At 39.7% G+C, this 115,343-nt stretch carries 76 protein-coding genes, 2 tRNA genes and 2 pseudogenes (2 of these 80 cut by a window edge); 48 read left to right on the top strand and 32 right to left on the bottom strand.

What is annotated here, in order from left to right:
* Positions 1-1,172: the 3' portion of a serine/threonine-protein kinase gene (locus ANA_RS08525; RefSeq protein ID WP_015079662.1), read on the top strand. The gene continues 532 nt to the left of window position 1, outside the view; the window shows 1,172 of its 1,704 coding nt (coding positions 533-1,704); the start codon falls outside the window, past its left edge; it ends in the stop codon at positions 1,170-1,172.
* Here ANA_RS08525 and ANA_RS24355 read toward each other — a convergent pair.
* Positions 1,112-1,291, bottom strand: a complete 180-nt coding sequence (locus ANA_RS24355) for a hypothetical protein (RefSeq protein ID WP_162471194.1) — start codon at positions 1,289-1,291, stop codon at positions 1,112-1,114. The two genes, ANA_RS08525 and ANA_RS24355, sit on opposite strands and share 61 nt — an antisense overlap.
* A 14-nt stretch (positions 1,292-1,305) precedes the next feature.
* Here ANA_RS24355 and ANA_RS08530 point away from each other — a divergent pair, with 14 nt between their 5' ends.
* The 3 genes from ANA_RS08530 to ANA_RS28150 all read left to right on the top strand — a co-directional run bounded on the left by ANA_RS08530 (position 1,306) and on the right by ANA_RS28150 (position 3,204).
* Positions 1,306-2,199 carry a zinc ribbon domain-containing protein gene (locus tag ANA_RS08530; RefSeq protein WP_015079663.1) on the top strand — a complete coding sequence of 298 codons (894 nt, stop codon included), beginning with the start codon at positions 1,306-1,308 and terminating at the stop codon, positions 2,197-2,199.
* Positions 2,200-2,292: 93 nt separating this feature from the next.
* Positions 2,293-3,033, top strand: a complete 741-nt coding sequence (fabG, locus tag ANA_RS08535) for a 3-oxoacyl-[acyl-carrier-protein] reductase (RefSeq protein WP_015079664.1) — start codon at positions 2,293-2,295, stop codon at positions 3,031-3,033.
* Between the two features lie 36 nt (positions 3,034-3,069).
* A complete protein-coding gene (locus ANA_RS28150; RefSeq protein WP_015079665.1) occupies positions 3,070-3,204 on the top strand; it encodes a hypothetical protein in 135 nt (44 codons plus the stop codon).
* A 475-nt stretch (positions 3,205-3,679) separates the two neighbouring features.
* Here ANA_RS28150 and ANA_RS27490 read toward each other — a convergent pair whose 3' ends face one another.
* On the bottom strand, positions 3,680-8,362 hold the full coding sequence (locus ANA_RS27490; protein ID WP_015079666.1) for a bluetail domain-containing putative surface protein: 4,683 nt from the start codon (positions 8,360-8,362) through the stop codon (positions 3,680-3,682).
* A 593-nt stretch (positions 8,363-8,955) separates the two neighbouring features.
* The gene (locus ANA_RS08545; protein ID WP_015079667.1) at positions 8,956-10,038 is read right to left on the bottom strand and encodes an MraY family glycosyltransferase; all 1,083 of its coding nucleotides are present in this window, start codon (positions 10,036-10,038) and stop codon (positions 8,956-8,958) included.
* Positions 10,039-10,201: 163 nt separating this feature from the next.
* Between ANA_RS08545 and groL the strand changes: the two genes are divergently transcribed.
* Both groL and ANA_RS08555 read left to right on the top strand, forming a co-directional pair.
* The gene (gene groL / locus ANA_RS08550) at positions 10,202-11,875 is read left to right on the top strand and encodes a chaperonin GroEL (protein ID WP_015079668.1); all 1,674 of its coding nucleotides are present in this window, start codon (positions 10,202-10,204) and stop codon (positions 11,873-11,875) included.
* 299 nt (positions 11,876-12,174) lie between these two features.
* Positions 12,175-13,107, top strand: a complete 933-nt coding sequence (locus ANA_RS08555; protein ID WP_015079669.1) for a cobalamin-binding protein — start codon at positions 12,175-12,177, stop codon at positions 13,105-13,107.
* A 140-nt stretch (positions 13,108-13,247) separates the two neighbouring features.
* On the opposite strand, the gene ANA_RS08560 is transcribed toward ANA_RS08555, so the two are convergent.
* Complete coding sequence (locus ANA_RS08560; RefSeq protein ID WP_015079670.1) at positions 13,248-14,762, bottom strand: phenylacetate--CoA ligase family protein; 1,515 nt, start codon at positions 14,760-14,762, stop codon at positions 13,248-13,250.
* A gap of 297 nt (positions 14,763-15,059) precedes the next feature.
* Here ANA_RS08560 and ANA_RS08565 point away from each other — a divergent pair, with 297 nt between their 5' ends.
* From ANA_RS08565 to ANA_RS08575, 3 genes are all read left to right on the top strand, one after another.
* On the top strand, positions 15,060-16,481 hold the full coding sequence (locus ANA_RS08565) for an aldehyde dehydrogenase family protein (RefSeq protein ID WP_015079672.1): 1,422 nt from the start codon (positions 15,060-15,062) through the stop codon (positions 16,479-16,481).
* Between the two features lie 339 nt (positions 16,482-16,820).
* Positions 16,821-18,209: a histidine--tRNA ligase gene (gene hisS / locus ANA_RS08570; protein WP_015079673.1), complete on the top strand. Its 1,389-nt coding sequence runs from the start codon at positions 16,821-16,823 to the stop codon at positions 18,207-18,209.
* Between the two features lie 54 nt (positions 18,210-18,263).
* A complete protein-coding gene (locus ANA_RS08575; protein ID WP_015079674.1) occupies positions 18,264-18,662 on the top strand; it encodes a nuclear transport factor 2 family protein in 399 nt (132 codons plus the stop codon).
* A 73-nt stretch (positions 18,663-18,735) separates the two neighbouring features.
* On the opposite strand, the gene ANA_RS08580 is transcribed toward ANA_RS08575, so the two are convergent.
* From ANA_RS08580 to ANA_RS28155, 3 genes are all read right to left on the bottom strand, one after another.
* On the bottom strand, positions 18,736-19,065 hold the full coding sequence (locus ANA_RS08580) for a YnfA family protein (RefSeq protein ID WP_015079675.1): 330 nt from the start codon (positions 19,063-19,065) through the stop codon (positions 18,736-18,738).
* Positions 19,062-20,861 carry an aspartate kinase gene (locus tag ANA_RS08585; protein ID WP_015079676.1) on the bottom strand — a complete coding sequence of 600 codons (1,800 nt, stop codon included), beginning with the start codon at positions 20,859-20,861 and terminating at the stop codon, positions 19,062-19,064. Before ANA_RS08585 ends, ANA_RS08580 begins: the two co-directional genes overlap by 4 nt.
* A 365-nt stretch (positions 20,862-21,226) precedes the next feature.
* A complete protein-coding gene (locus ANA_RS28155; RefSeq protein WP_256380199.1) occupies positions 21,227-21,358 on the bottom strand; it encodes a hypothetical protein in 132 nt (43 codons plus the stop codon).
* A 275-nt stretch (positions 21,359-21,633) separates the two neighbouring features.
* Between ANA_RS28155 and pstS (ANA_RS08590) the strand changes: the two genes are divergently transcribed.
* The 8 genes from pstS (ANA_RS08590) (at position 21,634) to ANA_RS27495 (ending at position 29,829) form a co-directional block, all read left to right on the top strand.
* Positions 21,634-22,674, top strand: a complete 1,041-nt coding sequence (gene pstS / locus ANA_RS08590) for a phosphate ABC transporter substrate-binding protein PstS (RefSeq protein ID WP_015079678.1) — start codon at positions 21,634-21,636, stop codon at positions 22,672-22,674.
* 152 nt (positions 22,675-22,826) lie between these two features.
* Entirely contained in the window at positions 22,827-23,786 is a 960-nt protein-coding gene (gene pstC, locus ANA_RS08595; RefSeq protein ID WP_041457853.1) for a phosphate ABC transporter permease subunit PstC, read from the top strand.
* Between the two features lie 87 nt (positions 23,787-23,873).
* Complete coding sequence (gene pstA / locus ANA_RS08600; RefSeq protein WP_015079680.1) at positions 23,874-24,746, top strand: phosphate ABC transporter permease PstA; 873 nt, start codon at positions 23,874-23,876, stop codon at positions 24,744-24,746.
* 38 nt (positions 24,747-24,784) lie between these two features.
* Positions 24,785-25,564, top strand: coding sequence for a phosphate ABC transporter ATP-binding protein PstB (gene pstB, locus ANA_RS08605; RefSeq protein WP_015079681.1), 780 nt, complete (start codon positions 24,785-24,787; stop codon positions 25,562-25,564).
* An 82-nt stretch (positions 25,565-25,646) separates the two neighbouring features.
* Positions 25,647-26,243, top strand: a complete 597-nt coding sequence (locus tag ANA_RS08610; protein WP_015079682.1) for a chromophore lyase CpcT/CpeT — start codon at positions 25,647-25,649, stop codon at positions 26,241-26,243.
* 121 nt (positions 26,244-26,364) lie between these two features.
* Positions 26,365-26,436, top strand: a tRNA-Cys gene (locus ANA_RS08615).
* 299 nt (positions 26,437-26,735) lie between these two features.
* Positions 26,736-27,020 carry a hypothetical protein gene (locus ANA_RS26490; RefSeq protein WP_158310513.1) on the top strand — a complete coding sequence of 95 codons (285 nt, stop codon included), beginning with the start codon at positions 26,736-26,738 and terminating at the stop codon, positions 27,018-27,020.
* Positions 27,021-27,633: 613 nt separating this feature from the next.
* Positions 27,634-29,829, top strand: a complete 2,196-nt coding sequence (locus ANA_RS27495) for a formylglycine-generating enzyme family protein (RefSeq protein ID WP_015079684.1) — start codon at positions 27,634-27,636, stop codon at positions 29,827-29,829.
* 87 nt (positions 29,830-29,916) lie between these two features.
* Here ANA_RS27495 and ANA_RS26495 read toward each other — a convergent pair whose 3' ends face one another.
* Positions 29,917-30,081: a hypothetical protein gene (locus ANA_RS26495; protein WP_158310514.1), complete on the bottom strand. Its 165-nt coding sequence runs from the start codon at positions 30,079-30,081 to the stop codon at positions 29,917-29,919.
* Between the two features lie 737 nt (positions 30,082-30,818).
* Between ANA_RS26495 and ANA_RS08640 the strand changes: the two genes are divergently transcribed.
* The 6 genes from ANA_RS08640 to ANA_RS08665 all read left to right on the top strand — a co-directional run bounded on the left by ANA_RS08640 (position 30,819) and on the right by ANA_RS08665 (position 36,644).
* Positions 30,819-31,433: a 2OG-Fe(II) oxygenase gene (locus tag ANA_RS08640; RefSeq protein WP_015079685.1), complete on the top strand. Its 615-nt coding sequence runs from the start codon at positions 30,819-30,821 to the stop codon at positions 31,431-31,433.
* Positions 31,434-31,647: 214 nt separating this feature from the next.
* Complete coding sequence (gene pstS / locus ANA_RS08645; protein ID WP_015079686.1) at positions 31,648-32,811, top strand: phosphate ABC transporter substrate-binding protein PstS; 1,164 nt, start codon at positions 31,648-31,650, stop codon at positions 32,809-32,811.
* Between the two features lie 161 nt (positions 32,812-32,972).
* On the top strand, positions 32,973-33,923 hold the full coding sequence (gene pstC / locus ANA_RS08650) for a phosphate ABC transporter permease subunit PstC (RefSeq protein ID WP_015079687.1): 951 nt from the start codon (positions 32,973-32,975) through the stop codon (positions 33,921-33,923).
* 14 nt (positions 33,924-33,937) lie between these two features.
* Positions 33,938-34,819 carry a phosphate ABC transporter permease PstA gene (gene pstA / locus ANA_RS08655; RefSeq protein ID WP_015079688.1) on the top strand — a complete coding sequence of 294 codons (882 nt, stop codon included), beginning with the start codon at positions 33,938-33,940 and terminating at the stop codon, positions 34,817-34,819.
* Between the two features lie 165 nt (positions 34,820-34,984).
* Entirely contained in the window at positions 34,985-35,791 is an 807-nt protein-coding gene (pstB, locus tag ANA_RS08660) for a phosphate ABC transporter ATP-binding protein PstB (protein WP_015079689.1), read from the top strand.
* A 109-nt stretch (positions 35,792-35,900) separates the two neighbouring features.
* Complete coding sequence (locus ANA_RS08665) at positions 35,901-36,644, top strand: SIMPL domain-containing protein (RefSeq protein WP_015079690.1); 744 nt, start codon at positions 35,901-35,903, stop codon at positions 36,642-36,644.
* A gap of 7 nt (positions 36,645-36,651) precedes the next feature.
* Here ANA_RS08665 and ANA_RS28160 read toward each other — a convergent pair whose 3' ends face one another.
* Positions 36,652-36,774: a hypothetical protein gene (locus ANA_RS28160; RefSeq protein ID WP_256370272.1), complete on the bottom strand. Its 123-nt coding sequence runs from the start codon at positions 36,772-36,774 to the stop codon at positions 36,652-36,654.
* A gap of 15 nt (positions 36,775-36,789) precedes the next feature.
* Positions 36,790-37,152 (bottom strand): single-stranded DNA-binding protein, encoded by a 363-nt coding sequence (locus ANA_RS08670; RefSeq protein WP_015079692.1) that lies wholly within the window; start codon positions 37,150-37,152, stop codon positions 36,790-36,792.
* Between the two features lie 365 nt (positions 37,153-37,517).
* Here ANA_RS08670 and ANA_RS08675 point away from each other — a divergent pair, with 365 nt between their 5' ends.
* The 4 genes from ANA_RS08675 (at position 37,518) to ANA_RS08690 (ending at position 43,298) form a co-directional block, all read left to right on the top strand.
* Positions 37,518-38,525, top strand: coding sequence for a rod shape-determining protein (locus tag ANA_RS08675; protein WP_041457858.1), 1,008 nt, complete (start codon positions 37,518-37,520; stop codon positions 38,523-38,525).
* Between the two features lie 811 nt (positions 38,526-39,336).
* The gene (gene mreC / locus ANA_RS08680) at positions 39,337-40,125 is read left to right on the top strand and encodes a rod shape-determining protein MreC (protein WP_015079694.1); all 789 of its coding nucleotides are present in this window, start codon (positions 39,337-39,339) and stop codon (positions 40,123-40,125) included.
* An 851-nt stretch (positions 40,126-40,976) separates the two neighbouring features.
* Positions 40,977-41,498 carry a LabA-like NYN domain-containing protein gene (locus tag ANA_RS08685; RefSeq protein WP_015079695.1) on the top strand — a complete coding sequence of 174 codons (522 nt, stop codon included), beginning with the start codon at positions 40,977-40,979 and terminating at the stop codon, positions 41,496-41,498.
* A gap of 207 nt (positions 41,499-41,705) precedes the next feature.
* On the top strand, positions 41,706-43,298 hold the full coding sequence (locus tag ANA_RS08690; protein WP_015079696.1) for a 2-isopropylmalate synthase: 1,593 nt from the start codon (positions 41,706-41,708) through the stop codon (positions 43,296-43,298).
* An 82-nt stretch (positions 43,299-43,380) separates the two neighbouring features.
* Here ANA_RS08690 and ANA_RS08695 read toward each other — a convergent pair whose 3' ends face one another.
* Together ANA_RS08695 and ANA_RS08700 are read right to left on the bottom strand one after the other, a co-directional pair.
* Positions 43,381-44,874: an Eco57I restriction-modification methylase domain-containing protein gene (locus ANA_RS08695; RefSeq protein WP_015079697.1), complete on the bottom strand. Its 1,494-nt coding sequence runs from the start codon at positions 44,872-44,874 to the stop codon at positions 43,381-43,383.
* Between the two features lie 6 nt (positions 44,875-44,880).
* Complete coding sequence (locus ANA_RS08700; protein WP_015079698.1) at positions 44,881-45,816, bottom strand: AccI family restriction endonuclease; 936 nt, start codon at positions 45,814-45,816, stop codon at positions 44,881-44,883.
* A gap of 143 nt (positions 45,817-45,959) precedes the next feature.
* On the opposite strand from ANA_RS08700, the pseudogene ANA_RS24370 reads away from it, so the two are divergent.
* Positions 45,960-46,223 (top strand): annotated as a pseudogene (locus ANA_RS24370) (GNAT family N-acetyltransferase); the annotation flags it as partial.
* A 17-nt stretch (positions 46,224-46,240) separates the two neighbouring features.
* Positions 46,241-46,747 (top strand): hypothetical protein, encoded by a 507-nt coding sequence (locus ANA_RS08705; protein ID WP_015079701.1) that lies wholly within the window; start codon positions 46,241-46,243, stop codon positions 46,745-46,747.
* A gap of 120 nt (positions 46,748-46,867) precedes the next feature.
* Here ANA_RS08705 and glmU read toward each other — a convergent pair whose 3' ends face one another.
* Positions 46,868-48,223 carry a bifunctional UDP-N-acetylglucosamine diphosphorylase/glucosamine-1-phosphate N-acetyltransferase GlmU gene (gene glmU, locus ANA_RS08710; RefSeq protein WP_015079702.1) on the bottom strand — a complete coding sequence of 452 codons (1,356 nt, stop codon included), beginning with the start codon at positions 48,221-48,223 and terminating at the stop codon, positions 46,868-46,870.
* Positions 48,224-48,472: 249 nt separating this feature from the next.
* Here glmU and ANA_RS08715 point away from each other — a divergent pair, with 249 nt between their 5' ends.
* On the top strand, positions 48,473-49,816 hold the full coding sequence (locus tag ANA_RS08715) for an AAA-like domain-containing protein (RefSeq protein ID WP_015079703.1): 1,344 nt from the start codon (positions 48,473-48,475) through the stop codon (positions 49,814-49,816).
* Positions 49,817-49,846: 30 nt separating this feature from the next.
* Here ANA_RS08715 and ANA_RS08720 read toward each other — a convergent pair whose 3' ends face one another.
* The 3 genes from ANA_RS08720 to ANA_RS08730 all read right to left on the bottom strand — a co-directional run bounded on the left by ANA_RS08720 (position 49,847) and on the right by ANA_RS08730 (position 52,374).
* Positions 49,847-50,311 (bottom strand): DUF6006 family protein, encoded by a 465-nt coding sequence (locus ANA_RS08720; protein WP_015079704.1) that lies wholly within the window; start codon positions 50,309-50,311, stop codon positions 49,847-49,849.
* 103 nt (positions 50,312-50,414) lie between these two features.
* Positions 50,415-50,963, bottom strand: a complete 549-nt coding sequence (locus ANA_RS08725; RefSeq protein WP_015079705.1) for an AbfB domain-containing protein — start codon at positions 50,961-50,963, stop codon at positions 50,415-50,417.
* An 82-nt stretch (positions 50,964-51,045) separates the two neighbouring features.
* The gene (locus ANA_RS08730) at positions 51,046-52,374 is read right to left on the bottom strand and encodes a tectonin domain-containing protein (RefSeq protein WP_015079706.1); all 1,329 of its coding nucleotides are present in this window, start codon (positions 52,372-52,374) and stop codon (positions 51,046-51,048) included.
* 270 nt (positions 52,375-52,644) lie between these two features.
* Between ANA_RS08730 and ANA_RS08735 the strand changes: the two genes are divergently transcribed.
* Genes ANA_RS08735 through ANA_RS08740 form a run of 3 tightly spaced genes read left to right on the top strand, consistent with a single transcriptional unit; the run spans position 52,645 to position 57,243 of the window.
* Positions 52,645-55,536: an AAA-like domain-containing protein gene (locus ANA_RS08735; protein WP_015079707.1), complete on the top strand. Its 2,892-nt coding sequence runs from the start codon at positions 52,645-52,647 to the stop codon at positions 55,534-55,536.
* The gene (locus ANA_RS27500) at positions 55,533-56,123 is read left to right on the top strand and encodes a WD40 repeat domain-containing protein (RefSeq protein WP_015079708.1); all 591 of its coding nucleotides are present in this window, start codon (positions 55,533-55,535) and stop codon (positions 56,121-56,123) included. The genes ANA_RS08735 and ANA_RS27500 overlap by 4 nt, the downstream gene beginning before the upstream one ends.
* Before the next feature lie 16 nt (positions 56,124-56,139).
* Positions 56,140-57,243 (top strand): cellulase family glycosylhydrolase, encoded by a 1,104-nt coding sequence (locus ANA_RS08740; protein ID WP_015079709.1) that lies wholly within the window; start codon positions 56,140-56,142, stop codon positions 57,241-57,243.
* 29 nt (positions 57,244-57,272) lie between these two features.
* On the opposite strand, the gene ANA_RS08745 is transcribed toward ANA_RS08740, so the two are convergent.
* On the bottom strand, positions 57,273-58,145 hold the full coding sequence (locus tag ANA_RS08745; protein WP_015079710.1) for a tRNA (5-methylaminomethyl-2-thiouridine)(34)-methyltransferase MnmD: 873 nt from the start codon (positions 58,143-58,145) through the stop codon (positions 57,273-57,275).
* A 142-nt stretch (positions 58,146-58,287) separates the two neighbouring features.
* On the opposite strand from ANA_RS08745, the gene ANA_RS08750 reads away from it, so the two are divergent.
* The 5 genes from ANA_RS08750 (at position 58,288) to ANA_RS08770 (ending at position 63,153) form a co-directional block, all read left to right on the top strand.
* Positions 58,288-59,103, top strand: coding sequence for a sulfurtransferase (locus ANA_RS08750; protein ID WP_015079711.1), 816 nt, complete (start codon positions 58,288-58,290; stop codon positions 59,101-59,103).
* The gene (locus ANA_RS08755; RefSeq protein ID WP_015079712.1) at positions 59,084-59,371 is read left to right on the top strand and encodes a hypothetical protein; all 288 of its coding nucleotides are present in this window, start codon (positions 59,084-59,086) and stop codon (positions 59,369-59,371) included. Before ANA_RS08750 ends, ANA_RS08755 begins: the two co-directional genes overlap by 20 nt.
* A 76-nt stretch (positions 59,372-59,447) precedes the next feature.
* Complete coding sequence (gene gor, locus ANA_RS08760) at positions 59,448-60,827, top strand: glutathione-disulfide reductase (RefSeq protein WP_015079713.1); 1,380 nt, start codon at positions 59,448-59,450, stop codon at positions 60,825-60,827.
* Positions 60,828-60,906: 79 nt separating this feature from the next.
* Positions 60,907-61,893: a DNA (cytosine-5-)-methyltransferase gene (gene dcm, locus ANA_RS08765; protein WP_015079714.1), complete on the top strand. Its 987-nt coding sequence runs from the start codon at positions 60,907-60,909 to the stop codon at positions 61,891-61,893.
* Positions 61,894-62,013: 120 nt separating this feature from the next.
* The gene (locus ANA_RS08770) at positions 62,014-63,153 is read left to right on the top strand and encodes a histidinol-phosphate transaminase (RefSeq protein ID WP_015079715.1); all 1,140 of its coding nucleotides are present in this window, start codon (positions 62,014-62,016) and stop codon (positions 63,151-63,153) included.
* A gap of 176 nt (positions 63,154-63,329) precedes the next feature.
* Here the strand turns inward: ANA_RS08770 and ANA_RS08775 are convergent, their stop codons facing one another.
* Complete coding sequence (locus ANA_RS08775) at positions 63,330-63,926, bottom strand: GNAT family N-acetyltransferase (protein ID WP_015079716.1); 597 nt, start codon at positions 63,924-63,926, stop codon at positions 63,330-63,332.
* A 540-nt stretch (positions 63,927-64,466) separates the two neighbouring features.
* Between ANA_RS08775 and ANA_RS25775 the strand changes: the two genes are divergently transcribed.
* Together ANA_RS25775 and ANA_RS08785 are read left to right on the top strand one after the other, a co-directional pair.
* Positions 64,467-65,570, top strand: a complete 1,104-nt coding sequence (locus ANA_RS25775) for a hypothetical protein (protein ID WP_015079717.1) — start codon at positions 64,467-64,469, stop codon at positions 65,568-65,570.
* Positions 65,571-65,620: 50 nt separating this feature from the next.
* Positions 65,621-65,691: transfer RNA gene (locus ANA_RS08785), tRNA-Gly, on the top strand.
* 161 nt (positions 65,692-65,852) lie between these two features.
* Here the strand turns inward: ANA_RS08785 and ndhD1 are convergent.
* From ndhD1 to ANA_RS23490, 10 genes are all read right to left on the bottom strand, one after another.
* Positions 65,853-67,421, bottom strand: coding sequence for a photosynthetic/respiratory NAD(P)H-quinone oxidoreductase subunit D1 (ndhD1, locus tag ANA_RS08790; RefSeq protein ID WP_174782929.1), 1,569 nt, complete (start codon positions 67,419-67,421; stop codon positions 65,853-65,855).
* A 340-nt stretch (positions 67,422-67,761) separates the two neighbouring features.
* Positions 67,762-67,992 carry a hypothetical protein gene (locus ANA_RS08795; protein WP_041457863.1) on the bottom strand — a complete coding sequence of 77 codons (231 nt, stop codon included), beginning with the start codon at positions 67,990-67,992 and terminating at the stop codon, positions 67,762-67,764.
* A 379-nt stretch (positions 67,993-68,371) separates the two neighbouring features.
* Positions 68,372-69,541: a DUF6014 family protein gene (locus ANA_RS08800; RefSeq protein WP_015079719.1), complete on the bottom strand. Its 1,170-nt coding sequence runs from the start codon at positions 69,539-69,541 to the stop codon at positions 68,372-68,374.
* A gap of 394 nt (positions 69,542-69,935) precedes the next feature.
* Positions 69,936-71,750 carry an ABC transporter ATP-binding protein/permease gene (locus ANA_RS08805; RefSeq protein WP_015079721.1) on the bottom strand — a complete coding sequence of 605 codons (1,815 nt, stop codon included), beginning with the start codon at positions 71,748-71,750 and terminating at the stop codon, positions 69,936-69,938.
* Positions 71,751-71,915: 165 nt separating this feature from the next.
* The gene (locus tag ANA_RS08810) at positions 71,916-72,653 is read right to left on the bottom strand and encodes an SDR family oxidoreductase (RefSeq protein ID WP_015079722.1); all 738 of its coding nucleotides are present in this window, start codon (positions 72,651-72,653) and stop codon (positions 71,916-71,918) included.
* 35 nt (positions 72,654-72,688) lie between these two features.
* The gene (locus ANA_RS08815; RefSeq protein ID WP_015079723.1) at positions 72,689-73,480 is read right to left on the bottom strand and encodes a class I SAM-dependent methyltransferase; all 792 of its coding nucleotides are present in this window, start codon (positions 73,478-73,480) and stop codon (positions 72,689-72,691) included.
* 54 nt (positions 73,481-73,534) lie between these two features.
* Positions 73,535-77,782, bottom strand: coding sequence for a non-ribosomal peptide synthetase (locus ANA_RS08820; RefSeq protein ID WP_015079724.1), 4,248 nt, complete (start codon positions 77,780-77,782; stop codon positions 73,535-73,537).
* On the bottom strand, positions 77,779-79,656 hold the full coding sequence (locus ANA_RS08825; RefSeq protein WP_015079725.1) for a TubC N-terminal docking domain-related protein: 1,878 nt from the start codon (positions 79,654-79,656) through the stop codon (positions 77,779-77,781). Before ANA_RS08825 ends, ANA_RS08820 begins: the two co-directional genes overlap by 4 nt.
* Before the next feature lie 202 nt (positions 79,657-79,858).
* Positions 79,859-95,047: a non-ribosomal peptide synthetase gene (locus ANA_RS08830; protein ID WP_015079726.1), complete on the bottom strand. Its 15,189-nt coding sequence runs from the start codon at positions 95,045-95,047 to the stop codon at positions 79,859-79,861.
* Positions 95,034-101,810, bottom strand: coding sequence for a non-ribosomal peptide synthetase (locus ANA_RS23490; protein WP_015079727.1), 6,777 nt, complete (start codon positions 101,808-101,810; stop codon positions 95,034-95,036). Before ANA_RS23490 ends, ANA_RS08830 begins: the two co-directional genes overlap by 14 nt.
* A 628-nt stretch (positions 101,811-102,438) precedes the next feature.
* Here ANA_RS23490 and ANA_RS08835 point away from each other — a divergent pair.
* Positions 102,439-104,349, top strand: a complete 1,911-nt coding sequence (locus ANA_RS08835) for a patatin-like phospholipase family protein (RefSeq protein ID WP_015079728.1) — start codon at positions 102,439-102,441, stop codon at positions 104,347-104,349.
* 116 nt (positions 104,350-104,465) lie between these two features.
* A complete protein-coding gene (locus ANA_RS08840) occupies positions 104,466-104,858 on the top strand; it encodes a hypothetical protein (RefSeq protein WP_015079729.1) in 393 nt (130 codons plus the stop codon).
* 173 nt (positions 104,859-105,031) lie between these two features.
* Here the strand turns inward: ANA_RS08840 and ANA_RS08845 are convergent, their stop codons facing one another.
* Complete coding sequence (locus ANA_RS08845) at positions 105,032-105,214, bottom strand: hypothetical protein (RefSeq protein WP_015079730.1); 183 nt, start codon at positions 105,212-105,214, stop codon at positions 105,032-105,034.
* A gap of 78 nt (positions 105,215-105,292) precedes the next feature.
* Here ANA_RS08845 and ANA_RS08850 point away from each other — a divergent pair.
* Positions 105,293-106,595 (top strand): annotated as a pseudogene (locus tag ANA_RS08850) (RNA-guided endonuclease InsQ/TnpB family protein).
* Positions 106,596-106,609: 14 nt separating this feature from the next.
* Entirely contained in the window at positions 106,610-106,906 is a 297-nt protein-coding gene (locus tag ANA_RS08855; protein ID WP_235081995.1) for a hypothetical protein, read from the top strand.
* 182 nt (positions 106,907-107,088) lie between these two features.
* Here the strand turns inward: ANA_RS08855 and argS are convergent, their stop codons facing one another.
* Positions 107,089-108,846: an arginine--tRNA ligase gene (gene argS / locus ANA_RS08860; protein WP_015079731.1), complete on the bottom strand. Its 1,758-nt coding sequence runs from the start codon at positions 108,844-108,846 to the stop codon at positions 107,089-107,091.
* A gap of 209 nt (positions 108,847-109,055) precedes the next feature.
* Here argS and ANA_RS08865 point away from each other — a divergent pair, with 209 nt between their 5' ends.
* Positions 109,056-111,590, top strand: a complete 2,535-nt coding sequence (locus tag ANA_RS08865) for an endonuclease MutS2 (protein ID WP_015079732.1) — start codon at positions 109,056-109,058, stop codon at positions 111,588-111,590.
* On the opposite strand, the gene ANA_RS28165 is transcribed toward ANA_RS08865, so the two are convergent.
* The gene (locus ANA_RS28165; RefSeq protein WP_256380200.1) at positions 111,587-111,709 is read right to left on the bottom strand and encodes a hypothetical protein; all 123 of its coding nucleotides are present in this window, start codon (positions 111,707-111,709) and stop codon (positions 111,587-111,589) included. The two genes, ANA_RS08865 and ANA_RS28165, sit on opposite strands and share 4 nt — an antisense overlap.
* A gap of 51 nt (positions 111,710-111,760) precedes the next feature.
* On the opposite strand from ANA_RS28165, the gene ANA_RS08870 reads away from it, so the two are divergent.
* Together ANA_RS08870 and ANA_RS08875 are read left to right on the top strand one after the other, a co-directional pair.
* Entirely contained in the window at positions 111,761-112,363 is a 603-nt protein-coding gene (locus ANA_RS08870; RefSeq protein WP_015079733.1) for a DUF3038 domain-containing protein, read from the top strand.
* A 71-nt stretch (positions 112,364-112,434) separates the two neighbouring features.
* Complete coding sequence (locus ANA_RS08875) at positions 112,435-113,976, top strand: DUF4335 domain-containing protein (RefSeq protein ID WP_015079734.1); 1,542 nt, start codon at positions 112,435-112,437, stop codon at positions 113,974-113,976.
* 358 nt (positions 113,977-114,334) lie between these two features.
* On the opposite strand, the gene ANA_RS08880 is transcribed toward ANA_RS08875, so the two are convergent.
* A complete protein-coding gene (locus ANA_RS08880) occupies positions 114,335-114,997 on the bottom strand; it encodes a glycosyltransferase family 2 protein (RefSeq protein ID WP_041457867.1) in 663 nt (220 codons plus the stop codon).
* A gap of 109 nt (positions 114,998-115,106) precedes the next feature.
* On the opposite strand from ANA_RS08880, the gene ANA_RS08885 reads away from it, so the two are divergent.
* A protein-coding gene (locus ANA_RS08885) for a glycosyltransferase family 2 protein (protein WP_015079736.1) crosses the window boundary here: on the top strand, positions 115,107-115,343 show its 5' portion. It continues 762 nt past the right edge of the window; the window shows 237 of its 999 coding nt (coding positions 1-237); it begins with the start codon at positions 115,107-115,109; its stop codon lies beyond the right edge, outside the window.

Raw genomic sequence — 115,343 nt, forward strand, 5'->3', positions numbered from 1 at the left:
TGATTTTACGCCAAAGTGATAATTTACCTGTGTTGATTGATTTTGGCGGTGTCAAACAGTTACCAGCTGATCAGGGTTTTTGGCGGACACAATTGGCTGTAAATGCAACTTTATTAGGTAAAAAGGGATACGCACCTGAAGAACAGTTACTTCAGGGAAAAGTCTATAAAAGCAGTGATTTTTATTCTCTAGCAGTGACGGCTTTAGTATTGATCACGGGGAAAGAACCAAATTTACTTTATGATAGCTATAATGGCGTTTGGTTTTGGGGTCAGGAAATTAAGGTTAGCCCCAAATTAGAGGCTGTCTTCAAAAAGATGTTGGCATATAAACCGAGCGATCGCTATCAAAAAGCCGAACAAGTTATTAAAGATTTACCTTTACCATCTCTTTCATCTACACCACAGACTATGCAAACTCCTAATAATCCCCATCCTTATATTACTAAGTTAAAAACAGAGGTGGTAGCACCAGGTATAAAACGCGCTCGGACTCTTCATAGTGGTGTCCACAACAAAACGACATTATTTGTCCAGAAAATTCCGATGCCAATATGGTTGCGGCCTTTTACTGTTAGCTTTATTATGACTACGGGAATCTTGTTAACAGGCGCTGGTGTATTCGCTTTAGGAAATTTTGCAGTTAAGGGGATAACATCAATTACAGTTCCTCAAATTGAAGTTCCTCAAATTCCATCTATTAATAATTCTGGAAATGGGAATAATGGTAAACGCAGTATTCAGCAAATTTCCAGTCGTGTGCAAAAGCTAGAAATTTCTGCGAATTTTTTTAATAATACAGTTAATGAAGTTTTCTATACCCAAAAACCAGAATTAAATAAACGTCAGTTAACTGAGAAATCGGCAGATGCTGCTTTGCGGGAACAATGGAATCATGTTGCAGATCAGTTGTTAAATCATATAGAAAAGGCTAATTTAAGTGAAACTGCTAGAAAGAAAATCGGTAGTTATAGTCAACAAGATTCTCAACGCTGGGAACAACTTGCTAAAGCTGGAAGATTGGGTAAGTATAAATCTTTCCAGGATTTACGCGCAGATACATATCAGACATTTGAACCATTGTTTCCTGGTCAAGAACGTGGGAAACTAAATCAAAAAACTTTTCTGCAAATTTGGTATGCGATCGCATCTGATAAAGTAGAGAATAAGTAATAGGTAATGGGTAATTTTTCAGAACTGACAACTGACAACTGTACGGGCGAAGCATTTGGAGAACTATTTTTGGCAATGACCGATAATTTATCTTGCAAATGCTTCGCCCCTACTAACAACTGACAACTGACCAATGACTAATATTTATTGTTCTCAAGGGCATCAAAATCCGTCTGGTAGTAGGTTTTGTCTCCAATGTGGAGACAAAATTGCTAATGTACCAACATCTGGAAATCAGGGGATTCAACCAGGGCAAACTTTAGGCGATCGCTATGTTATTATTCGACAAATTGGCCAAGGAGGATTTGGCAAAACTTATTTAGCAGAAGATATTAACCGCTTTCGAGAAGCTTGTGTTTTAAAAGAATTCTCTCCCCAAGTACAGCTATCTGCAATCACCTCTGACTCTCGCCGTCAACTGGGCAATTATACTGGGAATGAACGCGCAATCTGGCAATTTAAAATTAATAAAATCAACGTTGGTAGTCGGTCTTTATATGATTTAGGTGATGCAGCTTTTTTACATGAATTTCCTGAACAAAAGGGTAAAAGTTTTATTAAACAACCCATTGGACAAGTTTGGTACGCATTTGTCAATGATCAATTTAACGCTATTCTTGATAAAAGCATATTTGAAAAAATCGTCTTTCCTGAAGGTGCTACCGGGAAAACAGTGAATGGAAGTTTGCAACCAGGAAGAGGTAAAGTTTTTATTGCTGGACTAGCCAAAGATCAAAATATGGAAGTTAAGCTAGAAGCAAATTCAAAAGTTTTATTATCAATTTATTCTCCTTCTGGGAAAAACCCACTGCTAGAAGATTCTCAAAAACGGACGATATCTGCAACATTATCAGAAAAAGGATTTTATGAATTTGTTGTTGTTTCCACAGCCTCAGAACCGGTAGATTATCAACTGACTGTAACAGCAGAAAATCCACCAGAACCTGAACCCACAGAAACGCCCTCACAAACCCCAACGGAAGAACCAATTCCGACGGAAACACCCACACCTGAAGGTAATTATTGACACTCTCAGGGCTAAAGCCCCTGAGTTTCCCACTTACCGCCAGATATTATAATTATAATTAGCGAGGTATCTCCACAGATTGAGGAAAATCAAGTGAGTTTATTAAAAGATCAGGTTGCAATTGTCACAGGTGCATCAAGAGGAATTGGCAGAGCGATCGCTATCCAACTAGCATCCCAAGGCGCAAAAGTAGTTGTTAACTACGCTAGTTCTAGCACCGCAGCAGATGAAGTAGTAGCAGAAATCACAGCAGCAGGAGGAGAAGCCATTGCCCTCCAAGCAGATGTTTCTCAAGAAAATCAAGTAGATACACTCATTAAAACCACCTTAGAAAAATTCCAGCGCGTGGATATCTTGGTCAACAATGCAGGTATTACCCGTGACACCCTGCTATTAAGAATGAAATTAGAAGAATGGCAAGCAGTCATAGACCTTAACTTAACTGGTGTATTTCTATGTACAAAAGTAGTCAGTAAAATTATGCTTAAACAACGTTCGGGGCGAATTATTAACATCGCTTCCGTCGCCGGACAAATGGGCAACCCTGGACAAGCCAACTACAGCGCAGCCAAAGCTGGAGTAATTGGCTTTACCAAAACCGTTGCCAAGGAACTTTCTTCCCGTGGCATCACTGTCAATGCCGTTGCCCCCGGTTTCATTACCACCGACATGACTAGTGATATTAAAGCTGACGGCATCCTGCAATATATCCCCCTGGGGCGTTTTGGTAAACCAGAAGAAATTGCTGGCATGGTGCGCTTTTTAGCATCAGATCCGGCCGCAGCTTACATCACAGGGCAAGTATTTAACGTTGATGGCGGGATGGTGATGTAATTTATCAGTGGTCAGTGGTCAATTGTTATACTAAATATGGTTGGGACATGGACTTTTGCAAAATTACAAAAAACTTGGATTTGTAGTAGTAGGGGTTTGGCAGTGATCATTGGTGTCAACTTAGGTTACAGATGGCTTATTTGTTTGGCTTCCACACCCGCCAGGGAATAAATTCCCTGTCTCATAGCTCAAGTCCGTTAAAACGGACTAATGAATTTTCCTAGTATTTAGTCATCTTTTAGATGACTTTCGCTATTAGCAAGGAACTTGAGTTCCTTGCGGGATGAAGATTTTGCGTTAAGTCGACACCAATGAGCAGTGATCATTGGTGTCAACTTAACGTAAATTGATGTCCCTTCAAGCCAGCCAGGGAATTTATTCCCTGCCTAAAAGCTAAAGTAGTTTAAAACCCACTACTTTGGCATAAATAGGATAATTTTTGATTTTGAGTTAATCAGAGTGCGTTTTAACGCACTTTAGCTATTAGCCCGGAACTTAAGTTCCGGGCGGAAATGTTGCAGCCAAACAAATAAGCTACTTGTACTGAGCAGTTCGACCCTTCGACAAGCTCAGGGCATCGCCAGCTCACTGTAACACTTGCCGAAGTATCCCTAGCCTAAGTTGACACCACTGTACTTACCCGAACTCAGACAGTTGTAAAGTTATTGAGTCCCAGAATTCCTGTTAATCCTGTAACTTCAATAATGGCATCATTAGCCGCATTAAATCCTGCGTTTGCATCATTAATAGCCACAAAGGTTTTTTGTCCAAAGCTGAATTGAGCCGCAAAATTTGACCCAAAGGCTGCCGCTGTTAATTTTGCCCCCATACCAGCAGCATCTAAAGTATTAACTGCTCCCACATCTACAAATCCGGCTCGTGCGGTAGAAACACGGAATAAATCATTACCTGTGGTGGCGTTGAAGTCAGTAATCACATCAAAGTTAGCTAAGAGAGAATCAGTAAGATTTTGGTAAACAAATTTGTCACTTCCTAAACCACCCGTTAGAGTATCTTTACCACCCCCACCAGTGAGAATATCATTATTTGCACCACCAACGAGGAAATCATTACCACTAGTACCTGTCAAAGTCAGACTAGAGGGATTACCAATCACACCATCACTATTAGCATCTATGCCGAAAATAGTCTCCTGAGTTAAAGCTTCTGCCGAATTCAATCCCCAATTTCCTTCAGAAGAAACCCAATTCCAGTTATTATCTAAATGCCAAATATGCAGATAGTTTCCAGTAATATTTTTCCAGAGAACTTGGTTATCCCCATTGACAGTTTCTGCGGCTATCGTTTGCCATCCTGAACCGTAGATATCTTGGTAGATTTGTTGTCCACCATTTTTAATAGCGGTTGGGGTATTTGTTCCGATTTGGGTAAAGTATTTGTTGGTGGCATCTTTGACTAGTTTAGTATTACCTGCTAATTCAATTGGTGTGTAACCGATAACACCATCACTATTAGCATCTATGGCAAAGTTAGTCTCCTGAGTTAAAGCTTCTGCCGAATTCAATCCCCAATTTCCTTCAGAAGAAACCCAATTCCAGTTACTATCTAAACGCCAGATATGTAGATAGTTTCCAGAAACGTTTTTCCAGAGAACTTGGTTATCCCCATTAACCGTTTCTGCGGCTATAGTTTGCCATCCTGAACCGTATATATTTTGGTAGATTTGTTGTCCACCATTTTTAATAGCAGTTGGGGTATTTGTTCCGACTTGGGTAAAGTATTTGTTGGCTGCATCTTTGACTAACTTAGTATTACCTGCTGATTCAATTGCAGTATAAGGATTGCCAATAACACCATCACCATTAGCATCTATGCTAAAGTTAGTTTCTTGAGTTAAAGCTTCTGCCGAATTTAATCCCCAATTTCCTTCAGAAGAAACCCAATTCCAGTTATTATCTAAATGCCAAATATGCAGATAGTTTCCAGAAACGTTTTTCCAGAGAACTTGGTTATCTCCATTAACCGTTTCTGCTGCTAAAGTTTGCCATCCTGCGTAGATATCTTGGTAGATTTGTTGTCCACCATTTTTAATAGCAATTGGGGTATTTGTTCCGACTTGGGTAAAGTATTTGTTGGCTGCATCTTTGACTAACTTAGTATTACCTGCTGATTCAATTGGGGTAAAAACATCATCATTAGTAATAGTTCCGGTAACAGAGGTAGTGGTAAGAGTTGCATTATTGGTAGGATTGGATAGGGTGATAATAAAGTTCTCATCCGGTTCAACTGTCGTATCTCCACTGACGTTAACCGTAATTACCTTAGAAGTTTCATTCGCAGCAAAGTTAACAATTCCTGATGGTAAAGTTCCACCAAAGTCTACCGCATTAGCAGGATTAGTCCCTGTACCCGTGACAGTCCAGTTAACGGCATTTGTTCCTGTAGTTGAACCAGAGCGCGTAACAGTGAAAGTAAAGGCTTGAGTTCCAGTATTCCCTTCTGTCTGATTCGCATTGGTCGCCGCGATCGCTAAGTTTGTAGATGAATCTTCAACAACTTTTAGAGTTAGCTTGTTGTTAAACCATTGAGGTAAAAACTTAAGGGTAGAGTTGATACTTAAACCAGTAAAGTCAAGATTAGATGAGGAATTTAAAGAATCGTAAGTTAAAACATCAAAGGTACTACCAAGAGTGGGAGTAAAGTTATTCAGTAGGCTGACATTCAACTTTCCATCAAAAGTGGCAGTTCCATTAATATCCACTTGATCAAAGTTCGTTCCTGCGATATTGCCACCAAGTTGAATATTGATGCTGGCACTACTGGTTTCGGTGTAGTTACTATTAATAGTTAAGCGACCAAATTCGGTGTTGCCAGCAAGACGCGGATTGAGTAAGCCAGAGTTTGTCGTTCCAATGTCTTTGACATCAATGCTGCCATTTCCTTCTATGCTGCCACCGTTAATGGTTAATGCCCTTCTAAAAATAAAGTTTCCCCCTCTGAGAATCAAGTTGGCATTGTTGTGAGTATAAGACTTGGTGAAATCGATGGTTCCAGAACGGGCTTCGACAGTTCCAGTATTATTGAAGGTAGCCCCAATAGAATTTCCTCCAGACAAGGTTTTCGTGTAGGTACCAGAATTATTGAATGTGCCATTGCCACTTGCATAAATGCCAATCGAAGACCCAGAAAGTGCTTTTGCCTCATAATTGCCCGAATTGTTGAAGATGGCAGCATCAAGAATATCGAGACCACCCCGATCGTGAAAGATGTTTCCAGTATTTTTAAGTTGACCATCTAGCTTTCTTGCAGAACCGGTTGGAGAACCGTCAATTAAATTTAAGTTACCACTATTGGTCAGAATTCCTGTACTTTTAAAAGTACCAGAAGTCCAATTAGTCGTCGTGGGCAGCGTCCAATCTCCATCGACGCGAAATTCTCCTCCGATTCCATCAAGAGTTAATTTAACGGTATTAGCAATGGTGGCTCCTTCCGATACTTTTAATTCTACGATTGCAGAGCCAACAGTGAGGTTGCCATTCCCGTTGATTTTGGTTCCATTGCTGAGGGTATAAATGTGATTAAAGCTAAGGGTTTTACCGCTAGTGATGTTGAAAATTCCTCCATCGCTGACTCCACCCCTTAGTCCGAGTGTACCTGCTTCGACATTGACCGTTCCCTTATTATTGAAATCAACGGTAATGTATCCACTTCCTCCAAGTGCTGCTGTGGTTTTCTTTAAAGTTCCAAAGTTGTTAAATGTCCCGACAGCGGGAGATATCTTGTAAATCTCCGCGTCTTGCAATTCAAAATTGCCATAGTTGTTGAAGATAGCACCATCGAGAAAACCGATTGTACCTGATTGTAATTTGAAATTACCAGAGTTGTTCAGAACGGAACCCACTTGAAAAATCAAATTATATTTATCTGTTTCAAGTTCATTGAGGAAATTACCAACTATGTTTCCTGTATTATTGAGTTTGGCATCTAAATATTTCTTCTTACCGCCACCGATGGTTAAAGTACCGCTATTGGTCAGAACCCCCGGACTTTTCAAAGTCCCTCCATTCCAATTAGTGATAATGGGCAGCGTCCAATCTTGATCTACCTGAAATCCTGCTACTTTATCAGGCTCACTAATATAAATTGAATATTGTGTACTGTCAATAGTGAATTTAACCGTACTAGCAATGGCAGATCCCTCTGATAGTTTTAAATCGAAGAGTAGATGATGGCTCTCTAAGGTCAGGTTGCCATTCCCGTTGATTTTTGATCCATTGCCGAGGGTATAGCCACTAGTATAACCATAATTACCACCAAATTTAAGGGTTTTACCGCTAGTGATGTTAAAGATTCCCCCATCACTGACTCCTCCCGCTAATGTTAAGATACCCAACTCAACATTGACCGTTCCCGTATTATTGAAAGTAACATAAATCTCACCATCTCCTGTTGTGGTCTTTCTGAGAGTACCTGAGTTGTTAAAAGTCCCAACAGCAGACGATCCTAACTTGGAAATAACTCCTGATTGCATCTCAAAATTACCAGAATTGTTGAGAATAGCACCTTCTTGAAAGTACACAACACCACTAACACCAGCATTGGTAGTGATGTTTCCTGTATTATTAAGTTGGGCATCAAGATATTTTTTTGTATTACCTCCGATGGTTAAGCTACCCTTGTTAGTCAATATTCCCGTACTTTTGAAAGTACCTGTATTCCATTTGGTGATAGTGGGCAGCGTCCAATCTTGATCTACCTGAAATCCATATAACTCTGGATATGATGAAGTGTCAATAGTGAATTGAACCGTACTAGCAATGTCGGCTCCCTCTGATAGTTTTATATCGAAGAGTCCGCGCTCCAAGGTCAGGTTGCCATTCCCGTTGATTTTTGATCCATTGCTGAGGGTATAGCCACTTTTCCCACTAATTTTAAGGGTTTTACCGCTAGCGATGTTGAAGATTCCCCCATTACTAACTCCTCCTCCCGTTAATGTTAAGATACCCAACTCAACATTGACCGTTCCCGTATTATTAAAAGCAACTCCAATAGAGCCTATTCCTGTAGTGGTTTTTTTGAAAGTTCCAGAGTTGTTAAATGTGCCAATACTAGAAGTGGAATTACGAATTTCTCCCTGTTGCAATTCATAATTACCAGAATTATTGAGAATAGCGCCGTCATTGAAATAGAAAAGACTGTCATTCTCAACGATAGTTCCCGTATTGTTGAGTTGAGTATTTAGATATTTGGAACTACCACCAAGTGTTAATGTGCCTATTTGAGTAATAGGAGTTGCGAATGGAGTTCCATTATCCCAAAGAGTTCCATTTAAGGTGGTTGCGTCAATCCAGATGAAGTTGTTAGCCATGATAGATGCTCCTATATTTTAGAGTTTTTTTGTTCAAGCATTGATTAACTGAATTAATTGATACTGAGTTATTGAGATCACGAAGGTGAATCTATCCTGAATTCAGCAAAGGTGCTGAGTTGGTTATATGTCAGCGTCAGGGCAGAATTGAGTGCAGTATTCATGGATTTAATTAATTACTGATATTAAGATGATGTCTGAAGGTAATAGTATGTGTCACAACTTGTAACACTTTTTAGTTAAAGACTATATACGCACAAGTTTGACACAAATACTGATAAGTGTCAAGCTCTATATCTATGCGACAAGTTAGGATATTTTTTAAATTGGTAGTCACCAATGTCAATACTACTATCAATTGGTACAGTGAGCTTGCGATGCCCTGAGCTTGTCGAAGGGTCGAACTGCTCAGTACAAGAACAAACCACCCCGGAACTTAAGTTCCGGTCTAAAAGCTAAAGTGCGTTAAAACGCACTCTAGTTAACTCAAAATCAAAAATTATCTTATTTTTGCTAAAATAGTCGGTTTTAACCGACTTTAGCTTTTAGACAGGGAATTTATTCCCTGGCTTGAAGGGACTGCCAAACCTTATTCACCGATTATTCAACATTCTTTGCCAAACGGTAAACCCTAACAGCAAAATAATACCGACAGCAGTAGTCAGCATTACTGATAAACTCATCCCCTGGACTCTCATAGCCAGCAAATTACAGCCTAAAGTAATTGACCAGAGGATAAAAGCCGCATTACGTTGGGATAGTCCCCAGGCTAACAAGCGATGATGGAGGTGGTCTTTACCTGGTGTACTCAAAGGATTTTTTCCTGCCATGAGCCGGCGCACAAACACTTGAGTAGTGTCAATAACTGGCAACAGCAGAAATAAAACTGTAGGTATTAGGGCATAGATTGTATTTAATTGGAGTTTACCTAAAATACTGGTTGCTGCTAAAACATAGCCAAAAAAGTATGCTCCAGCATCACCCATAATGATGTGTGAGGGGTAAAAATTATGGCGTAAAAAGCCCAGTGCTGCCCCTCCCAAAGCTGCCAAAACCAAAGTAGCAGCAGCGCGATTATCAAACTGGGCAGAAACACCTAACAAACTGATAGCAGTAATAAAGCTAATGCCACCAGCCAAACCATCCATGCCATCCATGAGGTTAATAGCATTGGTGATTCCCACTACCCACAGCACGGTTAACGCCATAGATAAGAGAGAATCAATGGGTGTACCAAAGGCAACTTGGATGCTAATCCCATTACCAACCAACAAAAGTGCAGTCGTTACTTGCGCCCATAACCGCACAGATGGAGGTAAGCCAAATTGGTCATCAATAAAGCCAACTAGAACTAAAATCGAACCACCGAGGAGAATCGTTAAAACCTGGGCTAAAACCCCTTGCAGTTCAATCGGCCGCAAGAGACTAGCTAAGACCAAAGCCGCAATAACACCCGCGTAGATTGCCAAACCTCCCGCATTAGGTAAAGGTTCTTGATTCAATCGTCGAGCGTTGGGTTGATCTGCCCAACCTACCTCTAAGGCAAATTTGCGAATTGTGGGAATTAAACGCCAGGTAACAATCAAAGCTAATAGAAACGTAAATACTACAGCTAACCAGCCGGAGCCGCTAGGGTCAGCAATGCCAAGGGATTTAAGGGAGTTCGCTAAGTTCATTTGCTCCCCATAGAATCATGAGTTTTATGGTCAAACATAAGTATCAACTGTTAATATTAATCAATTTTGGGATTTTGATTGTTAATCTAAATTGGGGAAAGGGATTAGCACTCTTGGTCAGTGAGTGCTAAATTGTCTAATGGAAGCAATAGAAAAATAAAACATGACTAAGATTATTGCATTTAATGAAGAATCACGACGGGCTTTAGAAAGAGGTATTAACGCACTGGCAGATGCAGTGAAAATAACTTTAGGTCCAAGAGGTCGTAACGTCCTATTAGAGAAAAAATTTGGTGTTCCCCAAATTGTTAACGATGGTATCACTGTTGCCAAAGAAATTGAATTAGAAGATCCTCTAGAAAATACTGGCGCTAGACTTATTCAGGAAGTAGCATCGAAAACTAAGGATGTAGCTGGCGATGGAACTACCACTGCCACAGTTTTAGCACAAGCCTTGATTAAAGAAGGGTTAAAAAATGTAGCCGCTGGGACAAATCCCATTAGCTTAAAACGGGGTATTGATAAAACCGTTGAAGCACTGGTAGCAGAAATTGCCAAAATTACTAAACCTGTAGAAGGAAGTGCAATCGCTCAAGTTGCCACAGTTTCCGCTGGTAATGATGCTGAAGTCGGACAGATGATTGCACTGGCCATGGAGAAAGTGACTAAAGACGGTGTAATTACCGTTGAAGAATCTAAATCCTTCACCACTGAACTAGAAGTAGTGGAAGGGATGCAGGTTGATAGAGGTTATATTTCTCCCTACTTTATCACCAACAATGAACGGATGACAGTAGAGTTTGAAAACTCCCGTATCCTGATTGTTGATAAGAAAATCAGCAGCATTCAAGATTTAGTCCCTATCTTGGAAAAAGTTGCTCGTTTAGGTCAACCTTTACTGATTATTGCTGAAGATGTAGACGGTGATGCTTTACAAACATTGGTTGTAAATAAAGCCCGTGGTGTATTGGCTGTAGCTGCGATTAAAGCCCCCGGTTTTGGTGAACGTCGCAAAGCTATGTTAGAAGATATTGCCATTCTCACAGATGGACAAATGATTTCTGAAGAAATTGGCTTGAGCTTAGATACAGCTACTTTGGAAATGTTGGGAACTGCTCAGAAAATCCACATTGACAAGGAAAATACCACCATTGTCGCTGGTAATACTGCTAAACCAGAAATCCAAATCCGGATTGAGCAAATTCGTAAACAATTGGCGGAAACTGATTCCGATTATGATACCGAAAAACTGCAAGAACGCATTGCTAAGTTAGCTGGTGGTATTGCCGTGATTAAAGTCGGTGCAGCTACAGAAACAGAACTGAAAGACAGAACCTTGCGGATTGAAGACGCACTCAACGCTACCAAAGCAGCGGTAGAAGAAGGTATTGTTCCTGGTGGTGGTGCAACCTTAATTTATCTATCTACCAAGGTAGATGCTATTAAAAACAGCCTCACTCCTGAAGAAAGAATTGGCGCTGATATTGTTAAAAAAGCTTTAGAAGCTCCCCTCCGGCAAATCGCGGAAAACGCTGGGGCAGAAGGTTCTGTGATTGTTGCCAGAGTTCGGGAAACTGATTTGAATATCGGTTATAACGCAGCTACAGGCGAATTTGAAGACTTAATTGCGGCTGGTATTATTGATCCCGCAAAAGTGGTTCGTTCCGCTTTACAAAATGCTTCTTCCATTGCTGGTATGGTACTAACCACCGAAGCCATTATTGCTGAAAAGCCTGAAAAACAATCCGCTGGGTCCCCTGATGGCGGCATGGGTGGTATGGGCGGCATGGGCGGTATGGGCGGTATGGGCGGCATGGGCGGCATGGGTATGTTCTAATTTGCCACTGTCCCAAATCCCAAATCCATAATTTATGAATTACCCACCCCTAACGCTTTCAGGGGTGGGTTTTTGTCATCATTTCAGTGGAGTCGCAAACGGTTCGTTAACGCTTAATTAAAATTAAGATTCTGGAATCTGGTTACTGAGCTTGTCGAAAAATCAAAAGGCTAACATCCTCAAGATAGATACCGCCTCTCTAAAAATATGTGAAAATGAGGGTAGAAACATCTGTTAAAAACAACTTAACACCATTTTCTATTTTTGACTCCTGACTCCTATTCCCAGGGGGTGAAACTATGATTGATACAAGTAACAATATAAGAATTGTCTCTTTAATTCCGAGTGCTACGGAAATCGTCGCTAAACTGGGTTTATTTGATGCTATGGTCGGGCGATCGCATGAATGTGACTATCCTCCCGAAATCACCAATCTTCCAGTTTGTACCCAAGCCCGTGTGAATGGTGACGCTAATGGCCATTCTATTCATGACGAAGCCAGCAATCTATTACAATCTGCTTTAGGTGTCTACAAAATCAAAATTGATGTTTTAGAGAAATTGCACCCTACCCACATTATCACCCAAGATCAATGTGATATCTGCGCCGTCAGTTTACCGGAAGTAGAAAAAGCAGTTGCCCAACTTACCCACAGTTCACCGCAAATAATTTCCTTACAACCGAACACACTACAGGAGCTTTGGGGTGATATTGAACGGGTTAGTCACACATTTGGAGTAGATTCAGTAGAAATACTGGAAAATTTAGAAGCCCGTGTGAGAATTTGTAAGCGAAGACTGCAAGGGCTATCCTGTGCAGAAATGCCTAAAGTCGCTTGCGTTGAATGGACTGATCCTTTGATGACCGCTACAAATTGGGTTCCTGAATTAATCAACTTAGCAGGAGGAAAACCATTATTTAGCCTGATGGGTAAACCTGTTACTCATGTTAAATGGGAAACATTAGTAGATAGTAACCCAGATGTGATTATTTTCATGCCCTGTGGCTTTGATTTACAACAGACTCAGCAAGAAGCTCAAGTATTAACTCAACGTCCAGAATGGAAAAAACTCCATGCAGTCCAATCAGGGAGAGTATTTATTACTGATGGCAATGCTTACTTTAACCGTCCTGGTCCGCGGTTGGTAGATTCTTTAGAAATTCTCGCAGAAATATTGCATCCAGATATCTTTGATTATGGTTATCAAGGTACTGGTTGGCAACTTTTATAAGCAGTATGCAAATAACCTGATTATAGGTAAGAGTTTTATTAAATTTTGGCCGTTGCGTTATTATTAATTATGTTTCGCGCAGAGGCGCAAAGAAGCAAAGGCGCAAAGTTTGAGATTTTGATTTCTTACCTATTTTTTGACTATTTACGCATATTATTCCGGGTATATCTGTGTTTGACACCTATAGGAAAATATTCAATATCACCAATGGGTTTTAATTCTACCAATGGAGTTTGATATTGTCGGGGAACATAGTTAGCAAACTCACTATTGAGACGCAATAATTGAGCAAGAATAGCAGCAGTTATAGATAATCTTTTCTCCTCTTTATCCTCTATTCCTGGTGCTAACTCTACTACTACAGATAAAAAGCGGTTTTTGTCTAAATCCTCTTTTACCTGTAAAACAAATTTACCTGTTACCCATTCTCTAATAATTGGTTGTTCTAATCCTACCGTCACATTTTCTGGATAGATATTTGCGCCAAAATAGGAAACCGTAAAATTAGAACGTCCGAAGATATAAACAAAAGGTAATTGATGAATTCCCCGATGATTTTGTAATTCTGTAATGGGATTAAAACCCCATGCTGCTAAAAATTCTCGCATTTGGGCATAAGTAATTAAGCCACCTTGATCAAAAATGCTATATCTAATTAAAGGCACACCATTATTCCCAGAAAATAGTAAATTTCCATCTTCTACTTCAAAAAACCGACTGTTAGGATCATATTGGACTAAAGTAGGTAAACGCGACTCCCCAAATAATGCTTTCGCTGCTTGAGGTGTGACTGCTAAAAACCGCCGAATACAAATACTAAGAGGGGTTTCATTTCCTAAAACTCCCGCGTCTGCTGTTCCATACATAGAAGCAAAATCATCACAGGGATTTTCAGAACCTATTCTTTGGGCTACTAAATTGCGCCATTCTTCACTAAATACTTCTCCTGCCATGACTAACTTAATATGATATTGTCCCCATTCGATATTATTGGCAATACCCGTATCAATGACATCTTTTAAAAATGGTGGATATCCTAATAACACAACTTGCTCAAAGTTACCACCTAATTCCTGGACAATTCGCAAAATTTCCGGTTTATTATTCCCTGGAGTAATGACGGTAATCGGATAACCCTTAGCGGCTAAATGACGACAACAATTAGTAGTAAACATTCCCCCTACCCAAGTTCCCAGAGCAAAACAAACTACTGCTAAAGTAGTTTTAGTATCCGCATAAAAACTATTATGAAAGATTTGCTCAAAGCGGGTGGCTATTTGTAATTCATCAGTGATGAAACGCGGCCAAAATGTGGGTTTACCTGTTGAGCCAGAGGAAGCTGCGATCATATCACAGCCTCCTATATTTCCATTATTACACAATTGGGGCAAAGAATAACGGGAAATATAATTTTCTTTATTAACTTTTGGTAAGTTTTGGAAATCTGCTAATGTTTGAATATCTTGAGGATTTATGCCTCGTTCTGCTAAAAATGCCTGGTAAGCGGGTACACTAGCAGCTACATCTTGAAATAATGCGATCGCTCTTTCTCGACTGTCAATGTGAAGATGCTGTTCTAGTTTCTCTGCTAAGGGAGTAGATATAAAATCTTCTAATCCCAGAATTGCCCGTTGTGTTGGTATTTGTGGTTTCATAAAGCTTGTGTGTTAACAAAAATCTGATCGCTCTTTGTCAGTATTTTATCTATAAATGCAATTTTTTAGCTTAACCGACAGAAGCCCCACTCCTGACCCTAAAGTTATGGTTGATGTATCAAATATTTTTTACCCCACCCTAACCCTCCCCTTGTAAAGGGGAGGGAACTGGATTTTTATTGTTTCCCCCCTTTACAAGGGGAAAGGGGGGTAGCAATGTGATGAAAATTACGGAATACAACTTTTCAAACATCCTCTAAGAGAAATTGCGAGAGATAACATTTAAATTAATCACAAATGAGTAAACCAATAGAAGTCCGCAACCCCCGCACAGGTAAATTTGATTATGTCATCGTTCCTCCACCACCAAAATTACTTTCCCAGCAATGTCACCGTTTGCGAAGAGGACAAATTATCTGGCAGAAATTAGGAGTTGAAGGCAGAATTGCCGCTTTAAAAGCCTGGAAAAAAGCAATATTATCAGACCGAACACAATTAACAGAAGCTTTAGTTAGTGATACGGGAAGATTATCAACATCAGTGACAGAAGTAGATTCATTTATTGCTAATATTGACAAATGGTGTAATTTAGCTCCACAATTACTACAAGGGACAGCTAAAAATACATCTATTCCGTTTATTGCTTTACAACAAACGGCTGTTCCTTATCCTCTGGTTGGCATAATTAGTCCTTGGAATTTTCCCCTATTGTTATCTACAATTGATACAATTCCAGCTTTATTAGCGGGTTGTGCAGTCATAGTTAAACCCAGTGAAATCACTCCCCGTTTTGTTGCTCCTTTAATGACAACTCTGAATACAATTCCGCAATTACGTGATGTTTTAAATTTTGTCGAAGGAGCAGGACAAACAGGAGCAGATTTAATCGAAGATGTAGATTTAATTTGTTTTACAGGTAGTGTAGAAACTGGGCGGTTAGTGGCAGAAGCAGCAGCCCAAAAATTCATTCCTGCTTGCTTAGAATTAGGTGGCAAAGACCCAGCTATTGTTTTAGAATCAGCAGATTTAGACTTAGCAACTTCAGCAATTTTGTGGGGTTCTGTTGTGAATTCGGGACAGTCATGTTTATCAATTGAAAGAATTTATGTTGCTGAATCTATTTTTGAACAATTTTATCATCAATTAGTCACTAAATCCCATAAATTGAAATTGGCATACCCAACTATTGAAAGTGGTGAAATTGGTCCGATTATTTGTGAAAAACAAGCAGCTATTATTAATGATCATCTGCTAGATGCAGTTTCTAAAGGAGCAGTAATTCACTGTGGTGGTAAAGTAGAAGAATTAGGTGGAGGTTGGTGGTGTCGTCCCACGGTTATGACTGAAGTTGACCATTCCATGAAAGTAATGACTGAAGAAACATTTGGTCCAATTATGCCGGTTATGTCTTTTGCTAATATAGAAGAAGCGATAAATTTAGCTAATGATTCTATTTATGGATTAAGTGCTGCTATATTTTCTGAATCAGAAGAGTTAGCATTAGAAATTGGTATGCAAATAGATGTAGGTGCTATTAGTATTAATGATGCAGGGTTAACAGCTATGATGCAAGAAGGAGAAAAAAACGCCTTTAAATTTTCTGGTTTGGGAGGTTCACGCATGGGTAAAGCTGCCTTTAAACGCTTTATGCGAAAAAAAGCCTTTTTGATTAAAACTAACATTGATAAAGACCCTTGGTGGTTTAATAATGAAGATTAGGGATATGGAAACTGGGTAAAAGTTTTCCCAATTACCAATTACCAATTACCAAATTATCAAAGATCAAGTGAATTTTGGCACAATTATTAATCATGTTGAGTATTTCCTTATTTACCTGTTAGAGGTTGTTTGAAAACTTTTTCGTGTGGGATCTGACACCCGCAGATCCCCCTAAATCCCCCTTGAAAAGGGGGACTTTGAGGAATTTAGCCCCCCTTTGTAAGGGGGGTTGGGGGGATCTCGATTAATTCTGATACTTTTCAAACATCCTCTTATGTGCTGTAAATAAAAGATAAGATAATAGTCTGTGGTTAATTTCCCATTTATTAAGGTAAAAACATGACTAAAAGTGACAAAATTAACTTTTCTACTCCGAGCGGATTTCCTGAATTTCTGCCTAGTGAAAAGCGTCTTGAAGTATATTTACTAGATATTATTCGCAAAGTTTTTGAAAGTTATGGTTTTACACCCATTGAAACCCCAGCAGTGGAAAGGTTAGAAGTTCTACAAGCTAAAGGTAATCAAGGTGATAATATTATCTATAGTATTGACCCAATTTTACCACCAAATCGCCAAGCAGAAAAGGATAAATCTGGAGAAACTGGTTCAGAAGCAAGAGCTTTAAAATTTGATCAAACTGTTCCTTTTGCTGCTTATATTGCGCGTCATTTGAATGAACTAACTTTTCCTTTTGCTCGTTATCAAATGGATATGGTATTTCGGGGTGAACGGGCAAAAGATGGACGATTTCGACAGTTTCGGCAATGTGATATAGATGTAGTTGCTCGTGGTAAACTGAGTTTACTTTATGATGCCCAAATGCCCGCAATTATCACGGAAATATTTGAAAAGATTAATATTGGTGATTTTGTTATTCGCATTAATAACCGCAAAATCCTGACAGGATTTTTCCAATCAGTAGGAGTTGCTGAAAACCAAATTAAAACCTGCATTAGTATTATTGATAATTTGGAAAAAATTGGCGAAGCTAAAGTTAAACAAGAGTTAGAGACAGAAGGTATTTCCTCAGAACAAACGGAAAAAATTATTGAGTTTGTGAAAATTGATGGTAGTATTGATGATGTTTTAGATAAACTCAAACACCTGGCTGAAAGTTTGCCAGAAGCAGAACAATTTAATTTGGGAGTAACTGAATTAGAAACTGTCATTAATGGAGTGAGAAATTTAGGAGTTGCTGATAAACGTTTCTGTATTGATTTATCTATTGCTCGTGGTTTAAATTACTATACTGGAACAGTTTATGAAACTACCTTATTAGGTCATGCAGCTTTGGGAAGTATTTGTTCTGGTGGTAGATATGAAGAATTAGTGGGAACATTTATCGGTGAAAAAATGCCTGGTGTGGGTATTTCTATTGGTTTAACTCGGTTAATTAGCAGGTTGTTAAAAGCGGGTATTCTCAATACTTTATCTGCAACTCCTACTCAAGTGGTAGTAGTGAATATGCAAGAGGATTTAATGCCTGTTTATTTACAAGTATCTCAACAGTTACGTCAAGGGGGAATTAATGTTGTGACTAACTTTGAAAAACGCCCTTTAGGTAAACAATTTCAAGCCGCAGATAAACAGGGTATTAGATTTTGTGTAATTATTGGTGCGGAAGAAGCAGCAGCACAAAAATCATCATTGAAAGATTTACAAAGTGGTGAACAAATAGAAGTAGCTTTGGCAGATTTACCAGAAGAAGTTAAACGCAGACTGGCATAATTTTGATTACCACGCTAACAGCGTGGTAAATTATGAACAATCAGGAATAAATAGATGACGACAGAATCAGAAAACACTTTAAGAATTGCTCAACAAGCATTTGGGTATTTTACACAAGGCTTAGAAACTGGTAATTGGCAAGCATTTTTAGATATGCTAACGGATGATTTTACCTTTTGGTTTCCTATGGGAAAATTTCACGGGTTAAATATAGGTAAAGAACGAGCAAAGGAGTTTTTTGAATATGTTTCTGAGGCTTTCCAACCAGGAATTAAGATTACTTCTTTAGACAATATTACTAGCAATGAAAAAACCGTGATTTTTGAATTTCGGGATGAAGGTAACTTATTTGGCAATCCTTATAAAAATCGCGTTGCAGTTGCTTTTGATATTCGAGATAATCAAGTTTGTGCTTATCGAGAATACTTTGGTAGTGATGGTAAATCTTATTAACAAGAAATACAACAGCACAGAATCATAAAATTCATTAATTCATCCGCGTTTATCTGCGTTTATCTGCGTTCGTTTATCTATGTGAACCAAATAAAATAATCACTGTTCCCACAAGCGAAATTATCACACCTGATAAATCCCATCTATTTGGTTTTACTCCTTCAACTAACCACAACCAGAGTAATGATGAAAGGATATAAATTCCTCCATAAGCAGCATAAACTCTACCAGCATTATCGGCATCTACTTTAGTTAGGGAAATAGCAAAGATAATCAAAGCAAAAATTCCGGGAATAATCCAAAAGATGCTTTTTCCTAATCTTAACCATGCCCAAAAACTGTAGCACCCGGAAATTTCTCCGAATGCTGCAATTAAAAGAAAAATCAGACTGGATATGTTCACACTGGAACTACAAATTTTTCACTTCCAGCCAAATCAAAAGCTGAGTGAATAACTTGCAAAGCTTTCACCCCTTCATCTTCTCCCACAACACAACTAATTTTAATTTCTGAAGTAGCAATCATTTGAATGTTGATGTGATTTTTGGCTAAAGCTGTAAACATTTTGGCAGCAGTACCTGGTTGTCCCACCATCCCAGAACCAACTATACTCACCTTAGCGATCGCCTGATCTAATACTACCTCACCCCAATCAAACTCCGCTGCAACTTGCTGTAATTTCTGTTGGGCATTTTCTGCGTCCATTCTCGCTACAGTAAAGGCAATATCTCGACGGGGAACACCATCTACTATTCGACACCGTTGAGATTGAATAATCATATCCACACTGATATTATATTCTGCCAAAAATCCAAACAATTTGGCGGCCATACCCGGACGATTTGGTACTTGCCGAATCGCAATTCGCGCTTGATTCATATCCAACGCGACACCACGCACAGCAGGGGTATTAGCACTAGGAGAAGCTAAAGCAGTATAGGAAGAATTAATTTCAAAGGTGTGACAGAGAGCAGCTATAGCGCGATCGCAATCTACCGCATCAACAACACAACTCACCTTAACTTCACTGGTAGAAATCATCTGAATATTTACACCAGCATCAGCCAAAGTTTTAAACATCTGCGCTGCTACCCCCGGACGACCAATCATTCCCGCGCCCACAATACTCACTTTAGCAGTATCTTTCTCTACCATCACTTCCGCTTCATCTGAAGTATGCTGATTTTTAAATATCGGTGCTATAGCTAATGATACTGCTTCTGCCCGTTTTAATATTGATGAATTTACTGTAAAAGCAATGTCGTTAGTATTACCTTCATGAATAGACTGAATAATTAAATCAACATCAACATTTTGCTGGGAAATTTCCCCAAATAACTGGGCTGCTACCCCTGGTCTATCAGGAACACGCAATAAAGCCACCTTTGCCTGTTGAATATCAAACTCTACAGCATCCACAGGTCGAGCTAATTCTAAATTCACTAACGCCCGATCTTGCCTTGGAGGCGTTGTTACCCAAGTTCCCGGCTGATCTGTCCAACTCGACCGTACCACCAGGGGAACGCCATAATTGCGGGCAATTTCCACAGCCCTGGGATGTAATACCTTCGCCCCTAAACTAGCCAATTCCAGCATTTCATCACTAGTGATTTCTGTCAATAATTGAGCTTGGGGAACAAGGCGCGGATCTGTAGTTAAAATTCCGGGGACATCTGTATAAATTTCACAAAAATCTGCACCGATAGCAGCGGCGATCGCCACTGCGGAAGTGTCAGAACCACCACGTCCCAAAGTAGTAATTTCTAATTCTTCTGTACTGCTAATTCCTTGAAATCCGGCAACCACAACCACTTTGCCGCCATTAATTTGCCGCATTAAGCGTTCAGTTTCAATATGTAAAATCCGAGCGCGAGAGTGTTCTGCTTCGGTAACAATGCCTACCTGAGCGCCAGTCATCGAAATTGCTGGTTGATCAATTTCCTGCAATGCCATACTTAGTAAAGCAATGGTAACTTGCTCTCCCGTAGAAAGCAGCATATCCATTTCCCGACGACTAGGAGTTTTAGAGATATCATGAGCTAGTTTCACTAACCCATCAGTAGTTTTACCCATCGCTGAAACCACTACTACTACAGAATTTCCAGCTTTGACCGTTTTTTTAACTCTAGTCGCAACAGCTTGAATCCGTTCAACTGAACCAACTGATGTACCACCGTATTTTTGAACTATGAGCGCCATAAAATTCTCTTTAATCACTTGTTTTGCCACAGTCAAGGTTGTCATGACTATGAAAAACCCTGAAAGTGCCAGCTTAGATTACCAGAAAAAATACATCCGTTAGCAATCTTGGACTCTGATTTTAATCACAAATTAACCATTTACATGAATTATCTTAACCAATTTATCACCTTTTTTGTTTATTGTGGTTGGGGATAAAAAAGTATTGTTATGCAAATAAATAAATACTAATCCGCTCAAACATGGCAAATAATACCACGTATTCCTAGCAGACTGTTTATTTACATAACACTGCTAGGATATTTTATAGAATTAGGAGTCACCGAGTCAGGAGTTCAGGAGTTCAGGAGTCAGGAGTTCAGGAGTCACCGAGTCACCGAGTCAGGAGTCACCGAGTCAGGAGTCACCGAGTCAGGAGTCACCGAGTCAGGAGTCACCGAGTCAGGAGTCACCGAGTCAGGAGTCACCGAGTCAGGAGTCACCGAGTCAGGAGTCACCGAGTCAGGAGTCAGGAGAAAGAAGAATAGTTTTCACCAATTACCAATCACCAATCACCAATCACCAATCACCAATCACCAATTACCAATTACCTGTTCCCTGTTCCCTCTCTCAACGAGTGAATTTAATTTTGTCCGACTACTTAAAATTAAATGTTTAAATTGAATTTAAACTGAGATTGTTCGTTTCTTAATCTTCTCTTAACTATTTAGTATCAAATTAATACCAGGATGTAATTCCCTAAGTAAGTATTTCTAAAAACTTAAGAGGCAGTATGGCTTTTTTATCCACCATTTTGAATCGTGTTGTTGCCACTTCAGTCATAACCGGGGCTGTTGCATTGAGTCCAATGTTGAGTGCGATCGCTCAAGCTCAAACTTTAAACGGTGCTGGAGCAACCTTTCCCGCTCCTTTGTACGAACGTTATGCTCGTGAAGTTAAGAAAAAATACCCCGACTTGAAAGTTAACTACCAAGCCATTGGTAGTGGTGGTGGTATTCGTCAAACCATTGCGGGAACAGTTGACTTTGGTGGTAGTGACGCAGCGATGAAAGATGATGAAATCGCTAAAGTTAAGAATGGTGTGATCTTAGTACCCACTGCTGGTGGTGCCGTTTCCGTTGTTTATAATTTACCTGGTGTCAACAAATTGAGATTATCTCGTACCACATTACCAGCAATTTTCTCTGGACAAATTAAAAACTGGAATGATCCAAAAATTAAAGCGGATAACCCCGGTGCAAATCTACCAAATAGTCCAATTAAATTTGTAGTTCGCGCTGATGGTAGTGGCACAACATTCATTTTCACCAACCATTTAAGTGCTATTAGTGGTTATTTCAAAGGCAGAATTGGAGCTAACACCGCTCCCAAATGGACTTTACCAAACGTCCTCAAAGGTAAAGGTAGTACTGGAGTAGCAGCTTTAGTGAGAAGCACCCCTGGATCTATTGGTTATGTTGAATATGACTTCGCTACTAAAAACAAACTAAATTCAGCAGAAGTCCAAAATAAGAAAGGTGAATTTGTCGCTCCTTCTTTAGCATCTGCTAACTCAGCTTTATCCAATGTAGCTTTTCCTAGTAACTACCGCGTTTTTATCGGAGATCCCAGTCAAGGTTATCCTATCGTTGGTTTGACATGGATGATGGTTTATCAAAAGTATTCTAATCCTGCGAAAGCTGAAGCTGTGAAGAAATGGATTAACTGGGTACTCAAAGACGGTCAACAGTATAATGATGACCTCAACTACACTAAAATTCCTAGTGATGTTGTGAACCGTGTTCTCCAAACAGTAAATAGCACCGTTAAGTAATTTTTACGTAAGCATTCAGCCGTCATCTAGACTGTTGCGTAGCTAAATTTGATCATCCTAATTTGGTGGGGGTAATTCATGAATTACCCCTACGGGCTGATTGCTGAACGCTTATATCTAATGTACCAGATTTCATAAACTTTTTATTGATCATGGCTAATTTAAGTGATGGAAATATTGATTTAAGATCGACAGGTGGCGTTAATTTCTGGTTTGATAAGGGATTTACATGGCTAGTGTATATTTTCTCTGGTATTACTGTAGCTATCCTCTTTCTCATGACCTGGGTGATTTTTAAAGAAGCACAACCAGCTATTGATAAATTTGGATTGGGCTTTTTATGGGGACAAGATTGGGATACAGGGAATCAAATTTTTGGGGCATTACCTTATATCTACGGAACTTTGGTCAGCAGTGCGATCGCTGTTTTATTAACTATACCCGTAGGCATATCCATAGCCTTAGTCACAAGTGAAGACTTTTTACCAAATCCAGTCAAAACTACCATAGCCTTTGTCATCGAATTAATTGCCGCTATCCCCAGTGTAATTATTGGTTTATGGGGAATTTTCATCTTTATTCCTTTCATCGTCCCCATAGAAAAATGGTTAAGTAGTGTCTTTGGTTTTATACCACTATTTAATACACAAGACCCTGCCGGCAACAATATGTTGACAGCAGGTATTGTTCTCGCCATTATGACCTTACCCGCAATGGCAGCTATTTCTCGTGATGTTTTAATGGTTATTCCTAAAGAGTTACGTAGCTCATCTATGGCTTTAGGGGGAACTCGTTGGGAAACAGTTTTTCGAGTCTTATTACCAGCAGCATTTTCTGGGATAGTCAGTGCAACAATGCTATCTCTAGGTAGGGCTTTAGGAGAAACAATGGCTGTAACAATGCTAATTGGTAACTCCGCCCAAATTAGTATATCTCTTTTAGATCCAGCATATAATATCCCCGCAGTCTTAGCCAATGAATTTGCCGAAGCCGAACCAGGTTTACATATTGGGGCATTAAGTTATTTAGGTCTAATTTTATTTGCCTTAACTCTAGCTATAAATATTGCGGCTGTATTAGTAGTGGAGTGGGTTGGTAAAAAGAATAGATAAGTAGGGGCAAACCCCCCGTGGTTGCCCAAATTCAATTTATTCCTCTACAAAAAATCTAAAATCTAAAATCCAAAATCCAAAATTAACATGAGCGCTTATCCAAATTCAGAAATAGATCAGTCCACAGCGGATGAATTGTATCAGCCATTATCCAGAGGTAGGCAATTATTTACATACGCAATGAATGGGATTGCCTTTGGTTTGAGTGTTTTAGCACTGTTGCCACTATCATCCATACTGTGGGAAATCATGTCACGGGGGCTTTCTGGTTTCAAGCTAGAGATGTTATTTCATCCATTAATTGAAAATGGGTTTGCTAATGCTATTCTTGGTACTATACTTATGGTAGGTATCGGTGCATCACTCAGTATTCCTGTGGGGGTAATTACAGGAATATTTTTAGCAGAATTTAGTCAAACTAACCCATTTACTCAGTATGTCCGGTTTGTTACTAGCATTCTGACAGGTGTTCCTTCCATTATTGTGGGGATGTTCGCTTATGGTGTAATTGTTTTATTAACTAAGGGATTTAGCGCCATTGCCGGTGGTTTTGCCTTAGCTGTAATCATGCTACCAATGATAGTATTGACAACGGAAGAGGCTTTAAAGCTGATTCCTGTTCCCCAACGTCTTGCATCCGCAGCCTTAGGAGGAACTCGTTTTCAAACTACCTTTCGTGTTATTGTTAGTTCGGCTATTCCAGGGATTACTACGGGTATTTCCTTAGCTATAGCTCGAGCTTCTGGCGAAACAGCGCCACTAATTTTTACCGCTTTATTTAGTCAAAATTGGTCTGATGGTTTATTAAGTCCTACTGCTTCCTTACCAGTATTGATTTTTAACCTTTATAACAATCCCGATCCAGCCGTAAATCAATTAGTATGGACAACCTCCATCATTCTCCTAACTTTAGTTTTGTTTTTCAGCGTGCTATCTCGCGTAATTGCTAAGAAAAGATAAGGTCAACTAAAAAATTTTCTTTCGTACTTTAGTCAATCATGAGTAACTTAACTACTGCCATCCAAGTCAAGAATCTTAGCTTTTATTATGGAAACTATAAAGCTATTGAAGGAATATCATTAGATATCTATAAAAATCAAGTTACTGCATTAATTGGTCCTAGTGGTTGTGGTAAATCTACATTTATTAAAACCATTAATCGGATTAGTGAATTAGAAGGAAAAGTCAAAGTCGAAGGTCAGATAGAATTTTTTGGTCAGAACATCTACGATCCTAAGATTAATATCAATCGTCTGCGTCGGGAAATTGGCATGGTATTCCAAAAACCCAATCCTTTTCCCATGAGCATTTATGAAAATGTGGCTTATGGTGTGAGAATTGCTGGTAAATCTCCAAAAGTAGTATTAGATGAAATTGTCGAATCTGCACTTAAAGGTGCGGCTTTGTGGGATGAAGTCAAAGATAAACTTCATCAGTCTGCTACAGGTCTTTCTGGTGGACAACAACAACGTCTCTGTATCGCTAGGGCTTTGGCTGTTAAACCCAAGGTTTTACTAATGGATGAACCCTGTTCAGCCCTTGATCCGATCGCTACAATGAAAGTAGAAGAATTAATTCACAAATTGCGAACAGAATTCACGATTGTGATTGTTACTCATAATATGCAGCAAGCAACTCGCGTTTCTGATTTTACTGCTTTTTTCAGCACCGATGAAAGCCGCATTGGTCAAATGGTGGAATTCGGGGAGACTGGTCAAATCTTTCGGAATCCGCTAGATACTCGCACCCATGACTATGTGTCTGGACGATTTGGTTAAGTACATACAATAGAAAAGTGTAGACTGAGGGTAATCAGGATTTAAAATTAATTGCATTCCTATTCCCAAATCCGAAATCGGTATGACTCATTCTCCAGATATTGTCACCTTAGCTCGTTGGATGGCGGCTGATTTTAGCAATCAAGCCCAGGTTTTTGAGAATCCGGCTTTTTTTGCCCATATTCGTGTATGTATGCGTCCCCTGGATTGGGGGGTATTATCAGGGGTAAGTTTGTTCGTGGAACAAGCTTATGATTATATGCTGAATAAGCCCTATCGGGTGCGGGTGTTACATCTGACGACGGTGGGGGATAAAATCCATATTGAAAACTATACTGTCAAAGATGAAAAAGACTTTTATGGTGCTTCCCGTGATTTACCAAGATTGCAGACTTTAACGAGCGATCGCTTGGAAAGACTCTGTGGTTGTAACATGATTGTAGAGTGGAATGGGAACAAATTCCAAGGCACAGTCGAACCAGGAAAAGGCTGCATTGTCATCCGTGACGGGCAAAGAACCTATTTAGATAGTGATTTTGAACTTGATGGTCAACAGTTCATCAGCCGCGACAGAGGGCGAAATCCTGACACCGATGAGCATATCTGGGGGTCTGTTGCTGGTCCATTTTACTTTGCGCGCTGGGCGAATTTTGCTGAAGAAGTGAAGTTAAATCCCTAAGATCCATTGGAGGACAGGCTTTTTGTCTGTCCAGTTAAGTAAAAACATGAATCTTCAAAAAAATTTCTCCTAGATGGTGCAAATTGGGAAAAATGGTGCTACTATTAGTAATTGTGGGCGCGGCGACATAGCCAAGTGGTAAGGCAGAGGTCTGCAAAACCTCCATCCCCCGGTTCAAATCCGGGTGTCGCCTTTGAGAAAACAGCTAAAACCGATTAATTCACGGTTTTAGGTAGTTCTGGGACGGGTTTAATACTCGTCCCAAATTTTATTGGGGTAAGTTTGGGGTAAGTATACCTTTAGCTATGCGACAACTATCTTTAGTGCTATTTTGTGCTGTTTAAATATGTTGGCAATGTGGTATATTTGACCTTACTAGCCTGATTCACAATATATATCTAATATGGCAGAAAAGCAATTAGTTGAGTTTGCTTTAGAAGATGGAACAACTTTTATGGACAACCTTATGCGGAACCACGAAGAAATGTTAAAGTGGGATACATGATTCCTGCAAAAATCATAATTGAATCTTGGAGTTTTTTGAGCCTCATTCAAGCCTTAACTGCTAATCTGGATACAGCTATAAATTCTGCTATTCAAACAGCTTATAAATCTTGTGGTTTAGTAAATTCGCCTCAAACCACAGTAGAAGGTATTGTTAAAGATTTGTATGATTGGGATAAACGTAATTTAGATAGTAATGAAAAATTTAATCATAACGACAATACAGCACAATTTATATCAAAATGGGGAATTAGCAACAGATCAACTTCTTAACGCTGTTTACTTAGTTACTAGAGAAAATTCACCAACAGGGACAACTAAAGATGATTTGATTGAGAAAATATTAAAGTATTTAGATAGTTCCGAGGATTCATGATTAAGAAGTAAATAATTGTAGGTTGGGTTAAACGAAGTGAAACCCAACATTAAGAGGTTGTTTGAAAAGTATTATATGAAACCCATAATCTCCAAAAACCTAACCCCCCAGCCCCCCTTCCCTACGAGGGAAGGGGGGGTTTCAAAGCCTCTCCCCGCTTAGGGGAGAGGTTTGGAGAGGGGTTTGTTTGTACATTAAAAACTTTTCAAACATCCTCTAAGAGGTTGTTTGAAAAGTATTATATGAAACCCATAATCTCCAAAAACCTAACCCCCCTCCCCCCCTTCCCTACAAGGGAATGGGGGTTTTAAAGCCTCTCCCCTGGTAGGGGAGAGGTTTGGAGAGGGGTCTGTTTACACATTAAAAACTTTTAAAACATCCTCTAAGGGGAGATAGTGAAGTTTGGTGTTGGGTTTCGTTCCATTGCTTCGCAACGCTGACGCGAACAACCCAACCTACAGATGATTTGATTGAGAAAATATTAAAGTATTTAGATAGTTCCGAGGATTCATGATGAACAGGTTGATTAAACTTCTACAACACCTAGAACTGGACATGAGTGCAGAGGAAATTGCTGATGCTATTTGGTTAGCAAACCAGATCAAATTACCATTAGCAATTACATCTGTTGATGAAGTTACTCAACCAAATCAAATTTCTCAAACTGAGATTTCTAAATTACCTCAACGAGAAAGTTATCAAAATTTAGATGCTTCGGATGATTCTACAGTAGAAAACATTCAAGAAACTACAGCTAAAGCTTATACAAGAAATGCTGTGGATTCTATTTCTCAATCTAATTATACTGAAAAATCAACCTCTGAAAAATCAAAACCTGCATCATCAGGAGTACCTTTTAAATCTCCTGCTGTTGCTGCTTTACCTAATGCTTTAGAAATTGGTAGGTCACTCCGTCCATTGATGCGGAAAGTTCCATCTCGGATAAAATTTGTTTTAGATGAAGAAAATACAGCCCAACAAATAGCGGAAAATGATGTTTGGATACCAGTTTTAAAACCTGCGCGAGAACGTTGGTTAGATTTGGTGATAGTTGTTGAAGAAAATCGCGCGACTGTGGTTTGGGAAGAAACTATCAATGAGTTTCGCAAATTAATGGAAAGACATGGAGCTTTTAGAAATGTTTATACTTGGAATTTATGCACAAATGATGGTAAACCGCAATTTTTTCACCAGCAGAGAAAAGCCACAAAAAAACAACGTTCCCGCAGTCCCAAAGAATTATTAGAACCTAATGGCAGACGTTTAATATTATTAATTAGTGATTGTATTTCCTCTTTATGGTGGGAAGGAGAAATACACAAATTATTAGAATTGTGGTCTAAACAAGTTCCGGTGACAATTCTGCAATTATTACCAGAACAATTATGGGAACGCACTGTTTTAGATTTGGGTATTTCCGTTTCTTTAAGTGCGATTGAACCAGGTTTACTCAATTCTCAATTGACTATTCATGATTTCCCTTTCTGGTTAGAAGAAAAACCCAATCAAGCGTTAAAGTTACCTATTGTGATTTTAGAACCTGAATCTTTAGAATATTGGGCAAAAGTGATTGCAGGTACAGGTAATATTGACACAGTGGGTATTTTATTTATGCCTAACTGGCAAGATTTAAAACCAACAGATAAATTATCCAGTTCACAAACAACAAAAGATCCAGAATCATTAGTTAATAAATTTTATCATAGTGCTTCACCTTTAGCGAGAAGATTAGCAAATTTGATGTCTTCTGCACCTGTAAGTATACCTGTAATTCATCTGATTCAAGAAAAAATGTTGCCACCACCAAGAAAGCCAATTATTTTGGCGGAAATTTTTATGAGTGGTTTGTTAGAACCTAAGTTAATTAGTAAAGAAAATCAGCCAGAAAAGTGGCAATATGAATTTGTTGAGGGAGTGCGAGAAGTTTTATGGCGTTCTGTAAGATTAACAGAAATTGAAGCCATGTTCAAAGCTGTTTCTGAATATATATGTCAGAAAGCTGGTATATCAATTAGAAGTTTTCCTGCATTGCTATTTCCTAATTCTGATTTGGATGAAAAGACAAAAGCAGAAATTTTCCCCTTTGCTGAGATTAATCAACAAGTATTGCGTCAGTTAGGGGGAGATTATGCTAGGTTAGCAGAACAGTTAAACCCAGTAGGGGTAATTCACGAATTACCTCTACCAGAAATCAAAACCTTTGAATTTGAATCTGCTATCATCACAGAAAATGAGACATCTATTAATCTAGAACCTTTTAACTTTGAAGTTGCTACTATTGAGCTTAAAAAATTAGGATGGCCGAAACAAAAAACAGAATTGAGTATTAAGAGAAAACAAAAACAAGCCCAGCAGTTTATAGAAGACTTAGGTAATGGTATTCAACTAGAAATGGTAGCAATTCCCGGTGGTAGTTTTATGATGGGTTCACCAAAAAATGAGCCAGGACGCAGGGAAACAGAAGTAGGAAGTTTTAAAATAGCCAATGAATTTGGATTATATGATATGCACGGAAATGTCTGGGAATGGTGTCAAAACGATTGGCATGAAAGTTATTATGAAAAGAATGACAAGATGCTGCGCGGCGGTTCTTGGAGCAGCACTCCTGGAAATTGCCGTTCGGCTTTTCGTGGACATGATCATGCGGGCTTCGACTACAACTCCTACGGTTTTCGTGTTGTGTGTGGTACTGCGTGGACTCTGTAGCCCTTTATACTCTTGCTCTTTTGCCCTTTTCCGTTCTTTCCTTTACTCTTGCAATTGTCTGAATCAGGATGTCCAGGATTTAAGGATTTACAGGATGGGTTGGTCGTTTTGTTTATAGGTTTTCTGATCATGATTTTTATTGATTGTTTTATTAAGGTATTCCCTAGAAATATCATTGTCTGAATCAGGATGTCCAGGATTTAAAGATGTACAGGATGGTTTGGTGGTTTTGTTGATGGGTTTTTTGATCATGATTTTTATTGATTGTTTTATTAAGGTATTCCCTGGAAATATCATTGTCTGAATCAGGATGTCCAGGATTTAAGGATGTACAGGATGGTTTGATGGTTTTGTTGATGGGTTTTTTGATCATGATTTTTATTGATTGTTTTATTAAGGTATTCCCTAGAAATGTCAAACATCCTGTTAATCCTCTAATCCTGGGCATCCTGATTCAGACAAAAATTAAACTCAATATCCATTAATTTAAGACTATGAAAGACTATAGAAATGTCAAATATCCTGTTAATCCTCTAATCCTGGATATCCTGATTCAGACAAAAATTAAACTCAATATCCATTAATTTAAGACTATGAAAGACTATAGAAATGTCAAACATCCTGTTAATCCTCTAATCCTGGATATCCTGATTCAGACAAAAATTAAACTCAATATCCATTAATTTAAGACTATGAAAGACTATAGAAATGTCAAATATCCTGTTAATCCTCTAATCCTGGGCATCCTGATTCAGACAAAAATTAAACTCAATATCCATTAATTTAAGACTATGAAATACTATAGAAATGTCAAACATCCTGTTAATCCTCTAATCCTGGATATCCTGATTCAGACAAAAATTAAACTCAATATCCATTAATTTAAGACTATGAAAGACTATAGAAATGTCAAACATCCTGTTAATCCTCTAATCCTGGATATCCTGATTCAGACAAAAATTAAACTCAATATCCATTAATTTAAGACCGTGAAATACTATCAACAACATCCTAACGCCTTTCCTGTTCAATATCTCCAGGACTTGTGGGGAGAAATCCAAGCTTGTCCCTATTTTGCTATCAATAACCTTAACCGAGATTTTATCAATACTAAAGGCTTTTCTGTGGTATTTCAGCGTCAAGGTTTAGCAGAAGTTATTCAAAAATTCCCCTATTTTAAGCCTTATTTAGATTTGGCACTTTTGCCTAATTGTAATGCTTTTTATCTGAATCCTTTACTACTCAAAGCAGGTTCTCGCGTTGACCCCCATATTGACCGGTCTTTGCGTTCCTATTGTAAAACCGTTGAACCTCCTGCATTTGTGAGCGTTCTTTATGTACGTGTACCAGAAGATATGGAGGGAGGAGAATTGGTGCTGAAGTTGCAAAAACGCCAAGTGGGACAAATTAAACCGCAAACCAATTCTTTAATTTACTTTCAGGGTGATTTAACTCATTCTGTCAATGCAGTGACAACTCCTGGAAATCGGTTAAGTCTTGTGTGTGAACAGTATAGTTTAAGTGAAGATGAACTTGAAGAAATACCAGAGTTTACATTAGAATCAAGAGCTAATCAAGGGAATGGAAAAAAACAAAAAAAGTAGGCTGATGTCAAAGGATGATATGATCAACTTGTAAAATACGCAAATACTATAAATATAGCTTTCCCCATTTCTTTACCGATAAGAGAACTTCACAAAAAAGATTATCCAGTCTTATGGGGTATTTTTGATTTGTAAGTCTCTGAAACAATTTTTTAGAAGTATGTTAGAGGTGTTTAGCTAAAAATTAACATTACTACCATTACCTCTAAGTGCAATGAAGCATAATCGCCTGATAGCTTTAATATCGGTATTCACACTAGCAATTAGTTTATCTGCCTGTGGAGAAACTAACTCAACGAATCCCACTCCTAACAAATCTTCCAGTCAAACTACAACTGCTTCCAGCAAACTAGATTTAGGAGGTAATATTGAATTAACAGGTGCCGGTGCTACTTTTCCGTCACCCCTTTACCAAACCTGGTTTGCGGAGTTAAACAAAAAATATCCCAATTTAAAAGTTAACTATCAGCCAGTTGGTAGTGGTGCTGGTGTTGAGCAGTTTACCAAAGGGACAGTAGACTTTGGTGCTAGTGATGTAGCCATGAAAGATGAAGAAATTCAGAATATCCCCGCAGATAAAGGAGTGATCTTACTACCTGTAACTGCTGGTAGTATTGTTCTCGCTTATAACTTACCAGATATTGCTGATAGCTCCGGTGGCGTAGCTATACTCAAACTACCACGAGCAGTTTATATTGATATTTTACTAGGTAAAATCAAATCTTGGGATGATCCGGCGATCGCTCAAGCTAATCCTGATGTAAAATTACCAAAAGACGAGATAAAAGTTATTTATCGGGCTGATGGTAGCGGGACTACAGGCGTTTTTACCAAACACCTTAGCGCCATTAGTCCAGAATGGAAAACTAAAGTAGGTGACGGTAAAAGTGTAAAATGGCCTGTAGGAATTGGTGCTAAAGGCAATGAAGGTATTACCGCCCAAATTCAACAAACTCCAGGTGCTATTGGTTATGTAGAATATGGCTATGCCAAACAAAGTAATCTCAAATTTGCGAGTTTAGAAAATAAAGCTAAAAAGTTTGTTTTGGCTTCTGAAGAATCAGCATCTAAAACGTTAGCATCAGTAACTTTACCAGAAAATCTTCGCGCTTTTATTTCTGATCCTGAAGGGGAAGGTTCTTACCCAATCGTCACTTATACTTGGATTCTCGCTTATAAAAAATATGCTGATGCTGGTAAAGCCAAGGCAATAGAAGCAACTATTGAGTACGCTTTAACTGATGGACAAAAGTTAGCTACTCAATTAGGGTATGTTCCTTTACCAGCAAATGTGATTGCTAAAGTGGCTGCTGCTGCTGATCAAATTAGTCCTGATTATAAAATCTCTCTTGGCGCTGATCCTAAAACTACAAAGTAATGACAAGCTAGTACCGCAGGGCGGAATTAAAAATTAACAATTAAAAATTAAAAAGCAGATGGTATAAGCTTTTCAGGGATTTTTAATGGTTGCTTAACTTACGCCGTATTGTACTAGTTTTGAGAAAGTTAGCTTTTTCCCACATCTTAGAGTCAGCATTCATGGCCATAAATTTTCCAGAAACCCAATTAGTCACGAAAAATCGCTCGGAAATAGACAGAAATCTAGATCGGAGCTTTATTTGGTTAACTCGAATTTTTGCCCTAGCAATTGCTGGAATTTTATTATGGATTACCTTGCAAGTTGCTATTGCGGCCAGTCCAGCGATCCAAAAATTCGGGATTAATTTCTTAATCACCAGCAATTGGAACCCTGTTAATAATGAATATGGGGTATTACCTGCGATTTATGGGACTCTCATGAGTTCTTTAATCGGACTAGTTTTAGCAGTTCCAATTGGTGTGGGGACAGCGATTTTATTGAGTGAGGATTTTTTGCCCTCCCAGGTAAAATTGGTACTGGTATTTTTAGTAGAATTACTAGCTGCCATTCCCAGTGTTGTCTACGGAGTCTGGGGAATTTTTGTTTTAATCCCGATTTTAACTGATTTGGGCAAATGGCTGCATCATTATTGGGGCTGGCTACCTATTTTTAGTACCTCACCTACAGGGCCAGGAATGTTACCTGCGGGAGTGATCTTAGCAATTATGACTTTGCCAATTATCACCGCTATTTCTCGTGATGCTTTGATTTCTGTACCTTCGGGTTTACGTCAAGCTGCCTTGGCAATCGGTGCAACCCGTTGGGAAACAATTTTTCAAGTTATTATCCCCGCTGCTTTTTCTGGCATTGTCAGTGCGGTGATGTTGGCACTTGGTAGAGCCATGGGTGAAACAATGGCTGTGACAATGTTAATTGGTAATGCCAATAATATTAACATCTCTTTCTTAGCACCATCTAATACAATTTCTTCCCTACTAGCAAATCAATTTGCTGAAGCTAATGGGTTACAAGTTGCTGCTTTAATGTATGCAGCTTTAATCCTATTTCTATTGACGATGATAGTCAATATTCTGGCAGAGTTTATTGTGGCGCGAGTCCAGAGACTATAGTGATAGGTTAAATTATGACTTCTTCTTTTGAGCAAAGAAGCCTGACTCGTTCTCCTTCCTCTCCTCGGACATTGTTGAATACAGCAATGACTGGATTAGCTTTTATCTGTGGAGCATTGGCACTAGTCCCCTTGTTGGCAGTGCTTTATTATGTAGTAATTAGAGGGTTTAGTAGTTTAAATCTCAATATTTTTACGCAGTTACCACCGCCGCCTTTTGGCAAAAATGGCGGTTTTGGTAATGCCATTGTTGGCACAATTCTCATGGTCGGGATTGCCGCTGTCATTAGTGTTCCCTTTGGTGTATTGGCCGCAATTTATTTAAATGAGTTTAGTTCCCAAAAGATTGCTAGATGGATACGTTTTGCTACTAACGTCCTCAGTGGTGTTCCTTCTATTATTGCTGGGGTATTTGCTTATGGAATTGTGGTTTTGACCTTAGTAAAGCTGAATTTAGGCTCTTACTCAGCCCTGGGGGGTGGATTTGCCTTAGCAATTTTGATGTTACCTATTATTGTAAAAACTACAGACGAAGCTTTGCAATTAGTATCTCAAGATTTGCGGCAAGCGTCTGTTGGATTAGGTGCAAGTAATTTGCAAACTGTGATCCTGGTGGTATTGCCGGCTGCATTACCAACAATTGTCACTGGTTCTACTTTGGCGATCGCTCGGGCTGCTGGAGAAACAGCACCATTAATATTTACGGCTCTTTTTTCTGCTTTTTGGCCGGATAGCATTCTCAAACCTACTGCTTCTCTCGCGGTTTTAGTCTACAACTTTGCTACTTCTCCCTTCCCAACTTGGCAATCTCTAGCTTGGGCTGCGTCTTTAATCCTCGTAATGATGGTTTTAATTACTAGTATTATTACTCGCTGGGTGACTAAACAAAAGGTTTAGTTAACAAAACTGAAACTCATCCCGAAAAACTTATTCTTTAACTTACCTTTGGGGGTTAAAGTCCCCTGCTTCTACAAGCAGCGGGTTTTGCGTCGGGGTAAAATCCCCGTTGCAAAACGTAATTCTAAATTCTAAATTCTAAATTCTGCATTCATTTAAGTATTTATGGCTACTACAATTAGCACGATTAATGGGGCTGAATCGGTTTTACGCACAGAAGACCTCAATATCTACTACGGCAATTTTTTGGCTGTACAGAATGTTTGGCTAGATATTCCTAAAAATCGGGTGACGGCTTTTATTGGACCATCTGGCTGCGGTAAAAGTACATTATTGCGATGTTATAACCGTCTAAATGATTTAATCGCATCATTTAGAGCCGAAGGTAAAGTTTATTTCTATGATAAAAATCTCTATGCACCCAATATTGATCCCGTAGAGGTGCGGAGACGTATTGGTATGGTGTTTCAAAGACCCAACCCATTTCCCAAGTCAATTTATGAAAATATTGCTTTTGGGGCCAGAATTAATGGCTACAGGGGTGATATGAATGAATTAGTAGAACGGAGTTTGCGACAAGCGGCTTTGTGGGATGAAGTCAAGGATAAATTGCGCCAAAATGGTTTATCTTTATCCGGTGGACAACAACAACGTTTATGTATTGCCCGAGCGATCGCAGTACAACCAGAAGTTATCCTCATGGATGAACCATGTTCTGCTCTTGATCCTATTTCTACCTCGCGGGTTGAAGAACTAATTCATGAACTTAAAGAGCAATATACCATCGTCATAGTCACTCACAATATGCAGCAAGCATCACGAGTATCTGATAAAACGGCGTTTTTTAATGTCAGAGCCTCAGAATCAGGTGGACGGGCTGGGTATTTAGTAGAGTACGATTCGACAGAGCTAATTTTCAGCAACCCTCAACAGGAAGATACCAAAGCTTACATTAGCGGTAAATTTGGTTAATGCTGAGATGATAAAACAAGTGGTAAAAATGTTTTGGTGGTTGTTGATAATTAGTTGATAATTAACAGTTAACCAAGAATTGATCCGTTTTTGGAGGAGTGCCAGCAGAATGTCTAACACTATTTTATCCAATTCTCGTTTTCCTACCAGGAATTTTGGGAAGATCTTATCCTTGAGTATATTGATATGCGCGACTTTTATATTACCTGCATCGGCGCAAGAAAAGGCAAAATTATGGCGAACTTTAACCGTGAGTGGACGGGGAGTAGAAACAATTTCTACAACTTTATCTCAAGTGAGTTTAGGTGTGGAAATTCAAGGAAAAACCGCTGAAGATGTCCAAAAAGAAGCGGCTCGTAAATCATCCGCTGTGGTGACATTGCTGAAAAAACGTAATGTGGAAAAATTGACAACTACAGGAATTCGCCTGAATCCAGTGTATAGCTACAGCAATAATGTCCAACGAATCACTGGTTATGCTGCCAGTAATACAGTCAGTTTCCGCATTCCTACAGATCAAGCCGGAACATTGTTAGATGAAGCTGTGAAGGCTGGAGCGACACAAATTAACGGTGTGAGTTTTATTGCTAGTGATGAAGCAATTGCGATCGCCCAAAAACAAGCTCTGAAAAAAGCTACCCAGGATGCCCAACAGCAAGCAGAAGCCGTTTTAAGTAGCCTGGGATTACAACAAAAAGAAATTGTCAGTATTCAAGTCAATGGTGCAACTCCACCACCACCTCCCATGCTTTACCGGGCTGAGGCTAAATTAGCTAATGCAGATGCTTCTACTCCCATAATTGCCGGTGAACAGGAAGTACAAGCATCAGTAACATTGCAAATTAGTTATTAGTCAGTGGTCAGTGGTCAGTGGTCAATGGCAAGGAAAAAACAACTAACAACTGTACGGGCGAAGCATTTGGAGAACTATTTTTGGCAATGACCGATAATTTATCTTCCAAATGCTTCGCCCCTACTAACAACTGACAACTCACTAATTAGAAATTATCTGGAGACATATCTGCTCCCCCACCTTCACCATCACGCTTAGAACCTAGTAATTCTAGTTGCTCGACATTGATCACTGGACTAGAACGGCTAACTCCGCTTTGGCGATCGCTCCAGGAATCAAACCGCAAAGAACCTTTAACGCCTATTTGTTTGCCTTTCCGAACATAATTACCCGCAACTTCCGCAGTTTTTCCCCATAATTCTAAGTTAAACCAGTCTGTATGTTCTCCCTCACGGGTACGACGACTGACTGCTAGAGTCAATCTACATTTAACTTTACCCGAATCAAAAAACTTCATGTCAGGATCGATGCCTACACGGCCAATAAGAGTGACAACATTAATGCTCATGGCTTTTATTTCTTAGTAACTTTGTATTGTACTATTCCGGATTCTATAATAACTAATTGTGAAAGTATTGAAAATATGTTAGAATCCCAACAGTTAACTCACACAAAAATTCAAAAAATACTTGACATTAAAAAAAATATACGGTTATACTGACTGACCATGAAAAAATAGAACATAAGATTCGTGAAACTAAAATCAAGATTGACAAAAGCTAGATAAAAAAATAGTCTAGGTTACTGGAGTCAGGCAAGCAAACATCATGGAATCTATCATTATTAACTTTTATCTTTGTAGTTATTAAGTATCGCAAATAAGGGGCAAAGAGAAGCGTGGATCTTTTCAGAAATTTTCGTCCATCATGGGATATGGGTATCGACCTTGGTACAGCCAATACCCTAGTTTATGTGTCTGGTAAAGGAATTGTCCTGCAAGAACCTTCTGTAGTTGCCATTGATCAAAATCTCAAGGTGGCACTGGCAGTGGGAGAAGAAGCCAAAAAAATGCTCGGACGGACACCAGGCAATGTAATTGCCCTCCGTCCCCTGCGTGACGGTGTGATTGCTGACTTTGACACGGCTGAATTGATGCTAAAAAGCTTTATTCAGCGGGTAAATGAGGGAAGATCGCTGATGCGTCCCCGCATTATCATTGGCATTCCTAGTGGTGTCACAGGAGTAGAAAGACGGGCTGTCATGGATGCAGCCAATCAAGCCGGAGCGAGGGAAGTATATTTAATTGATGAACCAGTTGCAGCGGCAATCGGTGCGGGACTGCCAGTTGCAGAACCTACGGGTAACATGATAATTGATATAGGTGGTGGCACAACAGAAGTAGCGGTATTAAGTCTTCAGGGTACAGTAATTAGCGAGTCAGTCCGCATTGCTGGAGATGAACTAACTGAAGCGATTACTCAGTATATGAAGAAAATTCATAATCTGGTAATTGGTGAACGGACTGCTGAGGATATTAAGATTAAGATTGGTTCTGCCTATCCGACCGCAGATGATAATGATAGTGTCATGGAAGTCCGGGGCTTGCATTTACTTTCTGGATTACCCAGAACTGTAAGCATCAAAGGCCCAGAAATTCGGGAAAGTATGGTAGAGCCTCTAGCGGTAATTATCGAAGCAGTGAGACGGACACTAGAACGGACACCTCCAGAACTGGCAGCAGACATTATTGATCGCGGGATCATGTTGGCAGGAGGTGGTGCATTACTCAAAGGTCTGGATACATTAATTAGTCATGAGACAGGTCTTGTGACTCACATTGCGGCAGACCCTTTAAGCTGTGTAGTGTTGGGAACAGGTCGTGTATTAGAAAACTTCAAACAATTGGAGAGAGTATTTAGCGGGCATTCCCGTAATATGTAGTAGGAATATATGGGTTCTGTATTTATTCATAAGACCTCGCGGTAAGTGGGAAACGAGCGTGGCTTGGCTCCCAACAGAGGGAAGCGACACGAGGGATTTTAATCCCTGTGGTATGCTAGAATGAAATCGTGAGTAAGAACAATAAACATCTACGTGTTGAAACATCCTAGTACGGAGAAATCCCGGCTCATAAGAAACAACGGTTAGGTTCAAGTCCTAGCGGCAGTATGACAAGAAAGAGCAAGTAATGGCAGGTTGTGGAGCGTACCGCATCTTGGCTTAGTGATGGACTCACAAAAACACTGAAAACAATAAAAGTAAGCGCAATTTCGACACCTTGATTGGTGGTTGTATTGAGCGTCTAGGCGGCGTTTGACGGTCGCAGCGAGATTAGATTAGGCTAAACCTTTAATCTAATTCTGTCAGTAGAATCTCAGTGGCTGTCTTCCCTGAGAGTGTCAAAATTATAGAATCCATTAGACAGCTTCGGTAAATATTGTAGAGACGTTCCATGGAACGTCTCTACAAGGGTTTTAGGTCACGCATATTTAATTTCCGGAGATGTCTATTGTTTTCAACAGAAGTATAGGGAAGTTGAGGGATAATGATCACGGAAAGTCTTACTAAGGAGTATAGATTAAATAAAGTACAAAATTAGGGTGTGTAAAGCTCTGCGAGCATGGCTACGCTAAAGCAAAGCGTAACGCACCATTTCCGGTTAAATCAGAATTGCAGGTGATTAAATTTGCGTTCCTAAGCAATATTTTTGCAACTCCTGAATAATTTATAAAAAATATATACAGGTATGTTTATGTTTACTTTAAAGCGCTGGTGGGAATATAAGGGATTACAAATAGGGTTATTGGCCTTAGTTGTAGGTAGTGCTTGGACAATCAGAGAAACAAAAGGGGCATTATTACGCGAAATCTATCAAGGAATCACCATTCCATTACAGATGGTGCAGTCAGGGACGATTCCTGAGCAAAGTATTAAAGATGCAAGATTTTTAGAATTACAGACTCGCATCGTCGATCTAGAAAGCCAAAATGAAAAATTAAAAAGTTTACTGAGTTACGTAGAAAAAGAAACCTTGCCACAGAAGCCAATTATAGCAAGGGTAATTGGACGGAGTGCAGATCATTGGTGGCAACAGGTAATTTTGAATCGGGGGACTGCATCAGGCATTCAAGAAGGTTCTATTGTTAAAGCCGATGGGGGATTAGTGGGTTTAGTAGAAAGTGTGACGACTAATACTAGCAGTGTATTGTTGGTTAGTGATTTAAAAAGTCAAGTGGGTGTAACTGTCAGCCGCACATCAGCTAAAGGAGTTTTGCAAGGTGATGCTTCCGCTGAAGGGGTGTTAGAGTTTTATGAAAAAGTGCCTAATGTTAAAGTAGGCGATTTAGTTTCCACATCTACTTATAGTCAGAAGTTTCCCGCTGGTTTAGCCATAGGTAAAATTAAGTCCTTGGATTTAAAGAAACTCCCGGCATCAATCGCTAAAGTTGAGTTATTTCCGCCAATTCGGTATTTAGATTGGGTAACTGTTTATCCTCAACCAGAGAAACAATATTTAGAAACTCCGAATCTGACGAAATGATGGACAAGGTTAATTAGTGTAAATGACTCAAATCTACCACTCGCACCAGGCTGCTTTTCTAATTTGCCAACAGAATCTGATTTTTTGGTTAAGCTAGATATAGGTTCTGGGGCGATATTGTTGTACTGACTAGTTTAAGTACAATACTTATATTGATTCAGAACCCTGTTCGACTGCTAAAAACTGCAAATTTAAGACTTAAATGACCATCTTATCCCTTTTTCACCCATCCTTTAATTTTTATCCAACTCATATCAGTATATTCATTGTATAAAAACTCTGTACAGATACATTCCCATATTTACGCAACTGAACCCACCCCTGTGATCGCAGATCAGGTTAGTTGTCATAAAAATTTATATTCGGAGTCATCAAATTATTCAAACTACTTTCATAGAGTATTCTTCAAATTTTAGGTGTCCATCTAGGATATCCTAGATGCGTATCCTCAATAGTCTTCTCTCCTGAAGCATTGATAATCCTCTGAAATCATCCCTACAGTCGATGAAAAAATCTATTGATGAAGATCAGCCCATTCCTTCTCCAGAATCCTATCCCGTACCTCTTTAGGAGTAAAATTGAATATCATCTAGTTTACAATCCTGTTACTAGGTCAATTTTATTGGTAGATTTTGATCAGACAACATATTTACAAGTCCCGGAGGTGAAACAAGTTAAATAATTCGGATCTCAACTGGGATATTTTGTCCAAATTTTGGCTTTAAAAGAGGTAAGATAATGGCTATACATAATTATGTACCTTAAAGATATTAGCGAAATTACCACTTGATAATTGCTATAATCTATTCTTCCCTCTAACATTCTTATCTATTATTTAGGTGTAAATTTTTATGGGTTCTCCAATGAATCGTCTGTCTATTTTTGTAGACGGAAACAATATGTTCTATGCTCAACAAAAAAATGGTTGGTTTTTTGACCCCCGACGGGTTTTAGAATATTTCAAATACGAACAGTCAGAAACTACATTAATCAATGCTTTCTGGTACACTGGATTAAAAGACCCACAAGACCAACGGGGTTTCCGAGATGCACTCATCAGTTTAGGATATACAGTTCGCACGAAAATCCTCAAAGAGTATTATGATGATGCTTCCGGTCGTTACTCCCAAAAAGCGAATTTAGATATTGAAATTGTCGTTGATATGTTTAATACGGTAGATCAATATGACCGAGTTGTATTATTCAGCGGAGATGGTGATTTTGAAAGAGCTATCGAACTATTACGCTCAAAAAATACGCATATTACAGTAGTATCAACTGAAGGAATGATCGCCAGAGAACTACGTAATGCTACTGATAGATATATAGACTTGAACGATATAAGAGAGAGAATAGAAAAAACTGACGGTTAACTTAGCTTAGTATTTATTTACACATCTCAAAGTTAAAAACTCTCATTTCACAGTTTCAGCTATTTTATCAAAAAAGAATTGAGGAATTAGAAGTCAGTGATGAAAATAAATTCTATAGGACTGACAAATCAAGTCACATTTGATTAATTCTAATTCCCTTATGTTCTTTTATTGGGTCCACTCTCAAAATTAAAAGAGGTTAAGCTAATGAGCAAACAAGCCGATAGAATTATCATCTTTGACACCACATTGCGTGATGGAGAACAGTGTCCAGGAGCAACTCTCAATATAGACGAAAAGCTAATTATTGCCAAACAACTAGCACGTTTAGGAGTAGATATTATTGAGGCTGGTTTTGCTTTTGCTAGTCCTGGAGATTTTGAAGCAGTTAGCAAAATTGCCCAAACTGTGGGAACGGAAAATGGTCCGGTAATTTGTAGTTTGGCCAGAGCCAGACATGATGATATTAAAGCCGCAGCGGAGGCTATCAAACCTGCTGCTAAAGGCAGAATTCATACTTTTATTGCTACTTCTGATATCCACCTGCAATATAAGTTAAAAAAGACCAGACCGGAAGTAGTTGCCATTGCGGAAGAAATGGTAGCCTATGCCAAAACCTTCACCGATGATGTCGAATTTTCTCCTGAAGATGCCGGACGATCTGATCCAGAATTTTTGTATGAAGTTTTGGAAAGAGCGATCGCTGCTGGAGCAACAACTGTTAATATTCCTGATACCGTAGGATATACCACACCCAGCGAATTTGGGGGCATCATTAAAGGCATTACCGAAAATGTCCCCAACATTGACAAAGCCATTATTTCCGTTCACGGCCATAATGATTTAGGTTTAGCAGTTGCTAACTTTTTGGAAGCTGTGAAAAACGGCGCTCGGCAATTAGAATGTACCATTAATGGCATTGGGGAAAGAGCCGGAAATGCAGCTTTAGAAGAATTAGTCATGGCTTTGCACGTCCGCAGACAATATTTTAATCCCTTCTTGGGACGCGCTGAAAATTCGGAAGCATCACTCACGAATATTGACACCAAACAAATCTATAAAACCTCCCGTTTGGTTTCCAATTTAACGGGAATGTTGGTGCAACCAAATAAAGCCATTGTCGGTGCAAATGCCTTTGCTCATGAATCTGGAATTCACCAAGATGGAGTATTGAAAAACAAACTCACTTATGAGATCATGGATGCCCAATTGATTGGTTTATCGGACAATCAAATAGTATTGGGTAAACATTCTGGCAGAAATGCTTTTCGTACCCGCTTGAAAGAATTGGGCTTTGAACTATCAGAAAATGACCTAAATAAAGCCTTTGTTAGATTTAAAGAAGTAGCGGACAAAAAGAAAGAAATCTCTGATTGGGACTTGGAAGCTATTGTTAACGACGAAATCCAACAAGCGCCAGATTTATTTAAGGTAGAGTTGGTACAGGTTTCCTGTGGTAGTAACGCTCAACCTACTGCTACTGTAACTCTTCGCACTCCCGACGGAGAAGAATTAACTGATGCAGCCATTGGTACAGGTCCAGTAGATGCGGTGTACAAAGCCATCAATCGGGTGGTGAATGTACCGAATGAATTGATTGAGTTTTCTGTGCAATCTGTCACCGGGGGAATTGATGCTTTAGGAGAAGTGACAATTCGCTTGCGCCATGAATCCCGTGTATTTTCAGGTCATGCAGCCAATACAGACATTATTGTGGCATCGGCTCAGGCTTACGTAAATGCACTGAATAGACTGGTTTCAGCTTTACAGCAGGAAGTGAAGGAAGAAGTCACAGCATAGAAAATGTAAATAGTTTTTGATTTTTTCAAACCACATTAATGTGGTTTGATTTTTTTATGCGTATGAAGTTAGATTTCAATTATTAAAATAGTTCAAGTTGCTGACTTTTAATTTTATATTTTTGTCGGGTTAAATTATATTTATCTACAATATGTTCTGGAATGGGAACTTTATCAAGATTACGAGGCTCAACTTTAATTGCTCCAGAACCATAGCTTTTGCCTACAAGTCTGAGATTTTGAATTGTCTCAGGATCATTTAAAGCCTCACAAAGATTAGCGATATATAGTTCATCATCATAAATAGGATAAATACACAAAAAACTTGTTAATGGAACAACACCAGCCTCATTTTTAATGAACCTAGAATTGCGTCTACCAAGATAAGCAAATAATATGGGTGGCACTTCTCTATGTTCCATCTTATACCACAATTTACGTTGTTTAATCAGGGGACGGTCAGGCAGACCTAATTTTTCACCTTCTTGAAGATAGTTAGCAACTGATTCAGGGATATTATCATTACTATTTATTGAAAGTAAAATTGTGGGACGATTATTTTCTTCTAATTTTTTGATATCTTCAATAGTTAATTTATCTCCTGTTACATCTTTTGTCCGTCCAATTGCGAGTTTAAGAAATTCTTTAGGAATTGCCAGTTCTTGTACCTGCTGTGTTGTTAAAAAAAAGAAATCATTCGCTCCTGTGGCAATACCACGGATCACTTTTGCAAAATCATTAAGATGATATTTAAAATCACAATTATTTTGTTCAGGTCTTGATAAACCTGTGGCTAATGCTTCTTTTAAATCTCGATTATTAATTTCCAGAGTTATATGATTTGTATCTTTAAAATCCGATTTAACAAAATTAAAAAGTTCCTCATTGGCTTCATTTGCCTTGATCCATTTAATTATCTGGACAGGTTCAGATTTCTTGATAAAAAAAATAATTGCATTGGTATCAACCTTTGGGAAAGGTGTCGCATTTTCATGAAATGTAGCAACGCATTCAAGACAATAATTTTTAGTAATCCATTGCCACAGTTTTTGAGCAAAAATCCCTTCACAAGTATCAGCAGGCATTATAAAAGCTAATCTTCCGTTTTTATCAAGTAAATTTAACGCCTGCACAAAAAAGTAAATATGATAACCTGCTCTACCATCAATTGTAAAACCTGTAATTTTTATAAAAAGCTCTTTTAGAAATTGTTTCATCTTTTCATCAATTCGGTGATGTCTGATGTAAGGTGGATTAGCTATAATTGCGTTAAACTTTTTCTGTGGAGGGTTTTTGATAAAATCACGTAATTCTACAAAGCAACTATTTTTTTGATAAATTTCATCTTCTAAAATATATTCATCTATATCAATCCCATAATAATTAATAGAGGGATTTATTTGTAATAAAGCATTTAAAAAAGCTCCTTTTCCAGTAGCAGGATCAAACACCAAATTTGTGTCTTTTGCTATATACGAAACCATTGCTTTTGTCACCCATTCTGGTGTCCAGAATTGACCTTTATCACGTAATTTTTCTCTTTCTTGCCAGTTATTAGGTAGTTTTTGGTGAATCATAATTTATTAAAGGTTATTGAGAATTTTTAAAGCATCTTCGTTAATCTGAAGTGAGCCTCCTACAAATTTTACATAAGGCAAAATATGTCCATTTTTATCTTCGATATAATTAGGTACTAAAGTGGGTCGCTCTGTTGAAATTCCTAGAGGATAAGCATAATGATAATAAAATTTATAAATGGCTTTTTTAGTTGTTGCTCCACCTGGAGCTTGAAAGGTCTGAATTGTTGGCTCAATTAAACCTTCTTTTACAAGGTGTTCAGCTTGATCAAGAGATAACCCGTAAGCTTTATCAAAAAAAACGTGCCAAATGTGGATAGGAATTTTATTTTCTATTTGCCATTTATGTAATGGAATCCGGTCTTCTTCTTTAATAATTACTGTTGGTAAAACAGCACTTTTGGACAATCCCATTTTACCTCCCAGTCTTTTCTGAGGTTTCATCTGTTTATTATAATCAGGCATTTTTTCCGCAACCCAAAGTGAATTTTCACATTCAACTGCTATAATTGATTTTTCAATCAGAGATTGCAGTTCATTTTCAACTATGAAAGGTAATTCTTCACTACCACCAATATCTTTTAAGAAATTATCAACATAGGATTTTTCTTCTATTTTAAAAATCAATAAATCAGGACGTTTTATTTTCCCAAGTCCAGCAGCTTCCAATCTTTCAAAGTAAAGTTCAAATGCCCTTACGTCATCTGTAGGGGCTGTTCCGCTTGGTCCATAAGGAATTGCATAAAACTGATTAGTCTCATTAATAGCATCAGTTAAGCGTTTTTCACTCCAAACACCTTGAGACCAACGCATCAAAAAATCACTGCCTCTTAAACGTCTTGGATTTAACCAAAAGTCAGCCCAACTAATTTCGTTTATATATTTTAATTCAAGTTCAATGTTTTCTTTCGATACTGATAAAATTTTTTCAAAAGGGTGCATTAATTATACCTTTAAGTCAAAAATTATGTTTACTGGATTTTACACTAAATCTTTGTTCATAAAAATTTAATCCAGTAGGAATATGATTATTACCATACTTTACTTGGTTGTGTAAATAACTTTCGTAAAATTTAGATAATTTTTTAGTATATATCCAGTACATTACCTCTGCACCTTGGAATCGTAAAGAAATACAACGTCCACCACGATACAAAGGTGTAGGTACTGCATTATTGAGATATGCACGACTCAGAAGTGTAGAATTAGGTTATGGTGGAAGAATTGGACTGCATTCACTTCCAACTGCGGAACGATTTTATGAAAACCAAAATATGCTCAATCTTGGTATTGATGAAGAATACGAGAATCTTACCTACTTTGAATATGGTATGTTACGACTACAATAATGATGAGCGAAATTATTATGAATAATAACCAAAATGTAGCTGAAGCTGTTGATTTACTTTTTAACCCAACATCCCTTCAAGAAGCAATTCAAATTGAAGATGAAACCGACTGCGACGTGATAGCAGGATTAGATTGGGGTTTAGCAATTCCCGCTTTATTACAAAACCCTGGAATGTTTGGAAGAATGACACAGTTGCGCGTATCACTCAACCGAGAACTGCGGTTACTCCTAAAAGAATGGAATTTGGGTATAGGAGAAAAAACAGCAGTAGAAGTAGCACAAAAACGATTAATTCAAAGACTACAATTACCCAAACCTGCGGCTTTATCAGCACTGCAAGATATTTTAAAACAAGATGAATTATATAATGTTGAAGAATTTATATCTAATCGGGATTTGTTAAAGTCACTTTTAACTATTTTATTATTAGCTAGTGATTGGGAAGAAATAGCTCTAGCTGCTGCAAACTCAGTACGAGAACAGGTAATTTATAAAATAGGAATTAATCAAATTTCTGCATAAAAATGAATTTCTTCCTTTGCGTCTTTGCTCCTTTGCGCCTTTGCGCGAAACAAAAACTGTGATTTATTTACCTAAAAATAGCTATAAAAAGGTGCGTTAAGAAACGCACCCAGAAAAACATTAACTGTCAGTTTTCATCTTCCAACCTGGTTTCACAACCTGACGACTTCTTGCAATTACCAAAGAATCATCAGGGACATCCTCCGTTACCGTTGAACCTGCGGCTATGTAGACATCATTTCCCACAGTAATAGGTGCAACTAAAACACTATTAGAACCGGTTTTGGTGCGATCGCCTATAATTGTTCTATGCTTCTTCACACCGTCATAATTAGCAGTAATTGTTCCCGCACCTACATTGACCTGAGATCCGGCTGTCGTATCACCCAAATAGGAGAGATGTGATACATTAGTGCGATCGCCTAATTGGGTATTTTTCAACTCCACAAAATTACCAATTCGACAATTAGCACCCACCTTAGCATGACCACGTAAATGGGCATAGGGTCCAATACGAGTTTGAGATTGAACAATACTATCTGTAACTACAGAATAGAGAACAGTGACATTTTCACCTAATTCACTATTTTCAATTAAACTCCCCGGACCAATGCGACTACCAGCTTGAATTATCGTTTTTCCGCGCAAATGAGTTTGCGGTTCAATAATCACATCTGGTTGTAATTCCACCGTTTCATCAATCGTAATACTGGTAGGATCTATTAGCGTTACACCTGCTAACAACCATTTTTCCTTAATCCGTCTTTGCAAAATATCGTTAGCTGTTGCTAATTGCAATCTATCATTAATTCCCAAAATTTCTTGGTAATCTTCCACATCTACAGCCATTACCTTACCAACCTGAGTTACAGCGTCAGTTAAGTAATATTCTTTTTGGGCATTATTTGCTTCTAATTGAGGTAAAAACTTTGCTAAATCTGGCCAACGGAAACAGTAAATACCAGCATTCACGCGGTCATTTTCTCTTTGGGTAGGAGTGCAATCTTTGTCCTCAACTATTTTTTGGACAATACATTCACTGTTACGAAAAACCCGTCCGTAACCTTGAGGATTTGACAATTGTGCGGTGAGAATAGTACAAGAATTTTGATTTTCTTGGTGAGTTTGTAAGAGGTTTTTTAGGGTTTCCGTCCGCAATAAAGGAACATCACCATTTAAAATCAATAAATCCCCAGTGTAACCTTCTAAATGGGGAAGCAATTGTTGGATAGCATGACCTGTGCCTAATTGTACAGTCTGTTCCACAAACTCCACACCATGAATTGCATTCATAGCCGTTTTTACTTCTTGGGACTGATAGCCAACAATTACTAATCTGCGTGAAGGTAAAAGGGGTTCAGCACTTTCAATAACGCGTTCGACTAAAGATTTACCACCTAAAGAATGTAAAACTTTAGGTAAATTTGATTTCATTCTTGTGCCTTTTCCTGCCGCGAGAATTGCTACAACAACCATAGTTATATATCAGTAAATTTGCGATAAATGCTGTTTTGATTTGCTCCCTTCCAGGTCAAATCATATCAGTTAATCATCTGTAGTGGGAGTCTTCTGGAGATTTTAGATGAAAAAGAACCCATCCCACTGTTAGCGGGATAGTCTCAATTAATGAGAATACCTTAACAAGTAAGCGATGTATCCAAATTTCGATATTTCTTTTTCGGCACAAACTCGATATACTGACTTCAATCGGCATAAATTAAATATATGAACGTTGAAGAAGCATTACAAATTTTAGATACAGTTGTCTTTAATAAAGTTAACAGACACTTGAAAGATGTGGAGATAATTATCCTGAAAGGATCTTGGCAAGGTCTAAATTATGATGAAATTGCCAATAATGAAGGTTATACAGCCAAATATCTCCGCCAAGATGTAGGTTTCAAATTGTGGAAATTACTTTCAGAAGCATTAGGAGAAGAAGTTAATAAAACTAATTTTCGTGCAGCAGTTGAACGTTCGCATCTTAACAATAACAACATTCTACAAACAGAATTACATCAAAATATTTCTAATCCCATCAAAAATGAATTTTTACCAGAATACCCAAAAGGTTCAGTTCCTCTAAATTCTGTATTTTATATTCAACGAAATCTAATAGAAGAACGTTGTTATGATACAATTCTCCAGGCTGGTTCTCTAATTCGGATTAAAGCTCCAAATCAAATGGGTAAAACCTCCCTACTTGATAGAATTATCGCTCACTCAAATCAGCAAGGTTATCACACAGTAAGATTAAATTTTTTACAAGCAGAAGCAACCGTTTTTAATGATTTAGATAAATTTTTACGCTGGTTCTGTGCTTATGTTGGTCACAAATTAAAATTACCTTCTTTATTAAATGAATCTTGGGATGAATATAGAGGTAGCATTATTAATTGTACCACATATTTTGAAGATCACATTTTAGACAATATCAATAACAATTTAGTTTTGGCATTAGATGAAGTAGATAAAGTATTTCAATATCCCGAAATTTCTCAAGGTTTTTTTGCCATGTTACGAAGTTGGCATGAAGAAGCAAAAACCATAGAAATTTGGGAAAAGTTACGATTAGCTGTAGTCCATTCTACCGAAAATTATGGGTCATTAGATATCAATCAATCCCCCTTTAATGTTGGCTTAGTAGTGGAATTAACAGAATTTACGCAAGAACAAATAAAAGTTTTAGCCCACAATCATCAACTTGATTATAATCAAAATCAATTACAGCAATTAATGTCTCTAGTTGGGGGACATCCATATTTAATTAGATTGGCACTTTATCATCTAGCACTTGGGGATATAACTTTAGAAAATTTATTGCAAAATGCGCCAACAAATGCCGGAATTTACGAAGAATATTTGCGGCGATTTTTGCATACTTTTAAAATTAATCCTCATCTAACTCAGGCATTCCTAGAAGTAGTTACGGCTCAAAAACCTGTAAGCGTAGAAACAATTTCAGCATATCAACTTTACAGCATAGGATTAGTAAAGAGAATAGGAGATAAATTAACACCAAGTTGTCAGTTATATCAACAATATTTTCGAGAACATTTGCAGAATTAAAATCAATATTTGTATTCGTGAAATTTTTTCCTAACGTCTTCTATTTGCACAAGATAAAGGATAACGTTTGCCTCTCCAGGTAGTCCAACCGATAGCCCGACCTGATTTAACATTGTATCTTAAAAACCAGTTATCTTGTTCTTGACCTAAATAACGAATTGAGAGAGATGTTGAATTTGCAGAATGTTTTGCTAGTGACACCCATGCACTACCATTATCACTGAACTGTCCTACAACCTTAACACCTGATGTAGTCCTACAGACATCACCATCACACTGAGTTTGCGGGTCATCAACTACAAGCCACTGCATTTTGGCATTACGACCATCAATATTACAATCCCATGAGCCAAAATACCACTGAGTGACCACCTGTGAGGCATTAGTTGTACCAATGTTGGTGAACAATATTGAACTAACAGCCACAGTAAAAATGTTAGTTAATAAGCCTTTGGTAAGTAAGTTGTGAGTTTGACGTAATTTAATTAATGACATGAAATATCTCCAATATTTTATAGCAGTGAATATTTTATGAAAGTCAACTCTATTCATTAGATATTAGGAAAAAAAGTAGTTTTGATTGACGAACAAGATTACCCTACCGATAGAGAGGATTGAAAATCCTAAATGACGCATCCTGTGCAAATAAATCGCTACCATCTGAGCGTTCTACCCACAACTCAAAATTCTTGTGTCGGATGTAGTGTCCAGGAAAATTGAGAGATTCCAATGTCCAACGAGCATCATCACCAAAGAGTCCACCTTTAATGCAAAAAGTAGCATCTTCCCTAAAAAGCTGCTGATTGATCATCCTTGACAACAGCAGTCGGAAATTTTCGTGTCTCAAGAAATGACCTGGAAAGTTTACAGATTCAAATGAAGAGCATTTGCTATTTGCTAATCCCCGAACAATTTTGAAACTTGCGTCTTTTCTTCCGAGTTCGTTATTAATTGGCTCTATGTAGCCCAATAAATTTCTGTGGCGAATATAGCGATCAGGAAAGTTATACGAACGAAAGGACTGAACTTGACCGTACAAACTTTTATATTGGGCATAAACGGAAGATGATGATGTTAGCACAATCCCACAGACTGACAAACCTAAAGTTGAAATACTCAAGAATCTTTTTAGTAGGTTAAATTTCATGATTGTTCCAATTTCCTATTAATTTGAATTATGCTTTGAAGTTTGATATTGTTGGGTTTCCTTGCGTCAACCCAACCTACTTTTATGGGGCGCGGAATATTGTTCCATTAGCATTAACTATCCAAGGATTACCAGTAGCATCAACAGCAATTTCTACAGCTGCACCGGGAACTAGATCCCAATTTGAACCATTTCTAGAGAAGATTTCATAACCAGCACTGCCATTATTTGCACAACCTAATAACCACACTTTATCACCACCAATTGCAATTTTTTTGGCACAACCGGCAACTTGTTTCCAAGAATTACCAATTGTTATGGAGTATCCACCCCTACGAGAATTTGCGTAGCGATATATCTCTCCCTGTGCGTTCACTGCCCAAACAGTGTTGCGAGAGTCAACAGCTAAGTCTACAGCCGCACCAGGAATTAGATCCCAACCTGAACCATTCCAAGTAAAGATTTGATAACCACCATTTCCACCACTAGCACAACCTAAAACCCAAACTTTACCACCACCAGCCGCGATTTTTTTGGCACAACCGGGAACTGGTTGCCATGAGTTACCACTTCTTTGAAATATTGTGCCATTAGCATTAACTACCCAAGGAGTACCATCAGAATTAACAGCTATATCTGTGGCTGCACCTTCAACTAGCTCCCAATTTGAACCGTTTCTGGAAAAGATTTGATAACCACCACTGCCACCACTGGCACAACCTAAAACCCAAGTTATACCACCTCCAGATGCAATTTTTTTAGCACAACCGGGAACTTCTTGCCATTGTTGTCCGACGGGTTGGGCTGCGGGTTGAGGTGCTACTGCTACACCAGTTACTTCATATTCAACTACATAAATATTTCCTTCATCTGGGTTGTAAACAATTTTTGTTTTTACGCCACCAGCTTCAGATTCATTAACAGTTAAACGACCCAAAAAATCATCTCCACTACCACTGTCATATTCCCAGAAATTTACATCAATAACGTTAGAGAAATCAAGTTTGAGGTTAGGACGAACTACTTGACCTTTGCTAATATCATAGTCTTTTCCTGGTGCTGGCCAAACTGCTAAATCTCGCTTTGGTTGATTAGATAAACTTAAATAAAGATCGTCAGGATCTCCGCCACCAGCACTATCAATTGCTTGGGCTACGTCAGGAATAGCGGCTATTAGCTTACTGGCTTCGCTTAAATCGCCTGGGAGGGCTGTAGAAATCAGTGCTTGAGTCACAGCAGCAAGTGGTTTAAAAATGGCGTTGAGAACACCAGGACTAATACCAGTAGAGACAGATTTACATTCAATTGCTCTAATAATTAATTGAGCCGCTTGACTGGGACTACCGGAAGTTAAAATTGCTCCAAAAATTAATAATGTTACTAGGCTTTTGCTGATAAAGTTAGGTTTCATGATTTTTCTGTTGAGTTAAGATTTTTATGTGTTTTCTGCTTGTTAACTAAGATTATGTCCTTTAATTCAATCGCTGTCTATACCTAAAAAATCAGTAGTTAAATTGAGTAGTTTTAGTAAAGTCAGTAAATGTCATAAAAAGTCAGGTAAATCCCAAAATATGTGTTTTTTCTGGAGAAACCCTTTAAATTATATTCATTCATTGATAGCAAATTTCATCTCCATAAAATACACTAATAGCAGGCAAGATGCCTAAATTACTTAAATAGTATGACAAATTTCAACTACTACAAACTCGGAGGCAGTCTAGAATATCAGCATCCTACTTATGTGATTAGACAAGCTGATTCTGACCTCTATGAAGGCTTAAAAAACGGAGATTTGTGTTATGTTTTAAACTCGCGGCAAATGGGTAAGTCGAGTCTGCGCGTACATACTATGAAACAGCTTAAAGAAGAAGGAATAAAATGTGCATCAGTTGATTTAACTAGAATTGGTAGTCATGTTACACCTTCTGAATGGTATGGAGGATTGGTTTCTGAGTTGTTGCGGGGTTTTGGTTTGTCTAAAAAAGTGAATTTTGGGACTTGGTGGAGAGAACGGGAATTTTTACCACCTAAACAACGATTAAGTGAATTAATTGATGATGTACTATTAACAGAATTTCCTGGAAAAATTATTATTTTCATTGATGAAGTTGACAGTATTTTAAGAATAAATTTTAAAGATGATTTTTTTGCCTTTATTCGTGCTTGTTATAATCAACGGGCAGATAATCCAGAATATCAACGGCTCACCTTTTGTTTATTAGGAGTAGCAACTCCGTCTAATTTAATTGCTGATAAAAATCGCACCCCTTTTAATATTGGTAGAGCTATCGAATTAAATGGATTTCAATTAAATGAAGTAGAATCCTTAATGCAAGGTTTAGAGGACATAGTTGCTAGACCACAAACAATATTATCAGAGGTGTTAAAGTGGACTGGAGGACAACCATTTTTAACCCAAAAGCTTTGTCAATTAATTTGTATTTCTAATAATTCATTTCCAAAGTTTCAGGAAAAAGAATATGTAGAGAAATTAGTCCAAACTCAAATTATCGAAAATTGGGAAGCACAAGATGAACCAGAACATTTAAAAACTATCCGTGATCGAATTTTACAAAGTTCAGAAAATCAAACTGGACGATTATTAGGATTATATCAGCAAATATTAAACCATGGAGAAATAATTGCCGATGATAGTCCTGAACAAACTCAATTAAGATTAACAGGATTAATTGTTAAACAACAGGGGAAATTGCGGATTTACAATTGTATTTATGCAGAAATATTTAATCAAATATGGCTTGATAAAGTATTAGCAAATATTCGACCTTACTCTCAAAATTTAAATATTTGGGTAAGTTCCAATTTTCAAGATGAATCGCGGTTATTACGTGGTCAAAGTTTACAAGACGCTCGTAATTGGGCAGCAGATAAAGGTTTGAGTGATTTAGATCGTAAATTCTTAGATGCTAGTCAGGAATTAGAAAAGCGAGATATTCAGAAAAAATTGCAAATAGAAGCAGAAGCATCTGGGATTTTAGCAACAGCAAATGATGTTTTATTAGTAGCTAATCAAAAAGCTAAAAAACGGATTCAAATAGGAGGAGGAGTATTAGTAATTAGCATAGTTATAGCGATGTCTACTGGAACTTGGGCAAATAGAATGATTAAGGATATACAATTAGAAAAAATCACATCTTTGAGTATATCTTCCCATGCTTTATTAAACTCAAATAGAGAACTTGATGCTTTGATTGCAGCCATAAAAGCAGCTAGACAATTAAAATCAGCAACTTGGACAGATGCTAACACTAAAGAATCTGTAAAATTAGCATTACAAAGAGCAGTTTATAAAGTCAGAGAACGAAATCGTTTAGAAGGACATAATGATGCTGTCAGAAGTGTAACTTTTAGCCCAAATGGAAAAATAATTGCTACTGCTAGTGAAGATAATACAGTTAGACTATGGAATATCAATGGCAAAGAAATCAGAAGATTTATTGATAATAATCAAAGGTTTAGAAATGTTAAATTTAGTCCAGATAATAAAATAATTGCGGCTATAAGTGCAAATAATACTATCAAAATATGGCAAATAAATGGAGAAAAATTAATCACTTTAAAAGGACAAGATAACCAAGATAATTTCATGAATAGTCTTTGTTTTATTCCTGATAGTAAAATCCTTGCTGCTCCTAGTCAAGACAATACTATTCAACTTTGGAGTATTGATGGACAAGGAATTAAAACTCTCAAAGGTCATAAATTTCCTATTTGGAGTATTAGTTGTAGTCTTAATAGCAAAAACATCATTACGGCTGATTTAGGGGGATTTATAATTATTTGGAGTGCAAATGGAGAAAAAATTAAAACCTGGAAAGCAGGTAATCAATCTATTTTTGATGTTAGTTTTAGTCCTGACGGAAAAACCATAGTTACTGCGGGAGGAGACACTACTATTAAACTTTGGAATTTAGATGGAAAAGAACTCAAAACTATTGGCAAACATGACAATTATGTTACTAGTGTTAGCTTTAGCTCCGATGGTCAGACGATCATTTCTGGTAGTGCTGACAACACAGTTAAATTGTGGAGTATTGAAGGTAAAGAATTGAAAACTCTCAAAGGGCATAATAATTCTGTTTTTAGTGTGAGTTTTAATCCCGATCATAAAATTATTGCCTCTGCGAGCGCTGACAATACAATTAAACTTTGGAATCTTGATCAAGAACCCAAAACTTTAATTGGACATTCTGACTCTCTTTGGGCTGTTAGTTTTAGTCCCAATGGTAAAATCATTGCTTCAGCAGGAGATGATAAAACTATTCAACTTTGGAGTATTGATGGTCAAAAACTCAAATCTATTAGTCCCAACAGTAATCTTGATTGGAATCGGATTTGGAACATTACCTTTAGTCCCGATGGTAATACAATTGCTACTGTAGGTTTTGATCAAACGGTTAAGATTTGGAGTCTTGATGGTGAAAACATTAAAACCTTTCAAGGACACAAAGATCAAGTTATTGATGTCAACTTTAGTCCTAACGGTAAAATTCTGGCAACTGCTAGTTATGATGGTACGGTTAAACTATGGGATATAAATAATCAAGAATGAGAACCTTGATAGGAAATGGTGGTAGGGTTCGCAGTGTTAATTTTAGTCCTAATGGTATGATGATTGCTTCTGGTCATCATGACGGAACAATAAAACTTTGGAATTTAGAAGGAAAAAACCTGAGAACTTTCAAAGGACATAATAGTTATATCACTAATGTTCGTTTCAGTCCCAATGGTAAAATCATTGCCTCTAGTAGTCAGGATAAAACCATCAAACTCTGGAGTTTAGAAGGTCAGGAAATCAAAACTTTTAAAGGTCATACTGCGGGAGTTACTAAATTTAACTTTAGTCCTGATAGCAAAATTATAGTTTCTGCTAGTTCTGATGGCACAATCCGACTTTGGAATGTGGAAAATGGTCAGGAAATCAAAACTATTGAAGGACATGGTTATGCTTTTTTGAATGTTAGCTTCAGTCCTGATGGCAAAAAAATTGCTTCGGTGAGTGATGATGGACTTGTGGAAATCTGGAATGCCGAAACTCTCGATTTTGATCATCTAATTGATCGGGGTTGTAACTGGTTAGATAATTATCTCAAAAACAATTCCCAAGTGAGCAATACTGATAAAAATATTTGCAATTAAAAATAAGGATTTATTTATGAATCGTCGTCAATTTTTAACTTGGTTTGGAGTTGGTTTCGCTGCTAATTTATTATTTTCTTATGAAGCTGTTGCTAAGTTGGTTAAGTTCAAAAAAAACCGTCAAAAAATTAATCGCAACACTCCTCAAAAAACTACTTTTTATATCCAGGGTAGAAACCTATATGATCAGCTTGGCAACAAAGTCATTCTGCGCGGAGTTAACAAAATGTCGGTATGGGATGGAGAAGATCCCACTGGCAGTATTTCTTTCCCAGAAATTCGCAAAACGGGGGCAAATACAGTCAGAATTGTTTGGGCTATCACAACTCAACAAAGGACAACAGATATTAATGTCCTGGATCAACTGATTAATAATGCCATAAATAATCAACTTATTCCCATGATTGAGTTACATGATGCGACAGGAGAATGGAATCGTCTTCAGACATTGGTTGATTACTGGGTTCAGCCTAATGTTGTCAATTTAATCCAGAAATATCAACAATATCTATTAGTTAATATTGCCAATGAAGCAGGAAATGATCAGGTGAATGAAGCTCAATTTATTGATGGTTATACAACAGCTATTCAATCTATGCGAGCCGCAGGAATTCGTACTCCTTTAGTAATAGATGCTCCCGACTGGGGTAAAAATCTCGGCATCCTCGATGCTACTGCATCTACTTTACTCAAAACTGACCCAGACAACAATTTACTGTTTTCAGTTCACCTTTATTGGGGTATATCTAATGGTGCTGATGCTAACTTTGTGCGATCGCAATTGCAAAAGTCAGTTAATCTAGGTTATCCCCTAATCGTCGGCGAATTCTCCAAATTTGGAGCTTATGCTGGTGAAAATAAAAGTGGATGTAGTCCAGATGGAGAAATTGACTACAAAACCATCTTAGAAGAATGTCACAAACACGAAATTGGTTGGTATGCTTGGGAATGGGGGCCTGGCAACGGTTATAATGATCCTCTTTGTGCTACTATGGACATGACTCCTGATCGTTTGTTCCAGAATCTCAAGCCAGGATGGGCAACTGAAGTAGCAATTTCCAGCCCTTATAGTATCAAAAATACCTCTGTTACACCTGCAATGATGACTTCCAGGATTTAGGCCGATTCCCAGCAGAGTCTCTTCAATCCCTATCTTCGCCATCTTTTGCGCCATTGTGAACTTGATTCCAAAGTAGAGACTTGAATTTCCTCTTGTCGTCTTTTGAGTATCATTGCCGCGGTATCACTTAAACTAGGATCTCGATAAGGAATAGCAGCACGAGTTCGTAAATGTTCTGCTTCAGCTTGGGAAAGAGGCGGTAAAGAGGATATAGTTGATTCCTCACCATGTTTGGGATGTCCAGCAATAGTCCCTGGAGTCCGTCTTCCTATCGGTGGAGTAGAACTGACAACCAAACCCGCAGCTAACAATGCAGTCCTTACAGCCGCAGCACAGGAATAAGTAGCCAGCAACCCATTTTGATGCAAGCATTCTGATACTTTTTGGATAAATTCCACTGTCCATAATTGTGGACATTGCGGAGGTGAAAAGGGATCAAGAAAAATTGCATCTGCTTGAAAACCTGATTCATGTACTTGTACAATTAAGCTTCTAGCATCACCAATTAGTAAAGTAGCTTGCAAATAATCTATGTGGATTTGATGTGCAAACGCTATTTGAGTTAAAATTTTTATATATTTGTCGTCCCAACCATTAAATAACTGATGGTTAATTGCCGCCTGGGGGACAATGGGATTTAGTTCTAAGCCAATCACTTCCACACGGCAACGAGGATTTACTTGCCAAATTGTCTGTAAAGCTGCCGCTGTATTGTATCCTAGACCATAACAAACATCTAGCAGCCGCACAAATCCCGTTTCGGCTAATATTGGTAATCGAGTCGGAACAGCAAACTTCAAGAAACTCTCTTGTTTTGCTCCATAGTGACTATGAAAGGCTTCATTAAACTCTGTGGAAAAAAAGGTAAAAGAACCATCTTGCGTTTGTTGGGGTGTAAACATTTTAGGAGTCAGGAGTTCAGGAGTCAGGAGTCAGGAGTCAGGAGTCAGGAGTCAGGAGTCAGGAGTCAGGAGGAAGAAGAAAGAAGAAAGAAGAATAGTTTTCACCAATTACCAATTACCAATTACCAATTACCAGTTACCCATGAATAATCAATTTATTGTTTCTCCACAATGGCTGTTGGAAAATCTCAATAATTCTCAAGTTGTGATTGTTGATTGTCGGTTTTCTTTAGCTGATGCCGAATTAGGAAAAAAACAGTATCAAGCTAATCATATCCCAGGCTCTTATTATTTAGACTTAAATCAAGATTTATCTAGTCCTGTGCAAGAACATGGTGGCAGGCATCCTTTACCAAATACCACAGAGTTAGCCGAAAAATTATCAGCAATTGGGGTAAATTCTCAAAAAACTTTAGTAGTAGCTTATGATGATTCTCGCTTGGCTTTTGCATCTCGTTTATGGTGGTTATTGCGGTATTTAGGACATGAACAAGTAGCTGTTTTAGATGGTGGCTTTAACCGTTGGCAAAAAGCAGGTTATACTGTTACAGATATAATTCCTACTGCTGCAAGAGGCATATTTATTCCCCAAATCCAAGAGGATAAAGTTGTAGATTTTACTTATGTAAAAAATCACAAAGATAGTCCAGATGTAGTTTTAGTAGACTCCAGAGAAGGAGAACGCTATCGTGGAGAAAAAGAACCAATTGATAAAATTGCTGGACATATTCCCGGTGCTGTTAATTATCCTTGGCAAGAAATAACTGATACTTTTGGTTGCCTACTTCCTCCGTCAGAACAATCTCAACACTGGCAAAATATAGATACAAATAAAGAAATTTTAGTTTATTGTGGTTCTGGTGTGACGGCTTGTGTAAATTTACTTTCTTTAGCTATAGCTGGAATTCCCACCGCTAAACTTTACGCTGGTAGTTGGAGTGATTGGATTAGTTATTAGTCAGTTGTTAGTAGGGGCGAAGCATTTGGAAGATAAATTATCGGTCATTGCCAAAAATAGTTCTCCAAATGCTTCGCCCGTACAGTTGTTAGTAGGGGCGAAGCATTTGGAAGATAAATTATCGGTCATTGCCAAAAATAGTTCTCCAAATGCTTCGCCCGTACAGTTGTTAGTAGGGGCGAAGCATTTGGAAGATAAATTATCGGTCATTGCCAAAAATAGTTCTCCAAATGCTTCGCCCGTACAGTTGTTAGTTGTTAGTTGTTAGTTACGTTAGATTAAATCTAGGCAACTTGACTATATATAGTTGAATAGTCTATTTTTAGTGAAAAAAGTAGAAATTTATGACTTTTGATTACGACCTGTTTGTGATTGGTGCTGGTTCTGGGGGTTTGGCTGCTTCTAAACGGGCGGCTAGTTATGGTGCAAAAGTGGCGATCGCCGAATATGATTTAGTTGGTGGTACTTGCGTAATTCGCGGTTGTGTCCCCAAAAAACTCATGGTTTATGGTTCTCACTTTCGGGCTCAATTCCAAGAAGCCGCAGGTTATGGTTGGACAGTGGGAGACGTAAAATTTGACTGGGAACATTTTATTACATCCATAGATAACGAAGTTAACAGACTTTCCAAACTTCACATCAGCTTTTTAGAAAAAGCCGGAGTAGAACTAATTTCCGGTCTTGCTAGTTTTGTAGACCCCCACACAGTCGAAGTGAATGGTAAACAATATACAGCCGCGAAAATTTTAATTGCTGTCGGTGGTCGTCCCATTAAACCAGAGATTCCAGGTATAGAACACGGTATTACCTCCAATGAAATCTTTCACCTGAAAACCCAACCCAAACATATCGCTATCATTGGTTCTGGTTATATTGGTAGTGAATTCGCTTGTATCATGGGCGGTTTAGGTTCAGAAGTCACGCAAATTATCCGCAAAGAGCAAATTTTGAACGGTTTTGACCAAGATATCCGCACCAGTATCGAAGAAGGAATGACGAATCATGGTATTCGTATTATCCAAAATACTGAAGTGACAGCAATAGAAAAAGTAGACGCAGGACTGAAATTAACCTTATCGGGAGAAAACCAAGAACCAATCATTGCTGATGTATTTTTAGTAGCCACCGGTCGCAGTCCCAACATAGAGGGGTTAGGCTTAGAAAATGCCCAACTTGACTGTGTTCCCAGTTCTGAAGAAGAACCAGGATACAGCACCTCAAATGCAATTTCCGTCAATGAATATAGTCAAACTTGCCAACCCCATATTTATGCTGTTGGTGATGTCACAGACCGCTTAAATTTAACACCCGTGGCTATTGGTGAAGGACGTGCTTTTGCTGACAGCGAATTTGGCAACAATCGTCGCGAATTCAGTCACGAAACCGTTGCTACAGCCGTATTTACCACCCCAGAAGCGGCTACAGTGGGTTTGACAGAAGCCCAAGCTAGGGACAAATTCGGTGATGATAATATCAAAATTTATCGAACTAGCTTCCGCCCCATGTACTACACTTTACCGGGTAAGCAAGAAAAAACCATGATGAAGTTGATAGTAGATACTAACACTGATAAGATTTTAGGCGCTCACATGGTGGGAGATAGCGCCGCAGAAATTATTCAAGGTGTCGCTATTGCAGTAAAAATGGGGGCAACCAAAGCTGATTTTGATGCCACTGTAGGTATTCATCCCTCAGCAGCAGAGGAATTTGTCACCATGCGATAATTGTATTTGGTAGGGGTTTAGCAGTGCTAAACCCCTAAAATTGTGATAGGTTTAGTTTGCATATATTTCATCAAAGTGAATGATCAAGTTTATAGACTTATTTAGTGGTACAGGTGGATTTAGATTAGCAATTGAAAGGATTTGTCATAATTATAAAATTCCATGCCAATGTGTTTTTTCTAGTGACATTGATATAAATGCCCAAAAAATATATTTAGAAAATTTTGGAGAAACACCCATAGGAGATATTACAAAAATTGATGAAAATGATATTCCTGACCATGATATATTATTAGGTGGTTTTCCTTGTCAACCTTTTAGCATTTGTGGAGAACTGAAAGGATTTGAAGATACTAGAGGAACATTATTTTTTGATATTGCCAGAATTATTAAAAATAAACAACCTTCAGCTTTTATATTAGAAAATGTCAAACAACTAAAAGGACATCAACAAGGGCAAACATTACAAATAATTATTAATACATTAAAAGATTTAGGATATTATACAGATTATCAAATTCTTAATGCTGTTAATTTTGGTTTACCGCAAAAACGAGAAAGGATTTTGATAGTCGGGTTAAAAAATCAAACTCATCATCATAATTTTAATTGGCCATTAATCAAAATGCCTATGCAGCCTTTATCAGAAATATTAGAAAAATCTGTTTCTGACTTTTATTACGCTTCGGACAAAATTAGACAAAATCGTTTAGAAAAAGTCAAGCTTAATCAAAAATATGATCAACCAACAATATGGCATGAAAATAAATCTGGTAATATCAGTGTATATCCTTATTCCTGTGCATTGAGAGCAGGAGCATCTTATAATTATTTATTAGTCAATGGAGAAAGAAGATTAACAGAAAGAGAAATGTTAAGATTGCAAGGTTTTCCAGAATCTTATAAAATAGTAGGAAGTTATCAAACCATGCGAAAATTAACTGGTAATGCCATCGCTATTCCTTGTGTTGCTACTGTGATTGATTCTGTAATTAATGCAATATTAGTAAATCTGAATGTTAAAAAAATTTCTCGTTCCTCGTTCCCATACTCTGTATGGGAATGAATTATAGAAGGCTCTGCCTTCATTTTCCATAACAGTAGAGGCAGAGCCTCTGTGATAGTATTCCCAGTCAGAGACTGGGAACAAGGTATATAATCACCAATCACCAATCACCAATAACAAATGCTTAAATTTATCCGTTCCGATTTATCCAAACTTAACGCTTATAAAGCTCATCCTGGTAGTGATAATGCCGAACCAGTCGCTATTCAATTTGACCGATTAGATACTAATGAAAGTCCCTTAGATTTACCACCAGAAATCAAAGAAAAATTAGCTTGGACTTATGAAAAACTTATTGAAACTAATCGTTATCCTGATGGTGGCCATGAAACTTTAAAAAATGCCATTTCCCAATATGTCAACGAATCGGCAAATCTGGCAAATTCAACTTTCACCGCTGATAATATTTCCGTTGGTAATGGTTCAGATGAATTAATTAGATCCCTATTAATTGCCACCTGTTTAGGAGGAGAAGGTGCTATATTAGTTGCCAATCCTACCTTTTCCATGTATGGAATTTTGGCGCAGACTTTGGGCATTCCTGTGGTTACAGTCGGGAGAAATCAAAGCAATTTTGAAACTGATTTAGAAGCAGCTAAATCTGCCATTGCCCAAACACAAAATCCCCCTATTCGCGTCGTTTTTGTCGTTCACCCCAATTCCCCCACAGCTAATTGTTTAACAACAGCAGAAATAGAATGGTTAAAAAGTTTACCAGAAGAAATTTTAGTAGTTATTGATGAAGCTTACTTTGAATTTAGTCAAACTACTTTAGCTGCGGAATTATTACAACATCCTAATTGGATAATATTACGGACTTTTTCCAAAGCCTTTCGTCTTGCCGCCATGCGTGTAGGTTATTGTATCGCACATCCAGATGCGATCGCTATTTTAGAAAAAGTCCGTCTTCCTTACAATCTTCCCAGCTTTTCCATCGCTGCTGCCCTCATAGCTTTAGAAAATCGGCAACTTTTACTAGAGTCAATTCCCCAAACCCTGAGTGAAAGAACCAAAATGATCACAGCTTTATCAACACACCCGAATCTAGAAATTACACCCAGCACCACCAACTTTATTTACTTGCGTGTTAAAACTGATGATGCTCACTCACTAGTTACAATTTTAACAAATCTTAACCAAAAACTCAGAAGTCAGGGGACTCTGATTAGACTTCTACCCAATGGCTTACGAATCACTATCGGCACACCAGCAGAAAACACGCGCACAACAGAGCGAATACAAATTGCTTTACATGAATAGGGAATAATTATTCTCCATTAATTATCAAGATCAATACCTATGCGGCGAACTATTATTGCAGTTTGTGTCAACACACCAACCAAAATAGCAAAAGCTTCATCTGGAATATTAACAACTATTTCTGCGGGGAAAAAAATTCAAACTGATCAATACAAAAACTGACTCAGTGACTCCTGCTATATTCGTTTATGTAGTAATATCTGACGTGAGCGATTGAGAAAAAGTGCATTCCAAGGGGATTCAACTTTATATACCCGATATGCCAACTTAAAATAAAGCTGACGGGCTTGATGATTGTTTTCCAAAACATGGAGATACAAGTCTTGAAATCCCCATTCTTGGGAGATTTGCTCACAGCGAACCAGTAAACTAGCACCTACACCCAATCTGCGGTAACTGGGGTGAACAGCTAAATTAGATAGATAAGGGAAACCTGGATTTATACTAGTCCAAGCATCAGTAATCCTGACACCCATTTCTATAGTTCCCATAATTTTCTGATCTTCACTGGCAGCATCAACAGCAACCAAACAAATATGATGGCTTGTGGGAGACTGAAGACGATGCCTGAGATCTTCATAAATACCCATACGAAACAAAGCGAAAGTCCAACCCCATAAACCCTGCTGAGAGTGAAAGCTTTGCGCCACAATTTGAGCAATATTCATGAGATCATCAGGTGTAGCTACACGAATTTGGAGTTGTCCAACAGGTAGAGTAGCGGTTTCTGATCTGGCTTGGGGTTGGGTAGGGTTAAAAAACCAGGATTTCAAAGCTAGTTGGGGATTAATTTGATTAATAGCAGGGGACAGAAAGATTGAAAGTGTTTTGGGGGCTCACTTTTTTGATGACTGTCCGTTCTCACCTACCTGGCAACAGCTATAACAGGATATTTTCCTAGTACCTTTGCCAATTATAACTAAATGGTATCTTAAAGAAAACAATTAGTTAATCATTATGTAGTTAGAGTAACTTATCATCAAGGTGGTAAAACCGATCTAACCGAAATATCTGAGCGGATTCGAGCTAAAAAATTTCCCTACTTGGGAACTAAAGAAGCTGGTGGGATAGGTACTGAGTAATGGATAATAGAATCATAACCTAGAATAATACTCAATCCTGGGGGACATTTTACCTAAAAGGACAACGCCTTATTATTAGTTGTGATTGCTGATTGCTAAATTTAGAAAGAGGTGTTTCTTTAATAGTATACTTTGGCTACAAGTCAACCTGATGTATTATTCATAACGCTACCATCTTTACTAAAAATTTTGGCAATTCTTTCTTTAGTTAGATCCAACTTTTAAATTAACATGATACCAACCGTTACAAATAATCATTTAAATGATAGTTCAATTACATCTAAAAACTTCAAACGACATACTGATCCTCCTTGGTTATGGACTTTTGTTTGTATTGGTTCTGTGTCTCTTCATTTATTAGTATTTTGGTTAATGCGTTCATCAAATGAGTTTCAAGCGTGGTTTCCCCAGTCTAACCAAAGTTCGATTCCCATTGACTTCATGGAAATTGCTTCCGAACCAAAATCTCAAATCAAAACCCAATCAACAACTCCAAAGATTAAACCACAATCTTCTTTTTCAACTCCACCAAAATCAGCATCTGTTAAACTCAGTAATCAAGATGATGCTGATTCTAGTGTTAATTTACCAGAACAAGATAAATCTGAACAACCTGAAGTTAGAAAACCTGAAGCTAGAAAACCTGAAGTTAGAAAACTCGAAGTTGAAAAACCTGAAGTTAGAAAACCTGAAGTTGAAAAAACTGAAGTTGAAAAAACTGAAGTTGAAAAAACTGAAGTTGAAAAACTACCAGTTAGACAACAATCATATCCAACAAACCCAACACCAGAACCAACATCAATAATTCCCGAAAGTGAACGTCCTTGGAATAGTCGTCAAGAAGTTAAACTAGGAGAGGGAACTCTGCTTCCCAAAGATATTCCTGCTGATTCCCCAACTCCCACAACAGAACCTTCCCTAACGGCTAATAGAGGGGGGGCTATAGCTACCGTCAGTCCTATACTGAAAGAAGAAATTAGTGAATTAATACAACAAAAACAACTGATAGCAGATGCTTTACCAGATGTTCTGGCTGAATATAAAGGAAGTACAGAAAAGGAATTAGAGGCTAGTATACTTCCCAGCGACGAGGATTTGAAACCAGCAAATATACTGGCTAGTTTAATAATTGATAAAAATGGACAATTTCAACAAGCGATAGTGATAACGATTGAACCAGCCGCACTCCGCAGCCAAGCAAATATTTATGAACAAGCACTTAACCAGATATTTGCACAAGAGAGTTTTCTTGCTGCTTATAATCAAGATGGATCAAAACCCGATTTGAGCAATTTATATATTCGTCTTAAAATTAAACCCATAAATTCTCCATAGCTACTTGCAATTTGATAAAAGCTATGTTATCTTAGTTAAGTCAGAAGCACGCGGGTGTAGTTTAGTGGTAAAACTCCAGCCTTCCAAGCTGATCATGCGGGTTCGATTCCCGCCACCCGCTTTTGAATGAAAGCTTTTAAAACTTATACTCAATACTGATTAAGCGTTCCTACATTTTATGTTTAGTGATCGCCGATATAGATTAGCTTTGCGTCTTTGCTCCTTAGCGTCTCTGCGCGAAACAAGGGTAGGCATAAAACCCACCCCAGTTGTAATTATAAATTAATTACCAATTATCGGCGCAGTCAAAGAAACATTTTCCACCGCTTTATTTGCTAATAACGTGGGGACAGAATCACGCAATCTTGCTGTTAATTGTACAGTTGTCGCGTCATACATTTGCGTTAGCAATTTGGGATAAAAACCAATACCAATAATAGGTATCAACAAACAAGCAATAATAAAGACTTCGCGGGGTTCAGCATCTATTAAATTTTGATGAGAAACCAACTCTTCATTCTCTTGTCCGTAGAAAATCTCGCGCAACATTGATAGTAGATAAATTGGCGTTAAAATCACACCAACAGCCATCAAGAAAATGACAATAACTTTGAATGTTGGGTTATAAGCATCGCTAGTTGCAAAGCCCACAAATACCATTAATTCGGCGACAAAACCGCTCATTCCTGGTAATGCCAAAGAAGCCATGGAACAAGTTGTAAACATGGCGAAAATCTTCTGCATCTTCTTACCGACACCACCCATTTCATCTAACATTAAGGTGTGTGTGCGATCATAAGTTGCACCGACTAAAAAGAACAAACTTGCCCCAATTAATCCGTGAGAAACCATTTGTAAAACTGCCCCACTTAAACCCAAATCAGTAAAAGAGGCAATCCCAATCAGAACAAAGCCCATGTGGGAAATTGAAGAGTAGGCAATTTTCCGTTTTAAGTTCCTCTGGGCAAAGGAGGTTAGGGCAGCGTAGATGATATTTACTACCCCCAAAACTACTAATGCGGGTGCAAAATAAGCGTGGGCATCGGGTAGCATTTGGGCATTCATGCGAATTAAGGCATAACCACCCATTTTTAACAAAATACCTGCCAGTAACATATGCACCGGCGCTGTAGCTTCACCGTGGGCATCTGGCAGCCAGGTATGGAGGGGAATAATCGGCAACTTGACAGCGTAGGCAATCAGGAAGCCAGCGTAGAGTAAAAGTTGTAAATTCAGGGCGTAGTCTTTCAATGCGAGCGATCGCATATCAAAAGTCACAGTATCGCCATAAAATCCCATTGTCAAGGAAGACAGTAAAATAAACAGCGAACCACCAGCAGTGTATAAAATAAATTTAGTTGCTGCATATTGACGCTTTTTACCGCCCCAAATTGATAGCAGGAAGTATATTGGCACAAGTTCCAGTTCCCACACCAGGAAAAATAACAGCATATCCTGGACAGCGAAAACCGCAATTTGACCACCATACATTGCCAAAATGAGGAAATAAAATAATTTTGGTTTCAGCGTTACTGGCCAAGCTGCTAAAATCGCCAAAGTGGTAATAAACCCGGTCAAGAGAACCAAAGGCATGGACAAGCCATCAACCCCTAATGACCAATTTAAACCCAACTGTGGAACCCAGGGATAACTTTCCACCAGTTGCAAATCGGGATTAGCGAAATCGTAGCTAGTATAAAAAGCGCAGACAATTAGGCCAAAATCTATCAGCCCCACAGTGAGAGAATACCAGCGCACCGTTTTTCCGTCTTTATCTGGGATGATAGGAAGCAGCAGTGACGCGGCTATGGGAAATAAAATAATCGTCGTCAGCCACGGGAAATTAGCTATATTCAACATAATCAATCTGTAATTAAAATCATGTTTGGCAAAAATTCATTATCTAGTGACTTCTGAATCAAGTTAAATAAACGATTACAGCTATAAGATTAACGTAAATGCTCAAACCAAGTTCAAAATAAGTTAATTTTATTTATTTAAGTCTTTAACATCAGGAATTAGGTATTGGTTTTCCTCCCATCATCCCCAATCTACAGAATTATTTTATGATAGTTCTTCCTTATCAATTTTATGATAACAAATTTAAAACCGAATGTCAACCCCCACATTCTCTATTTTTTGTCTAAAGTACAGATGTGTTCTCCTGATAAGTTACATTTTGTCAAAAAAATTAGCTGCGTTTCCCCTGGTTCTGAACTAACCGCAACAATTCTGCAAACAAGGGTTCTCCAAAATTCATGAGAATTAAAGAAGGTATTTCATCAAATACATCTGGGTAAAAAGTAATCATGTATTCCCGGTTTTTATAGGTAAATAGCCACGTTTTTTCGTCTTTTGGCTGAAAAATCACCCCAGTAGATTTTAAGGCGTTGCTGATTAAGGGTATGAATTTTAGTCTCACGCAAAGGCGCAATCACGCTTCGTGATCTCGAAGAGTAGACGCACTGAGGTTTGAGTTTTAAAGGTTCAATTTGGGAATTTCATACCTCAATTCAGCAACGCCAAAAAATATTATTCAGCTAAAAAAGCCAATCATACTAGAAAAAGTTTTAGCTATATGGATATCCTCAATTTTCCAAATCCGACAAGGAAAAATGCACCTATTTTGGGAGACCATCAGCCAAAATAGGTGCATTTTTTTTGAGATAAAAATCTGTAAAACCTTTATTAATAAACGGTTTTAGCTTTATTCAGCAAGCCATACATATACATTTTCGCAGTTTTTGACCCCTTTTTTTCTTTTCTTTGTGAGAAATCCGGGCAAAAAGACAGAAAAATTATTATTGCAACTGTTCCCAAATTCTTTGACAGCGTTCCATAATTAGCCCCTGAAAAATTGATTGAGTTGATGGGTGAATGTCTACTTTGTACAGAGATAAAAGACCTGTAGGACTTTTAAGATTTAACTCTCTTCGGGTAAGAGATAATGCTTGCGCTCGATGGAGTTCCACGGCTTGGAGTAAACCTGGATAACTCAAATTACGTAAAGCTAATTGACTATTTTTAGTGATATATATGGCATCATTTTGGAAAAGATATTCTAAGCTGATCAGGCTAGCATATACATCCACATCTTTTTCTATCCCTCCTAAACGGTGAGCATCTAAGCCAAAGCGAATGCAGAAATTGACAGCTACCAACTTCCCAGCTTCTTGAGCAGGTAAAGTGCAAGCTGCAAACTCAAATCCTAGGCTATCAGATCGCCATTCCTCTACACCAGAATTGGTATAGTTTCGGAAAATTTTATGCTTTAACTTGAAGTTAAATCCCAAACCACTCGCATGTCCTGCTTCATGAACTTGAGTATCTAGGTGGCGATAGCGTTCACCATTGATTTCGTCTTCTAACGGACCTAATAGTAAATTAGCTGTTTCATATTCAAATATTTTTCGGATACATTCGTGGCTGGAACCTAAAAAACGTCGTCGCTGCTCCTTTGCATTGTTTAATGCAGGACCACAAACACTATTAGGAAAACACCATCTATGTGGGACTACAAAGGCTTCACCACTTTCACCACTGACATTACCCCAACTAGCAATCTCGGTAAAGGAAAGGTTTATGGGAATTGGTTGTCCGAGTGTGCCAAATTTTGCCCGCACCAGATTTTCTAATTGTTCAATAGATGGTTCTTGGTTATCGTGTATTTTCCCGTAAAGTGCGCTTAACGTCACATTGGCTTGGCTTTGTCGATTTATTTGGTAAGGTGCGATAATTAAGAAATAGCCATTTTTACCAATAAAATCCATATTGATAAAGCCTGCTGACAAGATACTCCAATCGTTATTTTCTAAAGCATCGGCTGTGTTGAGTAGCCAAGTTGGAGGAAGTTCACAAGAGTTTTTGGCCTGTTGACGCAGTTTTTTGACAGCAATAGCAATTTCATTTCGCCCAATATCTTGGACTATTTGTTTAGTTAATTCTTGTTCATCTACAAAGATGGTTACCATTTTTTATGCCTAATGATTTAATCAAAGTTTGATATCGTTTATTGCTTTAGAGAGTGTTTGAAAAGTCTAAATTCACACTCTCTGGGCGATTTATAATCGCCGATAGCGTAGCGTGGCCTTAGAGGGTGTTTGAAAAGTTTTGAATGTATAGACTGACCCCTCTCCAAACCTCTCCCCTGCAAGGGGAGAGGCTTTAAAACCCCCATTCCCTTGCAGGGAATGGGGGTAGGGGGGTTAGGTTTTTGGAGATTATGGGTTTCATATAATACTTTTCAAACAACCTCTTAGCCATAAACTTTTCCAACATCCTCTTCAATCTTACAAAAAAAGGGAACAGGGAACAAGGAACAGATAAGAAACTAAAGTTGCACTTCATAATGTAGTATGAGCCTTTTCAAGCATTATTCTTAATAAGGGTCAAAGAACTAGTAGTGGCAATTTCTGTGGTTTTTTGTCGCCGATAATCCTGTACAGTCAAAAGTTGCCAACTGGAATTTTGTGAAAGTTCCAGAACCCATTGATGATAATTAAATAAACTTTCCCGATGTCCCACACTAATAAATGTTGTTTTTCTCTCTTGTAATTGTTGATATAAATTACCTTCATTTTTCAAATCTAAAGCACTCGTTGCTTCATCTAATATAGTGAAACTAGGATGAGTAACTAACAGTCGTGCAAATGCAAGGCGTTGTTGTTCTCCCAGCGATAATATGTTCTCCCAAGGAACTTCTGTATCGAAGTTATCGACTCGACTTAGTAAGTTTTGCAGATTAACTTGTTGCAAAATATCTTTCAGTTCTGCGTCAGGTATTTGACGATTTGTACTAGGATAAAGTAACTGTTCGCGCAAAGTTCCTAAGATTATATAAGGACGTTGCGGCAAAAATAAGACTTCTTCTAAGGGTGGTCTCACCAGACGACCAGTCCCCGCATTCCACAAACCAGCGATCGCTCTCAACAGAGAACTTTTACCTCGACCACTAGGGCCAACAATTAATAAACCTTCTCCTGCTTTGACAGAAAGTGATAATTCTTCAACAATCACCTGCTCATAGTCGGGTGTTTGTAAAGTGACATGATCAAAAGCGATATGGTTTTCTTCTACTGTTTTAATGGTACTGACATTCTCTGGTTTTTTAGTAACTGCTTCTAAAGCATTTGAAAACTCAGTTAAACGCTTAACGTAACTAGAAAATTGTCCATAAGTCCCAAATTCACTGATTAATTCACCCATTGCAATAGCAAACATATTAGAAGCTAAAGCGGCTTGTCCCAGTTGTCCAAAATCAATTTCACCTCTAATATATAAAGGTGCAAGTACTAAAAAGGGGAATATTTGGATAATAGATTGATATCCTCTGCTAAAAATGTCCGTCCCTCTCTCCCAACCTATCTTGCGTTGGGTATTTTTGAAAAGATGATTAAATCGCTTCGCAATTATATTTAATTCTTGGGGTTCTCCTTGAAAAAAAGCTATCGATTCAGCGTGATTCCTAACATGCGTCAAGGAATAATTGTAGTCAGCTTTAAATACGAGTTCCTCTTGATTAATTTTAGTCAATTCTTGATTTAAGTAAATGGCAATAAAATTACCTATAATTGTATAAGCAAGCAAAATAACCGCAATCTGTTGGGAAATTGACAAGATAATTATGAAAAAAGTCCCCATTTCCAGGACTTTTTCCAGTAAAGTAGCCGAAAAATTCAGAGCTTTAGTGGTAACAGGTTCAATTTCTTGGGATAAACGCTGATCTGGGTTATCAATATCTGCTTTAAAGTTAATTTTATAATAAGCACGATTGCTTAAATATTTATCTAAAATATGATAATTGAGCCAGTTGTACCAATCAAGAGCAATTTGTTTTCTGACAAATTTAGAAAATCCTACTAAAAGCGTTACAAAAACAAGTACAACAATATTGACTGATAAGGTATTAATGAACTTAGAATAATCTTTTTCTTGAATCAGAGTATCGACCAAATAACGATTAACGAAACTACTAAAAGCATTCATACCCACAAGCGCGATTATTAGTAATATCAGGAGAATCAGCATTCCCCATGAACGAATCACGTCTGAGAATGCTCTTTCACCTTGCTTTGTTGGATACCAATAAGGTGCCGCAATCGCTTTTACACCTGCCAAAAATTGAGTAAAATCTGAAAAAGCATTTGTTATGGGTTGAGCTTGAACAACTTGGGTTGGCATATTTTAGAAATAAGATAAATTATGAATGCTGAATATGAAAAATTAATCATTCAAATAACGGCTACCCGTGGACTCCCTTCGACTCCGCTCAGGGTGGTCTGGTCAGTACAGCTTGCTTGATTTCTCTTACAAGCCCAGTCCCTTTAGGGCTGGGTTACTGACAATTCAAAGTAAAGTTACACCACCATCCACAGGCAAAATCACCCCTGTGAGATAGGGATTAGTAATTACACTTAACACTGCTTGCGCGATTTCTTCAGGTTGACCAAGATGCTCGACAGGTAAGGCGGCGATCGCCCATTTTGTCAGGTCTGAGCGTTCAGATTCGCTTTGACTGCTCCAGATACTTGTATCTTCTATCAGTCCAGGCGCAATCACGTTGACCCGAATCGGTGCAATTTCTAAGGCCAGTGAGCGCCCAAACACCGCAACAGCACCATTCGCTGCGGCGATAGCGGAAATCCCCCCCATTTTTGAAGATTTGAAGATAGTGACACTGGATGTGAGAGTAATAGAGCCGTCAGGCGCTATATTTTTCAACGATCCACGCACAGCCAAGAACGTCCCCCAGAATTTATCCATCGCACCTTGAGCCGTTTGGGTGGTCATCTCTGCTAAAAGCGATCGCGGCATATTTCTGTCTCCCATCGCCGTTACAATCAAATGATCGAAGTTGCCGATCTGCTCAAAAAAACCATTGACTGCATCCTCATTCAACAAATCAACAGTTTTACCCTCAATTCCCAGAGAAATCAACGCCATCGCCTCATTTAATTTCTCTTGAGATGAGTGGGAAAGTACAACTTTTGCCCCCATTTCTACCATTTTTTTGGCGATCGCCAAATCAATCCCTGAGCTTATACCAATAATCACCACTTTTTTGCCTGATAGCAACTGAAACATTGTCTTACCTCATCAAATAAAAACAGAACAAAATATCACATTAAGTTTACTGGCTTCTTTACTGAAACCAACAAATAATCTATAGATGAAGAATCTAGCAAAGCATCTATAGCAACCACATTGAAATTATAAGTTTCTTCATCTATCTTTCCTGTGTTAAATTCCTCTATAATCGAAGATTTTAAATCTCGGTAGTGTATTTTCCAGCATACCTCTGTCGCTTCCACAAATTCTATTGGCTGAAATCCTGCTTGTTGATAAAGACGTTTATAATCTTCAATATCTTTATCTTTGACAATATTTTCAGGAACAATCAAATCACCAAAATACTTTGTAGTGTCGAAAATGAGATCGGCGAGGATCAGATTTCCCCCTGGCTTCAATACTCGCATTGCCTCTTTCAGAAACTTCTCTCTTGTGTTAAAGTAAAAAGCAGCCTCCACACAGATAATGTTATCAAAAAAATCATCCTCAAATTCCATCTGCACAGCATCCATGCAAATAAATTTGCAGCCTGGCGCATTAACTATACTTCTTTCGATTTGTTTTCTGGAAATATTAATGCCCACAACATCCGCAGGGGAATAATAGTTAAGGAGATGACTGGTAGTTGCTCCCAAACCGCAACCAACATCGAGGATATTTCCCTGCTTTCTTGGAATAAATTCTAACAGCTTTTCCATCAGATTAAAACAGGCTTCATGCTGATTTTGAGTATCAGAGTGCCAATAACCCACATTGAAAAACTCTTTTTCACCATAGTAATCTCTAGTCGAGGTATTGAAAATTAAACTGTCAAATATACTGATAAATTCGTTTTTATCCATTTTTACTCACACTTGTTTATATTGGTTTTCATTGTGATCAACCCCACTCATCATTTAGATGTTTGTTTGTGCTTGCTGAATACAAGCTTTCAACTTTTCGGCTAAAACCTGGACATGGGGTTCAACCATAATTGTGATATGGTTTCCGAGGACAAAATGAATATCCACTGGCTCGCTAGAAAACTCACTCCAGCCCAAGGATAAATCCTGTGAAACCTCAGCATTTAAATAACCATTAGGGTCTTCTGGTAGATCCTCATTAGCGCGGAGAATTGTCAATTTACCTGAATAAGGCTGTTTTGGTACATAATCAACTAGACATAAACAACTATTTTTATAAGCTTGGACGATATTTGTCAACTGGGTAATTTCAGCATTTGGAGGCAGCATATTAGCCATTTTGAAATACTGTAAAACGTATTTTAGTTGCTCATCCACAGTCAAAGATTGCAGAGTATCATAAGAAATATCCACATTCTTTTCTAAATAAACTTCTATGCCTTTGCTCACTTCAACTAACCACCTCGCATGATCCCAATTAATATAATCAATCAGCATTTGTTTATCTTTATAGGTTGGTGCTGAAGAATCAACTATTGCCAACAAAGCAACTTCCTGTCCCTGGTTACGCAACTGTTGAGCCATTTCAAAAGCTACATTTCCCCCATAAGAATGTCCGCCTAAAAAGTATGGTCCCTGTGGCTGAACAGCTTGCATGGCTTCAATGTAAATACTAGCCATATCCTCAATATGAGTAATCGCACCTAATTCCTGATACAGATTATTTTCAAAACTGTATAACGGTTGATCATCTCCTAAACAACGTCCTAAGTGATAGAAGTAAAAAGGTCTACCCCCTGCACCGGGAACACAGAAGAAAGGTAAGTTTGAACCATTGGGCTGAATTGCTACTAAACAAGATGGAGAAGAATCATCGGATTCTTTTTGGATAATTGCTGCTAACTGTTCTATTGTGGGGTTTTGAAACAGGTCTTTTACAGGAATATCTTTACCAATCTGCTGCTTAATTTGAGTCATTAAATAGGGAGCTAAAAGAGAATGACCACCCAAATCAAAAAAGTTATCCTGTACCCCAATTTTGTCAACTTTAAGAATATTCGACCAGATTTGCAGCAGTTTCAATTCCAATTGATTACGCACTTCGATAAATCTATCGGAGTTACTGGTGTGAGCAGGTGCTTTCAAGGCGTGGCGGTCTATTTTACCATTAGGAGTAAGTGGTAAAGAGTCCAACATCACAAAAGCACTTGGTATCATGTATCCAGGTAGTTTATTGCCAAGAAACTGACGCAGTTCGCTAGTTGTGAGTGTGACATCTTTTTGCGGCACAATATAGGCGACTAACTGCTTACTTCGGCTACGCTCAGTACAAGTCTCACCTGGGGTATCTTCGCGGACAATGACGCAAGATATTTGCACATCCTCATGTTGACTAAGTACGGCTTCAATTTCGCCTAATTCAATGCGGAAGCCACGAATTTTAACTTGATGATCAATGCGTCCCAAGTATTCGATATTGCCATCAGGTAAATAGCGTGCCAAGTCCCCGGTTTTATATAATTTTGAATTATCAAAAGGGTTGGGGATAAATTTCTCCTGTGTTAACTCTGGTCGGTTGAGATAGCCCCGTGCTAAACCTGCTCCACCAACGTGTAACTCTCCTGGTACACCTACGGGAACTGGTTGTAAGTTTTGGTCTAACAAATAGATTTGTGTATTAGAAATTGCCCGACCAATGGGGATTGTTGTGGCGATCGTTGTTAATTCCTCTACCAAATACCAAGAAGAAAAAGTGGTATTTTCTGTAGGACCATAGACATGGAGCAGTTGTTTTGGAGCGCCTTTTTCTAAGACTTCTTGCACCCATTGGGGGTCAACCGCTTCACCACCAAATAGTAGATATCTAAGAGAACTAAATGCTTGTGGTACAAAACTAGCTAACTGATTGAATAAAGCTGTGGTTAAAAATAAGACGCTGACTTCGCGATCGCGGATATTGGCAGCAAATTCTTGAGGGGAAAGTAAGACAGATTTAGTGATCATCACTAACTTTGCTCCGTTGAGCAATGCTCCCCAAATTTCAAAGGTTGCGGCGTCAAAAGCAATATTTGCCGCTTGAGCAACACGGTCATCAGGTGTTAACTGTACATAGTTAGTGTTTTTGACGAGTCGATTTACAGCCTGATGATTGACGACTACTCCCTTGGGTGTGCCAGTAGAACCGGAGGTATAAATCACATAAGCTAAGTTACCAGGTTGCACCTCAGTGATTGGACTCTCCGGACTAGATTCACAGATCACCAGCCAGTCGGTATCTAAGCAAACGACAGGCACTTGATGTTCAGGTAATTTCTCAACTAAATGCTGTTGGGTTAATAAGACTGAAACTTGAGCATCTGCCCACATAAAGCGCAACCGCTCAGTTGGATACTCAGGGTCAAGGGGCACATAAGCACCACCCGCCTTGAGAATACCAAGTAATCCCACAATCATCTCCCAAGAGCGCTCCACACAAATACCCACCAGTACATCCGCACCCACACCCAAAGACTGCAAGTAATGCGCTAACTGATTAGCTCGACAATTTAATTCATGATATGTAAGTTGTTGCTCTTCAAATACCACCGCCACAGCATCCGGGTTGCGCTCTACCTGCTCCGCAAACAACTGATGAATGCACAAATCATGGGGATAGTCTACTTGTGTATCATTCCACTCCACCAATAATTGATGACGCTGGGCTGGACTTAACAGTGGTAATTCCGAAATTCGCATTTCTTGATTTGCCACAATTGCTTGGAGTAAAGTTTGAAAATGTTCCCCTATACGAGTAATTGTGGTTGCATCAAATAAATCAGAGTTATAGCACCAAACACCCTCCAGACCTCCTGGAATTTCCCAGTAGTTCACTTCCAAGTCAAATCTGGCCCTGACATCAAGTGGTAAGGGCATATTTTCGATAATTAAACCTGACAAATTGCTAGAAGATTGGGGGGTATTCTGGAGAGAAAACAGCACCTGTACCAGGGGATTACGACTCAAATCGCGGTCTAGCTGCAACTTTTCCACCAACATTTCAAAGGGTAAATCCTGGTGAGCATAGGCGGACAATGTTGTTTGTCGCACTTGCTCGTGGAATTCTCGAAAGCTGGGGTTTCCAGAGAGATTACCCCTGAATGCTAGGGTATTAGCAAAAAACCCCATGAGCGGCTCGACACTCTTGCTGTTGCGGTTGGCAATGGGGGAGCCAACCACCAGATCCAACTGACCACTATAACGAGAAATTAAGACCAAAAAAGCTGCCAGTAGGGTCATAAACAGCGTAGCATCTGACTCCTGGCTAAACTGCTTGAGGCGTTGCGTCAGATCGCGATCCAGTTGAAAACACTCAACCCCACCTTGAAAAGTCTGAACTGGGGGACGGGGATAATCCGTTGACAGTTCCAAGATGGGAGTTAACCCTGCTAATTGTTCTCGCCAGTAATTGAGTTGGCGATCTAGGACTTCACCTGTGAGCCACTGACGTTGCCAAACTGCAAAATCCGCGTACTGGATCGGTAATTCAGCTAGAGGGGAGGGTAAACCTTGAGTGAAAGCTTCATATAACTGAGATAATTCACCGAAGAAAATGCTCAATGACCAACCATCGTAGATAATGTGGTGCATCTTCAACAGCAGTATATACGAATAGGGACTCAGTTTCAGTAACGTAAACTGTACTAGGGGTTCTCCTGCCAAATCGAAGGGTTTTAATGCGGCAGCGATCGCCATCTGTCGAAATTGCGCCGTTTGTTCTTCTGTAGATAACCCCTGTAAATCCTCGATTTGCCAGGTTACTGTTGAGGGCGGAGCAATTCGCTGGATAGGTTTTCCGTCTACCATGGGAAAAGTAGTTCTTAATATCTCGTGACGACGAATCAGTTCAGTCAAACTCTGTTCCAGAGCCACTAAATTTAGCGCACCTTCTAGCCGCAACGCCTCCAACAGATTGTAAGCAGTGCTGTCCGGTGATAGCTGGTGCAGAAACCAGAGCCGCTGTTGGGCAAAAGATAGGGGTAAATCTTCATCCCGTGAGACAGGAATAATCGCTAATTCAGCAGTATTCGTCGGCGTTTTTGCTTGTTTTAAAAAGTCCAGAATTTCAGATTTTCTAGTCCCGATTGCTTGCTTAATTTCTGATGTCATTACTCCCTTGGGAGCCTGATATCGTAGCTTCTGCTCCTCCAGCCAAACTTTGATATCTAAACTATTTAAATAAGATAAAAACTCTACTACTTTCACTTGCCAATTGCCTCCCAAAGCTGTTGTTTAATCAAGTTTAAATTGCGCGGTTCGCTCTTAGGAGTAAAAAGTCCATCCGCCTCCCATTTACTAATATCTAGACTAATTGCCCAGGCATTTAACCATGAATTAGAGTTAACTTTAGATAACATATCTGGCATGGTATCTTCTAGGGCTAAGTGAAACATAACTTGCGCCACTTCCTCCAATAATTTGAGGCTACTGAGATAATTTTCAATGATTTCCGACTTAGTTTTGTTAGATTTTAAATTACGGGTTCGCAGTTCATCAACAAAAGGAATCGCTAAATAATCAATAAATTCAAAGTTAACCCGATTTAAAGATTTATTCGCCCAATCTCTAAATAACTGTTGCATCCGATAGGAAAGGGGGAAAAATTTGCTATTTATCTCTTGAACTCTTGTTCTAAAATCCTGATCAAGGAAGATAGAATTAAACATCATCAAACCACTAAATGTCCATCCTGACAAAGTATCCCAGATGAATTTTGTCGCCATTACTATCCCATTTCCCAGACAGTTATAGGCATTTTGAATATTTAACGTGACCCCATCGCTATAGCTTATGTAAAAATAATTAGCATCTTCAACCTTTTCTTTGGTAAGTTTATCTTCCAAATCGAGTGCGATTAACTGGGTCGTTAATGAATTACCAAATCCAATATTATCTGTACCTGGAGAATAAAATGGATCGGGAAATGTTCCAGCTTCACCCACACAAGCCCAACGATTCGAGGAAAATACTTGTTTAGATGAGTAGCTATATTTGGGCATTTTCCTAAAGTCTTCAGGCTCTTTATCTTTTAAGTGACAAGCCAAAACAGGTTCGTTTTTCTGTAACCATTGGTAAGCCAATTCGTAGTTATAATAATTCTTCAAAGGATGAATGTCTTGACGAGCCACAATCCCGATACTGGTATGACCAGTAGATAAAGGAATTGTCCAAACCCAGTAGCCTTCACCGCATAAATGATTCGTAGAATAATAACGATTTTTGTTGGGAACACGATTATGCCATTTTTCTTCACTGCTAGGGACAAAATCGCCGATATCAAAGCGACCATTAACCCGAAACCAAACAGCACCAAAGTTATCATTATTAGGTTTATCTAAACCCAGTTTCCTTTGCAGAAATCGACGGCGACCCATTGCATCAACTACCCACCTTGCTTTAATGATTTTGTTTTTTCTATTATCTCCATCACCTTGGGTATAAACAACTTTATGATGTTGCTGTAATCCTTCCGCGAGAGCAATTTCATTAACTAAACAACCTTCCCGTAATTCTACTCCCGCTTCCATATTAAACTGGCGCAAATCATTTTCCAATTTTCCCCGATCTATTTGATAAGAATTGGGAGCATGAAACTCTGATAGTCCTAGTTCTGGTCTTTCTTGGAAATTGGTAGCACTATTGTTAAAGAAATATCGTAATCCCAGTTTAACTAAATGTTGTTCTTCAAAGTAATCGGTTAATTGCAGAGTATTCGCTAAATAAAAAGCTCCCACTTCAACCGTTGACTCTCCCACCTTAAAACTAGCTTCTGGTGAAAGACCAGACATTTTATCAAGCACGGCGATCGCCATATTAGGCTTTTGCAATTTTAACTGTCTTGCTAAAGTTAAACCCGCTAATCCACCACCACAAATTACGACATCATAGGTTTCTGCTTGATTTAAATCCTCCGCTTGTTGGCGCAAGAAAGCGATTAATTCCTCTTTACGCTCTTTTAACTCTTGCAGTAATTCTGGAATTATTACTCCCTTGGGTGAACGATAACGCAGCTTATCATTTTCCACCCAGACATTTATTCCTAAATCATTGAGATGAGACAAAAAATTAACTGTTTTCATCGGTTTAAATTTTATAAAAATATAACAACGAATCGCACCAACAATTATTCTTTCACACCCCCCACATTCCCCAACCCTATCTGAGCCGTATTGCCCTCTACCGTTCCCCCTGAGTGCCCACCCTACGAAATTATCAGCTTTTTGGGCTTTGATTTTCGCAACAAAGTGATGAGCTACCTACTTTGAAAGCGGGGAAATTTTTCTATAATTCTCCCTCTTCGTAATCTTCTGGGGTTTCGGTAATAGATATTTGACTAACCCCAAGTACCTCAATCATTTGGGCTAAATTGACGATAGTTGGATACTCCAGCAAATTTTGTAAGGACAATTCCACCGAGAAAATATCGCGGGAACGAGAGATCACCTGAGTGGCTAATAGAGAATGTCCGCCTAGTTCAAAGAAATTATCCTTAACCCCAATGCGTTCCAATCCCAAAACTTCACTCCAGATTTGTGCCATTTGAGCTTCAATAGGAGTGCGAGGTGAGACAAAACCCGTTCCCAGATTTCTGGAAGCTGTATCAGGTGTAGGTAATGCGCGACGATCTACTTTACCATTGGGAGTTAAGGGTAAAGCATTTAGCAGGACAAAAGCTTGAGGAATCATGTAATTGGGTAGCTTTTGTTGGATAAATTCCCGCACTTGCGGCACAAGCTTCTGGACTAACTTACCATAGAGGGGATTGTTCGTATAGTCAGTCCAGGGTTTAGTTGTAATTGTCTCATGCTCCCAAAAACTTGGGTATGATTGTATATCAGAAACTGGCGTTGAACTGTTACGGCTCAATACCACATCAAAACAACCATCCTGACTACTTTCCCACCAACTGAGGTGGACTGTGTAGCCTAACTCCTCTCCTATCTGCCAAATTTGCTCAGGATTGATCCCCACCATTGGCTGTGCGGCTAACCGTTGTCGCAGTTCTCCCACCGTAGAGGCGGCAGGAGGATTTTCCCACCAGCCTAAAACCTGCCGCGCCTGTTGTAGCCGTTGATTAGGTACATCTCTGATTCCTAACCATTCTGGCTGAACCAACTTGAGCTGATCTTGTAATTGTGTCCACGAAAGTTGGTCAAGTTGCCAATTTAACCAAGGAACTGCCCTTTTCTCCACATTAGTACTTAGATGCAGAGTGACATCATAGCGGAATTGGGTTAACTCATTTTGAGCATGACCGCGCTTAGGTTGAATCTCTACCCAAGTAATCTGGGGAAAACGTTGTTGTAGAGCAATGAAAAATCTGGGATCAATGAGTAGTTCTTCTTCGGCAGCCACAGTCTGATGTACCTGCTGTTGCCATTGTTCAACGGTTTTGTCAGACTCGGCGCGGGCTAACTGTACGGCGGCATGGTATGGCAAGAGCAAGGGTAAACTACGGACATCCCCCACGAATATCTTACCTTGAGAGGCGATCGCTGTCATTGCCCCTTCTAAAACCTGTAACAGATAGTCCACACTGGGAAAATACTGTACTACTGAGTTCACAACCACCGTATCAAAGGCTCCTTGGGGGATACCTTCAAAGTTATCTGCTGTTTTGTGTAGCAGGCGGACATTTTCTAGACCCTGGATCTCCCCACATAATCGCTCCAGATTGCGAATAGTTGCTGAGGAATAATCCGCTCCCCAATATTCTTGACAATGGGGAGCAACGCGAAATAGCAATAACCCACTACCGCAACCAATTTCTAACACTCGCTGCGGTTTCCCTAGCAAAATTCGGCTCACCGTACTCTCAACCCACTCCCGCATTTCTGAATCGGGAATGGCTTTGCCAGTATAACTACTGTTCCAACCACTAATATTGAAGGTGGGGTCATCTGTTGGGGTTTGCTGTTGGCTATAGGATTGTTCATAGAGTTTTTGCCAATCACTAACATACTCGCCTTGCCATTGCGCCAACTGTTCTGGTAAAACTTGACCCTGGAGAGCCGGAACTAAATAAGCCACCAGACGTTTATCACCAGGGATGTCTTCTCTTGCTATGACGACACTTTCCTGTACTAAGGGGTGTTGGCTTGCAACTGCTTCAATTTCACCCAGTTCTATGCGAAAACCCCGAATCTTCACTTGATTGTCGATGCGTCCCAGGTATTCAATCGTCCCATCCGCTAAATAACGACCTAAATCCCCGGTTTTATACAATTTTGATGGGCCAAAGGGATTGGAGATAAATTTCTCTTGGGTTAATTCTGGTCGGTTGAGATAGCCTCTGGCTACCCCAACGCCAGCAATATGTAATTCTCCTGGTACACCAATCGGTACAGGCTGTAACTGGGAGTCTAAAATGTAAACTTGGACGTTGGCAATGGGACGACCAATGGTAACTTTTGGGTCGAAAGGGGTGCATTTTGCCAGAGTTGCACAGACGCTTCCTTCTGTCGGTCCATAAGCATTAAAGAAATTGCGCCCCGCTGACCATTGTTTGATAAGTTCAACCGCACAGGCTTCTCCCGCGACAATTATGGTTTGCAGGGTAGTCAGTTCGACTTTATGCAGAACAGCTAATGCCGATGGTGGTAGGGTGATATGGGTAATGGCATAATCTCGTAATCGCTCAATTAAGGGCGTACCGGGCATTAGAGAATCTTTGCTTCCTAGATAAAGTGTCCCTCCCGATCCCAAGGACATCAAAATTTCTGATATACAAGCATCAAAACTCAAGGAAGCAAACTGGAGAATTCGACTATCAGAATGCAAACCAAAAGCCTGAATCTGAGCTTGAGCTAGGTTGCACAATCCTTGATGCTCAACCATTACCCCTTTCGGTTTACCTGTAGACCCAGAAGTATAAATTACATTGGCTAAGTTAGCAGCAGTGACGATTCCCGTGAGATTTTCTTGGCTGTTTTGGGCAATTTGTTGCCAAATTTCATCTAAAAATACAGGTTTGGCTGGATGTTGGGGTAATTTTTCAATGAGTGTCCATTGGGTCAGCAGTAACGAAACTTGACTGTCCTCTAACATCAAGCTCAGACGTTCTTGGGGATACTCAGGGTCAAGCGGCACGTAAGCACCGCCTGCTTTGAGAATTCCTAAAATTCCCACGAGCATTAAGGGCGATCGCTCTACACAAATCCCCACCAACTGCTCGGTTTCTAGCCCCAAAGACCGCAGGTAATGAGCTAACTGATTAGCGCGATTGTTCAACTGTGCATAGGTCAGTTGTTGATTTCCACAGACTACTGCGATTGCATCGGGAGTCTGTTCTGCCTTTTCTTCTACTAATTGATGAATACACTTGTGGTAGGGATCATCGGTTTGGGTATCATTCCATTCCTTTAATAGTTGATGGCGATCGCCCTCTGTTAGCAAGGGTAGTAAAGCCACCGATTGTTGGGAATTGTCAACAATTGCCCCTAATAAAGTTACAAAATTTTGCATCATCCGGGCAATAGTTGTCCCATCAAACAAATCCCTGTTATACGAGCAAAAGCCTCCCAGACCTTCTGGTACGTCCCACAAGTAAAGTTCTAGGTCAACTCGAACCGAGTCCAGTCCTGAAGGCATATCCTGGACCCTGACACCAGGAAAATCCCAAGGCGCAGTTGGCGCATTCTGGAGGGCAAATACCACCTGCGTCAAGGGATTGCGATCCAAGTTCCGCTCCAGTTGCAACTCTTCCACTAACATTTCAAAGGGTAAATCCTGATGCTCGTAGGCGTTTTGAGTAACTTTTCGCACCTGCGCTAGTAAGGCTTCAAAGCTCGGTTCTGGGGAAAGATCGAATCTTAGCGCCAATGTATTGACAAAAAAGCCAATTAATGGTTCGATTTCTTGGCGATTGCGATTAGCGATCGGTGAGCCAACCACCAAATCTGTTTGTCCACTGTAACGAGACAGTAACACTACAAAACCCGCCAACAGTGTCATAAACAGAGTGCTTCCAGACTTTTGAGAGAGCTTTTTCAGCTGCTGGGTTAGCTGGCTATCTAGTTGCAGTTGCTCTGTACCGCCTCGGAAAGTTTGTATAGCTGGGCGGGGGCGGTCTGTGGGTAATTCTAATAGAGGTGGCGCACCTGTTAACTGTTGCTTCCAGTAGCTTAATTGACACTCTAATACTTGATTTGTCAGCCACTGACGCTGCCAGACAGCGAAGTCGGCATACTGTATGGATAATTCTGGTAATTCAACAGAACTACCCGTTGAAAAGCTGCGGTAATAGGCTGAGAGTTCATCGATCAAAATGCCCATTGACCAACCATCAGCTGCAATATGGTGAATCGCTAGTAGCAATACATACTCGTCGGGCGCAACTTGCCAAAGCTTGACTCGCAGCACTGAACCATTAGCCAAATCGAAGGGTTTACAGGCTTCTGCTGTCGCCAGTTCCTCTACTTGTTTGGTGGGGTCTTGGAGATTTTGTAAATCCACCACTGGTAGGGTGATGGTCATACTGGGTGCGATCGCCTGCACCGGCTTATTATCCTTAATCTTAAACTGAGTCCGCAGCGGTTCATGACGTTGCCCGATCGCCGCAAAAGCTTGCTCTAAAGCTTTGACATTGAGATTCCCCACCAGCCGCATGGTGAAATCTATTGTGTAAGCACTACTTTCACCTTCCAACTGATTTACAAACCACAGGCGTTCCTGCGCCCACGATAGAGGTATGTCTCTGTCTCGGTCAACAGGTGCGATGGCTGGCACCGTCAAACCTGAACCAGTTTCTAGCTGACTTAATATCACCTCACTTAACTGGGCAACTGTCGGTGATTCAAAGATATAGCGTAACGGCAACGAAATTCCAAAAGCTTCCTGCAAGCGAGAGATTACCTGAGTTGCTAGTAGAGAATGTCCTCCAAGTTCAAAGAAATTATCCTCAAGACCCACCTTTTCTATTTGTAGTATTTTTTGCCAAATAGCAGCAATGATTTTTTCTGCTTCTGTATTTGGCATGACATAATCAGCTTCACTTAGAACAGTTAGCTCTGGTTTTGGCAGGGCAAGGTGGTCTATCTTGCCGTTTGGTGTTAAGGGCAAGTTCTCTAGCACCACAAAGCTGGAGGGTATCATGTAGTCGGGCAAGAGTTTCTTAAGATTAGCTCTCAAATATCGAGCTAAATTATCGGGGTAATTATTTTTTACATTGCCATAATCAGCAAATAATCGTTGATAGAAACGTGTTTGCCGGAAATTATTTTTATAGTGATAGGAGACATATTCAAAGTTAATATTTTCTCCATTCTTTTTCAGCAGACGACCTTTAATTGCATAATCTGGGTTGAGATTATTTTCGCAAAGTGTCCTGGAACAAACTGCTTGAATGACATCACCGTACTCAACCTCAATCCCCGGTTCAAATAATGGTAAATAAACAGGAAGCCAGCAATATTCATGTTCGAGAATATCTATTTCTTCTCCGGCAATAGTATGCAAATTCAGCCATACCAAAAATCCATTCATTCGCCCATTTTTGTGAATTTCCAATTGAACTTCATGGGAAAATTCTGGGCTAATATATTCATTGAAGTTCAAGTCTTCCAAAACATCCACAGTGGATAGAACATTTGCTTGGGAAAATTTCTTAATACATACCCTTAAGTCAAATGGATATCCGACTTCCTCAAAGATTTTTTTGGTGTAATATGCCGGAATTTCAGCAAATTTAGGATTGTGTAATATTTCATCTGGGAGAGTGACAGCCGCCATCTTAGTAATGCTTCTTTCAGGAATCATCAAACCATCAGGCTTGAGAAATCTTCTCGCGTTATTAATAATTACTGCTGCTCCTTCAGAGCCACCAATTGCTCCCACGATTTCGGAAACGCAGACATCAGCGAGTTCTGGGATATCAACTAAAGTTGCATCTCCATGAATGACTGTGATTTTGTCTGCTAAACCTAACTTTTCAATACAAGCTCTTGCTTGGCGGCAGGTTTCCTCATTTCTTTCAATTGCATAAATTTTATTGGCACCCCCTTGGACACAAAATCTGGATAAGATTGCATCTTTACCTGTGCCAATTTCAACGACTATTTTATCTTTGACCAATTGATTAATAGCGACTTTATAACTATCGTTACGTCGATGGTCATTGGTCATAGCGTAATACAGCAAGTCGTCATAGACATAGTATTCAGCTATAGATGGCCATAGCTCTACTTTGTCTGTTGATAATTTTTCTGGTTTCTTTGATGATTCGAGGTTTTTCTGTTGCGGTACAACATAAGCTACCAGGCGTTTGTTATCCGGTTGGTCTGACCGTGCTACGACCACTACTTCCCGTACTTCTCTTAGCTGGGACAGCGCAGCTTCAATTTCGCCCAACTCAATGCGGAAGCCACGAATTTTTACTTGATTGTCAATTCGCCCTAAATACTCCAATTCGCCATTCGGCAGATAACGAGCTAAGTCACCGGATTTATATAGTAGCTGCTCGGAGTTGCCATTAAAGGGATTAGAGATAAACCGTTGTGCTGTCAGTTCGGCGCGATTGAGATAGCCACGAGTCACCCCAGCACCACCAACGTACATCTCACCCGCAACCCCAATCGGCACTGGCTGTAAATGTTCATCCAGCACATACACCTGTAAGTCCCCAATCGGACGACCAATTACACTTGCTTTACCATGCAAATCGGCTTTGCTCAATGGACGATAAGTTACATGTACAGTGGTTTCTGTAATCCCGTACATATTCACTAACTGGGGCGACTGGTCGCCGTGTCGGTCAAACCAAGGCTGCAAACTATTGAGTTCTAAAGTCTCTCCTCCGAAAATTACCAGGCGCAAGTTCAAATCTCCAACAGTTGCAATTGACTGTTCTGCTGGAATCAACTGACGGAAAGCTGATGGTGTTTGATTGAGAATTGTAACTTTCTCTTGACATAGTAATTCATAGAAGGATTTGGGCGATCGCGTTACTAAATATCCCACTACTACCAGTCGTCCACCATATAGCAATGCACCCCAAACTTCCCAGACAGAGAAATCAAATGCATAAGAGTGGAACATTGTCCACACATCTTGAGAGTTAAAGTTATACCAAGAGTCTGTGGCTGCAAACAGACGCACTACATGAGAGTGGTTGACTAAAACGCCCTTGGGCTTACCTGTAGAACCCGAAGTGTAGATGACATAAGCTAGGTTACTTGGTGTGGCGATATTGAGAGGATTTGAGTTGCTGTTTTGAGCAATTTTTTCCCCATCGCTATCTAAGCAGACGATATGCGCCTGATGCTGTTGTAATTTCTCAACTAGATGTTGTTGAATCAATAAGACTGAAACTTGAGCATCTTCTAAGATCAAGTTCAAACGCTCTTGGGGATAATCTGGGTCAAGTGGCACATAAGCGCCCCCGGCTTTGAGAATTGCAAGTAGTCCCACGATCATTTCTAGCGATCGCTCTACACACAACCCTACCAGTACATCCGCACCCACACCCAAAGACTGCAAGTAATGCGCTAACTGATTAGCTCGACAATTCAACTCGTGATATGTAAGTTGTTGATTCTCAAACACCACAGCCACAGCATCGGGTGTCCTCAAACACTGCTCCTCAAATAACTGATGGATACACTTATCTTGGGGATAGTCTACTTGTGTATCATTCCACTCAATTAATAACTGCTGCTGCTCAACTGCTGTCAACAGAGGTAATTGGGAAATTCGCTCAAAGGGATTCGCTACAATTCCCTCAAGTAGTGTCACAAAATGACTCGCCATCCGCTCGATGGTGCTGCTATCAAACAAATCAGTGTTATATTCCCACACTCCCACCAGTCCAGTCCCTGTGTTCTCCATTGCTAAGGTAAGATCAAACTTGGCAGTTGTGCTTTCTACAACCAGTGGACTAACAGTTAACCCAGTCAGTTCTACTTGAGAGTTAGGCGCATTCTGGAACACAAATGCCACCTGGAACAGGGGTGTATGGCTGAGGTTTCTTTGGGGCTGTAATGCTTCCACCAGCATTTCAAACGGCAAATCCTGATGAGCGTAGGCGGACAGCGCCATTTCCCGAACACGCCCCAGTAATGATGAGAAACTAGGATCTGCCGATAAATCAGTCCGCATCACTAAAGTATTCACAAAAAAGCCAATTAACCCTTCTATTTCGCTGTGATTGCGGTTAGCAATTGGTGTCCCCACCAAAATATCTGATTGTCCGGTATAGCGGTAAAGTAATGTATCAAACCCTGCCAACAGCGTCATGAACAAAGTTACCCCTTGTTGCTGACTCAGTTGCATTAAGCCTTGAGTTAATTCCAGAGAAAGTGCAAACTCTTGATACGCGCCCAGGAATTTTTGCACAGCAGGTCTGGGCCTGTCGGTGGGAAGGGACAATAAAGCTGGTGCATCTTTTAGTTGTTGTTTCCAGTAACTCAATTGGCTTTGTAGTACCTCCCCGACTAACCACTGTCTTTGCCAAATTGCAAAATCGGCGTACTGAATCGGTAGTGGTGCGGTATTGGCAGACTGACCTTGAGCATAAGCATTATAAGATGTTGCCAGTTCCTGAATAAACACCCCCATAGACCATTCATCACTGACAATGTGGTGCATACAAATTAACAATATGTGTTCTGTCTCGGACAGTACGACTAATGTTGCTCTCAGTAGGGAACCGCTGGCCAAGTCAAAGGGTTGAATAGCCTGTGTAATTGCCAATTCCTGTGCAGATGTTTCTTGCTCCAATCTTGGCAGATGTTGCAATTCAATTACTGATAGTTGCCAATTCCTGACTGTTTGAATGATTTGAGTGGGTTTTCCATCAATGGTGATGAAGTTGGTGCGTAACGCTTCATGGCGATAAATAATTTCTTCTAAGCTTTGTTCTAGGGCTGCAACTTCGAGAAATCCTGCTAGACGCAAAGCTAAGGGTATGTTGTATAAGGAACTGTTGGGCTGTAACTGGTCTAAAAACCATAACCGTTGTTGGGCATAAGACAATGATAATTCTGCATTCTCTGCCCTTGGTAAAATTGGTGGTACTGTTATTTCTAAGTTTTGTCGCTGTGACTGCCCAATCAGATCAGCTAATTGGGCAACTGTTGCTGCTGCAAACAGGCTTCGCAATGGTAGTTCTACTTGGAAGTGGGAACGGATGCGGGATACCAATTGCGTTGCCAGTAGGGAGTGTCCCCCAAGTTCAAAGAAGTTATCATGAATGCCGACTTGCTCCACTTTCAACACTTGCGCCCAAATCTGTGCCAGCATTTCTTCGGTGGGGGTGCGTGGGGGAACATATTTGTCTGTTCTGTTGCTGGATAAATCTGGTGCTGGTAGGGCGCGACGGTCTACTTTGCGGTTTGGTGTTAGTGGGAGAAAGTCCAGAAATACGAAAGCCTGGGGCACCATGTAAAGAGGCAGATTCCTAGAGAGGAATTGACGCAGTTCGCTAATTGTGGGTATTTTTTCGGGATATGGTACTACGTAGGCAACTAAATATTTATCCCCTGGGGTATCTTCGCGGATGATCACACAAGATGTCTGCACATCAATATATTGGTTTAGTACCGCTTCAATTTCTCCCAACTCGATGCGGAATCCCCGAATTTTTACTTGATTGTCGATGCGTCCAAAGCACTCAATGTTACCATCTGGCAAATAGCGGGCTAAGTCCCCGGTTTTATAAAGTCGGGAACTGGGGACTGGGGACTGGGAATTAGCTAGAATTTCTGCCCCTCTGCTGCCACTGAAGGGGTTGGGAATAAATTTTTCCTCCGTCAGTTCTGGGCGGTTGAGATAACCTCTTGCTAAACGAACACCACACAGGTGCAGTTCACCTTTGACTCCCACTGGTACGGGTTGCAGATGACGGTCAAGGATGTAGGCTTGTGTATTGGCAATGGGACGACCAATCAGCACTGAGTTGGCTGTTTCTGATTGAGGATGGAGTAGGTCATGGACTATGGCTGTTACAGATGCTTCGGTTGGACCGTAGACATTTAGACAATTGACGCGATCGCCTACTACTTGTCGCCATATTGTCACTGTTTCCAGGAGAACTGCATCCCCACCCACCGCCACTAACCGCAGACTTGGCGGTACAGTTGCATTGTCTTGAGATACAGCTACTGCCCATTCATGCCAATAGGCTGGAGTAATATTTAAGACGCTGAGACTTTCTTGGGCAATAAATTGGCTCAAGCTGGCAAAGTCAGGGAACATTTGTGTGGGTCTTAATACCACCGTTGCGCCTTTGTACCAAGTGGGGAATATTTCTTCCGCCGCTACATCAAAGCTGAAGGACGCAAATTGCAACACGCGATCGCCGCTAGTTAAACCAAATACTTCACTAATTGCACTGCTATGGTTAACTAAAGCTGCGTGAGTCAGCATTACGCCTTTGGGTTTGCCGGTAGACCCAGAAGTGTACAATAGACAAGCTAAGTTTTCTGGTTTGACCTCACTGACCGGATTTACTTGACTTTGATTCGTCAGCATCTCAGATTCTGTATCCAAGACAATGATTTTTACTCCTTGTACTGGTAGAGAATTGAGTAATTTTTGCTGTGTGATTAGCACAGAGAATTGTGAATCCTCAGATATGTCAGCTAAACGCTGCTGGGGATAATCAGGGTCCAGGGGCACATAACCGCCACCGGCTTTGAGGATGGCTAATAATGTGACGATGATGGATAGCGATCGCTCTAAATAAATCCCCACCAAAACCTCTGGTCTGACACCTAAAGATTGTAGGTGGTGTGCTAATTGATTGGCTTGGGTGTTCAACTCACCATAAGTTAATTGTTGATTTTCAAATATTACTGCTACTGCATCTGGGCTAAACTTAACCTGCTCTTCAAACAACTGATGAATACATTTATCTTGGGGATAATCGGCTTGAGTATCGTTCCATTCTACAAATAACTGCTGTTGCTCAACTGCTGTTAGCATTGGCAATTGGTCAATTCGCTCTTGGGGATTCGCTACAATTGCTTCCAGCATTGTGACAAAATGACCCTTCATGCGCTCGATGGTGCTATGGTCAAACAAGTCGGTGTTGTACTCCCACACTCCCACTAGTCCATTACCTGTGTTCTGCATTCCTAATGTAAGATCAAATTTTGCCGTTGCGCTTTCTATTGGCAATGGACTGACAGTTAACCCAGTCAACTCTACGGTCGATAGGGGATCATTTTGGAGGAGAAAATCTACCTGAAACAGTGGTGCATGGCTGAGGTCGCGTTCTGGCTGCAATACTTCCACCAACATTTCAAAGGGTAAATCCTGATGAGCATAAGCATCCATCGCCATCAACCGAACACGAGTGAGTAATTCCGCAAAACTGGGATTACCTGATAAATCAGTCCGTAAAACTAAAGTATTGACAAAAAAGCCAATTAACCCTTCTATTTCACTGCGATTGCGGTTAGCAATTGGTGTCCCCACTAAAATATCTGATTGTTCTGTGTAGCGATAAAGTAGGGTATCAAAGGCTGCCAACAACATCATGAACAACGTCACCCCTTGTTCCTGACTCAGTTTTGTCAGTTTTTGAGTTAACTCAACAGAGAGTGCAAACTCATGATATGCGCCGGCGAAGGTTTGCACCGCAGGTCTGGGTCGGTCTGTGGGGAGTGATAATAGGGCTGGTGCATCTTTTAGTTGTTGTTGCCAATAATTCAATTGGTTTTGTAATACATCCCCGGCTAACCACTGTCTCTGCCATAAGGCGAAATCTGCGTACTGAATCGGCAGTGGTGCGAGATTGGCAGGTTGACCTATTGAATAAGCATTGTACAGGGTCGCTAGTTCTTGGACAAACACCCCCATAGACCAGCCATCAGAGACAATATGGTGCATACACACTAAAAATAGATGCTCTGTCACAGACAGCACTACTAATGTCGCTCTCACTAATGCCTGTTTTTCTAGGTCAAAGGGTTGCAGAGCTTGTTGTTGTACTAATTGCTGTGCAGCTATTTCTTGTGCAGTTGTCGATAAATGCTTCAAGTCAACAACTGCTAGTGTCCAATTTGTTGCTGTTTGAATGATTTGTCTTGGTTGTCCATCAACTGTAATTAAATTGGTGCGTAAGGCTTCGTGGCGATGAATAATTTCTTGTAAGCTTTGTTCTAAGGCTGCTTGATTGAGAGTTCCGACTAGACGTAAAGCTATGGGTATGTTGTATAAGGCACTGTTCGGCTCGAACTGGTCTAAAAACCACAGCCGATTTTGAGCAAATGATAATAGTAATTCTGCATTCTCTGCCCTTGGTAAGATGGGTGGGGAAGTTAGTTCTAAGTCTTGTTGTTGTAAATGCTGAATCAATGGCATCAATTCGGCTATTGTCGGTGCAGCAAATAACTCCCGCAATGGTAGTTCCACTTGGAAAATGTTGCGGATGTGTGAAACCAGTTGTGTTGCTAGGAGTGAGTGTCCTCCGGAGGTAAAGAAGTTATCTTCTATCCCCACTTGCTCTACTTTCAGCACTTGCGCCCAAATTTGTGCCAGTATTTCCTCAACTGGAGTGCGCGGGGCTACATATTTGTGTTTGAGTTCGCTGTGTAAATCTGGTGTGGGTAAAGCGCGGTGGTCGATTTTACCATTGGGAGTTAGTGGCAGAGATTCTAAAATGACGAAAGCATTAGGTACCATATATTCTGGTAGCTTGGCTTTTAGGAATTGTCGCAGTTCAGTAACTGTCGGTGTCACCTCTTTTTGTGGCACGATGTAAGCAACTAGGCGTTTATCCCCGGTTATATCTTCGCGAACAATGACGCAAGATGCTTGGACATCGCCTAGTTGACTTAGTACTGCTTCAATTTCTCCCAATTCAATGCGGAAGCCACGAATTTTTACCTGATTGTCGATGCGTCCCAGGTATTCAATGTTGCCATCTGGTAGATAACGGGCTAAGTCCCCAGTTTTATATAATTTTGAATTTTGTACGTCTTTGGCGTTTCTGTAGGGTATTTTAAATTTTGAATTGTCAAAGGGATTGGGGATAAATTTCTCTTGTGTCAATTCAGGTCGGTTGAGGTAGCCTCGTGCTAACCCCGCACCACCGATGTGCAATTCTCCTGGTACACCAACGGGAACTAGTTGCAGATATTCGTCTAAAATGTAGATTTGCGCGTTGGCGATTGGACGACCGATGGGCGGTTTTCTTCCATTGGGTTGACAAATTGCTATCGTCGCTGCAACCGTAGACTCCGTAGGTCCGTAGGCGTTGAAAAAACGCCGTCCCGTTCCCCACCGTTCTACTAATTCTGCTGAGGAAGCTTCACCACCAACGCTTAGATATTGCAAATCGGGTAAGGTCGCTTGAGGTAAGACAGACAACGCCGAAGGAGATAAAAAACTATGGGAAATCTTGTGATCAGCTAAAAAGTCAACCAAGACTTGACTTGGTAACAAGGTTTCAATGTTTGGAAGATACAAGCAAGCACCACTGACGAAGGTAGTAGCAATTTCAGCCACAGATAGATCAAAGCTAAAAGACCCAAACTGAAGCAAACGGCTTTGGGATTGAACTTGAAAAGTTTTGCACCAAGCCAAGCTTAAATTTACCAGTGCCTGATGTTCAATCATTACACCTTTAGGTCGTCCTGTCGAACCAGAGGTGTAGATGACGTAAGCTAAATTATTAGGTGTACTTTGAGGATTGGGATTATCGGTTAACTCCGAACTAAAACTTTCCTGATCTAAACAAATTACTTGGTAGGGATTTTGCTGTTCAGCTATAGGTAATTGGTCTAGGAGGAAACTTTGGGTGAGTAACACCGATGTCCCAGAATCTTTTAGCATGAACTGAATCCGCTTTTGTGGATACTCTGGGTCAAGTGGCACATAAGCACCGCCCGCCTTGAAAATGGCTAATAGTCCCACGATCATCTCTAGCGATCGCTCTACACAAATACCCACCAATACATCTGCTCCCACTCCATGAGAGCGCAAGTAATGTGCCAACTGGTTAGCGCGACAATTCAACTCGTGATATGTAAGTTGTTGATTCTCAAACACCACCGCCACAGCATCGGGTGTCCTCAAACACTGCTCCTCAAATAACTGATGGATACACTTATCTTGGGGATAGTCTACTTGTGTATCATTCCACTCTACCAATAACTGCTGCTGCTCAACTTCTGTCAGCAGAGGTAATTGGGAAATTCGCTCAAGGGGATTCGCCACAATTCCCTCAAGTAAGGTGACAAAATGACCAGTCATCCGCTCAATAGTGCCTGTATCAAACAAGTCAGTGTTATACTCCCACACACCAATTAGTCCAGTACCTGTGTTCTCCATTGCTAAGGTAAGATCACACTTGGCAGTTACACTTTCTACTACCAATGGACTAACAGTTAATCCAGTCAACTCTACTTGAGAGTTAGGAGCATTCTGAAGGCCAAACACTACCTGAAACAGCGGTGTATAGCTGAGATCCCGTTCTAGCTGCAATGCCTCAACTAGCATTTCAAAAGGTAAATCCTGATGAGAGTATGCATCCATTGCCATTAACCGAACACGAGTCAGTAATTCACTAAATCGAGGATTCCCTTCCAAGTTGGTACGCATCACCAATGTATTGACAAAAAAGCCAATTAATGCTTCTATTTCACCGTAATTGCGGTTGGCTATAGGAGCCCCTACCACAATGTCTGATTGTCCTGTGTAGCGGTAAAGTAGGGTATCAAATGCTGCCAACAATGTCATGAATAGTGTTACTTCCTGCTCCTGACTCAGTTTTGTCAACTTTTGAGTTAACTCAACTGAAAGTGCAAACTTTTGATGTGCGCCAACGAAGGTTTGCACAGCAGGTCTGGGTCTGTCTGTGGGTAGGGATAATAACGCTGGTGCCTCTTTTAGTTGTTGTTGCCAGTAACTCAATTGGCTTTGCAGCAAATCCCCTTGCAACAACTCTCTTTGCCAAATTGCAAAATCTGCGTATTGAATTGGTAATGGCTCTAACGGTGTTCGCTGACCTTGAGTATAAGCATTATACAGTGCCGCTAGTTCATGAGCAAACACACCCATAGACCAGCCATCACTGACAATGTGGTGCATACACACTAATAGTAAGTGTTCTGTCTCGGATAGTACGACTAATGTCGCTCTGACTAACGATTCACTTGCTAAATCAAAGGGTTGAATTGCTTGTTTTTGTGCCAATTGCTGTGAAGCACTTTCTTGTTCGGTTACTTCGACTTCGCTCAGTACAAGTGTAGATAAATGCTGCAAGTCAACAACTGATACTGTCCAATTTATTTCTGTTTGAATGATTTGTGCTGGTTGTCCATCAATTGTCATGAAATTGGTGCGTAAGGCTTCGTGACGATCAATAATTTCTTTTAAGCTTTGTGCCAAGGCTGCTCGATTGAGAGTTCCTACTAGACGCAAAGCTAAAGGTATGTTGTATAAGGGACTGTTCGGCTGTAACTGGTCTAAAAACCACAAACGCTGTTGAGCATAAGATAGTGGTAATTCTTCATTATGATTTTGCATTCTTTTTCCTTGGTAAGATGGGTGGTACTTTTATTTCTATGTTTTGTTGCTGTAACTGCTGAATCAATGGTGCTAATTCGGCAACTGTCGGTGCCGCAAATAAACTACGCAACGGTAGTTCTACTTTGAAGCTAGTGCGGATGCGTGAAACCAATTGGGTTGCTAGTAGCGAGTGTCCGCCAAGTTCAAAGAAGTTGTCATGAATCCCCACTTGCTCTACTCTCAGGACTTTTGCCCAAATTTGTGCCAATTTTTCTTCAACGGGAGTGCGGGGTGCTACTAAACTCTCTTCTATTCCTGCGCGTGATTCTGGAACCGGTAGGGAGCGACGGTCTATTTTGCCATTGGACGTGAGGGGTAAAGACTCCAAGATGACTATTGCATTTGGTATCATGTAATCTGGTAACTTTTTCTTGAGGAAGCTACGCAGTTCTGCTGTTGTGGGAGCTTGTGCCACTTGCGGTACTACGTAAGCTACCAGACGTTTGTTGCTCGGTTCATCCTCCCTGACTACCACCACACTTTCCCAAACGGCTGGATGTTGTGCCAGTAATCCTTCAATTTCGCCCAACTCAATGCGGAAGCCGCGAATCTTTACTTGCTGGTCAATTCGCCCTAAATACTCTAACTCGCCATTGGGCAAATAACGGGCTAAGTCTCCTGTTCTATAAAGGCGTTCTCCTCCCTTACTTCTTTGGAAGGGGTTGGAGATAAACCGTTGTCCTGTGAGTTCGTCACGATGAAGATAGCCACGAGTCACCCCCTCACCACCAACGTACATCTCCCCTGGAACTCCAATCGGTACTGGTTGTAAATGCTGGTCTAGCACATACACTTGTAAGTCGGGAATCGGGCGACCAATAACACTAGCTGTGCGATTTAAATCGTCAAGGCTCAATGGACGATAGGTTACGTGTACAGTAGTTTCCGTAATCCCGTACATATTCACTAACTGCGGTTTCTGGTCGCCGTGGCGCTCAAACCAGGGTTGCAAACTCTCGAGTTCCAGAGCTTCTCCACCAAAAATTACGAGACGGAGGTTCAAATTGCTCATTCCGATTGACTGTTCTGCTTGAATTAACTGGCGGAAAGCTGAAGGCGTTTGATTGAGAATTGTGACCTGCTCTTGAGATAATAATTTATAGAACGATTCAGGCGATCGCGTCAATAAATACGGCACTACTACCAGTCGTCCACCATAAAGCAATGCACCCCAAATTTCCCAAACAGAGAAGTCGAAGGCATAGGAGTGGAACATTGTCCACACATCTTGAGAATTAAATTTATACCAAGAGTTTGTGGCGGCAAACAGACGAGTTACATGATGGTGGTTGACTAAAACACCTTTAGGCTGACCTGTAGAACCTGAAGTGTAGATGACGTATGCCAGATTAGGCGATGTGGCAGTATTTACAGGGTTGGAGTTGCTGTTTTGGGTAATTTTTTCTAAGTCGGTATCTAAGCAGACAAGCTGTGCAGTATGGGCTGGTAGCTTGTTGACTAATTGCTGTTGGGTCAGTAGCACTTTCACCTGAGTGTCTGTGAGGATGAAACTCAACCGTTCAGGTGGATACTCAGGGTCAAGGGGCACATAAGCCCCACCCGCCTTGAGAATACCCAGTAATCCCACAATCATCTCCCAAGAGCGCTCCACACAAATACCCACCAGCACATCGGCTCCCACACCCAAAGACTGCAAGTAATGCGCCAACTGATTAGCTCGACAATTTAATTCATGATATGTAAGTTGTTGCTCTTCAAACACCACCGCCACTGCATCTGGAGTCCGTTCTACCTGCGACTCAAATAACTGATGAATACACTGATCAACAGGATAATTTACCTGAGTATGATTCCACTCAATTAATAACTGCTGTCGCTCAACTTCTGTTAACAAAGGTAATTGGGAAATCTGTTCCAGAGGATTAGCCACAATTGACGAAAGTAGTGTCAGAAAATGACCAGTCATGCGCTCAATAGTGCTGGCATCAAACAAGTCAGTATTGTACTCCCACACCCCAATCAATCCATTACCTGTGTTCTCCATTGCTAAGGTAAGATCAAACTTTGCCGTTGCACCTTCTATTGGCAATGAACTAATACTTAACCCACTCAACTCTACTTCTGACAGGTAAGGATTCTGGAGGGCAAACATCACCTGAAATAGGGGTGTATGACTAAGGTCGCGTTCTGGCTGCAATGCTTCCACCAGCATTTCCAATGGCAAATTCTGATGAGCATAAGCGGATAAAGCCATAGACCGAACACGAGTGAGTAATTCCGCAAAACTGGGATTTTCCGATAAATTACTCCGCATCACTAAAGTATTGACAAAAAAGCCAATTAACCCTTCTATTTCACTGCGATCGCGGTTAGCAATTGGAGTCCCTACCAAAATGTCTTCTGTTCCTGTGTAGCGATAAAGTAGGGTATCAAACGCTGCCAACAGCGTCATAAACAGAGTACAATCTTGTTGCTGACTCAGTTGCATTAACCCTTGAGTTAATTCCACAGAAAGAGCAAAATCTTGATATGCGCCTACGAAGGTTTGCACAGCAGGTCTGGGTCGGTCTGTGGGCAGCACTAACAGGGCTGGGGCATCTTTTAGTTGTTGTTGCCAGTAATTCAGTTGGCTTTGCAGTACATCTCCGACTAACCAGTTTCTTTGCCAAATTGCAAAATCTGCGTACTGAATCGGCAGTGGAGTTAAAGGTATTCGCGTAGCGTCTGGCAGAGAAGGTAGACCTATTGAATAAGCATTGTATAATGCTGCCAGTTCTGCGACAAACACACCCATTGACCAGCCATCAGAGACAATGTGGTGCATACACACATTCAACAGGTGTTCTGTCTCAGAAAGCACTACTAATGTTACTCTGATTAATACTTCACTTGCCAAGTCAAAGGATTGAATAGCTTGTTTTTGTGCCAATTGCTGTGCAGCTATTTCTTGTGCGCTGGTGGATAAATGCCTGAAGTTAACAACTGATACTGTCCAATTTGTTGCTGTTTGAATGACTTGCCTTGGTGTACCATCAACTGTAATGAAATTGGTGCGTAATGCTTCGTGACGATGAATAATTTCTTCTAAGCTTTGTGCTAAGGCTGCTTGATTGAGAGTTCCGACTAGACGCAAAGCTATGGGGATATTATATAAGGAACTGTTCGGTTGTAATTGGTCTAAAAACCACAACCGCTGTTGGGCATAAGACAAGGGTAATTCTGCATTCTCGGCCCTTGGTAAAATGGGTGGGGAAGTCAGTTCTAACTCTTGTTGCTGCAACCGTTGAATATGTGGCGACAATTGAGCAACTGTCGGTGCAGCAAATAAACTACGCAATGGTAGTTCTACTTTGAAGCTAGTGCGGATGCGAGAAACCAATTGGGTTGCTAGTAGGGAGTGTCCGCCAAAGGTAAAGAAGTTATCATGAATACCTACTTGCTCTAGTTTGAGGACTTGTGCCCAAATTAGTGACAGGATTTCTTCGGTGGGGGTGCGTGGAGCTACGTATTTGTCCGTCCCTTGACCCTGTAAATCGGGAACAGGTAAAGCGCCACGGTTTATCTTACCGTTAGGGGTTAAGGGGAGGGAATCCAGCATCACAAAGATATTGGGAACCATGTAATCTGGCAGTTTTGTCTTGAGGAATTGCGGTAATTCACTAACAGTACAAGTCATCTGGGAAGACGGCACAATGTAGCCTACTAGCCGTTTATTCCCAGGGTCGTCTTCACGGGCGATCACACAAGCTACCTGTACATCATCTCTTTGGTTCAGTACCGCTTCAATTTCTGCTAATTCGATCCGGAAACCACGGATTTTTACTTGATTATCAATGCGTCCCAGGTATTCTATATTGCCATTGGGCAAATAACGGGCTAAGTCCCCGGTTTTGTAGAGACGGGAACCAGGGTAGGTGCTAAAGGGATTGGCGATAAATTTCTCTTGTGTCAATTCGGGGCGATTGAGGTAGCCTCTGGCTAATCCGGCTCCACTTATATGCAATTCGCCTGGTACACCAACGGGTAATGCTTGTAAATTTTGGTCAAGGATATAAATTTGGGTATTGGAAATTGGGCGACCAATGGGGACAATTTGTGCATATATCTCTCGCTGACAATTGCAGAAAGTTGCATCGATACAAGTTTCCGTCGGTCCGTAAAGATTGTGTAAGTTCACATCTAGCTTGCTTAACAAGCCTTCAAGTAGAGCAACTGGTAAGACTTCACCTCCACAGAAGACGTGTTTGAGGGAGTGACAAGTTTCGATTCCTCCCTGCTCTAAAAGCATTTGTAACAAAGATGGGACAAGTTGAACAATCGTTACCTGCTGTTGGGCAATTAACCTTAACAGATAAGCACTATCAGTATGACCTCCTGGTTTAGCTATTAACAACTGTCCACCGGCTAATAATGGAGCGTAGAATTCCCAAACTGACGCATCAAAGCCAAAGGGAGTTTTTTGCAATACTTTGTCTTTTTCCGTCAGGGGGAATGTTGCTTGCATCCAGGACATATGGTTGCAAAGGTTACTGTGAGAGAGCATTACCCCCTTGGGTGTGCCAGTAGAACCGGAGGTATAAATCACATAAGCTAAGTTACCAGGTTGTACCTCAGTGATTGGACTCTCCTGACTAGATTCACAGATCACCAGCCAGTCGGTATCTAAGCAGACGACAGGCTCTTGGTTTTCAGGTAATTTCTCGACTAAATGCTGTTGGGTTAATAAGACTGAAACTTGAGCATCTGCCAACATAAAAGTCAAACGCTCAGTTGGATACTCAGGGTCAAGCGGCACGTAAGCCCCACCCGCCTTGAGAATACCCAGTAATCCCACCACCATTTCTAAAGAACGCTCTACACAAATACCCACCAGCACATCTGTTCCCACACCCAAAGACTGCAAGTAATGCGCCAACTGATTAGCTCGACAATTTAATTCATGATATGTAAGTTGTTGATTTTCAAACACCACCGCCACTGCATCCGGGGTCAGATCAACCTGCGACTCAAATAACTGATGGATACATTTATCCTGGGGATCATCAACCTGAGTATCATTCCACTCCAGCAAAATTTCCCGCCGCTGCTGCTCAGATAACAAAGGCAGGTAAGCAATACACTGGTCAGGTTCGGTGAGAATACCTTGCAGAAAAACAGTAAACTGCTCTTGCATTCTGGCAATACTGTCATCATTCAATACATCGGTGTTATAGAACCAACAACATTTCTTCCCATCTGAGGAAATTATGAAAGTTAGATCACTTCCCAACGGACTTTGGTAGTCCTCTAGTTTTTCCACACGCTCTACAACCACTGGGAAAAACTGCTCACTACCCCGATGATCGGACAACGAACGAAGAGATGGATACCTAGTCACCACATCCCGGACATAAGTTAGGGGAAGTTGGGTAAATTCGAACTGTTTTTTTAAAGCCGCAAAACTTTGCTCGTAATCTATATTTACCCGATAAGGAACAACTGACGCAAACAAGCTTTCGAGTCCGACCAACTGTCGTTGTAATTCAATATCTTTAAATCCGATATCAAAACATCCGCTGCCACCAATTCGAGCCAGATAAGTAATAAAAGCAGCTGCGAGAAAATCACTTCGGTGCCATTGGGGATGGCGTTGTAACCACAAGGTAATTGCCTCATCGGGTACAAACATCCTGGCTCTGGCATACTGTGGTTCTTTCAGGTGTAATGATGCTGTCTGCTTTGCCTCAGGAATAGTGATGGACTCTAAGATTCCTAGCCTTTCTACCCAAAAAGCTTCATGCTTAACAATTGACTGATCAAACTTCTCAATCTGCTTGACCTGATTAGGCTCAAGATCACAAAACTGATACCCGACCTGCAAGCCAAATTTCTCCACCAGATATGAAATTGATAGTGCTTGACTATTAATAGCCAGTACCTGACGTAGTGCAATATCATAACTTGCTGTAGAAACTGTGATATAAGTAGGTTCAATGTTTGTGATCGTTCCCGGAGGGTAGTTGGACAAGTTACCCTGAACCTCAAGCTTAGAGACTATAAACAAATTGCTGTCTATAGCCAATTTAGGCCGACCTAATGGATTGGGATAAGAACCAAAATCTAAAGCCCTAATCAGGGCGTCTAACTCATAAGCACAACGCTTCCATGAGATGATTCCGCCTGCCCTCAGCCTTTTGAAGCGGGAAAAATAGGTGCGCTGATTCAGGTTTACTTTGGTTGCTACAAATGTACCAGAGGATAGCTCATCAACTAGTTGAGCAAATGCATTAATAGCAGATTCATAGCATTTCCCATTCAGAGTCAAAGCTGTCTCGTCATCAGCAATATCGATAATTACCTGCTTCAGGATATCGCCCGCATCAACCATAGCGGCCATTATATGCCACGTCACCCCATGAGTCTTCTCCTGATTCATCAACGCCCAGGAAGTGGCATTGACTCCTGCATATCTTGGTAGGGGGGCATCATGATAGTTGATCGCAAATTGGCGTGGTAACTCTAGAATTTCCTGGGGTAAAACATACCTATTGACAATACTGAACAGGTAATCAAAAGGCTGCTGGCTTAAAAATTCTCCGAGATGATCTGTTGGCTTAATATAAGGTATGTTTTTCCCCTCAGCCCAGTTAATTATCGATGCATCTGCGGAGATAATGCCGTAAATTACGTGACCTTGATTGATCAGTATTTCAGCACATTGAATCGGTAAAGTTCCCTCGCCAATAATAAAGCAATTAAATTTATTTTGATGATTAGCCATAATAGCGAGTTTTTTAACTATTTTGTCTATTTTAGTTATTTAAAATGCTTACGTATAAGTTCAACCAATGATTACCGTATAAGAATTTTCCCTCATTTGTCAATGCGTAAGTTCTAAATATATTTTGTTAAAGTTATGACTCACTCTTATAACTTACGCAAGTGTCACACCAAAATCTATTGTAGGGTGCATCAGATATCAACAATCTGTTTATTTGCTAGATTTTTGCGGTCTGATGCACCTTACCAATGTGACAGTTAGGGTGCGGAATGTGGGATATAAAGATGCACCGTTAGATAGATAAGCATAAGTCTTACCTGCTATCTATTGCATTTTTTTGATAAAGCTGAGATTATTTAAAAGTCTAGGTTAAGTGCGTTGGAGTTAAAAATATATGGGACTCCTATGGGATTTTGGCACAAAACTACCATAGCATTGGGATCAGTGTACAAGTCTTATAGGAAAGAATGATCAGTCAGCATTTAGAAACTACGACACTTGTAGTGTGAGTATTGCAGCAACAGTCAATATATTTACCAACAAGCTATATTGCCTGATAGATAAAAATAAATTATGTATATAGTTCGTTGATTAATTACAAATTATATGATTTGGAGATGAAAATGTTGTGACAAATCAAGTAAATACCCAATCAGTTCTGACATTTGATGGTCAAGATGACTACATAAATTTTGGCAAAAATGATATTGGTGGTGTGTTTGCTCAGGGGAGTTCAGCCTTTACGATTTCCGGATGGGTGAATCCGCATCAACTCACCAATAAAGCAACTACATACGGGGCACACAATGTATTTTTTGCCCGTTCTTCAGACCGATACAGTGATAATTTTGAATTTGGCATCAGTGAAGAAGGTAATTTAGATGTATACATTGATGAAAATATTGACAATGTTATTAAAACCTTTGGCAATGGAGAATTAACCATCGGACAATGGCACTTCTTTGCCATTGTTTTTAATGGTGGTCAACTGACTATATATCTTGATGACCATGAATATACTGGGTCTTTGACAGGTTCTTCTTTGAACAAAGCAACTAGTCCTATAACCATGGGGGCGACTTTACACAATAATGTATACTTTACAGGACAGTTGGCAAATATTAGCGTCTGGAATTATCCCTGCACTCAAGACCAAATCCAAACGCATCGCTCTAGTCCTCTAGTCGGAAATGAACCAGGATTAGTAGCCTACTGGAGATTAAACGAAGGAGAAGGAACAACTGTCCAAGACCAGAGTGGAAATACCCATAATGGAACCTTGTATGGTGATCCCAGTTGGAATTTAGCACAAGTTCTATTTGCGATCGCACAATCATCCAGCGAGGGACACAGACCAAGTAGTTCACCTGCAGAGATAGCCGAAATCGCCCAAACTACCGAATACCCAATCCCAGACAATATTCAACAACAGGAACAAGCGCAAACACCCTCTCAAGAGGAATCGAAACAAACTATGAATAATACAGCAAATCCCAAATATAAAATACTTGCTATTGATGGCGGTGGTATTCGGGGTATTATCCCCGCAATCATCTTAACTGAAATTGAAAAGCGGACACAAAAACAGATTTTTAGTTTGTTCGATTTAATTGCAGGTAGTTCCAGCGGAGGAATTCTCGCACTCGGACTAACTAAACCGCGATTAGATTTAGCAGGATCTGATAGCCCACCCGTCGCCCAATACAGCGCTGAAGAACTTCTGCAAATATATTTGGAATATGGGGCTGAGATATTTTACGAGCCATTCTGGGAACAATTACTCGGACAGCTAGAGGATATATTCGTTCAACCAAAATATTCTTCAGAGGGGAGAGAAGAAATTATCAAGCAATATTTTGGCGACAGCCCTTTAGAAAATAATCTCAAAGAAGTTTTCGTAACGAGCTACGATATCGAGCAGCGAATTCCCATATTCTTTACTAATAAGCTCGAAAAACAACAGACTAAATCGAAAAAGTTTCGCAAGTTATGCCTAGGTTTTACGCTCACAGATGCAGCATTGGCAACTAGTGCAACTCCGACTTATTTTGCTCCCTATCGTGTTTCCAGTTCCCATAATACCAACGGCTTCTATACATTAGTGGATGGGGGATTAGTTGCGAATAATCCCGCTAATTTGGCTATTTTAGAAGCGCAAATTAGTAGGCAAGAAAATCAACAAGCCCTGAATATGGAGGATATCTTGGTAGTATCCTTGGGTACCGGTTCCCTGACCAGTGTCTACCCTTATGACCAAGTGAAAAATTGGGGACTATTGCAATGGACAAAGCCGCTGTTAAATATGGTGCTTGACGGCGGGAGTGAAGTAGTAGCTGGAGAATTAGAACGGTTGTTTGAGGCTACTAATAAAGGTCATAAAACTTCTTATTATCGGTTTCAACCATTCTTAAAAAGTGAACTCGAAGATATAGATAATGCCAAACCAGAAAATCTGCGCCAATTACAAACTTTAGCGAATATACTGATTCAAGAAAAAAATCAAGAAATCGATGAATTGTGTAGTATCTTGTCAAGTTAGGGACTGCCAAAATAAAAAATATCCCATATTTAGGGTGCGTCAGCCGAACGGTTATTAATTGAAATCACAGATTGATAAGATTGTCAGCAAAAGTATCACAATTTTAGGTAATTACAATGGACGAAATCGTTAAAAAATTGGCTGGTCTGGGTCTTCCTGGCATAATTCTCGTGGTTTTAGCAGTTTCATCAGCAGGTAGTAATGCTGCTATTATTGCTACCCTCACATCTGTGGGAGGACCGTTTGGTATCCTCGGAGGTATAGGTCTGCTTGGTCTGACAACAGTTGTAGGGGATACTGTAGCAGGCTATGGAATTGAAGCTATTCTCAAGGCTATATATACAGAACGTAGCAAAACCGAATCAGTCAGATTTCTGCTCAAAGAAATTAAAGATTTGCCCATTTCAGACGACCTAAAACTCAAACTGAAAAATCACCTCAGTCCCGAAGCCAATACTTCTGCTGAAGCACCAGCACAACCAAGGGAAGTGGAAATTGTCGAGGAATAATTTCTGGATTTACCCTTCTGTCACAGTCAGTAACTCAGTCCCTTTAGGACTGAGCTTGCCAGAAAAGCAGAAACTTACACAAATATAGTTCTGTTTCCCTTTTTTATAGGATAACTTGGTAAGCGTAAAACTCAGTGGCTTTAGCCGGAGAGATATAAGCGACACAGACGAATTTATTCGCCTTCAGTCTTCATTTTTTCTATAAGCTTATCGGTAAATTCTCTTAATCGTTCTTGCCAGTCTGGGACGGCTTTTAACTTTGCCTTGACTCCAGGCAACACTTTAAAGCAAACAGGGTCTTTATCAAATGGCTGTTTACTTGTGAAACCTAATTTGTTATTTTTCTGGAATGGCATTGCTATTTAGTAAATATGTTGATATACTAACAATATCACAACATTGCAGGTCGAACAATGTCTAAGGCTAAAAAGTTAATGGGAGTTCAACAAGTTTTGTTATCCCCAGACAACGAAACAAAAGCGGTATTAGAGTATCTTTGTCAGCAATCAGGCAAAATTTATAATAGTGGTGTTTACTTTGCTCGACAGACGTTTTTCAAAACTGGAAAGTTATTAACTAACAAGTTTGATTTGATTTACGAAAAATCCATCAGTAAATCACTTGTCGCCCAGTCAATGCCATCAGTTCCAATGCAGCAGACTCTAATATCAGTGGCAGAAGGTTTTAAATCTTTTAAAGAATTGCGCTCTTTGTTTCTCGAAGGACAATTACACTTTAAACCTAAAGCACCAGATTACTTGACAGGTTCTAAACTTTTTAAGGTTGCTTATCCAACTTCAGGAGGACAACCTCCAACATTAATTAACGGACAACTTAGATTTTCATTAGGAACAACTGTTAGGCGATGGTTTGGTATTTCTGACTTCTTTCTGACAATGCCTTCAAACATTGATTACTCAAAGGTTAAAGAATTTACTATCCTCCCTAAAAATGGTGCTTTCTACTTGGAAATTTCTTATGAAGTCAAGAGACAAAAACATGATTTAGACATCAATCAAGCTTTATCAATTGATTTGGGAACTGCTGACAATTTAGCAGCTTGTGTTGATACTTTGGGTAATTCCTTGTTGATTGATTCTCGTTCAATGAAAGCGATGAACCAGCTTTGGAATAAACAAGTATCAACTCGCAAAGAGGGGAAACCTGAAGCTTACTGGGATAACTGGTTAGACCGAGTAACCCGTAAACGCAACCATCAAATGAAAGATGGCGTTAATAAAGCTGCAAAACTAATTATTGACCACTGCCTAAAATACGGTATTGGCACATTAGTCATTGGCTGGAATGAAGGCTTTAAATCTAACGCTAATATGGGTAGATTGAACAATCAGAGGTTTGTTCAAATGCCTCTAGGAAAGCTTAAAGACCGACTAAAGCAACTATGTGATTTACATGGGATTAGATTTCAAGAAACTGAAGAATCTTATACGTCAAAAGCATCTTTCTTAGATGGAGACTCCCTGCCCGTTTATGGTCAGAAACCAGAAGGGTGGAAAGCATTACTGTTAGCGCGTTAAACGTGGATTGTATCAGTCAGCTAATGGTTCAATTGTTAACGCTGATCTAAATGGTGCAGCGAATATTTTGCGAAAAGTAGCGGGAAGATTAGGTCTTTCACTTAATCAACTCAGTAGACGATCCTTGACAATCGTAGCGAGAATTAGACTTTGGGTTTTGCCTAAAACTATTCTGTCCGCAGAATCTCAGTGTCTTTAGACCTGAGAGTGTCAATGACAAATGGTGTGGTCTTTGTTTGTGCTATTTTTATTATCTTTTCTTTTACTGTGGGTTATCTTTTGGGTGGTCCTGGTATTGATACTCAAAGAGTTCTAGGAGTAGGAACTGCACAACGCAATTTTGCCGCAGCATTGTTAATAGGTACGAGTAATTTTGATGATCCGAATGTGATCAGTGTGATTATGGTGACGAGTTTATTAATGATGGTATCTGTTCTGATTTTGGGTAAAAACTTACCAGAATTAGATCAAGGACTGGGTGTAGATTTAGAAAAGGTAGAGGTTTCGTGATGACATAATTGCTGGTTATGGAGTTGGTTTTTTTGGCTAATGATATGTATGACGATGCTTACAGCAGATTTCGCTCTAATGAGGTACTTATGTAGCGGGCAAGATGCCCGCACTACAAGAGTTTCATGATTCAAGTGGGTTTTGTCTGTGTAGCTGAGATTTATAATCGTCAGGACTTAATATTACATCCTTTCTAAAACCTTAATTCCTAACAAAGATAATCCCAACTTGAGAGTTTTTGCAGTTAAATCACATAACATTAACCGTGAAGTTCTTGCAGGTTCTTCTGATTTGAGAACAGGGCAATTTTCATAAAATTTGTTAAACTTATCGCTGAGTTGATACAAATAATCACACAAACGATTTGGTAATAAATCCTGTTCTACTTCCTTAATTACTTCATCAAGTTGCAGCAGATGTTTAGCTAAAGTTAATTCTGCATCTTCTTTCAGCAAGATTTGGCGATTTATTCCTAAGTTGGTAAAATCAATATTCCCTTGACGACTAATTCCTTGAATTCTCACATAAGCATAAAGAAGATAAGGGGCTGTATTGCCTTTGAGAGATAACATTTTGTCATAACTAAAGACATAACTACTGGTGCGATTTTGGCTTAAATCAGCATATTTAACCGCACTAATCCCCACAACTTCCGCAACATTTTGCATAAATTCTTCTGTTTCTGTGCGTTCATCTTCTTGTAATCTATTTTCTATGTCTGCACGAGCGCGGTTAATAGCTTCATCTAACAAATCTCGTAACCGCACAGTATCCCCAGAACGAGTTTTGAATTTTTTGCCATCTTCTCCTAATACTAACCCAAAAGGAACATGAACTAATTCCACATCTTCAGGAATCCAATTTGCTTTTCTTGCGACTTGGAAAAATTGGGCAAAGTGGTTAGATTGTCCTTCGTCTGTCACATAAACAATCCGCTTGGCTTTATCTTCTTGAATGCGATAACCTAAAGCTGCTAAATCTGTGGTTGCATAATTATAACCACCGTCAGTTTTTTGGACAATTAAAGGTAAAGGATTACCTTCCCTATTTGTAAAACCATCTAAGAAAACACATTTTGCCCCTTGGCTTGATTCTAATAATCCCGTTGTTGCTAAATTTTCCACAACTTTTGGTAATAATGGATTATAAAAAGATTCACCTCTTTCTATTAATTCAACATTGAGTAAATCATAAATAATTTGAAATTCTTGTCGAGATTGTTCACATAACAATTTCCAAGCATGAAGTGTATCTTCCGCACCAGCTTGTAATCTCACAACTTCTTGACGGGAAGTTTCTTGAAAAACTGGATCTTCATCAAATCGCTGTTTGGCTTTGCGGTAAAAATTGACTAGATCTCCAATATCTAAAGCATTTGCAGTAGTAAGTGCGTCTGGATAAACTTCCCGCAAATAGGTAATTAACATCCCAAATTGCGTACCCCAATCACCAACATGATTTAACCGCAAAACATCATGACCACAAAATTCTAAAATTCGGGCAATGGAATCACCAATAATAGTCGAACGTAAATGTCCGACGTGCATTTCTTTAGCAATATTCGGACTGGAAAAATCAACAATTTGCTTTTGTGGATTTGTTGCTGTGGGTATTCCCAATCTAGCATCTATCTGAATCGCGTTAAGTTGTGCTTCTAAATAAGAAGTTTGTAATTTGAGGTTAATAAAACCAGGACCTGCAATTTCTGGAGGTTCACAAATATCAGATACATCTAGTTTACTGACAATTTCCCCAGCGATAATTCTCGGTTGCTTTCCTAACTTTTTACTTAAAGATAAAGCCACATTAGCTTGATAATCACCAAATTTAGGATTACTGGCAGAAACTAAAATTGGATCTGTATTGGTATAATCTGTACCAAAAGCAGCTACTAAAGCCTGTGTTAATTTTAGTTTTAGTTGTTCTTGTGTAGCGTTCATTATGTAAATTGGATCTGTGTCAAAGGTGCTGTAATCCTTGATTTTAACTTGAAAATATGATCAATTAAAGAAAATTATCTAGGATAGATGGTAGCATTCAGCCAGCGTCACCGTTTTTGTGACAAAAGAACCTAAAAATTTTAACCTTGAAGATTTAGTCTGATGGCGGCTAAAATTGTTACGATAACTTCAGATTAGTTGTTGAAACCTTGATTCAATCTGAAACCTTAGAATTACTAGAGTGGCCTCGCTTGTGCCAGCACCTTTCCACCTTTGCGGCAACTAAGCTAGGGGCAATAGTTGCGCGTGACTTGCCGATTCCTGAAACCCAGGTAGAAAGTGAACAGTTATTAGCGCAAACCAAAGAAGTTTACGAACTGGAAAGTCGTTTACATCCAGGATTATCCTTTGAAGGAATCCAAGATATCGGTGATTCCCTAGAACGGGCAATACTTCAAAGTATTTTACCTGGAGAGGAACTATTAGCGATCGCTACCACCCTGGCAGGGACAAGAAATTTACGCCGTGTCATTGATAATCAAGAAAATGTCCCAGTTTTAAACGATTTAGTTTCCCAATTACGAACGTACCCAGAATTAGAACAGGAAATCCACCGTTGTATTGATGAACGGGGAGAAGTAACTGATCGCGCTAGTCAGAAAATGGGGGAAATTCGGGTAGAATTGCGGAAAATCCGCAGCCAAATTACTCAAAAACTCCAAAATATTATCCAAGCAAAATCGGGAGCAATTCAAGAACAGTTAATTACCCAAAGAAGCGATCGCTTTGTCATCCCCGTCAAAGCCCCCCAAAAGGACGCAATTCCCGGCATTGTTCATGACACCTCCACCAGTGGCGCAACCCTGTATATAGAGCCTAGCAGTGTCGTTCCCTTGGGTAATCAACTGCGGCAAATCTTCAGAAAAGAGCAAACCGAAGCCGAAGCCATTCGTCGGACTTTGACGGAGAAAGTAGCCGCAGTTACCCCAGATTTAGAAAGGTTATTAGCCATTGTCACTACCTTAGATCTAGCAGTTGCGAAAGCTCGTTATAGTCTGTGGATAGGTTCTAACCCCCCGCGCTTTATCAATCGCCAAGACAATGAAATTATCACCTTGCGAAATCTGCGCCACCCGTTATTAGTATGGCAACAGCAGCACGAACAAGGAAATCCCGTCATTCCGGTAGATTTGCTGATCAGTCCCCAAATTCGGGTAGTCACCATCACAGGACCAAATACAGGTGGAAAAACGGTAACTTTAAAAACCTTGGGATTAGCGGCTATCATGGCGAAAGTGGGTTTATTTGTTCCTGCCCGTGAACCCGTAGAAATGCCGTGGTTTTCGCAAGTTTTAGCTGATATTGGCGATGAACAATCTTTACAACAGAGTTTATCCACGTTTTCAGGACATATTCGCCGCATTAGTCGAATATTAGAAGCATTGGAGGAGAAAGGAGTCAGGAGTCAGGAGTCAGACTTCGACTTCGCTCAGTCGAACGGAGTCAGGAGAAAGAAAGAAGAAGAGGAAGAAGTCAGGAGAAAGGAAGAGGAAGAGGAAGAGGAAGAAAAAGAAAAAATAAAACTACCAATCCCCAGTCCCCAGTCCCCAGTCCCCAGTCCCCAGTCCCTCGTATTACTGGATGAAGTTGGTGCAGGCACAGATCCGGTTGAGGGTAGTGCATTAGCGATCGCTTTACTCAAATATCTCGCCAATCATACCCAGCTAACAATGGCTAGTACCCACTTTGGCGAACTCAAAGCCTTAAAATATGAAAATCCTCAGTTTGAAAATGCTTCCGTAGAATTTAACGAAACCACCCTTTCACCCACTTATCGGCTATTGTGGGGGATTCCTGGACGTTCCAACGCCTTGAGTATTGCCTTGCGTTTAGGGTTAAAACCAGAAGTAGTAGCAGAAGCGAAAACTCAAGTTGGAGAAGCCACAGACGAGGTAAATCAAGTCATTGCCGGTTTAGAAGCCCAACGTCGCCACCAAGAAACCAAAGCCGCAGAAGCCCAAAAAATATTACGTCAAGCCGAACGATTATATAAAGAAGTTTCTGACAAAGCCGCTGCTTTAGAAGCCAGAGAAAAAGATTTGCGGGCTTCCCAAGAAATTGCCGTTCAACAAGCAATTACCCAAGCCAAAGGCGAAATTGCCCAAGTTATCCGCCGCTTGCAAAAAGGCACACCTAACGCCCAAGATGCCCAACAAGCTACCGCATCCCTAAGTCAAATTGCTCAAAAATATGAGCCAGCCCCGCCACCTAAACCTAAAGCTGGGTTTATGCCCAAAGTCGGCGATCGCGTGCGAATTCCCAAATTAGGGCAAACCGCCGAAGTCTTAACAATTCCTGATGCTGACGGCAATTTCGCCATTCGTTTTGGCATCATGAAAATGACAGTCCAACTCCAAGATATAGAATCATTAGATGGACAAAAACCCGAACCCATAGTTAAAACAAAACCAGCCCCAGCCGTAGTTACACCACCACCAGCCCCAGCCATTCGCACCTCTCAAAATACTGTAGATTTGCGCGGAAAACGCGTAGCTGATGGCGAATATATCTTAGACAAAGCCATTTCTGAAGCCGCTGGACCCCTATGGATTATTCATGGACACGGTACTGGCAAACTAAAGCAAGGAGTTCACGCTTTCTTACAACAACATCCCAGAATTACCCATTACGAACCAGCAGCACAAGCCGATGGTGGTAGTGGTGTCACTATTGCTCATATCTAAAGGGAACAGGGAACAGGCAAAATTATTACAACTAACAACTGTACGGGCGAAGCATTTGGAGAACTATTTTTGGCAATGACCGATAATTTATCTTCCAAATGCTTCGCCCCTACTAACAAATCTCGTTTCCAAATAGGCAACAACACCAGCGTCTTTCAGCTTAATCATCTATGCTAAAAGTTATGCACTCAACCGCTAATTCCACTATACCAAAATCAGCTTGGGAGGATTTAAGTCAACTCCCAGCCTCGAGTACAATTCAATGGGAAAATATCAAAACTCAGTTAGATTTAGTGCTATTAGCCCTAGAGACCTTAACTGGCATTGGTTCAGAGGCAATGCTATCAGCCGCAGTTAGTCTGGATTTAGAATCAAAAGTACCAGATCGGGTAGCCCTGTGGCGATTGCGGCAATCGAATCCCCTTCGCAAAAGTCAAGGAGGACGAAAAAAATTAGATGTAGAAGAAGCGCGATCGCTAGTTTTAATTATCTGTTATCTCGCCAAGCAGCACCAGGAATTAATTCGCCGGGCTGTCGGTTTATTAGAGCAGATGACAGCAAATAAGCAACAACCTCACCAAACTGCGTTATTGGGAGATTATATAGATAGTTTTTGTAATACTTACCAAGAACGCATGGAAGAGGAAGAAGCCACTCCTGGGGATATACTTACCCACCTAGCCCTAAAACTGTTAATAAATTTACTCTTTTATAGTGCCGGCGGTGGACACCGTCGTTTGTGGTTAGCACTCATAGACCTTTCCACAAAATAATTTGTGATTTGCGATTTTCACTCCCAATCTAAAATCCAAAATTCCCTATTTTTTTCGTTGAAATTGTTGTTATGTCTCTATCAAATCCTGTCATTCGTCGCTATACCCCCCCCACTTGCACACTAGAAATCTGGGCGGAAAACTCCCCTTTGTCCCGGTGGACAGACAAAACTATTATTAATGATCCTAGTTTTCGTCTGCAATTTGATGATCCACAACTACCAGAAGCACAGAAAATTATCATCCAGGGTGATCACCAGCAGCTAGAAGTTTTATGTAATATTGTTACTACTTACGTTCAAAAGCTGCTGCAACAATCTGCCGAAGATTTTAGTATCACTTTAGCAGGTAATGATTATCCCCATACAGGATCAGAAGCAGCTCCAGAATCGCCCGATATTCCCCCGTCTGCCTTTCCTACCCAAAATTTACGATCCTTTAACACTCAAATTCCCCAAACGAAAGTTTATTTAGAATCTAGTAGTAATTTAACTCACAAACTCTTTTTTGGTGATCTTGCTAACCAGACATCTGGACAGGTAATTAAACTGAGTTTACTACAACTATTTGATTTAGCAACAGCTTTAGATGAATACACATCTGATATGATTGTTTTACCAACTACTAGTAGTCAAACTGTCAGGCAGAATCTACCTAAGTGGGCCCCTATAGCCGCAGTTTTGGTATTAGCAGCCGGCTTAACACCATTTACCTGGCAATATGCCAAGAATATTCAGAAAAATCGGCAGAGAATAGCTAAAAATAGTCCTGAGTCCGTCAAACCAGTGGCGATAGAACCTTCTGTACAAGACACTACAGCAACGCCGCCACTCCCTTTAATCACGCCTCAGCCCCAACTGATACCACCACTTACTAACTTTAGTACGCCCTTACCGCCGCTTTCCGTTCCTAATACAACTATCCCTGGGACACCAACCACAACATCTCAGCCGTCATTAACCATACCATCCGATACTTCTTCCTATCCTATTCCTCGACAAATTCTTGATAGCCCGAAAGTAGCAAAAGCCATACCAAATTCTTCAAGTATTCTGGCTAAAAAAGGCATGAATACCCCTAAATCTCAGAATTTGCCATCTAATATTTCCCCACCATCTCAGTCTGTTGCCACTATCCCCAACAATAGTTTTAGTAATCTTCCTAACATAATTCCCACTCCTTTTGCTCCGGAATTACCGCAGGATACTGTAGGTATCGCTACGCCAGATCAGCCATCTCCAGCGGAAAATAAAGAGAATTTAATTAGGAAATTAAGAACTGCAACTAAAACTACGTCAGGTACACAAGTTACTAATAATAAGACTTTATTTGATACACCTCAAGTAGCAGAAGCGAGAGAATACCTCAACAAACGTTGGCAACCACCAACTGGTCTCTCTCAAGCCTTAGAATATAGTTTAACATTGGGTATTGATGGTACAATTGAAAAGATTTTGCCCTTAAATAAAGTTGCCAGAGAATACATTGATAGTAGTGGCATTCCCCAAATTGGGAAACCTTTTGTTTCTACTAATAAATCTGGGCAAAACTTGAGAATACGAGTTATTCTCAATCCTGATAGTAAAGTGCAAACATTTCCAGAAACACCATAGGAATTAAAAGAATGCAGAATTTAGAATTTAGAATTTAGAATTACGTTTTGCAACGGGGATTTTACCCCGACGCAAAACCCGCTGCTTGTAGAAGCAGGGGACTTTAACCCCCAAAGGTAAGTTAAAAATTATAAAAAAAGGGAACGGGGAACAGATAAGAAACTTTGGTTCTGAGTTCAGAGCTTCAGTCAAAAAAAAGATGTTTTTAAAAGATGCGTAGCCCGAAAAAAACAGTGTCATTATTTCAATTTCATGTTTTTAAACATGAGTTTTTTCTGTTCCCTGTTGCTTCGGAGTTCCCTCTGAACTAATAATTTTGCTTCGATTGCTCTTTGCTAAATTATAAAATCTAAATAGGTTAATTAGAAGAGGACATTTTATCTAGGAAAATCTTGGTGGTACTATCTTCTACTCTCGTATAAATATAAGTTTCCGGCTCTTTGATTTTGTGAGTTTTGAAGATTTTTTCGGCACGCTCCCATAAATCTGCATCCTCACCATAGGGAATATTATTAAATCCCTTTAATTCAAAAAACATCGGTCTTTTTCCAAAAAATGTAGCACCGACAACGCATTCTCTAATATTAATTGTTTGATCAGGTTGAAAATAATCAGGAACAGAAAATTCCTCCTCAATTTCACATCCACCTTCAATCAAATCAATCTCTGGATTAGCCTGCATAAATTCCAGCCGCGACTCTAGATGATGGGGTTTATAGGTATCGTCACTGTCAATAAACGTGATATAGTTACCAAAAGATGCTTGAATACCCGCATTTCTGGCGTAAGCAGCTTTCCGATTTTGATGTTTAAGATAACGGATATTATTAAATTTTTGTAAGTAACTATTGACAATTTCAAAAGTATGATCTTGGCTACCATCATCCACTACAATTAATTCAAAATCCTGAAAAGTTTGCTGAAGGACGCTATTTATGCAGTCGTTTAAGTATTTTGCTCGATTGTAGGTACATAAAATAATCGAGATTGTCGGCTTAGGGTCAAAATTTATACTAGGCATTTTTTTGAGGTTGAACAAAAGTTCCCTGAAATTAGGTATAACTCGCATATTATACGTTATTTATGGATTACTATAAAAATCACCCATTTGTTCAAAATCATTAAATATTATGAATCAAAATCAGCTTATTCAACAAGAGTTAAATCCTCAAATTACAGTTGTTATGCCAGTGTATAATGGCGAAAAATATCTTGATACAGCAATCAAGAGTATTTTAAATCAAACGTTTACGAATTTTGAATTTGTCATTGTAGATGATGCTTCAACAGATAGCAGCGCAAGAATCATTAATTCCTATAAAGACAAACGCATCAAATTAATTCAAAACAATGTTAATTTGGGGATA

The sequence above is a fragment of the Anabaena sp. 90 genome (genome assembly GCF_000312705.1).
In the GTDB taxonomy this organism is placed as follows: Bacteria; Cyanobacteriota; Cyanobacteriia; order Cyanobacteriales; family Nostocaceae; genus Dolichospermum; species Dolichospermum lemmermannii.

What these genes read in the sequence shown, in the direction of transcription:
- ANA_RS08610 (WP_015079682.1), top strand. Translation starts at nt 25,647, where the DNA reads ATGACTCATTCTCCAGATATTGTCACCTTAGCTCGTTGGATGGCGGCT.
- ANA_RS08875 (WP_015079734.1), top strand. Translation starts at nt 112,435, where the DNA reads ATGTCTCTATCAAATCCTGTCATTCGTCGCTATACCCCCCCCACTTGC.
- glmU (WP_015079702.1), bottom strand. Translation starts at nt 48,223, where the DNA reads ATGGTTGTTGTAGCAATTCTCGCGGCAGGAAAAGGCACAAGAATGAAA.
- groL (WP_015079668.1), top strand. Translation starts at nt 10,202, where the DNA reads ATGACTAAGATTATTGCATTTAATGAAGAATCACGACGGGCTTTAGAA.
- ANA_RS08685 (WP_015079695.1), top strand. Translation starts at nt 40,977, where the DNA reads ATGGGTTCTCCAATGAATCGTCTGTCTATTTTTGTAGACGGAAACAAT.
- ANA_RS08805 (WP_015079721.1), bottom strand. Translation starts at nt 71,750, where the DNA reads ATGCCAACCCAAGTTGTTCAAGCTCAACCCATAACAAATGCTTTTTCA.
- pstS (WP_015079678.1), top strand. Translation starts at nt 21,634, where the DNA reads ATGGCTTTTTTATCCACCATTTTGAATCGTGTTGTTGCCACTTCAGTC.
- ANA_RS08690 (WP_015079696.1), top strand. Translation starts at nt 41,706, where the DNA reads ATGAGCAAACAAGCCGATAGAATTATCATCTTTGACACCACATTGCGT.
- ANA_RS08530 (WP_015079663.1), top strand. Translation starts at nt 1,306, where the DNA reads ATGACTAATATTTATTGTTCTCAAGGGCATCAAAATCCGTCTGGTAGT.
- ANA_RS08665 (WP_015079690.1), top strand. Translation starts at nt 35,901, where the DNA reads ATGTCTAACACTATTTTATCCAATTCTCGTTTTCCTACCAGGAATTTT.
- ANA_RS08565 (WP_015079672.1), top strand. Translation starts at nt 15,060, where the DNA reads ATGAGTAAACCAATAGAAGTCCGCAACCCCCGCACAGGTAAATTTGAT.
- ANA_RS08705 (WP_015079701.1), top strand. Translation starts at nt 46,241, where the DNA reads ATGAATAATAACCAAAATGTAGCTGAAGCTGTTGATTTACTTTTTAAC.
- dcm (WP_015079714.1), top strand. Translation starts at nt 60,907, where the DNA reads ATGATCAAGTTTATAGACTTATTTAGTGGTACAGGTGGATTTAGATTA.
- ANA_RS08740 (WP_015079709.1), top strand. Translation starts at nt 56,140, where the DNA reads ATGAATCGTCGTCAATTTTTAACTTGGTTTGGAGTTGGTTTCGCTGCT.
- ANA_RS08840 (WP_015079729.1), top strand. Translation starts at nt 104,466, where the DNA reads ATGGACGAAATCGTTAAAAAATTGGCTGGTCTGGGTCTTCCTGGCATA.
- ANA_RS08810 (WP_015079722.1), bottom strand. Translation starts at nt 72,653, where the DNA reads ATGTTTCAGTTGCTATCAGGCAAAAAAGTGGTGATTATTGGTATAAGC.
- hisS (WP_015079673.1), top strand. Translation starts at nt 16,821, where the DNA reads ATGACTAAAAGTGACAAAATTAACTTTTCTACTCCGAGCGGATTTCCT.
- ANA_RS27490 (WP_015079666.1), bottom strand. Translation starts at nt 8,362, where the DNA reads ATGGCTAACAACTTCATCTGGATTGACGCAACCACCTTAAATGGAACT.
- ANA_RS08675 (WP_041457858.1), top strand. Translation starts at nt 37,518, where the DNA reads ATGGGTATCGACCTTGGTACAGCCAATACCCTAGTTTATGTGTCTGGT.
- ANA_RS08715 (WP_015079703.1), top strand. Translation starts at nt 48,473, where the DNA reads ATGAACGTTGAAGAAGCATTACAAATTTTAGATACAGTTGTCTTTAAT.
- ANA_RS27495 (WP_015079684.1), top strand. Translation starts at nt 27,634, where the DNA reads ATGATGAACAGGTTGATTAAACTTCTACAACACCTAGAACTGGACATG.
- pstA (WP_015079688.1), top strand. Translation starts at nt 33,938, where the DNA reads ATGACTTCTTCTTTTGAGCAAAGAAGCCTGACTCGTTCTCCTTCCTCT.
- ANA_RS08585 (WP_015079676.1), bottom strand. Translation starts at nt 20,861, where the DNA reads ATGGCGCTCATAGTTCAAAAATACGGTGGTACATCAGTTGGTTCAGTT.
- ANA_RS27500 (WP_015079708.1), top strand. Translation starts at nt 55,533, where the DNA reads ATGAGAACCTTGATAGGAAATGGTGGTAGGGTTCGCAGTGTTAATTTT.
- ANA_RS08825 (WP_015079725.1), bottom strand. Translation starts at nt 79,656, where the DNA reads ATGAAAACAGTTAATTTTTTGTCTCATCTCAATGATTTAGGAATAAAT.
- pstC (WP_015079687.1), top strand. Translation starts at nt 32,973, where the DNA reads ATGGCCATAAATTTTCCAGAAACCCAATTAGTCACGAAAAATCGCTCG.
- ANA_RS08575 (WP_015079674.1), top strand. Translation starts at nt 18,264, where the DNA reads ATGACGACAGAATCAGAAAACACTTTAAGAATTGCTCAACAAGCATTT.
- pstA (WP_015079680.1), top strand. Translation starts at nt 23,874, where the DNA reads ATGAGCGCTTATCCAAATTCAGAAATAGATCAGTCCACAGCGGATGAA.
- ANA_RS08730 (WP_015079706.1), bottom strand. Translation starts at nt 52,374, where the DNA reads ATGAAACCTAACTTTATCAGCAAAAGCCTAGTAACATTATTAATTTTT.
- ANA_RS08555 (WP_015079669.1), top strand. Translation starts at nt 12,175, where the DNA reads ATGATTGATACAAGTAACAATATAAGAATTGTCTCTTTAATTCCGAGT.
- pstB (WP_015079681.1), top strand. Translation starts at nt 24,785, where the DNA reads ATGAGTAACTTAACTACTGCCATCCAAGTCAAGAATCTTAGCTTTTAT.
- ANA_RS08695 (WP_015079697.1), bottom strand. Translation starts at nt 44,874, where the DNA reads ATGATTCACCAAAAACTACCTAATAACTGGCAAGAAAGAGAAAAATTA.
- ANA_RS08855 (WP_235081995.1), top strand. Translation starts at nt 106,610, where the DNA reads ATGACAAATGGTGTGGTCTTTGTTTGTGCTATTTTTATTATCTTTTCT.
- ANA_RS08735 (WP_015079707.1), top strand. Translation starts at nt 52,645, where the DNA reads ATGACAAATTTCAACTACTACAAACTCGGAGGCAGTCTAGAATATCAG.
- ANA_RS08750 (WP_015079711.1), top strand. Translation starts at nt 58,288, where the DNA reads ATGAATAATCAATTTATTGTTTCTCCACAATGGCTGTTGGAAAATCTC.
- ANA_RS08870 (WP_015079733.1), top strand. Translation starts at nt 111,761, where the DNA reads ATGCTAAAAGTTATGCACTCAACCGCTAATTCCACTATACCAAAATCA.
- ANA_RS08560 (WP_015079670.1), bottom strand. Translation starts at nt 14,762, where the DNA reads ATGAAACCACAAATACCAACACAACGGGCAATTCTGGGATTAGAAGAT.
- ANA_RS23490 (WP_015079727.1), bottom strand. Translation starts at nt 101,810, where the DNA reads ATGGCTAATCATCAAAATAAATTTAATTGCTTTATTATTGGCGAGGGA.
- ANA_RS08830 (WP_015079726.1), bottom strand. Translation starts at nt 95,047, where the DNA reads ATGCAAAATCATAATGAAGAATTACCACTATCTTATGCTCAACAGCGT.
- ANA_RS08745 (WP_015079710.1), bottom strand. Translation starts at nt 58,145, where the DNA reads ATGTTTACACCCCAACAAACGCAAGATGGTTCTTTTACCTTTTTTTCC.
- ANA_RS08700 (WP_015079698.1), bottom strand. Translation starts at nt 45,816, where the DNA reads ATGCACCCTTTTGAAAAAATTTTATCAGTATCGAAAGAAAACATTGAA.
- ANA_RS25775 (WP_015079717.1), top strand. Translation starts at nt 64,467, where the DNA reads ATGATACCAACCGTTACAAATAATCATTTAAATGATAGTTCAATTACA.
- ANA_RS08725 (WP_015079705.1), bottom strand. Translation starts at nt 50,963, where the DNA reads ATGAAATTTAACCTACTAAAAAGATTCTTGAGTATTTCAACTTTAGGT.
- ANA_RS08545 (WP_015079667.1), bottom strand. Translation starts at nt 10,038, where the DNA reads ATGAACTTAGCGAACTCCCTTAAATCCCTTGGCATTGCTGACCCTAGC.
- ANA_RS08845 (WP_015079730.1), bottom strand. Translation starts at nt 105,214, where the DNA reads ATGCCATTCCAGAAAAATAACAAATTAGGTTTCACAAGTAAACAGCCA.
- ANA_RS08720 (WP_015079704.1), bottom strand. Translation starts at nt 50,311, where the DNA reads ATGTCATTAATTAAATTACGTCAAACTCACAACTTACTTACCAAAGGC.
- ANA_RS08880 (WP_041457867.1), bottom strand. Translation starts at nt 114,997, where the DNA reads ATGCCTAGTATAAATTTTGACCCTAAGCCGACAATCTCGATTATTTTA.
- pstC (WP_041457853.1), top strand. Translation starts at nt 22,827, where the DNA reads ATGGCTAATTTAAGTGATGGAAATATTGATTTAAGATCGACAGGTGGC.
- gor (WP_015079713.1), top strand. Translation starts at nt 59,448, where the DNA reads ATGACTTTTGATTACGACCTGTTTGTGATTGGTGCTGGTTCTGGGGGT.
- ANA_RS08770 (WP_015079715.1), top strand. Translation starts at nt 62,014, where the DNA reads ATGCTTAAATTTATCCGTTCCGATTTATCCAAACTTAACGCTTATAAA.
- ANA_RS08815 (WP_015079723.1), bottom strand. Translation starts at nt 73,480, where the DNA reads ATGGATAAAAACGAATTTATCAGTATATTTGACAGTTTAATTTTCAAT.
- argS (WP_015079731.1), bottom strand. Translation starts at nt 108,846, where the DNA reads ATGAACGCTACACAAGAACAACTAAAACTAAAATTAACACAGGCTTTA.
- ANA_RS08800 (WP_015079719.1), bottom strand. Translation starts at nt 69,541, where the DNA reads ATGGTAACCATCTTTGTAGATGAACAAGAATTAACTAAACAAATAGTC.
- ANA_RS08670 (WP_015079692.1), bottom strand. Translation starts at nt 37,152, where the DNA reads ATGAGCATTAATGTTGTCACTCTTATTGGCCGTGTAGGCATCGATCCT.
- pstB (WP_015079689.1), top strand. Translation starts at nt 34,985, where the DNA reads ATGGCTACTACAATTAGCACGATTAATGGGGCTGAATCGGTTTTACGC.
- pstS (WP_015079686.1), top strand. Translation starts at nt 31,648, where the DNA reads ATGAAGCATAATCGCCTGATAGCTTTAATATCGGTATTCACACTAGCA.
- mreC (WP_015079694.1), top strand. Translation starts at nt 39,337, where the DNA reads ATGTTTACTTTAAAGCGCTGGTGGGAATATAAGGGATTACAAATAGGG.
- ANA_RS28150 (WP_015079665.1), top strand. Translation starts at nt 3,070, where the DNA reads ATGGTTGGGACATGGACTTTTGCAAAATTACAAAAAACTTGGATTTGT.
- ANA_RS26495 (WP_158310514.1), bottom strand. Translation starts at nt 30,081, where the DNA reads ATGATCAAAAAACCCATCAACAAAACCACCAAACCATCCTGTACATCT.